The 109,899-nt window shown below is 68.6% G+C and carries 120 protein-coding genes and 1 pseudogene (1 of these 121 only partly in view); 55 read left to right on the top strand and 66 right to left on the bottom strand.

Going from position 1 to position 109,899, the window contains the following annotated elements; all coding sequences use genetic code 11:
• From ACFXHE_RS36685 to hemL, 5 genes are all read right to left on the bottom strand, one after another.
• A protein-coding gene (locus ACFXHE_RS36685) for a cytochrome c biogenesis protein ResB (protein ID WP_379389245.1) crosses the window boundary here: on the bottom strand, window positions 1–886 show its 5' portion. Its footprint begins 734 nt before the window's first position; 886 of the gene's 1,620 nt are visible here — the first part of the coding sequence; it begins with the start codon at window positions 884–886; its stop codon lies beyond the left edge, outside the window.
• Between the two features lies 1 nt (window position 887).
• A complete protein-coding gene (locus ACFXHE_RS36680) occupies window positions 888–1,712 on the bottom strand; it encodes a cytochrome c biogenesis CcdA family protein (RefSeq protein ID WP_379389273.1) in 825 nt (274 codons plus the stop codon).
• A gap of 5 nt (window positions 1,713–1,717) precedes the next feature.
• Window positions 1,718–2,353 (bottom strand): TlpA family protein disulfide reductase, encoded by a 636-nt coding sequence (locus tag ACFXHE_RS36675; RefSeq protein WP_379389244.1) that lies wholly within the window; start codon window positions 2,351–2,353, stop codon window positions 1,718–1,720.
• Window positions 2,350–2,955, bottom strand: coding sequence for a histidine phosphatase family protein (locus ACFXHE_RS36670; protein ID WP_379389272.1), 606 nt, complete (start codon window positions 2,953–2,955; stop codon window positions 2,350–2,352). The genes ACFXHE_RS36675 and ACFXHE_RS36670 overlap by 4 nt, the downstream gene beginning before the upstream one ends.
• Before the next feature lie 443 nt (window positions 2,956–3,398).
• Window positions 3,399–4,736, bottom strand: coding sequence for a glutamate-1-semialdehyde 2,1-aminomutase (gene hemL, locus ACFXHE_RS36665; protein ID WP_379389243.1), 1,338 nt, complete (start codon window positions 4,734–4,736; stop codon window positions 3,399–3,401).
• A gap of 515 nt (window positions 4,737–5,251) precedes the next feature.
• Between hemL and ACFXHE_RS36660 the strand changes: the two genes are divergently transcribed.
• A complete protein-coding gene (locus ACFXHE_RS36660; protein WP_379389242.1) occupies window positions 5,252–5,635 on the top strand; it encodes a hypothetical protein in 384 nt (127 codons plus the stop codon).
• A gap of 102 nt (window positions 5,636–5,737) precedes the next feature.
• Here ACFXHE_RS36660 and ACFXHE_RS36655 read toward each other — a convergent pair whose 3' ends face one another.
• The 5 genes from ACFXHE_RS36655 to hemB form a co-directional block, all read right to left on the bottom strand.
• Window positions 5,738–5,962, bottom strand: a complete 225-nt coding sequence (locus ACFXHE_RS36655) for a hypothetical protein (protein WP_379389241.1) — start codon at window positions 5,960–5,962, stop codon at window positions 5,738–5,740.
• 82 nt (window positions 5,963–6,044) lie between these two features.
• On the bottom strand, window positions 6,045–6,281 hold the full coding sequence (locus ACFXHE_RS36650; protein WP_379389240.1) for a hypothetical protein: 237 nt from the start codon (window positions 6,279–6,281) through the stop codon (window positions 6,045–6,047).
• Window positions 6,281–6,865 (bottom strand): hypothetical protein, encoded by a 585-nt coding sequence (locus tag ACFXHE_RS36645; protein ID WP_379389239.1) that lies wholly within the window; start codon window positions 6,863–6,865, stop codon window positions 6,281–6,283. Before ACFXHE_RS36645 ends, ACFXHE_RS36650 begins: the two co-directional genes overlap by 1 nt.
• 277 nt (window positions 6,866–7,142) lie before the next feature.
• The gene (locus ACFXHE_RS36640) at window positions 7,143–7,646 is read right to left on the bottom strand and encodes a hypothetical protein (RefSeq protein WP_379389271.1); all 504 of its coding nucleotides are present in this window, start codon (window positions 7,644–7,646) and stop codon (window positions 7,143–7,145) included.
• 31 nt (window positions 7,647–7,677) lie between these two features.
• The gene (hemB, locus tag ACFXHE_RS36635; RefSeq protein ID WP_364620156.1) at window positions 7,678–8,655 is read right to left on the bottom strand and encodes a porphobilinogen synthase; all 978 of its coding nucleotides are present in this window, start codon (window positions 8,653–8,655) and stop codon (window positions 7,678–7,680) included.
• Window positions 8,656–8,863: 208 nt separating this feature from the next.
• Here hemB and ACFXHE_RS36630 point away from each other — a divergent pair, with 208 nt between their 5' ends.
• Window positions 8,864–9,184, top strand: a complete 321-nt coding sequence (locus ACFXHE_RS36630; protein WP_354846878.1) for a hypothetical protein — start codon at window positions 8,864–8,866, stop codon at window positions 9,182–9,184.
• A 66-nt stretch (window positions 9,185–9,250) separates the two neighbouring features.
• Here the strand turns inward: ACFXHE_RS36630 and ACFXHE_RS36625 are convergent, their stop codons facing one another.
• From ACFXHE_RS36625 to ACFXHE_RS36600, 6 genes and pseudogenes are all read right to left on the bottom strand, one after another.
• The gene (locus tag ACFXHE_RS36625; protein ID WP_379389238.1) at window positions 9,251–9,502 is read right to left on the bottom strand and encodes a hypothetical protein; all 252 of its coding nucleotides are present in this window, start codon (window positions 9,500–9,502) and stop codon (window positions 9,251–9,253) included.
• 186 nt (window positions 9,503–9,688) lie between these two features.
• The gene (locus ACFXHE_RS36620; protein WP_379389237.1) at window positions 9,689–11,251 is read right to left on the bottom strand and encodes a uroporphyrinogen-III synthase; all 1,563 of its coding nucleotides are present in this window, start codon (window positions 11,249–11,251) and stop codon (window positions 9,689–9,691) included.
• A 131-nt stretch (window positions 11,252–11,382) separates the two neighbouring features.
• Window positions 11,383–12,390: pseudogene (hemC, locus tag ACFXHE_RS36615) on the bottom strand (hydroxymethylbilane synthase); the annotation flags it as partial.
• Window positions 12,387–13,775: a glutamyl-tRNA reductase gene (locus ACFXHE_RS36610; RefSeq protein ID WP_379389236.1), complete on the bottom strand. Its 1,389-nt coding sequence runs from the start codon at window positions 13,773–13,775 to the stop codon at window positions 12,387–12,389. The pseudogene hemC and the gene ACFXHE_RS36610, both read right to left, overlap by 4 nt.
• Window positions 13,772–14,536, bottom strand: a complete 765-nt coding sequence (locus ACFXHE_RS36605; protein WP_379389235.1) for a redox-sensing transcriptional repressor Rex — start codon at window positions 14,534–14,536, stop codon at window positions 13,772–13,774. Before ACFXHE_RS36605 ends, ACFXHE_RS36610 begins: the two co-directional genes overlap by 4 nt.
• 323 nt (window positions 14,537–14,859) lie before the next feature.
• Window positions 14,860–15,120: a glutaredoxin family protein gene (locus ACFXHE_RS36600; protein ID WP_364620173.1), complete on the bottom strand. Its 261-nt coding sequence runs from the start codon at window positions 15,118–15,120 to the stop codon at window positions 14,860–14,862.
• Window positions 15,121–15,303: 183 nt separating this feature from the next.
• Between ACFXHE_RS36600 and ACFXHE_RS36595 the strand changes: the two genes are divergently transcribed.
• Window positions 15,304–16,254: an HAD family hydrolase gene (locus tag ACFXHE_RS36595; RefSeq protein ID WP_379389270.1), complete on the top strand. Its 951-nt coding sequence runs from the start codon at window positions 15,304–15,306 to the stop codon at window positions 16,252–16,254.
• Window positions 16,255–16,440: 186 nt separating this feature from the next.
• Here ACFXHE_RS36595 and ACFXHE_RS36590 read toward each other — a convergent pair whose 3' ends face one another.
• From ACFXHE_RS36590 to ACFXHE_RS36550, 9 genes are all read right to left on the bottom strand, one after another.
• Entirely contained in the window at window positions 16,441–17,460 is a 1,020-nt protein-coding gene (locus ACFXHE_RS36590; RefSeq protein WP_379389234.1) for a lysophospholipid acyltransferase family protein, read from the bottom strand.
• The gene (locus ACFXHE_RS36585; protein WP_379389269.1) at window positions 17,457–18,488 is read right to left on the bottom strand and encodes an NAD-dependent epimerase/dehydratase family protein; all 1,032 of its coding nucleotides are present in this window, start codon (window positions 18,486–18,488) and stop codon (window positions 17,457–17,459) included. Before ACFXHE_RS36585 ends, ACFXHE_RS36590 begins: the two co-directional genes overlap by 4 nt.
• A 227-nt stretch (window positions 18,489–18,715) precedes the next feature.
• Window positions 18,716–18,817, bottom strand: a complete 102-nt coding sequence (locus tag ACFXHE_RS36580; RefSeq protein WP_003402602.1) for a 30S ribosomal protein bS22 — start codon at window positions 18,815–18,817, stop codon at window positions 18,716–18,718.
• A 192-nt stretch (window positions 18,818–19,009) separates the two neighbouring features.
• Window positions 19,010–19,252 (bottom strand): helix-turn-helix domain-containing protein, encoded by a 243-nt coding sequence (locus ACFXHE_RS36575; RefSeq protein ID WP_045437601.1) that lies wholly within the window; start codon window positions 19,250–19,252, stop codon window positions 19,010–19,012.
• A 212-nt stretch (window positions 19,253–19,464) separates the two neighbouring features.
• Window positions 19,465–20,283: a pyrroline-5-carboxylate reductase gene (proC, locus tag ACFXHE_RS36570; protein WP_379389233.1), complete on the bottom strand. Its 819-nt coding sequence runs from the start codon at window positions 20,281–20,283 to the stop codon at window positions 19,465–19,467.
• 106 nt (window positions 20,284–20,389) lie between these two features.
• A complete protein-coding gene (locus ACFXHE_RS36565) occupies window positions 20,390–21,286 on the bottom strand; it encodes a thioesterase family protein (protein ID WP_379389232.1) in 897 nt (298 codons plus the stop codon).
• Between the two features lie 99 nt (window positions 21,287–21,385).
• Entirely contained in the window at window positions 21,386–22,306 is a 921-nt protein-coding gene (locus tag ACFXHE_RS36560; RefSeq protein WP_379389268.1) for a sugar phosphate isomerase/epimerase family protein, read from the bottom strand.
• A 22-nt stretch (window positions 22,307–22,328) separates the two neighbouring features.
• Window positions 22,329–24,053, bottom strand: coding sequence for a hypothetical protein (locus tag ACFXHE_RS36555; protein WP_379389231.1), 1,725 nt, complete (start codon window positions 24,051–24,053; stop codon window positions 22,329–22,331).
• Window positions 24,050–25,042: a hypothetical protein gene (locus ACFXHE_RS36550; RefSeq protein ID WP_379389230.1), complete on the bottom strand. Its 993-nt coding sequence runs from the start codon at window positions 25,040–25,042 to the stop codon at window positions 24,050–24,052. The genes ACFXHE_RS36555 and ACFXHE_RS36550 overlap by 4 nt, the downstream gene beginning before the upstream one ends.
• Window positions 25,043–25,107: 65 nt before the next feature.
• On the opposite strand from ACFXHE_RS36550, the gene ACFXHE_RS36545 reads away from it, so the two are divergent.
• The 7 genes from ACFXHE_RS36545 (at window position 25,108) to ACFXHE_RS36515 (ending at window position 29,870) form a co-directional block, all read left to right on the top strand.
• Window positions 25,108–26,028 carry a hypothetical protein gene (locus ACFXHE_RS36545; protein ID WP_379389229.1) on the top strand — a complete coding sequence of 307 codons (921 nt, stop codon included), beginning with the start codon at window positions 25,108–25,110 and terminating at the stop codon, window positions 26,026–26,028.
• 107 nt (window positions 26,029–26,135) lie between these two features.
• Window positions 26,136–26,885 (top strand): hypothetical protein, encoded by a 750-nt coding sequence (locus ACFXHE_RS36540; RefSeq protein WP_379389228.1) that lies wholly within the window; start codon window positions 26,136–26,138, stop codon window positions 26,883–26,885.
• A 34-nt stretch (window positions 26,886–26,919) separates the two neighbouring features.
• On the top strand, window positions 26,920–27,519 hold the full coding sequence (locus tag ACFXHE_RS36535; protein WP_379389227.1) for a hypothetical protein: 600 nt from the start codon (window positions 26,920–26,922) through the stop codon (window positions 27,517–27,519).
• Between the two features lie 56 nt (window positions 27,520–27,575).
• Entirely contained in the window at window positions 27,576–28,121 is a 546-nt protein-coding gene (locus tag ACFXHE_RS36530; protein WP_379389226.1) for a hypothetical protein, read from the top strand.
• Window positions 28,122–28,299: 178 nt separating this feature from the next.
• Window positions 28,300–28,755, top strand: a complete 456-nt coding sequence (locus ACFXHE_RS36525) for an Ig-like domain-containing protein (protein ID WP_379389225.1) — start codon at window positions 28,300–28,302, stop codon at window positions 28,753–28,755.
• A gap of 22 nt (window positions 28,756–28,777) precedes the next feature.
• Window positions 28,778–29,257 (top strand): hypothetical protein, encoded by a 480-nt coding sequence (locus ACFXHE_RS36520; protein ID WP_379389224.1) that lies wholly within the window; start codon window positions 28,778–28,780, stop codon window positions 29,255–29,257.
• Window positions 29,258–29,513: 256 nt separating this feature from the next.
• Complete coding sequence (locus tag ACFXHE_RS36515) at window positions 29,514–29,870, top strand: hypothetical protein (protein ID WP_379389223.1); 357 nt, start codon at window positions 29,514–29,516, stop codon at window positions 29,868–29,870.
• Between the two features lie 106 nt (window positions 29,871–29,976).
• On the opposite strand, the gene ACFXHE_RS36510 is transcribed toward ACFXHE_RS36515, so the two are convergent.
• From ACFXHE_RS36510 to ACFXHE_RS36500, 3 genes are all read right to left on the bottom strand, one after another.
• Window positions 29,977–30,666: a response regulator transcription factor gene (locus tag ACFXHE_RS36510; protein WP_154790977.1), complete on the bottom strand. Its 690-nt coding sequence runs from the start codon at window positions 30,664–30,666 to the stop codon at window positions 29,977–29,979.
• Entirely contained in the window at window positions 30,663–31,913 is a 1,251-nt protein-coding gene (locus ACFXHE_RS36505; protein ID WP_379389222.1) for a sensor histidine kinase, read from the bottom strand. Before ACFXHE_RS36505 ends, ACFXHE_RS36510 begins: the two co-directional genes overlap by 4 nt.
• A gap of 165 nt (window positions 31,914–32,078) precedes the next feature.
• Window positions 32,079–32,465, bottom strand: a complete 387-nt coding sequence (locus ACFXHE_RS36500; protein ID WP_364620212.1) for a helix-turn-helix domain-containing protein — start codon at window positions 32,463–32,465, stop codon at window positions 32,079–32,081.
• Between the two features lie 88 nt (window positions 32,466–32,553).
• Between ACFXHE_RS36500 and ACFXHE_RS36495 the strand changes: the two genes are divergently transcribed.
• The 3 genes from ACFXHE_RS36495 to ACFXHE_RS36485 all read left to right on the top strand — a co-directional run bounded on the left by ACFXHE_RS36495 (window position 32,554) and on the right by ACFXHE_RS36485 (window position 34,973).
• Window positions 32,554–33,249, top strand: coding sequence for an NADPH-dependent F420 reductase (locus ACFXHE_RS36495; RefSeq protein ID WP_379389221.1), 696 nt, complete (start codon window positions 32,554–32,556; stop codon window positions 33,247–33,249).
• A gap of 47 nt (window positions 33,250–33,296) precedes the next feature.
• Window positions 33,297–33,860: a TetR/AcrR family transcriptional regulator gene (locus ACFXHE_RS36490; protein WP_379389220.1), complete on the top strand. Its 564-nt coding sequence runs from the start codon at window positions 33,297–33,299 to the stop codon at window positions 33,858–33,860.
• Between the two features lie 81 nt (window positions 33,861–33,941).
• A complete protein-coding gene (locus tag ACFXHE_RS36485; RefSeq protein ID WP_379389219.1) occupies window positions 33,942–34,973 on the top strand; it encodes a medium chain dehydrogenase/reductase family protein in 1,032 nt (343 codons plus the stop codon).
• An 87-nt stretch (window positions 34,974–35,060) separates the two neighbouring features.
• On the opposite strand, the gene ACFXHE_RS36480 is transcribed toward ACFXHE_RS36485, so the two are convergent.
• The 6 genes from ACFXHE_RS36480 to ACFXHE_RS36455 form a co-directional block, all read right to left on the bottom strand.
• The gene (locus ACFXHE_RS36480) at window positions 35,061–37,109 is read right to left on the bottom strand and encodes a CocE/NonD family hydrolase (RefSeq protein ID WP_379389218.1); all 2,049 of its coding nucleotides are present in this window, start codon (window positions 37,107–37,109) and stop codon (window positions 35,061–35,063) included.
• A 275-nt stretch (window positions 37,110–37,384) separates the two neighbouring features.
• Complete coding sequence (locus tag ACFXHE_RS36475; protein ID WP_354846955.1) at window positions 37,385–38,122, bottom strand: phosphoglyceromutase; 738 nt, start codon at window positions 38,120–38,122, stop codon at window positions 37,385–37,387.
• Window positions 38,119–39,042: an ROK family protein gene (locus ACFXHE_RS36470; protein WP_379389217.1), complete on the bottom strand. Its 924-nt coding sequence runs from the start codon at window positions 39,040–39,042 to the stop codon at window positions 38,119–38,121. The genes ACFXHE_RS36475 and ACFXHE_RS36470 overlap by 4 nt, the downstream gene beginning before the upstream one ends.
• A gap of 212 nt (window positions 39,043–39,254) precedes the next feature.
• Window positions 39,255–39,824 (bottom strand): YbjN domain-containing protein, encoded by a 570-nt coding sequence (locus tag ACFXHE_RS36465; protein ID WP_379389216.1) that lies wholly within the window; start codon window positions 39,822–39,824, stop codon window positions 39,255–39,257.
• Complete coding sequence (mshA, locus tag ACFXHE_RS36460) at window positions 39,821–41,188, bottom strand: D-inositol-3-phosphate glycosyltransferase (RefSeq protein ID WP_379389215.1); 1,368 nt, start codon at window positions 41,186–41,188, stop codon at window positions 39,821–39,823. Before mshA ends, ACFXHE_RS36465 begins: the two co-directional genes overlap by 4 nt.
• 119 nt (window positions 41,189–41,307) lie before the next feature.
• The gene (locus ACFXHE_RS36455; protein WP_379389214.1) at window positions 41,308–42,132 is read right to left on the bottom strand and encodes an alpha/beta fold hydrolase; all 825 of its coding nucleotides are present in this window, start codon (window positions 42,130–42,132) and stop codon (window positions 41,308–41,310) included.
• Between the two features lie 59 nt (window positions 42,133–42,191).
• On the opposite strand from ACFXHE_RS36455, the gene ACFXHE_RS36450 reads away from it, so the two are divergent.
• The 5 genes from ACFXHE_RS36450 (at window position 42,192) to ACFXHE_RS36430 (ending at window position 47,357) form a co-directional block, all read left to right on the top strand.
• Window positions 42,192–42,926 (top strand): SDR family NAD(P)-dependent oxidoreductase, encoded by a 735-nt coding sequence (locus ACFXHE_RS36450; RefSeq protein WP_379389213.1) that lies wholly within the window; start codon window positions 42,192–42,194, stop codon window positions 42,924–42,926.
• A 139-nt stretch (window positions 42,927–43,065) separates the two neighbouring features.
• Window positions 43,066–44,100, top strand: a complete 1,035-nt coding sequence (locus ACFXHE_RS36445) for a 3-oxoacyl-ACP synthase III family protein (RefSeq protein WP_379389212.1) — start codon at window positions 43,066–43,068, stop codon at window positions 44,098–44,100.
• 6 nt (window positions 44,101–44,106) lie between these two features.
• Window positions 44,107–45,006 (top strand): hypothetical protein, encoded by a 900-nt coding sequence (locus tag ACFXHE_RS36440; RefSeq protein WP_379389211.1) that lies wholly within the window; start codon window positions 44,107–44,109, stop codon window positions 45,004–45,006.
• A 30-nt stretch (window positions 45,007–45,036) separates the two neighbouring features.
• Complete coding sequence (locus tag ACFXHE_RS36435) at window positions 45,037–45,789, top strand: glycosyltransferase (RefSeq protein WP_379389210.1); 753 nt, start codon at window positions 45,037–45,039, stop codon at window positions 45,787–45,789.
• A complete protein-coding gene (locus tag ACFXHE_RS36430) occupies window positions 45,786–47,357 on the top strand; it encodes a class I adenylate-forming enzyme family protein (RefSeq protein WP_379389209.1) in 1,572 nt (523 codons plus the stop codon). Before ACFXHE_RS36435 ends, ACFXHE_RS36430 begins: the two co-directional genes overlap by 4 nt.
• Here ACFXHE_RS36430 and ACFXHE_RS36425 read toward each other — a convergent pair.
• The 3 genes from ACFXHE_RS36425 to ACFXHE_RS36415 form a co-directional block, all read right to left on the bottom strand.
• Window positions 47,325–48,563, bottom strand: a complete 1,239-nt coding sequence (locus tag ACFXHE_RS36425; protein WP_379389208.1) for a hypothetical protein — start codon at window positions 48,561–48,563, stop codon at window positions 47,325–47,327. The two genes, ACFXHE_RS36430 and ACFXHE_RS36425, sit on opposite strands and share 33 nt — an antisense overlap.
• 90 nt (window positions 48,564–48,653) lie before the next feature.
• Complete coding sequence (locus ACFXHE_RS36420; protein ID WP_379389267.1) at window positions 48,654–49,862, bottom strand: Ig-like domain-containing protein; 1,209 nt, start codon at window positions 49,860–49,862, stop codon at window positions 48,654–48,656.
• A 97-nt stretch (window positions 49,863–49,959) separates the two neighbouring features.
• Window positions 49,960–51,051 (bottom strand): UDP-N-acetylmuramate dehydrogenase, encoded by a 1,092-nt coding sequence (locus tag ACFXHE_RS36415; protein ID WP_379389266.1) that lies wholly within the window; start codon window positions 51,049–51,051, stop codon window positions 49,960–49,962.
• Between the two features lie 44 nt (window positions 51,052–51,095).
• Between ACFXHE_RS36415 and ACFXHE_RS36410 the strand changes: the two genes are divergently transcribed.
• From ACFXHE_RS36410 to ACFXHE_RS36400, 3 genes are all read left to right on the top strand, one after another.
• A complete protein-coding gene (locus ACFXHE_RS36410; RefSeq protein ID WP_379389207.1) occupies window positions 51,096–51,581 on the top strand; it encodes a DUF2505 domain-containing protein in 486 nt (161 codons plus the stop codon).
• A gap of 75 nt (window positions 51,582–51,656) precedes the next feature.
• Window positions 51,657–52,172: a DUF2505 domain-containing protein gene (locus ACFXHE_RS36405; RefSeq protein ID WP_379389206.1), complete on the top strand. Its 516-nt coding sequence runs from the start codon at window positions 51,657–51,659 to the stop codon at window positions 52,170–52,172.
• Complete coding sequence (locus tag ACFXHE_RS36400; RefSeq protein ID WP_379389205.1) at window positions 52,142–52,942, top strand: class I SAM-dependent methyltransferase; 801 nt, start codon at window positions 52,142–52,144, stop codon at window positions 52,940–52,942. Before ACFXHE_RS36405 ends, ACFXHE_RS36400 begins: the two co-directional genes overlap by 31 nt.
• Here the strand turns inward: ACFXHE_RS36400 and ACFXHE_RS36395 are convergent.
• Together ACFXHE_RS36395 and ACFXHE_RS36390 are read right to left on the bottom strand one after the other, a co-directional pair.
• A complete protein-coding gene (locus tag ACFXHE_RS36395) occupies window positions 52,876–54,456 on the bottom strand; it encodes a hypothetical protein (protein WP_379389204.1) in 1,581 nt (526 codons plus the stop codon). The genes ACFXHE_RS36400 and ACFXHE_RS36395 overlap by 67 nt on opposite strands.
• A 73-nt stretch (window positions 54,457–54,529) precedes the next feature.
• Window positions 54,530–55,147, bottom strand: coding sequence for a hypothetical protein (locus tag ACFXHE_RS36390; protein WP_379389203.1), 618 nt, complete (start codon window positions 55,145–55,147; stop codon window positions 54,530–54,532).
• Window positions 55,148–55,259: 112 nt separating this feature from the next.
• On the opposite strand from ACFXHE_RS36390, the gene ACFXHE_RS36385 reads away from it, so the two are divergent.
• Window positions 55,260–56,396: a DUF2993 domain-containing protein gene (locus ACFXHE_RS36385; RefSeq protein WP_379389202.1), complete on the top strand. Its 1,137-nt coding sequence runs from the start codon at window positions 55,260–55,262 to the stop codon at window positions 56,394–56,396.
• Here the strand turns inward: ACFXHE_RS36385 and deoC are convergent.
• On the bottom strand, window positions 56,393–57,052 hold the full coding sequence (gene deoC / locus ACFXHE_RS36380) for a deoxyribose-phosphate aldolase (RefSeq protein ID WP_379389201.1): 660 nt from the start codon (window positions 57,050–57,052) through the stop codon (window positions 56,393–56,395). The genes ACFXHE_RS36385 and deoC overlap by 4 nt on opposite strands.
• Before the next feature lie 72 nt (window positions 57,053–57,124).
• Here deoC and ACFXHE_RS36375 point away from each other — a divergent pair, with 72 nt between their 5' ends.
• Both ACFXHE_RS36375 and purU read left to right on the top strand, forming a co-directional pair.
• The gene (locus tag ACFXHE_RS36375) at window positions 57,125–57,673 is read left to right on the top strand and encodes a GNAT family N-acetyltransferase (RefSeq protein ID WP_379389200.1); all 549 of its coding nucleotides are present in this window, start codon (window positions 57,125–57,127) and stop codon (window positions 57,671–57,673) included.
• Between the two features lie 83 nt (window positions 57,674–57,756).
• The gene (gene purU / locus ACFXHE_RS36370) at window positions 57,757–58,638 is read left to right on the top strand and encodes a formyltetrahydrofolate deformylase (RefSeq protein WP_379389199.1); all 882 of its coding nucleotides are present in this window, start codon (window positions 57,757–57,759) and stop codon (window positions 58,636–58,638) included.
• A gap of 59 nt (window positions 58,639–58,697) precedes the next feature.
• On the opposite strand, the gene ACFXHE_RS36365 is transcribed toward purU, so the two are convergent.
• The 6 genes from ACFXHE_RS36365 to ACFXHE_RS36340 form a co-directional block, all read right to left on the bottom strand.
• Window positions 58,698–59,702, bottom strand: coding sequence for an alpha/beta fold hydrolase (locus tag ACFXHE_RS36365; RefSeq protein ID WP_379389198.1), 1,005 nt, complete (start codon window positions 59,700–59,702; stop codon window positions 58,698–58,700).
• Window positions 59,703–59,849: 147 nt separating this feature from the next.
• Window positions 59,850–60,872 carry an alpha/beta fold hydrolase gene (locus tag ACFXHE_RS36360; RefSeq protein ID WP_379389197.1) on the bottom strand — a complete coding sequence of 341 codons (1,023 nt, stop codon included), beginning with the start codon at window positions 60,870–60,872 and terminating at the stop codon, window positions 59,850–59,852.
• Window positions 60,873–61,054: 182 nt separating this feature from the next.
• Window positions 61,055–61,351 carry a DUF2516 family protein gene (locus tag ACFXHE_RS36355; RefSeq protein ID WP_354847175.1) on the bottom strand — a complete coding sequence of 99 codons (297 nt, stop codon included), beginning with the start codon at window positions 61,349–61,351 and terminating at the stop codon, window positions 61,055–61,057.
• 180 nt (window positions 61,352–61,531) lie between these two features.
• Window positions 61,532–62,200 (bottom strand): heparin-binding hemagglutinin, encoded by a 669-nt coding sequence (locus tag ACFXHE_RS36350; RefSeq protein ID WP_379389196.1) that lies wholly within the window; start codon window positions 62,198–62,200, stop codon window positions 61,532–61,534.
• A complete protein-coding gene (locus tag ACFXHE_RS36345) occupies window positions 62,197–62,733 on the bottom strand; it encodes a helix-turn-helix domain-containing protein (RefSeq protein ID WP_051152945.1) in 537 nt (178 codons plus the stop codon). Before ACFXHE_RS36345 ends, ACFXHE_RS36350 begins: the two co-directional genes overlap by 4 nt.
• A gap of 136 nt (window positions 62,734–62,869) precedes the next feature.
• Window positions 62,870–64,165 (bottom strand): DUF445 domain-containing protein, encoded by a 1,296-nt coding sequence (locus tag ACFXHE_RS36340; RefSeq protein WP_379389265.1) that lies wholly within the window; start codon window positions 64,163–64,165, stop codon window positions 62,870–62,872.
• A gap of 186 nt (window positions 64,166–64,351) precedes the next feature.
• Between ACFXHE_RS36340 and ACFXHE_RS36335 the strand changes: the two genes are divergently transcribed.
• From ACFXHE_RS36335 to ACFXHE_RS36325, 3 genes are all read left to right on the top strand, one after another.
• On the top strand, window positions 64,352–65,092 hold the full coding sequence (locus ACFXHE_RS36335) for a TetR/AcrR family transcriptional regulator (protein WP_379389195.1): 741 nt from the start codon (window positions 64,352–64,354) through the stop codon (window positions 65,090–65,092).
• 110 nt (window positions 65,093–65,202) lie between these two features.
• The gene (locus tag ACFXHE_RS36330; protein ID WP_379389194.1) at window positions 65,203–66,636 is read left to right on the top strand and encodes an ABC1 kinase family protein; all 1,434 of its coding nucleotides are present in this window, start codon (window positions 65,203–65,205) and stop codon (window positions 66,634–66,636) included.
• Between the two features lie 25 nt (window positions 66,637–66,661).
• A complete protein-coding gene (locus tag ACFXHE_RS36325) occupies window positions 66,662–67,903 on the top strand; it encodes a saccharopine dehydrogenase family protein (protein ID WP_379389193.1) in 1,242 nt (413 codons plus the stop codon).
• Between the two features lie 36 nt (window positions 67,904–67,939).
• Here ACFXHE_RS36325 and ACFXHE_RS36320 read toward each other — a convergent pair whose 3' ends face one another.
• Entirely contained in the window at window positions 67,940–68,896 is a 957-nt protein-coding gene (locus ACFXHE_RS36320; protein ID WP_379389192.1) for a hypothetical protein, read from the bottom strand.
• An 83-nt stretch (window positions 68,897–68,979) separates the two neighbouring features.
• Between ACFXHE_RS36320 and ACFXHE_RS36315 the strand changes: the two genes are divergently transcribed.
• The 5 genes from ACFXHE_RS36315 to ACFXHE_RS36295 all read left to right on the top strand — a co-directional run bounded on the left by ACFXHE_RS36315 (window position 68,980) and on the right by ACFXHE_RS36295 (window position 72,887).
• Window positions 68,980–69,609 carry a TetR/AcrR family transcriptional regulator gene (locus ACFXHE_RS36315; protein ID WP_379389191.1) on the top strand — a complete coding sequence of 210 codons (630 nt, stop codon included), beginning with the start codon at window positions 68,980–68,982 and terminating at the stop codon, window positions 69,607–69,609.
• Between the two features lie 126 nt (window positions 69,610–69,735).
• Window positions 69,736–70,443, top strand: a complete 708-nt coding sequence (locus ACFXHE_RS36310; protein ID WP_379389190.1) for an ESX secretion-associated protein EspG — start codon at window positions 69,736–69,738, stop codon at window positions 70,441–70,443.
• A 68-nt stretch (window positions 70,444–70,511) separates the two neighbouring features.
• Window positions 70,512–71,363: a polyphosphate kinase 2 family protein gene (locus tag ACFXHE_RS36305; RefSeq protein ID WP_379389189.1), complete on the top strand. Its 852-nt coding sequence runs from the start codon at window positions 70,512–70,514 to the stop codon at window positions 71,361–71,363.
• Between the two features lie 163 nt (window positions 71,364–71,526).
• Complete coding sequence (locus ACFXHE_RS36300) at window positions 71,527–72,321, top strand: DsbA family protein (protein ID WP_379389188.1); 795 nt, start codon at window positions 71,527–71,529, stop codon at window positions 72,319–72,321.
• Window positions 72,321–72,887 (top strand): vitamin K epoxide reductase family protein, encoded by a 567-nt coding sequence (locus ACFXHE_RS36295; RefSeq protein ID WP_379389187.1) that lies wholly within the window; start codon window positions 72,321–72,323, stop codon window positions 72,885–72,887. The genes ACFXHE_RS36300 and ACFXHE_RS36295 overlap by 1 nt, the downstream gene beginning before the upstream one ends.
• On the opposite strand, the gene ACFXHE_RS36290 is transcribed toward ACFXHE_RS36295, so the two are convergent.
• Complete coding sequence (locus ACFXHE_RS36290; protein ID WP_379389186.1) at window positions 72,884–74,032, bottom strand: S1C family serine protease; 1,149 nt, start codon at window positions 74,030–74,032, stop codon at window positions 72,884–72,886. The two genes, ACFXHE_RS36295 and ACFXHE_RS36290, sit on opposite strands and share 4 nt — an antisense overlap.
• 64 nt (window positions 74,033–74,096) lie before the next feature.
• Window positions 74,097–74,834, bottom strand: coding sequence for a ZIP family metal transporter (locus tag ACFXHE_RS36285; protein ID WP_379389185.1), 738 nt, complete (start codon window positions 74,832–74,834; stop codon window positions 74,097–74,099).
• Window positions 74,835–74,940: 106 nt separating this feature from the next.
• Between ACFXHE_RS36285 and ACFXHE_RS36280 the strand changes: the two genes are divergently transcribed.
• Complete coding sequence (locus tag ACFXHE_RS36280; RefSeq protein ID WP_379389184.1) at window positions 74,941–75,993, top strand: NAD(P)-dependent alcohol dehydrogenase; 1,053 nt, start codon at window positions 74,941–74,943, stop codon at window positions 75,991–75,993.
• Window positions 75,994–76,049: 56 nt separating this feature from the next.
• Here ACFXHE_RS36280 and ACFXHE_RS36275 read toward each other — a convergent pair whose 3' ends face one another.
• The 7 genes from ACFXHE_RS36275 to aceA form a co-directional block, all read right to left on the bottom strand.
• Complete coding sequence (locus ACFXHE_RS36275; RefSeq protein ID WP_364620324.1) at window positions 76,050–76,241, bottom strand: antitoxin; 192 nt, start codon at window positions 76,239–76,241, stop codon at window positions 76,050–76,052.
• Between the two features lie 76 nt (window positions 76,242–76,317).
• Window positions 76,318–76,698, bottom strand: a complete 381-nt coding sequence (locus ACFXHE_RS36270; protein WP_354847054.1) for a VOC family protein — start codon at window positions 76,696–76,698, stop codon at window positions 76,318–76,320.
• 108 nt (window positions 76,699–76,806) lie between these two features.
• A complete protein-coding gene (locus ACFXHE_RS36265) occupies window positions 76,807–77,511 on the bottom strand; it encodes a helix-turn-helix transcriptional regulator (protein ID WP_379389183.1) in 705 nt (234 codons plus the stop codon).
• A 43-nt stretch (window positions 77,512–77,554) separates the two neighbouring features.
• Window positions 77,555–77,680, bottom strand: coding sequence for a hypothetical protein (locus ACFXHE_RS36260; protein WP_364620331.1), 126 nt, complete (start codon window positions 77,678–77,680; stop codon window positions 77,555–77,557).
• A gap of 174 nt (window positions 77,681–77,854) precedes the next feature.
• Complete coding sequence (metE, locus tag ACFXHE_RS36255) at window positions 77,855–80,170, bottom strand: 5-methyltetrahydropteroyltriglutamate--homocysteine S-methyltransferase (RefSeq protein WP_379389182.1); 2,316 nt, start codon at window positions 80,168–80,170, stop codon at window positions 77,855–77,857.
• A 172-nt stretch (window positions 80,171–80,342) separates the two neighbouring features.
• Complete coding sequence (locus ACFXHE_RS36250; RefSeq protein ID WP_354847064.1) at window positions 80,343–81,215, bottom strand: 3-hydroxybutyryl-CoA dehydrogenase; 873 nt, start codon at window positions 81,213–81,215, stop codon at window positions 80,343–80,345.
• Window positions 81,216–81,623: 408 nt separating this feature from the next.
• Window positions 81,624–82,913 (bottom strand): isocitrate lyase, encoded by a 1,290-nt coding sequence (gene aceA / locus ACFXHE_RS36245; RefSeq protein WP_379389181.1) that lies wholly within the window; start codon window positions 82,911–82,913, stop codon window positions 81,624–81,626.
• A gap of 531 nt (window positions 82,914–83,444) precedes the next feature.
• On the opposite strand from aceA, the gene ACFXHE_RS36240 reads away from it, so the two are divergent.
• The 5 genes from ACFXHE_RS36240 (at window position 83,445) to ACFXHE_RS36220 (ending at window position 86,203) form a co-directional block, all read left to right on the top strand.
• Window positions 83,445–83,921 carry a DUF1772 domain-containing protein gene (locus ACFXHE_RS36240; RefSeq protein WP_379389180.1) on the top strand — a complete coding sequence of 159 codons (477 nt, stop codon included), beginning with the start codon at window positions 83,445–83,447 and terminating at the stop codon, window positions 83,919–83,921.
• 137 nt (window positions 83,922–84,058) lie between these two features.
• Complete coding sequence (locus ACFXHE_RS36235; protein WP_379389179.1) at window positions 84,059–84,199, top strand: hypothetical protein; 141 nt, start codon at window positions 84,059–84,061, stop codon at window positions 84,197–84,199.
• A 63-nt stretch (window positions 84,200–84,262) separates the two neighbouring features.
• Window positions 84,263–84,451: a hypothetical protein gene (locus ACFXHE_RS36230; RefSeq protein ID WP_379389178.1), complete on the top strand. Its 189-nt coding sequence runs from the start codon at window positions 84,263–84,265 to the stop codon at window positions 84,449–84,451.
• Between the two features lie 47 nt (window positions 84,452–84,498).
• On the top strand, window positions 84,499–85,164 hold the full coding sequence (locus tag ACFXHE_RS36225) for an NTP transferase domain-containing protein (RefSeq protein ID WP_379389177.1): 666 nt from the start codon (window positions 84,499–84,501) through the stop codon (window positions 85,162–85,164).
• A 13-nt stretch (window positions 85,165–85,177) separates the two neighbouring features.
• Window positions 85,178–86,203, top strand: a complete 1,026-nt coding sequence (locus ACFXHE_RS36220) for an XdhC family protein (protein WP_379389176.1) — start codon at window positions 85,178–85,180, stop codon at window positions 86,201–86,203.
• Between the two features lie 39 nt (window positions 86,204–86,242).
• On the opposite strand, the gene ACFXHE_RS36215 is transcribed toward ACFXHE_RS36220, so the two are convergent.
• From ACFXHE_RS36215 to ACFXHE_RS36190, 6 genes are all read right to left on the bottom strand, one after another.
• Window positions 86,243–87,340: an ABC transporter substrate-binding protein gene (locus ACFXHE_RS36215; RefSeq protein WP_379389175.1), complete on the bottom strand. Its 1,098-nt coding sequence runs from the start codon at window positions 87,338–87,340 to the stop codon at window positions 86,243–86,245.
• Window positions 87,341–87,419: 79 nt separating this feature from the next.
• The gene (locus ACFXHE_RS36210; RefSeq protein ID WP_379389264.1) at window positions 87,420–88,214 is read right to left on the bottom strand and encodes an ABC transporter permease; all 795 of its coding nucleotides are present in this window, start codon (window positions 88,212–88,214) and stop codon (window positions 87,420–87,422) included.
• Window positions 88,215–88,261: 47 nt separating this feature from the next.
• Window positions 88,262–89,023: an ABC transporter permease gene (locus ACFXHE_RS36205; protein ID WP_379389174.1), complete on the bottom strand. Its 762-nt coding sequence runs from the start codon at window positions 89,021–89,023 to the stop codon at window positions 88,262–88,264.
• A gap of 11 nt (window positions 89,024–89,034) precedes the next feature.
• Window positions 89,035–89,838: an ABC transporter ATP-binding protein gene (locus ACFXHE_RS36200; RefSeq protein WP_379389173.1), complete on the bottom strand. Its 804-nt coding sequence runs from the start codon at window positions 89,836–89,838 to the stop codon at window positions 89,035–89,037.
• A 105-nt stretch (window positions 89,839–89,943) separates the two neighbouring features.
• Complete coding sequence (locus ACFXHE_RS36195; RefSeq protein WP_379389172.1) at window positions 89,944–90,354, bottom strand: hypothetical protein; 411 nt, start codon at window positions 90,352–90,354, stop codon at window positions 89,944–89,946.
• 97 nt (window positions 90,355–90,451) lie between these two features.
• Window positions 90,452–91,417 carry a hexose kinase gene (locus tag ACFXHE_RS36190; RefSeq protein ID WP_379389171.1) on the bottom strand — a complete coding sequence of 322 codons (966 nt, stop codon included), beginning with the start codon at window positions 91,415–91,417 and terminating at the stop codon, window positions 90,452–90,454.
• Window positions 91,418–91,500: 83 nt separating this feature from the next.
• Here ACFXHE_RS36190 and ACFXHE_RS36185 point away from each other — a divergent pair, with 83 nt between their 5' ends.
• Window positions 91,501–91,941 (top strand): DUF4254 domain-containing protein, encoded by a 441-nt coding sequence (locus ACFXHE_RS36185; RefSeq protein ID WP_354847094.1) that lies wholly within the window; start codon window positions 91,501–91,503, stop codon window positions 91,939–91,941.
• A gap of 392 nt (window positions 91,942–92,333) precedes the next feature.
• Here ACFXHE_RS36185 and ACFXHE_RS36180 read toward each other — a convergent pair whose 3' ends face one another.
• Window positions 92,334–93,851, bottom strand: a complete 1,518-nt coding sequence (locus tag ACFXHE_RS36180; protein WP_379389170.1) for an ATP-dependent DNA ligase — start codon at window positions 93,849–93,851, stop codon at window positions 92,334–92,336.
• Between the two features lie 106 nt (window positions 93,852–93,957).
• Between ACFXHE_RS36180 and ramB the strand changes: the two genes are divergently transcribed.
• The 9 genes from ramB (at window position 93,958) to ACFXHE_RS36135 (ending at window position 102,928) form a co-directional block, all read left to right on the top strand.
• Window positions 93,958–95,367 carry an acetate metabolism transcriptional regulator RamB gene (gene ramB, locus ACFXHE_RS36175; protein ID WP_354847100.1) on the top strand — a complete coding sequence of 470 codons (1,410 nt, stop codon included), beginning with the start codon at window positions 93,958–93,960 and terminating at the stop codon, window positions 95,365–95,367.
• A gap of 385 nt (window positions 95,368–95,752) precedes the next feature.
• A complete protein-coding gene (locus ACFXHE_RS36170; RefSeq protein WP_379389169.1) occupies window positions 95,753–96,262 on the top strand; it encodes a hypothetical protein in 510 nt (169 codons plus the stop codon).
• Window positions 96,263–96,592: 330 nt separating this feature from the next.
• Window positions 96,593–97,828, top strand: coding sequence for an urea ABC transporter substrate-binding protein (gene urtA / locus ACFXHE_RS36165; protein WP_379389263.1), 1,236 nt, complete (start codon window positions 96,593–96,595; stop codon window positions 97,826–97,828).
• Window positions 97,829–97,939: 111 nt separating this feature from the next.
• Entirely contained in the window at window positions 97,940–98,824 is an 885-nt protein-coding gene (gene urtB, locus ACFXHE_RS36160; protein WP_379389168.1) for an urea ABC transporter permease subunit UrtB, read from the top strand.
• Window positions 98,821–99,999 (top strand): urea ABC transporter permease subunit UrtC, encoded by a 1,179-nt coding sequence (gene urtC / locus ACFXHE_RS36155; protein WP_379389167.1) that lies wholly within the window; start codon window positions 98,821–98,823, stop codon window positions 99,997–99,999. Before urtB ends, urtC begins: the two co-directional genes overlap by 4 nt.
• Window positions 99,996–100,868: an urea ABC transporter ATP-binding protein UrtD gene (gene urtD / locus ACFXHE_RS36150; RefSeq protein ID WP_379389166.1), complete on the top strand. Its 873-nt coding sequence runs from the start codon at window positions 99,996–99,998 to the stop codon at window positions 100,866–100,868. The genes urtC and urtD overlap by 4 nt, the downstream gene beginning before the upstream one ends.
• On the top strand, window positions 100,852–101,544 hold the full coding sequence (gene urtE / locus ACFXHE_RS36145; protein ID WP_379389165.1) for an urea ABC transporter ATP-binding subunit UrtE: 693 nt from the start codon (window positions 100,852–100,854) through the stop codon (window positions 101,542–101,544). Before urtD ends, urtE begins: the two co-directional genes overlap by 17 nt.
• Window positions 101,545–101,582: 38 nt before the next feature.
• Window positions 101,583–102,323: a GntR family transcriptional regulator gene (locus ACFXHE_RS36140; protein WP_379389164.1), complete on the top strand. Its 741-nt coding sequence runs from the start codon at window positions 101,583–101,585 to the stop codon at window positions 102,321–102,323.
• 65 nt (window positions 102,324–102,388) lie between these two features.
• Window positions 102,389–102,928 carry a carboxymuconolactone decarboxylase family protein gene (locus ACFXHE_RS36135; protein ID WP_379389163.1) on the top strand — a complete coding sequence of 180 codons (540 nt, stop codon included), beginning with the start codon at window positions 102,389–102,391 and terminating at the stop codon, window positions 102,926–102,928.
• Window positions 102,929–102,948: 20 nt separating this feature from the next.
• On the opposite strand, the gene ACFXHE_RS36130 is transcribed toward ACFXHE_RS36135, so the two are convergent.
• Both ACFXHE_RS36130 and ACFXHE_RS36125 read right to left on the bottom strand, forming a co-directional pair.
• Window positions 102,949–103,620, bottom strand: coding sequence for a GNAT family N-acetyltransferase (locus ACFXHE_RS36130; RefSeq protein WP_379389162.1), 672 nt, complete (start codon window positions 103,618–103,620; stop codon window positions 102,949–102,951).
• Between the two features lie 102 nt (window positions 103,621–103,722).
• Complete coding sequence (locus ACFXHE_RS36125; protein WP_379389161.1) at window positions 103,723–104,502, bottom strand: TetR/AcrR family transcriptional regulator; 780 nt, start codon at window positions 104,500–104,502, stop codon at window positions 103,723–103,725.
• A gap of 123 nt (window positions 104,503–104,625) precedes the next feature.
• Here ACFXHE_RS36125 and ACFXHE_RS36120 point away from each other — a divergent pair, with 123 nt between their 5' ends.
• The 5 genes from ACFXHE_RS36120 (at window position 104,626) to ACFXHE_RS36100 (ending at window position 107,937) form a co-directional block, all read left to right on the top strand.
• Window positions 104,626–105,003 (top strand): VOC family protein, encoded by a 378-nt coding sequence (locus ACFXHE_RS36120; RefSeq protein WP_379389160.1) that lies wholly within the window; start codon window positions 104,626–104,628, stop codon window positions 105,001–105,003.
• A 110-nt stretch (window positions 105,004–105,113) separates the two neighbouring features.
• Complete coding sequence (locus tag ACFXHE_RS36115) at window positions 105,114–105,701, top strand: dihydrofolate reductase family protein (protein ID WP_379389159.1); 588 nt, start codon at window positions 105,114–105,116, stop codon at window positions 105,699–105,701.
• A gap of 3 nt (window positions 105,702–105,704) precedes the next feature.
• Entirely contained in the window at window positions 105,705–106,061 is a 357-nt protein-coding gene (locus tag ACFXHE_RS36110) for a YciI family protein (RefSeq protein WP_379389158.1), read from the top strand.
• Window positions 106,062–106,090: 29 nt separating this feature from the next.
• Window positions 106,091–107,311 carry an RNA polymerase sigma factor gene (locus ACFXHE_RS36105; protein ID WP_379389157.1) on the top strand — a complete coding sequence of 407 codons (1,221 nt, stop codon included), beginning with the start codon at window positions 106,091–106,093 and terminating at the stop codon, window positions 107,309–107,311.
• A gap of 134 nt (window positions 107,312–107,445) precedes the next feature.
• A complete protein-coding gene (locus ACFXHE_RS36100) occupies window positions 107,446–107,937 on the top strand; it encodes a transglycosylase SLT domain-containing protein (RefSeq protein ID WP_379389156.1) in 492 nt (163 codons plus the stop codon).
• A 64-nt stretch (window positions 107,938–108,001) separates the two neighbouring features.
• Here the strand turns inward: ACFXHE_RS36100 and ACFXHE_RS36095 are convergent, their stop codons facing one another.
• Window positions 108,002–108,853 (bottom strand): SDR family oxidoreductase, encoded by an 852-nt coding sequence (locus tag ACFXHE_RS36095; protein WP_379389155.1) that lies wholly within the window; start codon window positions 108,851–108,853, stop codon window positions 108,002–108,004.
• Window positions 108,854–108,962: 109 nt separating this feature from the next.
• On the opposite strand from ACFXHE_RS36095, the gene ACFXHE_RS36090 reads away from it, so the two are divergent.
• Together ACFXHE_RS36090 and ACFXHE_RS36085 are read left to right on the top strand one after the other, a co-directional pair.
• Window positions 108,963–109,361: a winged helix-turn-helix transcriptional regulator gene (locus tag ACFXHE_RS36090; RefSeq protein WP_379389154.1), complete on the top strand. Its 399-nt coding sequence runs from the start codon at window positions 108,963–108,965 to the stop codon at window positions 109,359–109,361.
• Between the two features lie 18 nt (window positions 109,362–109,379).
• On the top strand, window positions 109,380–109,899 hold a 520-nt coding region (locus ACFXHE_RS36085), incomplete at its 3' end, for a nucleoside deaminase (protein ID WP_379389153.1).

The following is a 109,899-nucleotide window of genomic DNA, read 5'->3' as shown; positions in this document are numbered from 1 at the left end:
GATGGTTCACCTGGATGGTGGTGTCCCGCCAGGTGTCGGAGTTCAGATCCTTACCGGTCTGGTACTGGATGTTCGAGGTGAACATGGACGCCTGGCCGTTCTGCAGGTAGTCGGCCCGGAAGTCCTTGACCCGCACACACATCGGCGTCAGGCCGGTGCCGTCGTTCACATTGCCCGCGCGGAACGAGTCGAACACCGCGGGCGAGGTGGTGCAGAAACCCGGGCCGTCATTGGCGAGCACGACCACATTGCCCTCGTAGCCGAACAGCTTGCCGACCGCGATCGCCGCCAGCAGACCCACCAGCGCCAGGTGGAAGACCAGATTCCCGAGCTCGCGGGTGTAACCCTTCTCCGCCGAGAGGGTCAGTTCCCCTGCGCGATCGCCCGGCTGCACGACGGTGCGCCAGCCACGCATCTGACCGCGAGCCCGCTCGATCACCTGCTCCGGGGTGGCCGCGTCGGTCCCCGACCAGTGATGCGGCAGGCGGGACAGATTGCGCGGCGCCTTGACCGGCGGCGTCCGCAGCGCACGGTAGTGATCCACACAGCGCGGCAGGATGCAGCCCACCAGCGAAATGAACAGCAGCACATACACGGCCGTGAACCAGAAGCTGGAGAACACGTCGAACAGCTGCAGCCGGTCCATCCACGGGCCCAGGGTCGGCCGATTGCGGATGTAGTCGTCGACCTTGCCCGCGTTCAGACTGCGCTGCGGCAGCAGCGCGCCCGGGATCGCGGCCAGGGCCAGCAGGAACAGCAGCATCAGCGCGGTGCGCATGCTGGTCAGTCCGCGCCAGGTATTGCGCAGGACGCCGAGTACGCGCCGCAGCGGCGACTGACGCGGCGGACGGACGGGGGCACTGGGGGTTTCGATGGTGGCAGTCATGTCAGATCGGCAGGGTCACATTCGAGACGAAGGCGTCGCGGACCCAGGAGACGAACTGGTCCCACGCCCCGGTCACCAGGGCGATGCCGACGGCCACCAACAGCAGACCGCCTATCACCTGAATGGTGCGGGAATTACGGCGCAACCAGCCGACGCCGCGCAACGCGGTCGCCGAGCCGAAGGCCAGGATCACGAAGGGCAGGCCCAGGCCCAGGCAGTAGGCCACGATGAGGGCCACGCCGCGGACCGCGGTGGTGCCCTCGGTGCCCGCCGACACCGCCATCACGCCCGACAGCGTCGGACCCAGGCACGGTGTCCAGCCGAGCGCGAAGACCGCGCCCAGCAGCGGAGCCCCGATGAGGCCGCTGAGCCGGCGCGGCTCCATGCGGGTGTCGCGCTGCAACGCCGGAATGAGACCGATGAACGCCAGGCCCATCACGATGGTCACCACGCCGCCGATGCGCTGCAGCAGATCACGATTGACGTTCAGCACCTGGATCGCGCCGAACACGGTCGCCGAGGCCAGCACGAACACCACGGTGAAGCCCGCCACGAACAGGCCCGCCGCACCCGCCACCCGCAGGCGCGCGGAATTGCGGCCCGCCACGGCGGTTCTGGTGGTCTCGGCCGATTCCACCGTCACCGGCGGGGCCTCCGCGCCCACCACACCGGCCAGGTACGACAGGTAGCCGGGCACCAGCGGCACCACGCACGGCGAGGCGAACGACACCAGACCGGCCAGCATGCACGCGCCCAGCGCCAGCAGCAGCGGTCCGGTGGCGGCGGTCTGCTGGAACGAATCCCCCACGCTCGCCAGGTAGGTCACGTGGTTCACGCCTGCTCCTGCGCGAGCCTGTCCACCACCGGCTGCAGGTCCTCGGCCAGCAGGGCGCGCAGGAACACCGCCGCCACCCGGTGCTGCTTGTCCAGCACGATGGTGGTGGGAATGACGCTGGTGGGGAACTTGCCGCCGAGCGCGAGCAGGCTGCGCATGGACGGGTCGTAGATGGAGGGGTAACCGACCTTGTTGTCGGTCACGAAGTCCTGGGCCTTGTCCTTCTGGTTGTCGCGGACATTGATGCCCAGGAACGCGACACCCTTGTCCTTGCTCGCCTCGTAGACCTGTTCCAGCGCGGGCGCTTCCGCGCGGCACGGGCCACACCACTGGCCCCAGATATTGACGACCACGACCTTGCCGGGGAAATCGTCCACCGACGTGGTCTTGCCGTCGTGCAGCAGATCCGGGCCGGACAGCTTGCCGATGGTGCCGCGCGAGGACGGCGGATCATAGAAGATCTCGGTCTTGCCGCCCGGGGAGACGAAGTCGAAGGTACCGCCCTGGGCCACCGCGTCCTTGCCCGCCGTCGAACACCCGGCGAGCACGGCCACCACACTCACACCGGCCAGCAACGCCGCGACCCGGCGCAGCGGGCGGCGGGCGGGCCGGGACGCGATGGCGCGGCTCATGCCCCGGTCACCTTGGGATCCGAGGCGCCCGCCGGCTCCGAGTAGACGATGTCGATCAAGGTATCGCCCTGGTAGACAAGCGAAGTCAGCGAGGCGAGCGAGCACTGGCGGTGCCGCGGGTCGTGCCACAGCCGCTGCCCCTGCAGGAAGCGGCGCAGCGTCCAGACCGGCAGCTGATGCGAGACCAGCACGGCCTCCCGGCCGGCGGCCTCCACCCGCGCCTTGTTCACCGCGGCCAGCATGCGGTGCGCGATCTGCAGATACGGCTCACCCCAGGACGGCGTGAACGGGTCGCGCAGCTTCCACCAGTGCCGGGGCTTGCGCAGCGCGCCGTCCCCCGCCGAGACCCGCAGCCCCTCGAAGGTATTGCCGGCCTCGATCAGATTGTCGTCGGTCCGGATCACCAGACCGTGGCCCGCCGCAATGGGATCCGCGGTCTCCTGCGCCCGCTGCAGCGGCGACGCCACCACCAGCGCGATGTCATGATCCGCCAGCGACCGCGACACAGCCTGCGCCTGCGCCCGCCCCGTCACCGACAGCTGGAACCCGGGCAACCGGCCGTACAGGATGCCCTTGGGATTGTGGACCTCGCCGTGCCGCATGACGTGCACGATCGTCTCGAGATCGCTCGCCACGTCACCCGGCAGGATCAACCCGCCCGTGGTGCCGGAGGCCACGTCGGCACCGGCGGCAGCCGCATCCGAATCGCCCGCGGCCGCGAATTCCGTGCCCGATTCACCGGATTCACCCGCATCGGGATCGATCTCGACCACGATCTCGGACGAGAACGACGCAACCGGAGCAGCGGACTCACCCGCATCGGAGTCGTCCGGATCCGTTTCGGACCCGGCGGTTGCGCTGGAATTGTCGGATTCCGTTGGGGCGGAAGCGGGTTCGGCCGGGGAGACGGCGATGTGTTCGCCGGTTTCGGCCAGTTCCTCTTCGGCCTGACGGATCGAGTCCAGGAGGCGGGTGGCCTCGGCGGCGGAGAGGGGAACCTCGTGCTGGGTGGGTGCGGGTAGGCCGGAGTCGGGGTGGGCGGAGCTCACGCGGCGGATCCTTCGGGGGTGGCGGCCGCCGCGGCGCGCGCGGCGGCGGGGAGGGCGGCGGCGATGCGGTCGAACGCGCCCTCGTCGAGGGCGGCCGAGACGAACCAGGCTTCGAAGGCGCTCGGCGGCGCGTACACACCGGCATCCAGCAGCGCGTGGAAGAAGGCTGGGAAACGCCAGGTTTCGCTCGCCTTGGCGGCGGCGTAGTCGGTGACCGGGTTCTCGGCGAAGAACACGCTCACCATATTGCCCGCGAATTGCACCCGGTGCGGGACGCTCTCGGCGGTCAGCGCCTCGGTCATGAGCGCGCCCAGCCGCTCGGCGTTCTTGTTCAGCGTCGCGTAGACCTGCTCGTCCGCGGCGCGCAGCGTGGCCAGGCCCGCGGCCACCGCGACCGGGTTACCCGAGAGGGTGCCCGCCTGATAGACCGGACCCAGCGGCGCGAGGTGATTCATGATGTCGGCGCGCCCGCCGAACGCCGCGGCCGGCAGGCCACCGCTCATCACCTTGCCGAAGGTGTAGAGGTCACCGGCCACGCCGTCGATGCCGAACCAGCCCGAGTGGCTCACCCGGAACCCGGTCATGACCTCGTCCATGATGAGCAGCGCGCCGTGCTCGGTGGTGAGCCGGCGCAGCCCCTCGTTGAATCCGGCGACCGGCGCGACCGCGCCCATATTGCCCGCCGCGGCCTCGGTGATGACGCACGCGATCTCACCCGGGTAGGCGGCGAACGCGGCGGCCACCGCATCGAGATCGTTGTAGGGCAGCACGAGGGTGTCGGCTGCCTGCGCACCGGTGACGCCCGGCGAGGTCGGCAGGCCCAGCGTGGCCACGCCCGATCCGGCGTCGGCCAGCAGCGCGTCGACATGCCCGTGGTAGCAGCCGCTGAACTTGATGATCTTGCCGCGCTCGGTGAAACCGCGCGCCAGCCGGACCGCGCTCATGGTGGCCTCGGTGCCGGAGTTCACCAGCCGCACCCGATCCACCGGAGCGACCCGGCCCGCGATGGCCTCGGCGAGCTCGATTTCCGCCTCGGTCGGCGCGCCGAAGGACAGCCCGCCGGTGGCCGCGCGCTGCACCGCCTCGACCACCGCCGGGTGTGCGTGCCCGAGAATCATCGGGCCCCACGAACACACCAGGTCCACGTAGTCGTTGCCGTCGGCGTCGGTCAGCGTGCAACCGCGCGCGGAGGCGATGAACCGCGGCGTGCCGCCCACGGAGTTGAACGCACGCACGGGCGAATTCACGCCACCCGGGATGACCGCCGCGGCGCGTTCGAAAAGTTGGGTTGAGACCGGGACCGACACCTGGCTCACACGCGGAGAAGAACTCACGGCACCCAGTCTCTCAGCCGCCCCTGCCCCCGTCGACGACAGGGTGTAGTCGAGTGGCCCTTCCCACAGCCAACCCGCCATCCTCGCACCCCGATACGAACACCGCATCCCGAAGGCGGCCCGGCCGCCCACCCCGGCGCCCGAGCCCTCGCTGCCGATACCGCCTCCGCCGAACTCGCCGCGGCATCGGCCGAACCATCGGGCGGCCCGACCGCGACGGTGGTGAACGGCCTGGTGCCGGGTCCGCGGAGTGCGGCGCGACCGTCGACCGCTACCGGGCACGCGAATACCTATGGCGGTTCAACCGCGAGCTGCCGGGCACGACATGCCCGCGGGCCCCTCCCAGCCCGCAGCCGCAGGACTCCGAATTGCAGTGCGCGGCCTCCGATGTGGGCTCACGGGGGACGGTGGGGCAACACGCCGGAGTACCAGTTTCGTACAACGTTATTCGCTACACGATTGCTGGTGCGTAATGTCTCGACACAGGAGACGGCTTGGGAGAGAGGGCGGGACGTATGCGGGTCGTTCGAATCGGGGTTGGGATCGTCGCGGTGACGGCCGGGCTCGCCGCCGGGGCCGGAGTCTCGGCAGCGGCGGAGCCGGTGGTGCAGATCGATCAGGGGCGGGTGGGGGTGACGCTGTCCCACAGTGAGACCGCCGCGCTGGCCGATGGTCCCGTACCCGCGGTGATCAGCATGGTCGTGCCGCTGAACCGGATGGGCGCGGGCCTGCGGCCCGACACCACCATCTACAAGGACGACAAGGGTGGCGTGCACGCCTCGCTCCGGCAGGTGATCGCGGAGGCCGCCGATCACCCCGACGGCAGCATCGCGATCTTCCTCGATCTGCCGGGCAGCCGGGGCGGACGGGTGCTGGATATTTACCAGAACTGGGGCTGAGGCGTTCGCGTCAGCGGCAGCCGGCCCTCGCGTAAGCGGGGCTGACACCTTTTTCCGCAGCGGAGACGGCGGCGCGGTCTGCGGTCGCGCCGCCGCGACCCGTTACGGGAGTGGAATCCCCAGGCAGAACGCCGCCCATCCGGTGGACAGCAAGCAGTTCAGCTGGGGCGGTAGTAGGTCTTGCCAGGACAGCGCGCCCGGGTGTGACCGGTAATCCGGGACGGCATCGACCGGAGCGGCGGCGGCCGGAGCCACCGCCCCGACGCCGACGACCCCCGTGGCCAGCACCGCGGTGGCGATGCGTTTCACGAGATCTGTGCGCTTCATGCCCATGATTCTCCGCGACCGCCCGGACGCCTCCAAGGCGAATCCGGACTTCGCACCCCCCGTGCGGTGTGTCGCGAAAAGCTCAGCGCGCGAGCCGAACCGCCCGCGCCACCACGTCGATCAGCGCCAGCCCCGACATGATGGCCAGCACCGCGCACCCCGCCAGCCAGGGCCCGAGGTACCGCGTCGCGGTGAACGCGGGCACCTCACCCTGCGGCTTGAAGGCAGTGGTCCGAATCCCGTTGTGCCAGCACCACACCGCCGCCACCACCAGCACCGGCACCAGCACGAACTCGGCGAATACGGTCAGCCACCGCATCACAGCGCTTCCTTCCGCTCGTCGTCCGACCCGCGCTCGTCATCGGTGCCAGGCTCGTCATCGGTGCCGGGCTCGCCATGAGTGCCAGGGTCGCCATCGGTACCGCGCGCCCGCTCCAGCGCGGCTGTCAGCTCGGCACGCAGCGTGACGTGATCCCGCGCCCACGCCTGTACCAGCCGCCCGTCGGTCAGCTTCAGCCCGATTCCCTTGCGCCGCCGCGGTACTCCGGTCAGCTCGCCCAGCGCCCGCGCCGACTGCCAGTCCTCATACTCCCAGGACTCCTCGTCCTCCTCCGGCAGCACCGCGGCGATGTCGCGCAGCGGCACCACCTCCGTGCCCTCGCGCAGTTGCGCCGGCGTCAGCTCGACACTGATGTGCCGCTTGCCCGCCACCACCTGCAACCACACGAATCCGGCCAGCAGCACCGCGCAGAAGACCAGCCCGAACCAGTGGATGGCGCCGCCCCGGATCAGCTCGATGACCAGGATGATCGTGCACAGCGCGGGTCCGTAGGCGATGGTCCGCCAGCGCGCACCGGGCTCGGAGAACAGCACGGCCCCGGGGGTGTTGATGGCCTCACTCATAGGTCGAGCGTAAATATCGTGGATTCGCTCAGCGGGCCAGGCCCGGAATCAACAGCACGGCGAGGGTGAGCAGCCCGAACAGAAACAGCAGACTCAGCACCAGCACATCGCGCCGCAGGCTGTGCGGCTGCTGGATCACCACTCGCATCGTTGCCTCCGCCTTCCCGGAGCCGAACGCGCCATAACACAACGTATGACGACCGGCACCCGGTTCCCGAATTCTCTGTGACTGCCCTCACCATACCCGCTAGTACGCTTGTCACAAACTCAGGCGTACCTACTGCGGTCCGGGACGGAAGAATGCCTCGGATTCGCTTCGATAGCACAGGAATACGGCCCCGCCCGCCAGCACGGCCGCCACGATTCCGGCCCCGCCGGCGACCAGCGCGGCCGCACCCTCCTTGACCCCGATGCCGAACAGCGTGCCCGCCGCGCCGAGCACCAGGAAGACGCCGAACCCGGTGAGAAGCGCTCGCGCCCAGGCCTTTCCGCGTCCCAGCTGGTACACCACCGCCACTCCGGCGCCGGTGAGCACCAGCCAGAAGACGCCGACCAGGATGAACACGATCGCCATCCAGGCCTGCACCTGCGCCAGCGTCACGGTCGGCTGCTGTTCCTTGACCTGGTCGAACATCTGCTGCGCCAGATCCTGCCGCTGCCCGAACTGCGTCACCAGCGAGGCGATCAACTGCACCAGCCCGACAGCGAATGTGGCGTACCAGAGTTGGCAGGCGGTGCGCACGTCTTCCGGGGCCGGGCGCGAAATACCCGGCGGGACCATCGGATTCACGATCGGAACTATTCGGTCACACTCACGACAGCCAGTGCGCGGCCTCGGTGGCCCAGTAGGTCAGCACCATGTCCGCGCCCGCGCGCCGGATGCTGAGCAGCGACTCCAGCACCGCGCCCTTGCGATCGATCCAGCCGTGCTGGGCGGCCGCGGTGATCATGGCGTACTCACCGGAGATCTGATAGGCCGCCACCGGCACCGTGGAGCGGTCCGCGACCTCGCGCAGAATGTCCAGATACGACATGGCGGGCTTCACCATGACGATGTCCGCGCCCTCGAGCAGATCCAGCTCCAGCTCACGAATTGCCTCGCGGCGGTTCGCCGCATCCTGTTGATAGGTGCGCCGATCCCCCTGCAGCGAGGAGCCGACGGCCTCCCGGAAGGGACCGTAGAAGGCCGAGGCGTACTTGGCCGCGTAGGCGAGGATGCCGGTGTCGGAGTACCCGGCGTCGTCCAGGCCCGCACGGATCGCTGCCACCTGGCCATCCATCATGCCGCTGGTGCCGAGCAGGTCCGCGCCGGTTTCGGCCTGCGCCAACGCCATTTCGACGTAGCGGGTCAGGGTGGCGTCGTTGTCGACCGCGCCGCTGTCGTCGAGCACACCGCAGTGGCCGTGGTCGGTGAACTCGTCGAGGCAGGTGTCGGCCATGACCACGGTCGATCCGCCGACCTCGTGCACCAGCGCGCGCAGGCCGCGGTTCAGGATCCCGTCCGGATCGCTGGCGGCGCTCCCCTGCGCGTCCTTGTCCTCCGGCTTCGGCACGCCGAACAGCATGAGCCCGCCGACGCCGGCGGCCACCGCCTCCACGGCCGCCTTGCGCAACGAGTCCATCGAGTGCTGGAAAACGCCTGGCATGGAGGAGATCTCGTGCGGTTCGCCGATCCCGTCGGCGACGAACATGGGCAGAATCAGATGCCGCGGCTCCAGGCTGGTCTCGGCGACGAGCCGACGCATGGCGGGAGTGCGGCGCAACCGCCGAGGGCGGTCCATTCCGGTCATGTTCGCATGATATGCCCGCCCTTCGACCCGGGTGCGCGCGCCTCCGCGGCCGGGCCGCGCCGCACCGTCACGGTCATCGGGTCGCATCGCCAAAGTCATTGTGAGCAGCCGATTTTGTCGGTGGGCACGAGTAGAATCGAAGATGTGTTCGAAGGAGTCGCGCTGCCGATGCGGGGTGCGAATCCGGATCGCGACGGGAGGAATGGTCGTGCTCGCAGCTGTTACCAGCATGTCCGACAAGGTGAACAGGGCCGGCGAAGTGCCGAAGAAGGGGGATGTGATCGATCACGCCTGGCGGCCGCTGTCCAAACAGCCGCTGCCCGCGGGGCGGCCGCGGTCGTGGTACATCTCGCACAATCGCAGGTTGAAGGCCATGCGGCTGGCCATCGCGCTACTGGACTCCGGATCCTTCAGCCCGGATCAGGCGACCAATGAAAACATCCGCCACACAGCGGAAGTCATCGGCGTGCACCGGCCCTCGGACGCCACCTGCCGCATGGTCCGCCGCCTGATGGCAGCGCAACGCTGACAACGGTGGAGGCTCTCCGAGGCCGCGCAAGAGACTTCGGAGAACCTCCGCCGCGCACGGCGGCCGTTAGGAGACCAGGCAGCCGGTGCCGGTGGTGCCCGGGGTACCCGAGCCGGTGGTCAGGCACTTCAGCAGGAATTGCAGCGTGTTCACGACCGCGCTACCGGAGCTGGTGGCATCGATCGGTGCGACCGCGGTGGTCTGGACCGCGGCCGGGGCCTGCTCCAGCGGTACGGGCGCCGCCGACGCCGCGGCCGGGGACAGCACCGCGAGGGCGATCCCGGACATCGCGATCAGGCCGACTGCCGTGCGCTTCATGGACGTTTCACCTTTCGAAGATCGAATGCTGAACGCAGCGTATGCATTTCGGGTCGAAATGAAACGCCAGCATTTTCATGGGCATCCGCCCAGCGAACGCGAAATGCCACGGGCCCCGCATCATTGGATGCGGGGCCCGGTTCCGGCTGACGAACACGGCGATACCGCCGGGCCCGGCCGCGAGCGCTAGCGGCTGCGGCGGCTCTTCTTGCGGGGCGGGGGCAGCAGGCCCTCGGCGCGCAGGTGGGCGGCGTGCTCGGCGAGCGCCTCGACGAGCGGGCCGACCTGGGCGATCTCGGGCTGCACGTCCACGCGCAGGCCGAATTCGATTGCGGTCTCGGCCGTCTTGGGGCCGATGCAGGCCACGATGGTGCGGGCGTGCGGCTTGCCGGCGATGCCGACCAGGTTCCGGACGGTGGAGGACGAGGTGAACAGCACCGCGTCGAAACCGCCGGTCTTGATCATCTCGCGGGTCTCCGCGGGCGGCGGCGACGCCCGCACGGTGCGGTAGGCGGTGACGTCGTCGATCTCCCAGCCGCGGTCGCGCAGGCCCTCGGCGAGGGTCTCGGTGGCGATGTCCGCGCGCGGCAGCAGCACCCGGTTGACCGGGTCGAAAACGTCGTCGTAGGGCGGGAAATCGGCCAGCAGGCCCTCGGAGGACTGCTCACCGCTGGGCACCAGCTCCGGGTTGATGCCGAAGGAGCGCACCTTCTCCGCGGTGGCCTCACCGACGCAGGCGATCTTCACGCCGCTGAAAGCGCGGGCGTCCAGGCCGAATTCGCCGAACTTCTCCCACACCGCGCGCACCGCGTTGGTGGAGGTGAACACCACCCACTGGTACCGGCCGTCGACCAGACCCTTGACCGCGCGCTCCATCTGCGCCGGACTGCGCGGCGGCTCGACCGCGATGGTCGGCACCTCCATCGGGATGGCCCCGTGCATGACGAGCTTCTCGCTCATCTCACCGGCCTGCTCCTTGGTGCGCGGCACCAGCACGGTCCAGCCGTACAGGGCCCGCGACTCCCACCAGGAGGTCTTGGCGCGCTTCTCCACCTCCTTGCCGACCGTGACCACCAGCGGGCCGACCAGTTCGGAGGCGGCATTGTTCAGGGTCGCCAGCGTGGCGTCGATGGTGCGCTGCTGCCGGGTGGTGCCGCGCACGGTCACCGCGACCGGCGTCTGCGGCGCCATGCCGTGCTCGACCAGCGCCGACGCGGTCTCGGCCAGGTGCCCGGAGGTGGCGTGCAGCACCAGCGGGCCCGGCGCGGCCGCCACGGCCGCCCAGTCCACCTCGCCGCGCACATCCACCTCGGTGTGGCTGGAACCGATTTCGATGCCCGCGTAGGCGGGGACGGTGGTGCCGGCCGAAAGACCCGGCAGCACCTCGAAGTTCAGGTGCGAGCGGGTGACGGCGTTGATCTCGTGGATGACCGAATCGGTGGTCATCGGGTCGCCGGAGACCAGGCGCACCACGTCGGAACCATTGCGCGCCTCGGCGATCAGCGTCTTGGCCACCTCGGCGGCGTCACCGAGCGCGGGACGCACGTCGACGGGACGGGTCCCGTCTGGGTTCTCCTCGACCGCGGTGCCGATCAGGGCGAGCACACCCTTGTCGACATCGGGATCGGTGAACGCCAGCGTCGCCCGGCCGAGCACCTCGCGGGCCCGCACGGTGAGCAGCGCCGGGTCACCAGGCCCGGACCCCACGAAAAGGATCCGACCGGGATTCTTCTTCGTCACTCGGCTCACGGCTGCACCTCGCTAGCGCTCGGCGCAACCGTGCCCGAAGGCGCTGTGCTGATGATTCGCTCGCTGCGCTCGCTCATGGGTTGGTTCTCCATTGGGCTGGGATTGCTGTCGTCGGTGAGCTCAGCGGATTCCTCTATGACGCTGAGCAGTTCGCGCGCCCCCAGCTCCAAGAGCTCGCGCGCCAGTGCGCGACCCAGGTCCGCGGCATCCGCGACCGAGCCGACCACTGAAGCCCGGATCACATCCGAGCCGTCGATCGCCGCCGCGCAGGCGCGCAGCGACAACTCCTCCACCACCCGGCCGTCGTCGTCGAGCGATTCGACGACCTCCGCCAGCGCACCGATCGGTGCGGTACAGCCGGCCTCCAGTTCGGCCAGCAATGCCCGCTCCGCGGTGATCGCGGCACGGGTGCCGAGATCGTCGAGAGCCGACAGGATGGTCACGAGTTCGGTATCGGCGCTGCGGCATTCGACCGCCAGCGCGCCCTGCGCCGGGGCCGGCAGCATCTGCACCGGTTCGAGCGATTCGGTGACGGCGTCGAGGCGGTCGATGCGAGCCAGCCCGGCCCGCGCCACCACGACGGCATCCAATTCACCGGAAGTAACTTTGGAGATGCGGGTATCGAGATTGCCGCGCAACGGCACGATCTCGATGCCGAGGCCCAGCGCCTTCAACTGCGCGGACCGGCGCGGCGCGGAGGTGCCGACCTTCGCGCCCGCGGGCAGCTCACCGAGCACCAGGCCGTCGCGCGCCACCAGCGCGTCGCGCGGATCCTGGCGGGCCGGGATGGCCGCGATGTCGAAGCGCGGATCCTGCGCGGTCGGCAGGTCCTTGTAGGAGTGCACCGCGATGTCGACCGTGCCCGCGGCCAATTCCTCGCGCAGCGCGGCGGTGAAGACACCCACCCCGATCTTCTGCACCGGATCGGTGGCGTTCTGGTCACCGGCGGTCTTCACGATGACCAGCTCGGCCTGCTGGCCGTTGGCGATCAGGGCGTCGCGCACATGCCCGGCCTGGGTCAGGGCCAGCAGACTGCCGCGGGTACCGATGCGCCAGGGCGCCTCGACGGTTCCGCGGCCAACGATCCGCTCCGTGGAGGGGACGGTTGTCTCGTTCTCGTGCACCATTGCTCCGGTCATGCGGTGTGCCCCTGTTCGTCGCCCGGGTGAGCGGCGGTGAAATCGTCGGCCAGTTCGCCCTGCAGGGCGGAGATCTCCATCGGCGCGGCAACCGCTTGTGCCGCACCGGGTTTCAGTTCGAAAAGCTCGCGCAGCGCCTCGGCGTAGCTGTCGCCGCCGGGCGTGGACGCCAGCTGTTTGACCCGCACCGTCGGCGCGTGCAGCAGCTTGTCGACCACCCGTCGCACGGTACGGGCCACCTCGTCGCGTTCGGTGGATTCGAGTCCCGGTAGTCGGGAATCCAGCCGCAGCAGCTCGGCCTCGACCACGTCGGCGGCCATCTGGCGCAGTGCGGCCACGGTCGGGGTGACCTCGGCCATGCGCTGTCCAGCAAGGTATTTCGCGAGTTCGTCGGCGACGATGGTGCGCGCGGCGGCGGTGTCGTCGGCGGCCGCGCCGGCCGACGGATCGCGCTGCAGCGTCTCCATGTCGATGACGGTCACGCCCGGCAGCCCGGCCACCGCGTGGTCCACATCGCGGGGCAGGCCCAGATCGCAGATAACCAGCTCCTCCGAGCCGGTCTTGGCGGCCAGCGCGCGATGCACGTCCGCCAGCGTCACCACGGTGCCGACCGCGCCGGTACAGGTGACCACCACATCGGCGGCGGCCATCGCCTCGGCCAGCCGGTCCATCTCGATGGCCTCGGCCGGTACACCGTGCATGGTGGTGGCCGTATTGGCCAGCCGCTGCGCCTTTTCCAGCGTCCGGTTCACCACCAGGATGTTCGCCGCCCCGCCGCGCGCCAGCTGCGCCACCGCGAGCCCGCCCATGGCGCCCGCGCCCAGCACCAGCGCGGTGCGGCCCGCCAGCGGACCCAGCACCATGCGCGCGCGATCCAGCGCGACCGACACCACCGACGCGCCCGCGCGGTCGATCCCGGTCTCGGAGTGCACCCGCTTGCCCACCCGCAGCGCGTGCTGGGCCAGCTCGTGCAGGGTGCGCCCGGCGGCCTGCTGCGCGTCGGAGGCGGCGTAGGCGGCGCGGATCTGGCTCAGCACCTGCTGCTCGCCGACCACCATGGAGTCCAGGCCCGAGGCCACCGCGAACAGGTGCTCGGCCGCGGCCTCCGCGTAGCGGACGTACGCGTGCTTGGTCAGCTCCGGCAGCGGCAGACCCGAATGCTTGGTGAGCAATTCGCCGATCTCGCCCAGCGCCGGGTGGAAGGCGTCGACGACCGCGTAGACCTCGATGCGGTTGCAGGTGGAGACGATCATCGCCTCGGAGACGTGGCTGGAGGCCAGCATCTTGTCGGTCAGCTTGGGCCGGTCGGTCTCCGTGATGGCGATCTTCTCGAGCACCGACACCGGTGCGCTGCGATGCGAGATCCCGACGAGAAGCACACTCATGGCTGGACCACCGCTCCCTTGCTGGTTGTCATCGGTACCCGGGGCATCAGGCTCCCGGCGGCCGCGCTCATCGCTTCCTCTGCGGCCGATTCCGCGCTGCGGGCCCGCTCGAACGACAGCAATTGCATCTCCACCGCGAGATCGACGCGCCGCACCTCGACGGTGGCGGGGGCCTCGAGCGCCAGGGCGGAGAAGCTCAGAATGCACTGCATGCCAGCCTCGACCAGCAGATCGCACACGCCCTGCGCGGCCGCGTCCGGCACCGCGATGACGGCGATGGTGGGCTCCAGAGTGTCCATGGCATCGGCCAATTCGGCGACATCGCGAACGACCAGTCCGCACACCGTCGTGCCGATCACCGCCGGATCGTTGTCGAACAGCCCGACCATGGCGAACCCGCGGCGGCGGAAACCGCCGTAGCCGACCAGCGCCCGGCCCAGATGACCGGCTCCGACCAGCACCACCCGGTGCCCCTCGGCCAGACCGAGCACATCCTCGATGCGGTCGCGCAGCTTGATCACGTCATAGCCAACGCCGCGAACGCCATTGGGTCCCAGGAAGGAAAGATCCTTGCGCAACTTCGCCGAACCGACACCCGCCGCGACAGCCAGTTCCTCACTCGATACGATGGCTACACCGTCGTCGGCGAGTACGGCGAGCACGCGGAGATAGGTGGCCAGCCGGGCCACCGTGGCCTGCGGGATGTCCTTCTGCAGAGCCTTGGAGACGCCAGTCGGCGGCGTCTCGTGCTGCTCTGTCACGTCGCTTGCGCTCCTCGTCCGGCCGGGGGTGAGTGTCCGGGTTCTTTTGTCGACCCGACGCCGGGAGACCGTCGCGGTCCTTGCAGGCGAGGTCGAGTCAGGTTCAGGGGGTCGCTTCCGCTGCCCGAGAAGGCGGGTCGCGTGCCACCACCGTAACCGCTTGTGAAGCCCTGCACAAAGTCGGTGAATTCAGTCACTTTGCGGCGGGCTCCGGCCCCGGCTTCATTCAACCCTCATCAGCGCGAACCCGCTACGCAACACACCGGTGGGAAGGGGCGAAGGAGGCCCGCCGTCGCGAACCCCCGAAAAGCGGCTATTGCGCCTTATTTCGCGAGGTCGGCACGCAGTCGCGGCTCGTCCACGTCGAAATAGCTGTGCTCGCGCCCATCGAGCAGCACGACCGGCAGCCGGTCGCCGTATTCGGCGCGCAGGCCCGGATCGGTGGCGGCGGCCTCGTCCACGTCCACGGTCGCGACCTCGATGCCGAACTCGGAGCAGATCGGCCGCAATTGTTCCAGTGCCGTGTGGCACAGGCCGCAGCCGCTGCGGGTCAACAGAGTCACAGCATGTGTCGAATCGCTCATAGCCACCATCTAACAACTCTCCGATATGTCGTTCACCGTCTACGTTGCGGCCACCCCCGGGCGTTACTGTGGACTTGTTCGCGCTAACAGGCGGAGGTACTGGTGCCGGAACGTTCGAAAGAGCAGGGGACGGGCTTCATCGCGGGCCGCTTCGGTGAATTCCCGGCGCGCTGGGGTCAGGGCCTGCAGGACCTGCAGGATCAGTTCACCCGCATCACTCGCAGTCCGTTCGGTCCCAGCGAGGAAGAGGTCCGCGCCAACCTGGCCGGCGAGGCCAGCGCCGACGCCGCCATCGCCCTGCACGACGCCGAACTCGCGCTGCGGGACGACGGCATGCCGCCACTCGCGGTCCCCCATGACCTCACCGCCGCCGCCTTCTTCGATGTCGACAACACCATGGTGCAGGGCGCGTCCATCGTGCACTTCGCCCGCGGGCTGGCCGCGCGCAAGTACTTCAAGACCTCCGACCTGGTCGATATGGCCTGGAAGCAGGTCAAATTCCGGGTCACAGGCAAGGAGAGCCACTCGGATATGGCCTCCGGCAAGGAGAAGGCGCTCTCCTTCATCGCGGGCCGCCCGACCGCCGAACTCGCCGCGCTCGGCGAGGAGATCTACGACGAGATCATCGCCGACAAGATCTGGCCGGGTACCCGGGCGCTGGCCCAGATGCATCTCGACGCGGGCCAGCAGGTGTGGCTGGTCACCGCCACACCGGTGGAGCTGGCGCAGGTCATCGCCAAGCGGCTGGGCCTGACCGGCGCGCTGGGCACGGTCGCCGAGAGCGAGGACGGCGTGTTCACCGGCCGCCTGGTCGGCGACATCCTGCACGGGCTGGGCAAGGCGCACGCGGTGCGCACCCTGGCCATTCGCGAGGGCCTGAACCTCAAGCGCTGCACCGCCTACAGCGACAGCCACAACGACGTGCCGATGCTCTCGCTGGTCGGCACCGCCGTGGCCATCAACCCGGACGCGGACCTGCGCGAGGTCGCCAAGAACCGGGGCTGGGAGATCCGCGATTTCCGCACCGGCCGCAAGGCCGCGAAAGTCGGTGTGCCCACCGCCCTGGCACTCGGCGCGGCCGGCGGCGCGGCCGCGGCCGTGCTCTCGCGTAAGCGGGAAGCCAAGGCCAGCTGAATCGAATTCCGTTCACCGCCGGCCACAGCGCAGAAAAATACCAACTGCGACAACTGATTTCGTAAGGGTGGGGTAACTCACCGGGTACGACCAAAATGGGCTGGGCACCCGACCGGCGGCACGGGTGCCCAACGTCAACGGCTCGCAGCTGCCCGCTGAATTCTCGGGGAGGCGGGCGAGCAAAAGCTAGCCGGTGAACGGATTCCGGCGTTTGATCAGATTCTTGTACAGCGTCCCCTGAATCGTTTCGCGGACCTGATCGGTGACTTCGAACATCGTCATCGGATCATCCGCATCCGCCGGTTCGTAACCGGCGGTCGAAATCGGTTCGCCGAATTCGATGTACCACTTCGACGGGAAGGGAATGGCACCGAGCGGACCCAGATGCGGAAACAGCGGCGTCACCGGGAAATACGGGATACCGAGCAGGCGGGCCAGCGGCTTCAGATCGGCCAGTTTCGGATAGATCTCCTCCGAACCCACAATGGAGCACGGAATGATCGGCACGCCGGTGCGCACCGCCGCCGACACGAAACCGCCACGGCCGAAACGCTGCAGCTTGTACCGGTCCGAATACGGCTTGCCGATGCCCTTGTAGCCCTCGGGGAACACGCCCGCGACTTCGCCCGCGCGCAACAGCCTTTCGGCGTCCGCCGGGCAGGCCAGGGTGTGCCCGGCCTTGCGGGCCAGCCCGCCGACGATCGGCGTTTCGAAGATCAGATCGGCGGCCAGGATGCGCAGCGCCCGCTGCTTGGGGTGCCGATCGTGCACGGCCAGCTGCAGCATCAGCCCGTCCAGCGGCACCGTGCCCGCGTGATTGGCCACGATGAGCGCGCCGCCCACCTCCGGAATGTTCTCGATGCCCGACACCTCGACCCGGAACCACAGGTCCGACAGCGGGCGCAGCATCGGGAGGATCACCGATTCGAGAAGGTGCTCGTCCAAACCGAATTCGTCGACCTGATAATCGCCGGTCAGGCGGCGGCGCGCGAAGTCGGCGGTGTAGCGGACCCCGTCCGCAACGGTCCCCCGGATCAGGTCGCCCAGCGACTTGGGCTGGCGTGCTTCGGCTTCGGCGAGCCGATCGGTCAGCGAGGTCACCGGAGTGAGCGCCGGTTCCCCCACCGGCCATGCCCGGGACGGCCGGCTGTGCCGCGTCTCGAAATCCACGTCGTGAAGTCGAATCACCTTCGCTACATCACTCATTGGTGTGCTCCCGTCCCGGCCCCGAGCAGGCCGAGAAGTTTGTTTTCTGCGGCGTCGATCCACGTGGGATCGATCACGGGCCGCAACGCTGCGCCCCCTATGAAGTCGTCGAACGCCTGCACCGTGGTCCAGCGCGGCTGGAAGCCCAGTTCGGTGCGCATCCGGGTGGTGTCCAGACCACACCCGAAATGGAAGTAGTCGATCTGCTCCGCGGTGAACTCCCGCATGACCGGGCCCATCACGGTCCGGCCGACGGTGCGGAAAACCGCGTACGGAACCGGCAATTCGACCCGCCCGGCCCGGCGGATCGCCTGCGACAGCGCCATCGCGCCGTCACCGGCCACATTGAAGGTCCCACCCGGAGCCGTCATGGCCCCGTGGACGAGGGCGGCGATGCCGTCCTCCTCGTGCAGCAGCTGCATGCGCGGATCACGCCCGAGGATGGTCGGGGTGATCGGCGAACGAAAATACTGCACACCGCGTTTGGCCAGCTGCGGCCCCACGATCGGCGGAAAGCGCAGAATGGCCGCCGAGATATCCGGCCGCCGCCGGGCCAGCCCGCGGACGAAGCCCTCCACCTCGATCATGTCCCGGGCGAACCAGCCGCGCGGCGGCGTGCGCGCGCTCATTTCCTCGGTGAATTTCACCGGGTCCTTGGCGCTGCACCCGTAGACGGCGGAGGAGGACCGCACCACCACCCGCCGCACGCTGGAAGCCTTGCGGCACACCGCGAACAACTGCATGGCGCCGAGGACGTTCATGTCCTTCATGGCGGCCCGGCCGCCGCCCGAGGGCGGGCGCGACAGTGCCGCGGGATGCACCACCGTATCCACCTGATTTCCGTCGATAACCTTGCGGATCAACGGATTACGAATATCTGCGCGCACGAATTCGGCGCGGCCCATACGGCGCAGCAGCTCCCGGCTGGGCTGTTTGGCGTCCACGGCGATGATGCGTTCGACGGCCGGGTCGGCCGCCAGCCGGGCCACCACATTGCCTCCGAAGAACCGGCTCGCACCGGTCACCATCACCACCCTGGGCGCCTGCCCGTCCCGAGTCCCTGCCACTCCGGATCCCACTCGCAGCCCCCATGTCTTGAAATATCGCCGCTGTGTTATTCCCGCGCTCCCAGAGTAACCGGCCAGTAGGGACCATCCGAAGGGTATTAACCAGGATCTAACGATGACTTCAATCACCTGTGAAAAACGAAAGCCCGTCACCTGAGGTGACGGGCTTCCAGCTACGACGCAGCGGCTTACTTGCCGAGTTTGCGCCGCTGAACACGCGTGCGGCGAAGCAGCTTGCGGTGCTTCTTCTTCGACATGCGCTTGCGGCGCTTCTTGATCACAGAACCCATAGGGTTGTTCCTCGCGTTCTCTCGGGTCATCCCCGCTTCCGCGGGGTGCACACTGTCTGACCCTGCACAGTCCCTACCCGATACGGGCCGAATGGACCCGGCGGCACCACCGGCACGTACAGGATGCCGGTCCATGCTACCGGGCCACTCTCCGGCGAACGAAACGGGTGGCCGATCGGTTATCCGGGTGTACTACCCCGCGTCGAAGTAGGACGTCTCCAGATAGTCGTGCACCGCCTTGGCGTGTACCCGGAAGGAACGCCCCACCCGCACCGCGGGCAGCTCTCCCGAATGCACCAACCGGTACACCGTCATTTTGGATACCCGCATCAGATTCGCGACCTCGGCGACGGTGAGGAACTGAGTTCCTCCGCCGATGACGGATCCTGCATTGATTGGGCTGTTTCCGGACCTCGCTTGGCTGTTTCCAGACATCATTGCGCCACTGACCTCCGGCACGTCCGCGCCGCCGGCTTCCCCACCGGCGGAACAGACACGCACGTGCTCCTTGAAGCTTAGCGGGACCAGTGGGATTGCTGCGACGGGTGTGAGAAATCAGCCTTTGCTGTGGCGAGTCGGCCTTCGGCAGCAAACTAGCAACCGAGCAGTATTGGAATGCGGGGAGCGCACTCGCCGCACCTTCAACGTTAGTCCGCGATCGCGCCGAGTTCGGCGGAACGGCGTTTTGCGGCGTCCAATGCATCGTGGAAAGCCGAGCGCACCGCACCGCGCTCCAGCGCCCGCAGGCCCGCCGCGGTGGTGCCCGCGGGCGAGGTGACGGCCGCACGCAATTCCGGAGCAGACTGCCCCGACTCCTCGAGCAGGGCCGCCGAACCGAGCATCGTCTGCGTCACCAGCTGGGCGGCCACATCGCGGCTCAGACCCAGGCCCACCGAGGCGTCGATCATGGCCTCGACGATCAGGAAGAAATACGCCGGACCCGAACCCGACACCGCGGTGACGGCATCCATCTGCGATTCGGCGACCGTCACCACCTTGCCCACCGACTCCAGCATCTCGGTGACCAGGGCCAGCTGCTCCTTGCGGGCGTAGCGGCCGGGCGCGATGGCGCTCATGCCCTGGCCCACCAGCATCGGCGTGTTCGACATGACCCGCACGACCGGGAAGCCGGCGGGCAGCCGGGACTCCATGCGCGCGGTCGGCACGCCGGCGGCCAGCGACACCAGCACCTGATCGTGGTCGTCGCCCAGTTCGGCCTTGCCCAGCTCGGCGACCACGGCGTCCACATCGTTCGGCTTCACCGCGATCACAATGAGGTCCGCGGACTTGGCGGCATCGGCGATGTCGTCGGTGGCGCGAATCCCGAACCGGTCGGCCAGCATTTCGGCCCGCGCCGGCACCGGCTCCACGACGACCAGATCCTTGTTCGCCCGCCCGGACTCGAGCAGACCGGCGATCAACGCCTCCCCGATCCGACCCCCACCGATAACCGCAATCCTCGTCATGAGGATCAAGGCTAGCTGTCCCGCCTCTCCGGGCCTCCGACCGTCTCGAAATCAGTTGTCACCTCGGCATACGACGGCCGAAGGCCACCGAGCGCGACGGGCGGGGTCAGCGGGGTTGAGGGATGAGGGCTAGTTGGCGACTCTGGGCGACGATGGCGCCCGTCGAGTCGACGACGAGCTGGTCCTCGTCGAACATGCGGTTGCCGACCTCGCGGCTGTGGGCGATGACGCGCAGCCAGCCGGGGGCCGGGCGGCGGCGCAGGTAGGTGGTGAGCTGAACCGTGGGGGCCCAGCCGAAGTGGCCGAGGTTCATGGGGACCGGGGGGCTCATGTCGGCGGCCATCAGGGCGAAGAAGGCGGCGACGTCGGGGTCCTGTTCGTCGCCTGCGAAGGGGCGGATCCAAAGGCGCAGGCGCGGTTCGGATTTCTCGCCGGCGAGGAAGCGGGCCCAGGCCGGGTCGATGACGACCGAGGAGCCCTGGGCGACATGGACGATCTTGCCCATGGGGTTGCGCTCGTCGTAGGCGAGGGCGTCGGCGGGCGGTTCCGCGGGCATGTCGCCGGCGTGGTCGGCGGCGTACTGCGGGACGGCGTCGTCGAGGTGGCTGAAGGTGAAGGCGGTGTGCACCAGGGTGCGGCCGTCCTGGATCAGGCTGGCGTCGATGAGGGCGATCTGGCGGCCCAGCTTGCGGGTGCGGACCTCGTACTCGACCTCCCCAGGGACGGGTGCGCCGAGGAAGTCGGTGCTGGCCGAGATGGGGAACATGGCGGCCTGCGTGGGCGCGATGCGGCGCAGCCATTCGGTGGCGGCGGCCGCGCTGCCGGCGACCATGGTGCCGCCGTGCAGTTTGTCGCCGATGGTCCAGGTGGATTCGATCAGGCCCGCGTAGCGGCCGAGCTCGGGAGTCTCCGCCTCGACCTCGGTCAGCGCGCAGACGCGACTGAACGGCGCGTTCGCCAGTTCGCTCGCCGATTCGAGATCGACGGTCAACTCCGTTGTCATCCGCTGTCCTTCCACTGTCGCGGTTTGTACAGCGTAAACGGACGGTCAGGTCATACCGCCCCAGCGGTGGGATGAATCACGCAACCCTCGCCGAGGCTCTCAGCCGCGGTGGGCGACGGTCGGCTCGGGGGTGGGAGCGGGGGTGAAGGGGTTGAGGTGGGTGCGGGCGAAGGTGAGCGCCCGGTTGAGCATGGCGGCCCGATCCATGGTGGTGCGGGCCATCTGGGTGTTCACCTCGATGACGGCCTGGCCGTCGAAACCGTTGTGCACCAGCATGTCGCAGAGTTCGGCCACCGGCTGGGTGCCCTCGCCCGGGATCAGGTGCTCGTCGGTGGCGGCGCCGCGGCCGTCCGCCAGGTGCAGGTGGGTGAGACCGGAACCCATGCGGCCCGCCAGCACGCGCGGATCCACGCCCGCGGTGGCGGTGTGCGAGGTGTCGAGCGTGTAGTGCCGGAAGCCGACATCGGTGGGGTCGAAGGAGGGGCTGAAGGTGGTGATGGAGGGGCCGGGGCCGCCGCGGCGCTGCAGCCGCTCGATCGAGCTGCCGCGGAACAGGGTGTCGGCGCGCATCGGGAACATGTTCTCCACGGCCACCGCGACCGGGCTCGAATTCTCCAGTTCGGCAACCTGTTTCGCGAAGCCGTCGGCGTAGCGGCGCTGCCAGCGGAAGGGCGGGTGCACCACCACGGTGGCCGCGCCCAGCGCCTCGGCGGTGTGCACGCTGCGGGTGAGTTTCGCGATCGGGTCCGACCCCCAGACCCGTTGCGAGATCAGCAGGCACGGCGCGTGCACCGCCAGCACCGGCACGTCGTATTTGTGCGCGAAATGCTGCACGGTCGAAATGGACTGACTGGCGGGCTCGGCCCACACCATGAGTTCCACGCCGTCGTATCCGAGTTCGGCCGCATAGCGGAAGGCGGCCTCGGTGTTCTCCGGATACACCGATGCGGTCGAGAGCCCGACCCGGACTTCCTTTCGCCCCGCCCGGTCCTCGGTGCTCGCCCCCTGTGCTTGCACGATGTTCCCCACTGCTGCTCCCTGCTCAGTTCGTACTGAGTAGAAAGGCTAGCGGTCCGAGCGTCACGAAGACGCCTACGACGACGGCAATCACAGTGCTGAAGATGTCATCGGTCCGGCGCAGTACCCGCACCAGGGCGACCAGGCCGAGAATCACGATCATGGCCAGGGCCAGAGCCACCCACGGGAGCATTTCCCACATGCGTTCGAAGCCCTTGAACAGCAACATGCCCGCGACCGCGGCGCCCACACTCTGGCCCGCGATCATCAGCCATTGCCGGCGATGCTCATCGTCGTCGGAGCGGACCGCGGCGCGCGAGCGGGCCGGGGCGCCGCGGGTGCTCCTGCTCTTGCTCTTGCGGGCGAATGAGCCGGCCTTCTGCGTGAGCGCGGAAAGCCGCCCGCCCAGCGAGGTCTCGGGCTCGTCGTCGTCATAGTCGTCGTAGTCGTCGAACGGCTCGTAGAAATCGGTGAGGTGGTCGTCGGGCTCCGGCTCGGGCGCCACCGCACGGCCGCGCCCGCCGCCGGGACGTTTGCCGGCATTTCGCGAATTCCGTTCCGCGCGTTGATCGTCGCGCTGCTGGGCGTCGCGGAGCAGATCACCCGCCACCGATTCCCCGGAGAGCAGCTGCTGATCGGAGTCGGCCAGCGACGACCACGCGGCGGTCGGCACCGCGGCCTGATCCTGGCGGTCGCGGACGGGATCGGCGTCGGGTCGTCGGCGCGCGGACCATTCCGGAAGCCCGTTGGCCGCGCCGTGGTCGACGCCGCCGCGGCGGTCGACGGCCGGGCCCTGGGGGGCATTCTGGACCTGTGATTCCGCGTGCCGGCGCGCCGAGCGCGACATGGGCGGCGCGGCGGGCGCGGCCTGCGGCGGCTCGAAGGGCGGCCGATCCTGCCCGGGGGTGCGCGGTAGCGGTTCGGGTCCCGGCACCGGCGACCACGCGGGGGCGGCCGGCTGGAACTGGGTGCGGGCCGGGTCGCCGAAGGGCGGCTGGTCCTCGTACGGCGGCCGGTCGTCGAAGGGCTGGCGGACCGCGGGGTTGAACTGGGTGTGTGCGGCCCCGTCGCCGGGCTGGCCGGTGTCGCCGCGGAACGGACGCACCTCTTCGGTGTTCTCGTCGTCCGGGTCGTAGCGGCGCCGGCGACCGCCCTCGCGCGGCGCGGCGGGCGGGGCGGGAGGTTCGATGCCCGGCAACCGGCCCAGCGCGACATCGGAGTCCAGCGGGTCCGGCTTGCGGCGGCGGCCGCCGCTCGGGCGGGCCTCCGGTAGCGGGTTCTCGGTCGGCGGCCAGTCCAGACCGGCGGACCAGTCCTGGGACGGCTCCGGCAGGGACGGCGGCTGCGGGGCGGGGGCCAGCGGGTCGTAGTACGAGATCGGCCCGGACAGCGGCGAATACGCGGGGTCCGGATCGGGTACCGCGTCGTACTGTGAATAGTCCGGCTTGCCCGATGCGGCGGCTACCAGGTCCGAATAATCCGGAAAGCTCGAATAATCAGGATGATTCGAGAAGTTCGAAGAGTTTGAATAGTCCGATTCGACCGGGGCGGGCTCGGCCACGTCCTCGTCCGGCGCGGCGTGCGAGGACGATCCCGCGCTCACCACCGGAATATCACCGGTCAGTTCCGCGACGGAAATGCCACGGCCGCTTCGACGTCTGCGCCCGCCGCCGCCGGCGGGGGCCCCACTCTGCTGGCCGTTCCGCGCCAGCAGCTCGGCGACGGACAGCTGGCTTGAATCCTCGGTCATCGAGACACCGTTTCGATCGGGCCCGACAGGCCGCTGTCGGGGCCGCCGGTAATCGGTTCGCTATCCAGGTCGGTATCCAGTTTGCGCAAGATCAATCCCTCTCGCAGTGCCCAGGGACAGATTTCGAGCGTGTCCAGGGACAGAGCCCGCATACTCGCCTCCGCGACCAGCGCACCGGCCACCAGTTGCTGCGACCGATCAGAACTTACGCCTTCCAATTCTGCCCGGTCGGCGGCCGTCATTCTCGATATGAACGCAATCAGCTGCCGCAGGCCGGAACTGGTGAGAGTACGCCGCACCCGGGGTCCCGCAACAGAGGGGGCGGCGCCGGTCAGCCGGGCCAGCGAGCGGAAGGTCTTGGAGGTGCCCACCGCCAGATCCGGGCGGCCCACCTCGAGCAGCTGCTTGCTGGGCAGCACGAGCTCGGCGTCGAGCCAGTCGCGCAGCACCGCGACCCGGCGCTTGCCCGGCGGATCGTGGCGCAGCCAGTCGCGGGTCAGCCGGCCCGCGCCCAATTGCAGCGAGAGCGCCACATCCGGCACCTCGTCCGCGCCGTTGCTCATCTCGAGCGAGCCGCCGCCGATGTCCAGATTCAGCATCCGCCCGGCGCTCCAGCCGTACCAGCGCCGCACCGCGAGGAAGGTGTGTCGAGCCTCATCGACACCGGTGAGCACCTTCAGATTGACTCCGGTCTCGCGCCGCACCCGGGCCAGCACCTCGTCGGAGTTGGTGGCCTCGCGGACCGCGGAGGTGGCGAACGCCATCAGCTCCACGCAGCCGGAAGTCTTTGCGATACTTGCGAATTCGGCTACCGTCGCGGTCAGCCGCGCGGCGCCCGCGGACGTGATCCGGCCCTGGTCGTCCATGTTCTCGGACAGCCGCAGCGCCGACTTCGTCGAACTCATAGGCATCGGGTGTCCACCACGATGCGCGTCCACCACGAGCAGGTGGACGGTATTGCTTCCCACATCGAGTACACCGAGACGCACAAGAACACGGTACTGGGTGCGTCAGGACTTCTGGCCAGGCGACTGAGCTGTTAGCGTTCCGCATTGTGACGGCAGGTGCATCGGCGAGCGGACCGACCGGGCTGCGACCAGCGGCGAAGATCGACCCGGCGCCCGAAGTTGAACTCGACTTCCCGCGGGAGTGGATCGAATTCGTCGATCCAGCAAATGATGAGCATTTGATCGCGGCCGATCTGACCTGGCTGCTCTCGCGCTGGACCTGCGTCTTCGGCACTCCGGCGTGCCAGGGCATCATCGACGGCCGGGAGAACGACGGCTGCTGCTCGCACGGCGCGTTCCTCTCCGACGAGGAGGACGGCAAGAAGCTGCACCAGGCTGTGAAGATGCTCACACCCGAGGACTGGCAGCTGATGGACAAGGCCGTCGACGAGAAGGGCCGGGTCCGCAAGAAGCTGTATCTGGAAGAGGACGACCTCGACGACGAGCCCGCCCTGCGCACCCGGCGGGTGGACGGCGCCTGCATCTTCCTCAACCGGCCCGGCTTCGCCGAGGGCATCGGCTGCGCGCTGCACACCATGGCGCTGCGCAAGGGCCTGGAGCCGCTCACCGTGAAGCCGGAAGTGTGCTGGCAGCTGCCCATCCGCCGCACCCAGGAATGGGTGGACCGGCCGGACGGGGTGGAGATCCTGCGCACCGTGATCACCGAGTACGACCGCCGCGGCTGGGGGCCCGGTGGCCTGGATCTGAACTGGTACTGCACCGGTTCGCCGGATGCGCACGTCGGCACCCGCCCGGTGTGGGAGGCTTACGCGCCCGAGCTGATCGAGCTGATCGGCAAGCCCGCCTACGACGAGCTGGCGCAGCACTGCAAACGCCGTCAGGGCCTGGGCATCGTGGCCGTGCATCCGGCCACGGCCATCGCGGAGGAGAAGGCCGCCGAGGCCGCGAAGCGGGAGGCCGCGCCCGCGAAGAAGGCGGCCCGGAAGGCGAAGCCCGCGCAGCAATAGCGGAGAACTAGCCAGCAATTTTCTGAAATCACCAAATTTCACATTGCCGCTCCCTTACTGTGCGACGGACCCCTACCCACACGGGTCGCAGCACAGGAGTACGCATAGTGAGCAAAATCCCCTTGGGCGGCCGCCATCTCGGCATCGGTCTCGCCGGGCTGGCCATCGCGACGGGCGCAGTCACCGTTCTGGCCACACACGAAGCCCCCGCCGCCCACGCCTCGGTCGACTCGGTCTCCATCTCGGGATCGAACTGGACCGTCGGCACCAGCTACACCCTCAGCGCCAACCTCTCCGGCGCCTCGGTCGGCCTGCTCGTCTACTGGAGCGACAACGGCAGCAGCCTGACCCCGGTCGGCAAGGTCCCGTGGCCCCCCGGCCACGCCAGCCTCGACTGGACCCCCAAGACCCCCGGGCAGCACGTCATCACCTGCTCGCAGGGCAGCACCACCCAGACGCTGATCGTGAACGTCGGCGACGGCACCACCACCACGACCGTCCCGCCGACCACCACGACCACGGTCCCGCCGACCACCACTACGGTGCCACCGACCACGACCACCACGGTCCCGCCCACGACCACCACTGAACCGCCGACCACCACCACGGTTCCGCCGACGACCACCACCGAACCGCCCACCACCACAACGGTTCCCCCGACCACCACCACCGTGCCGCCGACCACCACGACCGAACCGCCCACCACCACAACGGTTCCGCCTACGACGACCACGGCACCACCGACCACCACCACCGAACCGCCCACCACCACGGTTCCCCCGACCACCACGACCACCCCCGGCGGCGGTGGCAGCGGTGGCACCGGCAGCGCCAACGGGCTGCCCTTCGGTCTCTGATCGAGACCAATTTCCCTGAAATCCAGGAGTTTTCATGAGAATCACCCCCATGGGGCGCAGCCTCGGCGCGGGTCTGGCCGGGCTGGCCATCGCGACCGGTGCGGTCACCGTCCTGACCACGCACGAGGCCCCGGCCGCGCACGCCAGCGTCGACTCGGTCTCCATCTCGGGGTCGAACTGGACCGTCGGCACGAGCTACACCCTCAGCGCCAACCTCTCCGGAGCGTCGATCGGCCTGCTCGTCTACTGGAGTGACAACGGCAGCAGCCTGACCCCGGTCGGCAAGGTCCCGTGGCCCCCCGGCCACGCCAGCCTGGACTGGACCCCGAGCACCCCGGGCCAGCACATCATCACGTGCTCGCAGGGCAGCACCACCCAGACCCTGATCGTGAACGTCGGCGACGGCACCACCACCACGACCGTGCCGCCGACCACCACGACCACGGTCCCGCCGACCACGACCACGACGGTGCCGCCCACCACAACCACGGTCCCGCCGACCACCACCACGACGGTGCCGCCCACCACGACCACCACGGTCCCGCCCACGACCACGGTCCCGCCGACCACCACGACGTCGCCGGGCAACGGCGGCGGCACCGGCAGCGCCAATGGCCTGCCCTTCGGGCTCTGATCCGATTCCCACCCCAAATTCCCTTGGGGCACACCATGAGAAGCACAGGAGTACCCATGCGCAGCAAACCTTCGAGCCGTGTGGTCGGGGCCGGGCTGGCCGGCGTCACCGTCGCGGCTGCCGCCGCGGTCGCGGTGGCCATGTCGCCGACCGCGAGCGCCACCGTCGACGTGATCACCATTTCCAGCGCCACGCCCACCGTCGGCGGCGACTACACCCTGCACGCGTCCCTGTCGGGCGCGTCGGTCGGCCTGCTCATCTACTGGAGCGACAACGGCGCCGGCCTGACTCCGGTCGGCAAGGTCCCGTGGCCGCCGGGTGAGGCCAGCCTGGACTGGTCGCCGTCCACCCCGGGCCAGCACATCATCACGGCCTCGCAGGGCAACAGCACCCAGACCCTGGTCGTGAATGTCGGCACCGGTTCCGGTGGCACAACCACGACCACGCCGCCGACCACGACCACCACCACGCCGCCCACCAGCAACCCCACCACCACCACGCCGGGCAGCGGCGGCACCGGCAGCAATGGCACGGGCAGCGCGAGCGGCAGCGCGGGCACCCTGGTCGGCGGACTGCTGCGCGGGCTGTTCGGCAGCAGCTAGCAACCACCCGATTCGGGTACGGCGTGACGGGTTTTCCGGTGGGGCCCGTCACGCCCACCAGGACCAAGCGGACGCTTGCTTGATTATTTTTTCGAAATAGCCACGCTTCACACATCCGGTCCCTTAGGGTGCGGAAGCCCGCACATCTCCCCCGTGGGGCAGCACAGGAGAGCAACACATGCGCAACACACCACCGAGAATCAGCGCGCGCCGAGCCGGCGTGGGGATCACCGGCTTCGCCGCTCTCGCCGCCGCGGCCGTGGTCGCGGCCCCCGCGTCCCTGGCCGCGGTCGACACGGTCAGCATCGACCAGACGAACCCGGTGGTCGACAAGGCGTACACCATCTCGGCCACCCTCAGCGGCGCCTCGATCGGCCTGCTCGTGTACTTCAGCGACAACGGCAACGAGATCGGCCCGCCCAAGATCCCGTCCCCGCCCGGACACGCCTCGATCAGCTGGCGGCCCACCACCAGCGGACAGCACGTCATCACCGCGTCCCAGGGCCCCAATAGCCAGTCGATCGTCGTGCAGGTGGCCGACGCACCGCTCGGCTCGGGCTCCAGCAGCACCGGCAGCGGCTTCGGGCCCGCCGGCCCGCTCGGCAGCGGCAGCAGTGGCACCACGCCGAACTAGCAAGCGAGACAGGACTTTCCGCATGAGCACCATTCGTGCATCGAAATCAGCCCGCCGGATCGGCGCGGGCGTCGCGGGTCTCGCGACCACCGCCGCCGTCGCCGTACTGGCCGCGCCGCAGGCCGCCGCCACGGTCGACTCGGTCGCCATCTCCGGCAGCGCCCCGTACACCATCAACACCGGCTACACCCTCACCGCCAACCTCAGCGGCGCGGGCATCGGCCTGCTCGTCTACTGGTCGGACAACGGCACCAGCCTCACCCCGGCCGGCAAGGTGCCGTGGCCGATCGGCTACTCCAGCATCGACTGGAAGCCCACCACCGCGGGCCAGCACATGATCACCGCCTCGCAGGGCGGCAACACCAAGACCATCATCGTGAACGTGACCGATCCGTCCCAGCCGGGCGGCGGCGGTGGCACCGGCGGTGGCGGCGGGACCGGCAGCGCGGGTTCGGCGCTGGGCGGCCTGCTCGGCGGGCTGACCGGCAGCGCCGGCTCGTAGCGCACCGGTTTCGTGCCCGCTGTCACATCGCGGCGGGCGCGCACGCCCCGACCCCGGTCCGCGTCGTTGTGTGACGCGATCGCAGGTATCCGGGAGGTGAACAACCGGTGCGGCCGGGCGACAAACGAATCAGGCTGCGCAGAAGTATATTTCGCATCCCCTCCGGTCCGATGACCTCGGGATGTGAATAGCCCGAAGTATGCGCGACATCGTTCCGCTATTGCGAATTCACCGGAGCGTGTTAGACATCCTGGCCATGATCAAGAAAACTCTCGCCGTCACTGCGCTGGCCGCAGGCGCCGTTCTCGCCATCGCGCCGCAGGCGTTCGCCGACAACGCCGACCCCAATGCGTACAGCGATCGCACCGCCGACTTCGTCGCGTACAACGATCCCGCCGTCCTGGGCGCCAAGGATGCCGGCAAGCAGATCATCGTCAGCCCGTACGGCACCAGCCACACCATCGCGTGCAAGGGCAATGGCGCCGACGTGCCGTGGTACGGCTGCATGCAGCAGGACAACCCGGGCCTGGGCTGGATCATTCTGGACCAGCAGGACCTGCCGGGCCTCGGCCCCGCGTGGGTCGACAGCATGAAGAACGACCCCAACGCCTGAGCACCGAAGACTGCCGGGGGGCCGCACGAAGGACTTGGTCGGGAGTAAGCCGAACCCGCCCGCTTCGCGAATGCGAAGCGGGCGGGTTCTTTGTCGTCCGGGTGGGCTACGCCTCGAGCTTGTAGCCCAGGCCGCGCACGGTGACCAGGTGTTCCGGCTTGGCCGGGTCGGCCTCGATCTTCGAGCGCAGGCGCTTGACGTGCACGTCGAGGGTCTTGGTGTCGCCGACGTAGTCGGCGCCCCAGACGCGGTCGATGAGCTGTCCGCGGGTGAGCACGCGACCCGAATTGCGCAGCAGGTATTCGAGCAGGTCGAACTCCTTGAGCGGCAGGGTCACCGCCTTGCCGTTCACCTGGACGGTGTGGCGGTCCACGTCCATGCGCACCGGGCCGGCCTCCAGCACGCTGGTCTCGCTGCCGTTGTCGGGTTCCTCGCCGGCGCCGCGGCGCAGTACGGCCCGGATGCGGGCGATCAGCTCGCGCGAGGAGTAGGGCTTGGTGACGTAGTCGTCGGCGCCCAGTTCCAGGCCGACCACCTTGTCGATCTCGCTGTCGCGCGCGGTCACCATGATCACCGGGACACTGCCGCGAGCGCGCAGTTGCTTGCACACGTCGGTGCCGCTCATGCCGGGGAGCATGAGATCGAGCAGGACGATGTCCGCGCCGGAACGGTCGAACTCGGCCAGGGCGGCCGGGCCGTCACCCACCACGGTGACCTCGAACCCCTCCTTGCGCAGCAGGAACGCGAGCGGATCGGCCAGCGACTCCTCGTCCTCGACGATCAGCACACTCGTCATCGGGTTGCCTCCACACCGTTGGTTCTGGCCCGCCCGAGGGGGCGCGAGCCGTTTTCCTTCTTGGCCACCGGAACACCGGTGGCAAGTCTCTTGTCGACCTGCCCGTTGGAATCGGCAGGGTGGGCCGGGATACGCAGGGTGAACGTCGATCCGGTGCCCAGTTTGCTCCACAGGGTGATCTCACCGTTGTGGTTGGCGGCCACATGCTTGACGATAGCCAGCCCGAGGCCGGTACCGCCGGTGGCACGCGAGCGCGCCTTGTCGGCCCGGAAGAAACGCTCGAAGACGCGCTCCTGGTCCTCCTTGGAGATGCCGATGCCGCGATCGGTGACCGCGATATTGACGTAGCCGCCGCGCAGCGCCCGGCTCACCGACACATGCGAGCCGCGCGGGGAGTAGGCGATGGCGTTCTCGACCAGGTTGGACAGGGCGGTTACCAGCAGGGTCTGGTCGCCGAGCACCTCGAGGCCGCTGGTGGCGTCGGTGGAGACGGTGATGCCCGCGGCCTCGGCCACGTTGCGGGAGCGCTCGATGGCCTGGGTGACGACGGTGTCGACGTCGACGGCTTCCAGTTCCGGCAGCCGTTCCGCGCCCTGCAGGCGGGACAGTGCGATGAGCTCGGTCACCATCTTGCCCATGCGGCGGGCCTCGCCGTGCAGGCGTTCCCCGAAGTGCCGCACCGAGTCCGGATCGTCGGCGGATTCCAGCAAAGCCTCGGCCAACAGGCTCATGGCGCCGACCGGGGTCTTGAGCTCATGGCTCACATTGGCGACGAAGTCGCGGCGGGTGGCCTCCATGCGGGCCTGCTCGGAGTCGTCGTCCGCGAACAGGACCACGAAGTTCGTGTTCTCCTGCGAGAGCGGCCGAGCAACCCCTCGGACAGCGAGGCGGGCGCGGCCCGGCATGGGGATCTTGGCGGTGAGTTCGAAATCGACATCCTGGCCGCCGGCCAGCACCTGTTCCACCGCGGCCCAGGCGCGCTCGTCGAGCAGGCGGTCGTGGACGACGCCCAGCTCCTCGGCGCGCGGGTTCACCAGCACCACGTCCCGGTACTGGTCCACCACGGCGATGCCGGACTCGGAGGCGAGCACGATCAGGTCCAGGACCTGGGACATGGTCAGCCCGGTGTCGGTGGCGGCGCGCAGGCGCTCCTGGCGAGCGTTCACATACGGAATGAGCAGTCCTCCGACGGCCAGTCCGACTACGGCCGCCAGGACTGCCAAAAGCACGGCCTGTGGAACGCTCACACTTTGAATCGTACGGTCGCCGACGCGGGGTCAAACCCCGGGTGCTGGAAGTTTCACGCAGGTCATGGGCACTTCCATCCTCGTTAGCCCGGCGTTTACGCAATGTTCGGCCAGCGTGTCTCGACCGCTGAGCGCCCTTGCGGCAACCACTTTCGCGATCGCGGATCAGTCCTCGGCGTCGCCGTAGAGGGCGGTGCGGACGGTGTCTCCGTGGCGGTCCGCCCACTCCCCCAGCGCGAAGATGGGGATGAGCAGATCCGCGCCCGCCGGAGTCAGCGAATACTCCACGCGCGGTGGGGCTTCCGCGTATCGGCGACGTTCCAGCAATCCCATCCGCTCCATGCGCCGCAGCGTCTGGGTGAGCATCTTCTGACTGATGCCGCCGATCGCCCGCCGCAACTCCACCGGCCGCATCGGGCCCTCGCGAAGTGTGTAAACGATCACAGTCAGCCACGAATTGCCGAACACGTCCACGGCCAGCCGCGCGGGGCAATCGGATTCGAGCCCGCCGTACTCCGCGAATTCCACCGGTTCGATGATCTCGGCCGTCATGAATCCAGCCTGCCACCGCCATTGGGCACCCGGGGGTGCGCATCGGAATCCCTAGCGTCGATTTCGCAAGCCAGACCAAGGAGTTCACATGCGAATCGGAATCATCGGAGCCGGACAGATGGCCCGCGCCCTCGGCGGCGGCTGGGCCGCGGCCGGACACGAAATCGCGCTCGGTGCACGCACTTCGGCCCGCGCCGACGAGGCAGTCGCTGCCATCGGCCACGGCGCACGAGCCACCACCATCACCGACGCCGCTCGCTTCGGCGACATCACACTGCTCGCCGTCCCGGTCGACGCCCTCGCCGAGGTGCTCGCCGCGGCGAACTCGGAGGACGCGACGGGGTTGGGTGCGGCGGACGGAGCTGACGGACGGCGTGCCCTGGCGGGCCGCACACTGATCGACTGCACGAATGCCTTCGCGCCCGACAGCGGAGGGTTCACCCTCTCCGAACCCGCTGTCGCCGAACGAATCGCGGCCACCGTGCCCGGAGCCCGTGTGGTGAAGGCGTTCAATCTGCTTGCGGCCGAGGTCTGGGCGGGCCCGCACCGCGAGTTCGAGGGCCGCCCCCTGACCGTTCCGATGTGCGGCGACGACCCGAACGCCATGGCGACGGTGGCCGCCCTGGCCACGGACCTGAAGCTGCATCCGGTCCACGCGGGCGGCCTCGCCCAGGCCCGATACCTCGAAGCGACTTCGGCTTTCGTCGTCGGCCTCTGGTTCGCGGGCCACGATGCCCGAGCCCTGTTCCCGCCCTTGGAGTCCGCCTTCGCCGTTGCCGATTAGGCCGGTGGGCTTGCGGGGAACCGGAGAGTGAGTGTACGGTCACTCACATGAACAGGCGCGGGATCGCACTCTCGACTTCGGACATTCGGCGGGAAGCCGTGCTGGACGCGGCCATCACCGAATTCGCCAAGACCGGATTCCATGGGACCCCGATCAACACCGTCGCCGCGACGGCCGGGATTTCCCCCGCGTACGTGTTCAAACTGTTCCCCAGCAAGGTGGAGTTGTTCGTCGCCGCGCTGGACCGGTGTTTCGAGCGGGTCGAGGGGGCGCTGGCCACCGGAGCCGCCCGGACACCGGGCGGCGATCCGGAGCGGGTGCTGCACGAAATGGGCGGGGCCTACGCCGAATTGATCGCGGACAAGAGCTTGCTCATGCTGCAGGTGCACGCCCTGTCCGCGGCTGATACGCCCGATATCGCCGCGGCCCTGCGCCGCGGCCTGCAGCGCATTACCGACTTCGCCGAAACCCGTTCCGGCGCAACGGGTGAGCAGGTGCAGCACTTCATGGCCTACGGACAGCTGTGCCACCTGATCACCACCCTCGGCCTGGACGCCGGCGAGGGCGCCTGGGCCGCCACCCTGACCGCGGGAATCCGTCACTTCAACTGACCTTCACACGCCCTCCGACGAGGGCGTTTTCTTTCAACCATAGAGTGATTGACCAATCACACACCTGAGAGGGACAAATCGATGTCGAACATCATCGCCACCGAGGTAGTGCTGCCGGGACGCGTCGAGCCGGCGGGCCTGACCGTCACCGACCGCGCATTGCCGCCGCCGGGCACCGGCGAGGCGCTGGTCCGCATGGAGGCGACGGGCGTGTCCTTCGCCGAACAGCAGATGCGACGCGGCAAATACTATGACCAGCCGGCGTTTCCATTCGTGCCCGGCTACGACATCGTCGGCGAGGTGATCGCGGTCGGAGCCGGGGTCGATCCGGCCCTCGTCGGCCGCCGGGTCGCGGCGCTGACCAAGATCGGCGGCTGGAGCAGTCACCTCACGGTGCCCGCGGGCGATCTGGTGCCGGTACCCGACGGGCTGGCGGCGGACGCGGCGGAGACCTTCGTCGTCAATGGCATCACCGCCTGGCAGATGCTGCACCGGAAGGCGAAGGCCCGTGCGGGGCAGACGATTCTGGTGCACGGGGCGAACGGGGGCGTCGGCTCGACACTGGTGCAGCTGGCGCGCGCCGCCGGAATCCGGGTGATCGGAACGGCGTCGGCACGCAATGCCGACGCGGTGGCCGCGCTCGGCGCACTGCCGGTGGACTATCGCGGGGACGTGGCGGCCCAGGTACGGGCGCTCGCGCCGAACGGGGTGAACGCCGTCTTCGATCATGTCGGCGGTCCCGGCATCGTGGACTCCTTCGCATTGCTGGCGCCCGGCGGCACCCTCGTCTCCTACGGCAGCGCGGCCACCAAGGACGAGGAGGGCGATTCCCGGCTGCCGGTGCTGAAGCTGTTCGCCCGGCTGCTGTGGTGGAACGCGCTGCCCAACGGGCGGAATGCGTCCTTCTACAACATCTGGGCCGGACGCCGACGGCTCGCCCGGTTCCGTGCCCAGCTCGCCGCGGACCTCGGCGCGGTGCTCGATCTCGCCGAGCGCGGCGTGCTGCACCCCCAGATCGCGGCCCGAATCCCGTTGCGGGAGGCCGCACGGGCGCTCACCCTCGCCGAATCCGGCACCGTCACCGGCAAAGTCGTCATCGTCGGCGAAGCCTGAACCTCCGCACCGATGCGGGCGAAAAGCAAAACCCCGGGTGTGCACGCCGTTGTGCACACCCGGGGCTTCGATCCCGGAAGGACGGATTCACCAGCCGGTGTTACCGCGGACCGGGATGTTCACGAAGCTCGGACGGTCGGGGTCGAGCTGGAGGTGTTCGGGCTTCAGACCGGTGTCGATGAGCATCGGCAGGATGGGCAGGCCCTTGGGGAAGTTGCCGGCGAAGACGTCGACGCGCAGGCGGTGGCCCGGCTGCAGGACGGCCTGGGTGCCGCCGAGGGCGATGTCGAGGGTGGTGGCCTCGCCGGGGACGGTCTCCTCGCGCTTGTCCAGGGAGGTGAAGGCGCGCGGGTCGGTGTAGTCGCCGTTGGCGGAGCGGGTGCTGTCGGCCTCGTCGACCTGGCGCAGCGAGGCCATGAGCTCGCCGGAGGTCAGCACGGTCGACTGGCCGTCGGGGGCGACGTCGTTGACGGTGACGGTCCAGTAGCCGTCGGCGGCGTCCTGAACGGTGTTGAGGTGCACCGCGATCGGGCCCGAGACGGTGGTGGCCTCGGCCACCGGCGCGCTGGTGAAGGTGAGCGCGTTGGTCTCGGCGATGCGGGAGTCCTTGGCGCAGGCGTCGACCAGGTTCAGGATGCCCGCGCTGGCCTGGGCCGCGTCATTGGAGCAGACGGTGGACAGGCCGGGCGCGACGGTGAGCCGATCGGTGTCGCCATTGGCGTCCGCGGTGAGCGAGCCGTCGTAGACGCTGTTCGCGGTGCCGGAGCGCTGCGACGAGAGGTACATGCGGCGGTAGTCGGCGGCCTCGGAAACCGGTGCGGTGGGCCCGAATCCGCCCTGGGTGGTCCAGCCGCCACCCTGCTGTTTCAGGGTCACCGGGCCGTATTGATCGATGCCGTTGTCGATGCCCTTGAGCCACTTGTCGAACCAGGCGCGCTGCAGCACGTCCAGGCGCGGCGGCGCCCCGACCCGGTTGACATCCGCACCCGAGGTGACGTGGTAGGTGTTGCCCATCAGCAGCTGCTTCTGGCCGGGCGGCAGCGGAATCTGGTTGTAGATCTTGGATTCCGAGTAGGTGAACAGGTCGTGCCAGCCGCCGGTCACGAAGGTCGGCACCTGGATCTTGGCCGGGTCGCCCAGCCACTCCTGGCGTTCCTGGCTGAAGCCGTTGAGCATGTCCTTGACGCGCGGGTCGATGCTGTTCATGTCCGTGCTGGTGTAGGCCGACATGAGCACGTCGAGGTAGCCGAACGGATCGTTGACGCGGTCCTGCAGCCATTCGAAGTCGAAGGCGCCGTTGGCGATCGAGGCCAGGTCCGGCACCCACTTGAGGCCGTTGATGGCGCTAAGCCACAGCGGAATGAAGTTGAAGCCGAAGCCGCCGCCGGGCGCGAGCACGTCGTCGATGAGGTCGCTGCCGGGCACGATGGGGAAGATGGCCTTCAGCGCGGGCGGCTGCTTCTCGGCGGCCTGCACCTGGTTGATGGCCGAGTAGGACAGGCCGTTCATACCGATGCGGCCATTGCTGAAGCCCTGTTTGGACGCCCAGTCGATGACCTCGACGGTGTCCTGCTGTTCGCGGCCGCGCAGCATGTCCCACTCGCCCTGCGAGAAGCCGGTGCCGCGCACGTCCACGACGACCTGCGTGTACCCGGACCTGATGAGCTGGCGGTCGACGGAGAAGTTGCGGAGTTCGCCGTTGCCCGCCGCGTTCAGCAGTTCACCGAAGCCGGTGAGCGGAGTGCCGTCGAGGTGGATGTTGCGGAAGACGTCGAGGAGCGCGTCGGACAGGCCGGGGATGGAGAAGGCGCTGTCGGCGACGTTCGACACCAGCTTGGTGTAGGGCGTCATATTGACGACGGTCGGCGTCGGGGCGTCGATGGGCCGACCCGCGGCGTCGGCCGGGTGGTAGACATTGGCCTTCAGGACGGTGCCGTCACTCATGGCGATCGGGACGTCCCAGTCGATGAAGACGTTGGGGTACTGCTGCTGCCCGTCCTCGGTGGTGGTCCATTCGGCGCCCGCGGCACCGCCGTCGGGGCCGGTGGGGATGGCGGCATCGGCGGTGATGCCGGCAACAGGCAGGAGCAGAGCGGCCGCGGCGGCCGAGACCGTGGCCCGTAGCGCGTGCTTCATCGAACGTGATCTACCTCTCGCAAATGGTCGAACGCCCAGCAGCATATCTACTGCGAAGTAAGTTGCAAACCCCGGTTACAGACACCGATTTGAACTGGCAACGCTTCGGCAAATTCTTTTGCGAGACAGGGAAATACCCTACGGTCACGTAGTGAGACGCGGATCACAGTAGTGGATACGGCATTCCGATCGAGGCTTCGACGCGAAAACTTCACCGGAAATGAAAAACGCGCTGTGACCGGATAATTCGGTCACAGCGCGAGTTTCGTTTCGAATTACTTGCCGCCCTGGCCGGCCACGGCGGCGGCGCCCGCCGCAGCGGCCTCGGGGTCGAGGTATTCGCCCTTGCCGATCGGCCGCAGGTTCTCGTCCAGCTCGTACTTGAGCGGGATACCGGTGGGGATGTTCAGCTCGGAAATCTCCTCGTCCGAGATGTTCTCCAGGTGCTTCACCAGGGCGCGCAGCGAATTACCGTGCGCGGCAACGAGAACCGTCTTGCCCGAGCGCACATCGGCCGCGATGGTGTCCTCCCAGTAGGGAACCATGCGGGCCACGACGTCCTTGAGGCACTCGGTGCGCGGCACCTCGATGCCGGCGTAGCGCGGGTCGCCGTCCTGGCTGTACTCGCTGTCCACCTCGATCGGCGGCGGCGGAGTGTCGTAGCTGCGGCGCCACAGCATGAACTGGTCGTTGCCGTACTGCTCCTTGATCTCCGCCTTGTTCTTGCCCTGCAGCGCGCCGTAGTGGCGCTCGTTCAGGCGCCAGTCGCGGACCACCGGAATCCAGTGCCGGTCGCAGGCGTCGAGGGCATTGTTGGCGGTGCTGATGGCACGGCGCAGCAGCGAGGTGTAGACGATATCCGGCAGAATCCCGTGCTCGGCGAGCAATTCACCGGCACGCTTGCCTTCCGCGACACCCTTGTCGGTGAGACGAACATCCACCCAACCGGTGAACAGGTTCAGGGCATTCCATTCGCTCTCGCCGTGGCGCAGCAACACGAGGGTGTACGTCATGAGGTCATCCTCCCACGCGGGGTTTCACCTGCAGTCGCGGCCCCGAACGCGAGAATCGCGGCACCCTGCAGGGTGGCCTGATCGGTCAATTCGGACGGCACCACGCGCAGTCCGCGCAGGAACTTCAGCCGCGCGTGCGCCGCGGCGGCGGTCCGCAGCGGACCCCACAGCGGTTCGCCGGATTGCGCGAAGCCGCCCCCGATGACCACCAGATCGGTATCGAGCAAGGCGGCGGCCGAGGCGACAGCCGTCCCGATCGCGGTGCCCGCGCGCTGGAGGGCGGCCACCGCGATCGGCTCCCCCGCGTGGGCCGCGGCCGCGAGCTCCACCCCGGTCGTTCCGGTCCACCCCTGCCGCCGCGCCCAGCGCACCGAGGATTTGCCACTCGCCACGGCTTCCACACACCCGAATCCACCACACGCGCAGGGCTCGTCCTGACCGGGCACCACAATATGACCGACGTGCCCGGCATTTCCGGTGCGTCCCATGACAACCCGGTTATCGGAGATGATGCCGCCACCGATTCCCGAGGAAACGGTCATGGCGAGCACATTCGCCACCCCGCGCGCAGCCCCGAACCGCTGCTCGGCCAGCACCAGGCACACACCGTCGATGGCGAACCGAATCTCGGCCTCCGGAAACAGTTTCCGCACCGCATCCACGATCGGAAATCCCTCGGCCCACTCCGGAATATTGAGCGGCCCGCAAACTCCGGCACCCACATCCACCGGCCCGGCCGACCCGATACCGACCGCACTCACTCGCGCATCCCCGACGACCTCGGTCAGCAATTCTCGGCAGGCTTCCCACACCTCGGACTCCGGCACGGCGATCCGTCGGGGCTCTCCCACCGCCCCGGCCGAATCGACCAGCGCCGCCGCGAATTTCGTCGCTCCGATATCCAGTGCCAGCGCCGTCATCCGCAGCCGCCTTCCTTACGCTCCCGTACCGATAGCCCGGCCGATTGTCGCGCGCCGCTGCCGTCTCCGTACGCCAAGGCGGCAACTGATTTCGTAACGGTCGGGGTAACTCGTCGGGGACGCCCAGAATCGGTTCGGTACCCAACCGCCGGCACGCGTCGCCGAACGCCGACGGCTCTCAGCCGGGCTGAAGATTCGGGGAGGCGGGACAGCTACGGCTTGTCCGCAGAATCCACGAGGTGTTCGAAGGCGCGGAGGTTCTTCAGCGATTCGCCGCGGGCGACCCGCCATTTCCATTCCTTGCGAATGGATTCGGCGAAGCCGAGTTCGAGGAGGGTGTTGAAGTCGGCGTCGACGGCCTCGAGGATCTGGCCGAGCCAGCGGTCGAGTTCGTCGGGGGTGACGCGGTCGTTGGACATGCGGCCGACCAGGTAGATGTCGCCGACGCGGTCGATGGTGTAGGCCACGCCGTAGAGGCGGCGGTTGCGACGGAGCAGGAATTTGTAGACGCCCTCGAAGTTCTCGTCGGGCTTGCGGCAGACGAAGGACTCCATGCGGACGCCGTGCTTGCCGACGCTGACGCCGATGACGGTCTTGAGCTTGCGTTCACCGGGGAGCACCACCACGAACAGGTCGGGGGCGTCGCGGGTGTACTCGATCTCACGTTCGCGCAGCGTCTCGTCGATGAGTTGGGCGGTGGCACGGGCGGTTTCGTCGTTCAGGCCGCCGGTGCTGGCATGCGGGCGAGGCGTCCACTCTTCGGTGCGGTCGGCCTCGCTCATCTGCGTACTGCTCCCATCCGACGCCGCCACAGCGCCAGCGATCTCGCGTGATTGCTGTCGGTGTGCAGGTTACCGCTGTGCGGCCGGACGGCCGGCGCCTGGGCGAGCGCGGCGGCATAGCTGTCGAGCAGCGCCTCGGCCGTGTGCGCCCAGGAGAAGTTGGCGGCGTGCCCGACCGCGGCCCGGCCCATGTCCTCGAGCTTGCCCGGATCGTCGAGCAGCGAATGCAGGGCAGCGGCCCAGTCGCCGGTCTGGTGGCCGGGGACCAGCAGGCCGGAGACGCCGTCGTGGACGGCGGTGCTCAGCCCACCCACATCGGCGGCGAGCACGGGGGTCCCGCTGGCCTGCGCCTCGATGGCGACCAGGCCGAAGGATTCGTTGTAGCTGGGCACGGCCACCAGGTCGGCGGCACGGTAGACCTGCACCAGCCGGTGCGCGGGCTGGGGCGGCAGGAAGGTGACCCGGTCCGAAATGCCCAGGGCCGCAGCCAGTTCGATCAGGGCCTCGGGCTTCTTCAGTCCGCTGCCGGACGGGCCGCCCACGATCACCACGCGCAGCGGGCGGTGCGGCGGGGTCGGCAGGGCGGCCTCCTCGGCCAGCACCTGGGCGGCCGCGCGCACCAGCACGTCGGGGGCCTTGAGCGGCTGGATGCGCCCGATGAAGGCGACGATGCGCTCGTGCGCGGGCAGGCCGAGTTCGCGGCGGGCGGCGAGCTTGTCGCCGGGCTGGTAGCGGGTCAGGTCGGCGCCGGGCAGGGCCACATCGATGTGGTCGGGGTCCGCGCCGTACAGCTCGATCAGCTGCCGGGCCTCGTCGGCGGTATTGGCGACCAGCCGGTCGGCCTCGGCGACGATCTGCTTCTCACCGATCTCACGGACCGCGGGCTCGGGGCTGTCGCCCTCGGCGAGGTAGGCGTTCTTGACCGCGGCCAGGGTGTGGGCGGTGTGCACCATGGGCACCCGCCAGCGGTCGCGGGCCAGCCAGCCGACCTGGCCGGAGAGCCAGTAGTGCGAGTGGATGAGGTCGTAGTGGCCGGGCAGATTGCGGGCCTCGGTGCGCAGCACCTCGGCGGCGAAGGGGCACAGCTGGGTGGGCAGATCGTGCTTGTCGAGCCCTTCGAAGGGCCCGGCGGCCACCGTGCGGACCAGCACGCCCGGCGCGGCCTCGACCACCGGTTCGTCATTGGAGGAGGTGGCCCGGGTGAAGATCTCGACCTCGGTGCCGCGACGGGCCAGTTCGATGGCGGTCTGCAGCACGTAGACGTTCATGCCGCCCGCGTCGCCGGTCCCGGGCTGGGCGAGTGGTGAGGTATGCACCGATAGCACGGCAATCCGATTGGGCCGTAGGTCCAGGCGCTGACTCACCACTCCAGTGTGCACGGGGGTAGTAACACCCCATGCACGGGTTACCTTCCCAAGTGAGGTCGGTCACAACTCGCGTGAACCGCCCGAGGGCTCCGCCCCCGAACTCCCGCGACGCGCGATTACCCCAGCGCCTCAACGAAATTGGTGATCTCCGTCACGAACCGGCTGGGATCCTCGATGAAGAGGCCGTGCTGCGCGCCCTCCCAGTAGGAGGTCCGCACGTCCGGCGCGGTGCCGGCGATGTAGCGGCCGTTCTCGATCGGCACGACCGGGTCGGCGGTGCCGTGCAGCACCAGCACCGGCACGTCCAGGCCGCGCAGGGTCTCGGTGTTGTCGACGGTGCGGTAGAACAGGGCCTTGCGCACCCGGGGCAGAGTGGCGATGCTGCCGCCGAACAGGCGCTGGGCGTCCACGCCCTTGTCGCGGCCGGGCCCGGTATTGGCACTGCCGAAGGCTTCGAATCCGCGGATGGCCTTGCCCGCGCTCTCGTCGAAGACGTCGGGGATGGCCTTGCTCATGCCCGGACCGGTCTCCGCGCCCTGGACGCCGCGGCCGATATTGGCCTGTGAACCGGTGTAGACGACGCCCGCGATCGCGCCGGTCCCGTACGCGGTCAGGTAGTCGGACAGCACGATGCCGCCGTAGGACCAGCCCAGCAGGATCGCGCCGGAGGAGATGTCCTCGGCGGCGAGCACCGCGGCGATATCGGCCGCCCAGTTCTTCGGGTCGTCGTATCCGGTCTCGGGGGCGTCGGAGTAGCCGTGGCCGCGCAGGTCGACGGCGATCACCCGGAATTGCTCGGCGAGCAGGTCGGCGGCCTGCCCCCAGCAGCGCAGGTTTCCGGACCAGCCGTGCAGGAGCACGAGCGGCCGGGCCCCCTCCGGACCGGTCACCCGGTAAACGATGGTCGTGCCGTCCGCGCTTGCTACTTCCCGAATCGCCATAGGAGTGAGGCTAACCACCCGCGACGCACCGGCGACACGCCCTGCCTAAGCTCAGGGACATGAGCACTCGTACCGCTGTGGTGACCGGAGCCAGTTCGGGTATCGGCGAGGCAACCGCCCGCGAACTCGCCAAGCAGGGGTACCACGTGTACGTCGGCGCCCGCCGGGTCGATCGGCTGGAGCAGCTGGCCGCGGAGATCGGCGGGACCGCGCTGCCGCTGGACGTGACCGACGAGGAGTCGGTGCGCGCCTTCACCGAGGCCGTCGAGCGCTGTGATGTGCTGGTCAACAATGCCGGCGGCGCGAAGGGCCTGGCCCCGGTGCTCGAGGCGGATCTGGACGACTGGCGCTGGATGTGGGAGACCAATGTGCTGGGCACGCTGCGGCTCACGAAGTCGTTGCTGCCCAAGCTGATCGCCTCCGGTGACGGCCTGATCGTCACCATCACCTCGGTGGCCGCGTTCTCCACCTACGACAACGGCTCCGGCTACACCTCGGCCAAGCACGCGCAGGCGGTGCTGCACCGGACGCTGCGGGGCGAGCTGCTGGGTCAGCCGGTGCGGCTGACCGAGATCGCGCCGGGCGCGGTGGAGACCGAATTCTCGCTGGTGCGTTTCGGTGGCGACGCCGAGCGCGCGGCGAGTGTGTACCAGGGCATCGATCCGCTGGTCGCGCAGGACATCGCGGAGATCGTGGGCTTCGTGGCCTCGCGCCCGCCGCACGTCAATCTGGACACCATTGTCGTCAAGCCGCGCGATCAGGCCGAGGCGGGACGTTTCGCCCGCCGCTCGTGAAGTCGCCTCTGCAGGGGTAGGTCAAATGGTGTTGTGCCGCAATGTAGTTCACCTCACATGATCTGAATCATAGATTTTTCAAAACCGAAATACCGGCACTGCTAGCGTCGCCCGCAACCGAGGGCTGCTTGGAGTGAACATGGTGAGATCACGAATCGAGGCGGTCGGGTCCTATCTGCCCGACACCGAGATATCGACCGCGGAGTTGCTGGCCCAGCTGGCCATCGACTCCCCCATCGACCTGGAGCGCATCAGCGGCGTGCGGCACCGCCGCCGCTGCGCCGAGAACGAGGATTCCCTGAGCGTCGCCCTGGCCGCGGCGCGGACCGCACTGGACAATTCATCCTATGACGCTGCCGATCTGGATATCGTCATCTCCTGCTCCATCACCCGCATTCGCGACGGCGAATTCTGTGTGGAGCCGTCCTTCGCACTCATGATCCGCAATGAACTCGGCGCGACCGGGGCCATCCACTTCGACGTCTCCAATGCCTGCGCGGGCATGATGAGCGGAGTTCTCGTGCTGGATCGCATGATTCGTGCGGGCATGGTGAAACGCGGGCTGGTGGTTTCCGGGGAGTACATCACGCCCATCTCCGACACCGCCGTGCGTGAGATGTCCGAGAAATACGATCCGCAATTCGCCTCGCTGACCGTCGGCGACGGTGCGGCCGCCGTCATTCTGGACAGCGAGGGCAGCGCCGACGAGGGCATCGACTACATCGAACTCAATACCAGCGCCGGTTTCGCACAGTTGTGCCTGGGCATGCCCAGCGATCGCAGTTCCGGCATCGCGCTGTACACCGACAACCGGGCGATGCACAATGAATCCCGTTATCTGCTCTGGACCACCCGGCAGCGGGATTTCCTGCGCGAGAACGACAGCAGTTTCGCGGCGGAGGGCTACGACCACGTGATCCATCATCAATTCAGCGCACCCGCGGTGGAATTGGTATCGAAGATCGCCGAACGCGAATTCGACGCCCCGGTGCCGCCCGCGCTCATGGTCCTGGACCGCTATGGCAACACCGCATCCACCTCGCATTTCGTGGTGTTACACGACGCGCTCAAACAACAGCGGATAGCGTCCGGGGCAAAAGTACTGATGGTGCCCGCGGCTTCCGGCGTCGTGGCCGGGTTTCTGTCGGTGACGCTCGGCGACCTTCGGGTGTGATGCAGCATGGGAATCGTCATTTCTTCCGTAACCACCGAAATCGGCGGCGGCAGCTCCATCGAGCAGGCGGCGGCCGCGGCGCGCCGGGCCATCGCGGAGGCCGGCGCCACGCCGGAGCAGATCGACGCGCTGATCAATACCGGCGTCTATCGCGACTCGAACATGGTGGAACCCGCCATGTCCGCGCTGATTCAACAGCAGGCCGGCATCGGGCTGGAGTATCGCAGCGGCGATGTGCCGTGCCTGTCCTTCGACCTGATGAACGGCGCCTGCGGCATGCTCAATGCCATCCAGGTCAGCCAGGCGCTGCTGGAGGCCCCGACCGTGCACCGGGTGCTGCTGGTCTCCGGTGACGCGCATCCGTCGAAATCCCCCGAACCGCAGCCGGGCTTCCCGATCAAGCCGGTGGGCGCGGCCATGCTGCTGGAAAAGCGGCCGGGCACAGCCGGATTCGGGGCGCTGCACATCAGCGCCACCGACGGGCGGCCCGCCGCGGAGGGCTTCGTGCGGCTGTCGGAGATGGGCTCGACCGGCCGGTCCTCGATCACCGTGAACCGCACCGGCGATGCGGAAGAGCTACTGCACCACGCGGTTTCGGCAGCGTCCGAGGCGCTCGACGTGGCCGACGCTCCCCCCGCGCGGACGGTGCTCATCTGCGGGCGGCCCACCGCCGGATTCCCCGCACTACTGGCCGAGCGCCTGGGCATCGCGCCGGAGGCGGTCAGCGCCGACGACACCGAGCACTCCGCCTCCCCGCGCTTCGACGCGCACACCTCGGCACTCCCGGTGGCGTATCTGGCGGCCCGCGACAGCGGCAAGCTCGATCGGGCCGACGTAGCCTTGTTCGTGGCCGCCGGGGCCGGGCCGTCGGCCGCGGCCATCGCCTACCGCCTGCCGAAACCGTAAGCCGGGGCGAGGAATCCGCCGGGAGGGGCCATGAACGAACTGTGGGTGATAGTGCCCGCCTACAACGAGGAGCACGGCATCGCCGGCACGCTGTCCGCCCTGGCCGGGCAGCGGGACAGCGACTTCACGCTGCTGGTGGTGGACAACAACTCCACCGACGCCACCGTCAAGGTGGTGCGCGATTTCGCGGACACCCATCAGGGGCTGCGTGTCGAGGTGATCACCGAGCTGCGCAAGGGCACCGGCGCGGCCGCCGACACCGGCATGCGGCACGCCATCGCGGCCGGTGCGACCCGGCTGGCCCGCACCGACGCCGACTGCCTGCCCGCCCCCGACTGGACCGCGCGCATCCGGGCCGCCTTCGACTCGGGGCTGCGGCTGATCAGCGGGCAGCTGATCCCGCGCACCGACGAGGGCGTGCGGCTGCGTGATCGCACCATCATCCTGGTCGCGCTGGAGGTGGCCTCCCTGTTCGGGAAATTCCGGCCCGGCAACCGCGATCCGCGCTACCTGGGCCCGTATGTCATGACGCCCGGCTGCAATATGGCCATCACCGCCGAACTGTACGAGGCCGCGGGCGGATTCCCGCGCACCGCCATCGAGGAGCTGCACGAGGATCGGGCGCTGGTGAACGCCGTGCGCACGCTCACCACCGACTACGGGCTGCGCCGGGACGTGCGGGTGTACGGCTCCAACCGGCGCGTGCGAGCCTGGGGTGTGCGCAAGACTCTCGCCTGGTACGCCGACCACCGCTACAAACCGGAGCTGGTGGACATCCGGTGAGGGCTGGATACCCCTCGGCGGGTGAGGATTTCACCGCGCTGCTCCGCGAGCAGGTGCTGCGCACCCCCGACGCGCCCGCGCTGGGCATGATCGGCGAACCGCCGCTCAGCTTCGCCGAACTCGACGCCCGCGTCCGGCTGGTCGTGAAACGCCTGCACGGCAAGGGCTTCCGGCCCGGCGACCGCATGCTGTTCTCCATCCGGCCCTGCGTGGACGCCGTGGTCATGGTGTTCGGGACCATCGCGGCGGGTGGCACCATCGTGTTCGTGGACCCGGGCGTCGGGCCCGAATTGTTCGCGCGCCGCATCGAATTGGTGCAGCCGAGCTGGGCCGCGACGGAATCGCTGCTGTACCTGCTGAGCGGGCCGCTGCGCGGGTTCGGCCGCCGGCTCGGCCTGTCGCTGCCGGACTTCGGGCAGCTGCCGGTGCGGCACATCCGCTGCGGGCCGTGGCTACCGGGCTCGCCGCGCGGGGCCCTCCCGCTGCGGCAGCTGGTGGGTTCCGAGCCCGGTTGGCAGGGTCCCGCGACCACATCGACCTTCGACGCGCCCGTCGAGGACCCCGACGCCGAGGCGCTCATCGTCTTCACCTCCGGCACCACCGCCGACCCGAAAGCCGTTGTGCACACCCGCGGTTCGCTGGGCGCGGGCCTGGCGGCCATGGCGGGCTGCACCAGCCTCATGCCCGGTTCGCACCTGCACACCGAACAGCTGATGATGGGGCTGCCCGCGGTGCTGGAGGGCGCGCGCTGGTCCATGCCGAGGTACCCGCGCTTCGGCACCCACATCGACCCGATCGGCTTCGCGCGCACCCTCGACACGGCGACGCACGCCTTCTTCACCCCCGCCGACCTGGCGGTGGTGCTGGACGCCATCGAGGCCGGGCGACTGGTCGCGCCGGTGCACCTGGAGGAGATCTCGCTGGGCGGCGCGCCGGTCACCACCGCGCTACTGCGCCGCGCCCGCGCCGCCCTCCCGGACACCGAATTGCTGGCCGTCTACGGCATGACCGAGATCCTGCCGGTGGCCATCACCTCCGGCACGGACAAGCTGGCCTTCGAGGGATCCGGTGACCCGCTCGGCCCGCCGGTCGAGGGCGTGGACGCGCGTCTGGCCGACGACGGCGAGCTCATCCTCTCCGGCCCCAATCTGTGCCGCGGCTACCTCGGGGAACCACCGCTGAAAGAGATCGCCACCGGCGACCTCGCCCGCTTCGAGGGCGGCACCCTGGTGCTCATGGGCCGCAAGAAGGACATGATGATCCGCGGCAAGACCAATATCTATCCGGGCCTGTACGAACCGGCCATCGCGGGCGTCGAGGGCGTGCGGCAGGCCATCATGGTCGGCATTCCCGACGAGATCGGCGATGAGCGCATCGTGCTGGCCGTGGTGCCGGACCCGGACGCCTCCGATATCGAGGACCGGCTACGCCGCGAATTACCGTCCCTGATCGATGTTTCCGCGCTGCCGGACGACATCGTGCTGGTCGCGGAGATCCCGGTCGGCGGGCGCACCAGCAAGCCCGACCGGGCCGCGCTACGCGCCCGGCTGGCGCAGCGGCTCGGCTGAGGGATCCGGGCGCTCGCGCAACGCGGTCAGCATCGCGTCCGCGAAATCCGCCGCCCGCCGCTCGGACAGGACCGGTTCCGCGTAGCAGAACCCGAGGCGCATTTCCCCGTGCGCGGTCGCGACCGCCACCGTCAGGACGCTCACACAGGAATTCGACGCGGCCAGCGTCAGCCCCGAAAGCCGCCATGCCCCGGCCGTTTCCGGCAATTCGACCCGCCCCAGATTGGTGACCGACACATTCCACGGCGCCCGCCGATCCACCAGGTCCGCCAGACGCCGGCCGGATTCCAGCGCCCGCGGCGTCCCGAATCGCATGCCCGCCACCGTCGCCAGATGCCGCCGCTGCCGCACCCCGCGCTCGAGTTGGCGCTTCACCGACCGGGCCGCGGTCCACAGCGAAACTCCGAACGGCACGAATCCGACCAGCACCGGCGCATAGATGCCCAGCTCATCGCCGGCCGGACGCGGGGAGAGCAATTCCCGGAAATCCACGGGCGACGCGATCCCGGCGATTCCTCTCCCCCCGGAATTCGAGGCGCCGACCGCGGACGCCGCGGCGGCGGCCAGTGCCCCGTGCACGGTGACTCCGGCGCGCCGGCAGTCGGTTACCAACGCCGCCAGCGCTTCCCGATCGAGCACCCGGTGCACGACCCTGGTTCGCCGCTCCGGTAGCGCCGCCCGCGCACCGGCCACGCGCTGCGGCCGCTGCCCGAGCGCCGCCACCTGATCGAACAGCGTCGTATACGCCCACCGCCACCACCCCCGCGCCCCAGCGGGAATCAGATCATCCGCGGCCGGAACCTCCGCACGCTCTGCCACCCCGGCACTCGCCCCCGCCGCGTGCCCGATCAGCTTCTGCAGCAACGCCATCAGCGACCGGCCGTCCACGATGATGTGCGAGATCGTGAGCACGACGTCATGGAACTCGCCCGCGGTCCCCGCCCCGACCGCGATATCGACCATGCGCGCCAACCCCTTCGCGGTATCGAAGGGATCAGCCATCGCGGCATCGATTTCCCGCACCCACGCCTCGGAATCGTGCGACTCCATGCGCCGCACCGGAATTCCCGGCTCGGCCAACTCCCGGAACCACGGATCCCGGCCCGCCTCGTCCACCACCCCTACCCGCAACAGCGGATACTCCGCCACCAGCGCCGCGGCCGCCTCCTCCAGCCGCCGCGCCGAAACCCGCCCGTGAACCCGCACGCGCCCAGTGCAATTCGACGGCGAGATCCGGTCGATGATCCAGAACCACCGCTCCGAAGGACTCAGGGCGCGCATGTCGCGGAAGGGTTTTCAGCGGCCGCCGACGGGCTGGGGCGGGAGCGGGGTGGCCGAGATCTGGTTCTTCGGCTCGCCCTGTAGCGCCGAGAGGCCCTTCCAGGTCTCCCAGTCGATGGTCCAGTCGTAGATGTCGCCGTCCGCCGCGGAGAGCTGGATGCGGGTGCCGGTGACCTCGACCGGGTCGCCGTAGAGGGCGGTCGGGAAGTAGGCCTGGGCGTCGGTCGGGTTGAGGTTGATGCAGCCGTTGGTGACGTTCGAATTGCCCTGGGCGGACACCGATTCCGGATTGGCGTGAATGAACTCGCCATTGTTGGAGATGCGCACGGCCCACCGTTCCCGCACGTTCGTGTAGAACGGCGGGTTGGACATCATGAAGTCCTCGTACTTCTCGGTCACCACGTGGATGCCGGAGCGGGTGACATTGCGGTCCTGGTTGCCTTCGCCGTAGCTGCAGGCGAAGTCGAAGACGGTCTGCCCGTCGCGCACCACCTGGACGCGGTGGGTGGGGGCGGCGGCCTTCACGATCTGGGCGCGGCCGATACGGAAGTCGGAGGTCAGGTCGGAGTCGCCGAACAGCCCGCTGCCCATGTCCAGGCCGTACAGCTTGGCGCCGACGTGCACGGTGGTGCCCGGCTGCCAGTACTCGCGGGGCCGCCAGTGCACCCGGGAGCCGCCGTTTTCGTCCTGCAGCCACGCCCACGAGCCCTCGGTCTCCGGGGTGGCGGTGACGACGAGCGCCTTCTCGACCGCGGCCTTGTTCTCGACGTGCCCCTTGAACTGGAGCATGATCGGCGCCGCGATGCCGACCTCCTGGCCGTCACCGATATTGATGGTGGCGGGCGCGGTGTTCTTGGGGCTGATGGTGGTGAACTTGCCGTCGATGGCCACCGGCTTGTTGTCGGTGCCGATGGCGGTGCCGGACCAGGTGTAGGTGGCGCCGTAGCCGAGCGGTTCGTTCACCGTGAATTTGCTGTGAGTGGCATCGAAGGTGCCGGTTACCTGCTTGCCATTGGAATTGGTCAGCGCCAGCTGATCGATGCGGCCATTGCTGACCGTCGCCGACACCGCGGTGGTCGGGTTCACATTGTCGGTGCCGCCACCCGGCTCCAGCTTGACGGACGCGACCGGAGCGGCCGGCTGCGCGGGGCCGCCACCACCCTTGTTCGACGACGAACACGCCGCCGCGATCACTGCCGTCGACGCCACCAGAGCGGCCCGCATGGCCGCCCGGCGGGACAGTCCTCGATTACTCACTTGCTCGACCCTACCCCCGCAAACCGTGTATTCCGGACGCTGAATTGGTGGCGAAAGCCACTCGCTACAGGCTGACTCCCACGGTCACAGGTTCCGGATCCAGATGAATGCCGAAGCGCTCAGCAACCCCCTCGCGAACCGTGCGGGCGAGGGTCACCAGATCGGTCGCGGTAGCCGCGCCCCGATTGGTCAGCGCCAGCGTGTGTTTGGTCGACAACCGCGCTGGAGACCCGTCGCCCGGAAAGCCCTTGGCGAAGCCGGCGCGCTCGATGAGCCAGCCCGCCGAGAACTTTACCCCGCCGTCCGCGGGATAGGTGGGCACGGCCACGTCCGCCCCCAGATGTGACGCGATCGCCGCGCGCACCGCGGCCACCTGCGCATCCGGAATCACGGGATTGGTGAAAAACGAACCCGCACTCCAGGTGTCGTGATCCGCCGGATCCAGCACCATGCCCTTGCCCGCCCGCAATCGCAGCACCGCGGCGCGCACCTCCGCCGCGGGCCGGGACTCGCCTTCGGTCGCACCGAGCGCGCTGGCCAGTTCGCGGTAGGCGAGCGGCGCGCTGGAACCGTCAGCACGCAGGGCGAATTCGACCGCCAGCACCACGGCGGCGTCACTGTGCTTGAGAACCGAAGTGCGATAACCGAATCCGAGCTCCTCCGGCCCGGCCCAGCGAATCTCGCCGGTCGCGCGGTCCAGCAACCGCACCCGGCGCAGCAAACTCGCCACCTCGACACCGTAGGCGCCGACATTCTGGACCGGTGTGGCACCGGCCGAACCGGGAATTCCGGACAGACATTCGAGACCGCCCGAACCGGCCGCCACGGTCGCGGCCACCACCGCGTCCCAGTTCGCGCCCGCCTCGGCGAGCACCGTGTCACCGGTGATCTCGACGTCCTCGGTCGCGATCCGCACGACAACCCCGTCGAACCCGTCATCGCCGATGAGCAGGTTGGAGCCACCGGCGATGAGCAGCACCGGAATTCCGGCCGCGTCCAGTTCGCGCACGGTCGCCACCAGGGCGTCGGTGGTCACGCAGTCGGCGACCGTGGCCGGACCGCCGACCCGCAGGGTCGTCAGCTCCGCCAACGGGACCGCGGCACGCAGCCGCGCACCGGTCGCCGTCAGCCGGTCCCGCAGGTCGTCGAACGACACCACCCGAGAAGTACGCACAGGCACAGACGGTAGCCTGTCCGACCATGGCGACACCTCTGGCCTTCACTGCGCACTCGACACATCCCATGGCCGCGGTGCGCGCGGCGTTCGCCGACGAGCAGTACTGGAAGGACCGCATCGAGGCGGTCGGCGGCCCCAATGCCCGCATCGAGAACCTTGTCATCACCGGTGACCAGGTGCGCGTCGACATGGTGCAGACGATTCCGGCCGAAGAGCTGCCCGCGCAGATCACCGCGATCAAGCCCGACGGCCTGACCATTCCGCGCACCGAGACCTGGCACGGCAGCGGCGGCACCGTCGAGGCCCGCGTGGACGGCGCGCCCGCCACCGTGAACGGCACCCTGACCGTCACCGACGACGGCTCCGGATCCACTTTCGTGGTGGACGGCTCCATCGACGTGAAGATCCCGCTGTTCGGCAAGAAGATCGAGGCCGCCATCCAGCAGCACCTCACCGAGCTGCTGGAGCGCGAGGCCGAGTTCACCGACACGTGGCTGAGTTCGCATTGAGCACCCCGGTTCACAGCCGGCGACCCGCCCCAAGGTCGCACTGACCGGGGTCGCCCGGCAGTAACCTGACCGATCGTGGCACGCCGACTCGACTACTCCGCGCGGTATCCGCTGCACACCACGCAAGAGGTGTACGCCGCGATGATGAACCGCGAGCACTGGGATGCCCGCATCGAGGAACTGCGCAAGCATTCCCCGAACGACATCGTCGGCCTCGACGCCGGGGACCATGGCATCACGATCGAACTGCGGCACGTGCTACCCCGCGACACCCTGCCCGAGATGGCGCAGATGGTGGTGCACAGGGACATGGTGATCACCCGCCGGGAAACCTACGGCCCCTACGGACCCGAGGTGACCGGCGAGTACACCGCCGAAATCCCCAACAGCCCAGGCACTCTCGGCGGCACCATGCGTTTGTTCCCCACCGAGACCGGTTGCACGCTGCGCACCTCCTCGCGGGCCCAGGTCCACCTTCCGTTCTTCGGGCGCAGGCTCGAACAGCTCATGCTGGTCAACCTGGTGGACCTGTTCCGCGCCGAAGCCGAGGTGACGAAGGTTTGGCTGGATCAGCAGCACCCCGTCGGGTAGCCAAGCCGATCGGCACGATCACCCGCGGCACCACCGGCATCAACCGGCTGCGCCGCGGCGATCGCTGGATGGCGCACGACTCCCTCGTCGCCGGGCGATTGCTCGATGCCGTGGATCCGCTCGTGGTGGATCTCGGTTACGGCGCCAGCCCCGTCACCACCCTGGAGATGGCGGCCCGCCTGCGGACCGTCCGGTCGGACCTGCGGGTGGTCGGCCTGGAGATCGATCCGGAGCGCGTGGTTCCCGGCCGGGACGGGGTGGTGTTCGCGCGCGGCGGTTTCGAACTCGCGGGCCTGCGCCCGAGCCTGGTGCGGGCCTTCAACGTGCTGCGCCAATACCCGGAATCCGCTGTCCCCGAAGCCTGGTCGACCATCCAGTCGGGTCTGGCTCCGGACGGCCTCCTCCTCGACGGCACCTGCGACGAACTGGGCCGCCGCTGCGCCTGGATCCTCCTCGACCGCACCGCACCCCTCTCCCTGACCCTCGCCTGGGACCCCTTCACCGTCGGCACCCCCTCCGACATCGCCGAACGCCTCCCCAAGGCCCTCATCCACCGCAATATCCCCGGCGAACCCATCCACACCCTGCTCACCGCCGCCGACCGCGCCTGGGCCGTCGCCGCGCCCCTGGCCCCCTACGGCCCCCGGGTCCGCTGGCGGCACGCCTCGAACCTCCTGTGCGAGCAGGGTTTTCCGCTCCGCCCCTACCGCCGCCGCCTGCGCGACAATCTGCTCACCGTCCCCTGGTCCGCCGTCGCACCCCTGCCCTGAGCGGGCACGCCGGCCGCACGCGGATCAGGGAGCTTGTGGCGCAGCTCCTGGATCGTGCCGGAGATCGCGGCCGGGGCCAGCAACGAGCGCGGGGCGAAGGGCTGCCGCCAGAGGCCCCCGTGGGCCGCGCCGGCGGCGAAGAGGGCCTCCGGGTTGGCATTTCGGGATTCGTCGTCCGCGAACAGATCCGCCACCAGTTTGGCGGCGAGCAGGGTGCGGGCGGTGGCGGGGTCGAAGACCTCGATGCCGAAACGGGAGGCGGCACGGTATGCCGCAGTGCGCCAAGGGTATTCGCGGGCGACGCTGCGGGTCCAGGCGGGCGGGGCGACCGTGAAGGACACGGTGTGCTCCGCCGCCCGGGCCAGGACGGCTCGCCAGCGCGGAAGACGTTGGGCCAGGGCGTAATCCGGTCCGGCCAGGGCGGGCAGATTGTCGAACAGACCCCAGGCCCCGCCCTCGGAGTCGAAGATCGGGCGCGTGTAGTTGAGGCGATAGAGCGAGTGCGGGGCCACGCGATGCAGGAGATCCTGAGCGCTGCCACGGATACCGCGCTCCGCCAAGCGATCCCGGGCCGCCGCCACCACCGAGGCGGGCACGGCGTAGGTGTCGGTCGGCGAGCCGAGCAGCGCGAGAACGGCATCGGAATGATGCCGCAGCAGGGTTTCGGCGAGCACGTCGGACGCGGCGGCGAGCCGGACACCGGCCGCCCCGGGCAGCCCGGCATACAATCCGAGCACCGGCCGGGCATCACTGTGCGCGGTGATCCACCTGGCCAGAGCGGGAAAACTCCGGGAGATGTCCACGCCGGGTTCGCCGTCCGCGACCGGGAACCGCATGACACCCGCCCCGGCCTTCGCGACGGCCCGCAACCGCTCCCATCGCACCCGGCCCGGCCGATCCACCGCGAGCACGTCCGCGCCCCACCCCAGCAGCGGCCGCAGCGGTCCGAGCTCGGCGTCCGCACCGGTCACGGTCACCCGGAAACCGGGCAGCCGCAACCATTCCGGATGGTCGACGACCCGCTCGATCGCCGCCACGAAGTCGGCTTCCAGAATCCCGCGGGTCTGCCACTCGGCCAGGCGCAACCGCAGCGCGTCCTCTGCCAGCAGCAACCCGCGCCACGGCACCTCGAGGCGTTTCGCCGCGGGGGCCGCGCCCGGGACCTCGGCGGTCTCCAGGACCGTCCCGCCGGCCTCGGCGTCCACATCGACGGTGTCCAGCGCCGCCACCGTGCGCCCGACCGTGAACCGCAGCATGTGGCGCACCGCGCCCAGCCCCGCCTCGGCCATGCCGATCGAAACCTCCGGCGCGCCGATGGCCAGCGCCGTCATGCCCCGGAAAACCCGGTGGTAGCCGCGCCGCCAGTCCCGGCAGGTCTCCACCGACTGCGCCAGATCGGCGTCGTAGGGCCGGATCGCGTCGGCGACCGCAGCCGCCGAGAACATGTCCGCGATCCGCTCGGGCGGGCCCGGAGGAAACACCAGATCCCACACGTCAGCACCGACCGTCCCCATGAACAGTCACCCTGCCATGAAATGAGCCGCCGCAAAACTCGACGACCCCACCGCGAAAAACCCCGGGAGGCCCCTAATGCGGGTCCTCCTGGGCGCGGGTCAGGGCCCGGTGCAGCCGGGCCGCCGTGGCCGGATCCAGAGCGGTACTGGCGGAACGAATTTCGGCGCGGGCGCAGCGGTGGATGGCGACGGCGTCGGCCACCACCTCGTCCAGCGCGGCCTGCCCGATCCCGGCCTCGGCCAGATCCAGCACGGTCCGCAGCGGCGTGGTCACCAGGAAGGCCCCCGCCGACTCCACATCCTTGCGGGCGAAGCTGCGCCGCAGCACCACCAGCCGCGGCGACAGCGGGAACCGCCCGACCCGCGCCGACAGGTGCACGAACCGCGGCCGCAACCGACCCAGCCCGTGCAGTTCGGCGGCGCTGTGGTGCGAGACCGCCGCGGCCCCGTCGAACCAGGCCGACCACATGGCGTACTCGTCGAGCGGCCCGTCCGGCCAGTCGGCCATGCGCAGCAACCCGACCCCCGAACGCAGGATGCTGCCGTCCCGCAACCCGTCGCGAATCCGGACCTCACATCCGGTGCGCAGCACCTGACGGGTGGTGAAATACCCCGCGTGCCGCGCGGCCTGCTCCCGCAACGCGTGCCATCCGTACTCCGGATCGGGCTCCGGTGCCGCGTTCCCAGCCATGACATTCAGGATAAGCGGCACCCATGTGCGTTATGTCACAATCCACGCGTGTGAGCCGACACCTCACAGGATGCACAGAGCTCACTCAGAAAGCTCGGGAAGAATCGCCTCCATGAATTCGGAACCCACCTCGGACGACGCGATCAAGCGCGACGCCACCGTCGCGCAGCCGGACAACCCTGCCGCGCAGGCGGTCGAATTCGGCAAGCCGGACAGCACGCCCACCGAAATCCTGGGTGCGGAGCACGACTCGCCCACCGAGGTGCTCAACGGCCAGGGCGCCACCACCGACTGGTGGAACGACCCCACCGCCCAGCACGGCGCCCAGCCCACCCAGGCCCTCCACCCGGGCGAGGCGGCCTACGCTCCCGGCGCCACCGCCGGTCCGGGCCACTCGGCCGGTACCGCACCGACCACGGTGCTGCCGGCCGGCACCGGCGCCTCCGGTTCGATTCCGCAGCCCGGCGGCACGCAGCTGCCGCCCGGCACGCCGCCGCCCCCGATGAACGGCGGTGGCGGGCAGGGCGGCTCGTCCGGCAAGCGACGAAATCGCAAGCGGACCCTGCTCATCGTGGGCCTGGTGTCGACGCTGCTGGTGGCGGGCGGCCTGGCGGGCGGTGAGGCCTACGCCCGCAACAAGGTCGAAAAGTGCATCAGCTCGCAGTTCCAGGCGCAGATGGGCTCCAAGATCGATGTGTCGTTCGGCTGGAAACCGCTGCTGCTCACCATGTTCGACCACAAGGTCGGCTCGGTGACGGTGAACAGCGACGACTCCAAGTTCGGCCCGGCGCAGGGCATGGTCGTGCACGCCACCTTCAAAGACCTCGAAATGTCCGATGGCGGCAAGCAGGCCACCGTCGACAGCTCCACCGCCGACGTCACCTGGAACACCGACGGCATCACGAAAACGCTGGGCGGCTTGGTCTCCGGCACCACCGCCGATCCCGGCTCCGGCACGCTGAGCTTCGCAGTGCTGGGCGGCCTGGCCCAATTGCAGGTCAAGCCAAAGATTGTCGGCGACAAGATCGAGGTCGACACCCTGCAGGCGTCACTGCTCGGCTTCGGCCTGCCCACCGATCTGGTCTCGGGCATCGTGGATCTCATGACGCAGAGCCTGCAGAGCTACCCGCTGGGCCTGCAGCCCACCAAGGTCGAGGTCACCAAGGACGGCCTGCACGTCGCGCTGCAGGGCGGGCACACCGAGCTGAAGGCGGATCCGAACCAGCAGCAGCAACCGATCGACTGCTAGTCCGGAAACCCTTCCAGCACTTCACGAGACCGCGACAGTCCCAGCCGCGTCGCGCCGGCGGCGATCAGTTCCGCCGCCTGCGCCGCGCTCCGGATACCGCCACTGGCCTTCACCCCGAGCCGCCCGCCGACGGTCTCCGCCATCAACCGCACGGCATGCGCGCTCGCACCGCCCGCGGGATGGAATCCGGTGGAGGTCTTCACGAAATCCGCGCCCGCCCGCTCGGCGGTCCGGCACACCTCGGCAATGGCTTCGTCGGTGAGCGCGGCTGATTCGATGATCACCTTGAGCAGCGCCCGATCCCCGATCGCCTCGCGCACCGTGACGATGTCCGCCAGCACCGCGTTGTAATCGCCGGCCCGCGCCGCGCCGACATCGATGACCATGTCCACCTCGGCCGCGCCCTGGTCCACCGCCAGCCGCGCCTCGGCCCCCTTCACCAGCGAATGATGTTTGCCGGAAGGGAAACCCGCGACCGTGGCCACCACCAGACCCGGCGCCCGCACCGGCAGCATGGACGGCGACACGCAGATCGCGAACACGCCCAGTTCGCGCGCTTCGTCCACCAGCGCGGCCGCCTCGGCGGGTGTGGCATCTGGCGACAGCAGGGTGTGATCGATCATCGCCGCCACGTCACGACGGGAAATCTGTGCCATGAGCACCGAGTTTGGCACACGCCAGGCGAATTTCGTTGCGGGCCGCCACCGTTGTCGCGCAGACTTGTAGGCGTGCTGATCCGTCGTGAACGTACCGGCGATGCCGCCGCGATCGACGCGGTGCACCGCAGCGCCTTCGATCGCTCCGCGGATGCCGACGGTGATACCCCCTCTTCCGAGCCGATCGGCGACCCCGTCGAAGTCGGTCTGGTCCACCTCCTCCGCGACGACGGATCCGCCTGGATCCCGACCCTGTCGCTGGTGGCGGAGTTCCACGATCAGATCGTCGGGCACGTCTGCCTCACCCGGGCCGGCATCGGCCCGTTCCCGGTGCTGGCGCTGGGCCCGATCGGCGTTCGCGCCGACCTTCAGGGCAAAGGCATCGGCTCGGCTCTCATGCACGCAGCCCTCGGCGCCGCCGACGCTCTCGACGAACCACTGGTGGGCCTGCTCGGCAGCCTCGAGTACTACCCGCGCTTCGGTTTCGCCCCGGGCAGCCGGCTGGGCATCGTCCCCGACCAGCCGGAGTGGGCCACCCACTTCCAGGTCCGCCCGCTCACCGCCTACGAACTCGAGATCAAGGGCGAATTCCGCTACGCCGACGCCTTCTACATGCTGTGACCGCGGCCCGGCATGCGGGTGAGCGGGGCCACTGAATCACCCCTTTGATCCGGTGCCCGGCGGTTGCTGGGAGGATATCCGGTATGAGTTCCACCCTGGACGACCGTCGTTACGTGCTCACCCTGGGCTGCCCGGATCGTCCCGGCATCATCGCCCGCATCACCTCGTTCATCGCCGATTTCGGCGGGTCGATCGTGGAGGCGGGTTACCACTCCGACCTGGAAACCGGGTGGTTCTTCACCCGGCAGGCGCTCGAGGCCGCCACCGTGCCGTTCGATCTGGACGAGCTGCGCAGCCGCTTCACCGCCGTCGCCGCCGACCTCGGCCCGGAAACCGACTGGCAGGTGCACGACTCCGGTGAACGCCGCCGCGCGGTGCTGCTGGTCTCCAAGGACGGCCACTGCCTGCACGACCTGCTCGGCCGGGCCACCAGCGGCGAGCTCCCCGCCACCATCGAGGCCGTCATCGGCAATCACCCGGACCTGGCCGGCATGACCGAGGCGCACGGCGTCAAGTTCCACTACGTGCCCTTCCCCAAGGACCCGGCCGAACGCGGCCCGGCCTTCGAGCAGGTGCGCGACCTGGTCGACGCGCACGACCCGCACGCCGTGGTGCTGGCCCGGTTCATGCAGGTGCTGCCGTCGGAGCTGTGCGAGCACTGGGCGGGCAAGGCCATCAATATCCATCACAGCTTCCTGCCGTCCTTCGTCGGCGCGCGTCCCTACCACCAGGCCTTCGCCCGCGGCGTCAAGCTGATCGGCGCGACCTGCCACTACGTCACCGCCGAGCTGGACGCGGGCCCGATCATCGAGCAGGACGTCACCCGCATCGACCACTCCGACACCGTGCGCGACATGGTCCGCCAGGGCCGCGATATCGAGCGGGTGGTGCTGGCCCGCGGCCTGCGCTGGCATCTCGAGGGCCGGGTGCTGGTGCACGGCCGCCGCACCGTCGTCTTCGAATAGGACCCGAAAAGCCAACGCCCGCCCCGGTTTTCCCAGGGCGGGCGTTGTCGTTTCCGAGGTCAGCCGGCGACGGCGACCGGGGCGCGGCGCGACCGGCGGATCACGCGGTGCAGCTCCACATTGAACGCCTTCTCGGCCTCGATGTTCACCAGATGCCCGGTGGGCAGAATGGTGTACCGGTCGAGATGTCCGGCGGCGGCGAGGGTGTCGGCGATCTCGCGCGAATGCACCTCCGGCAGCAGCCGATCGTGCGACCCCGCGATCACCGTGGTCGGGACCGTCAAATGCGCTGCGGCACCGTGCAGATCGAGTTCGAGCAGGCCCCGGGCCACGGCCGCACGCACCGACGGGCGGCAGGAACGGACGATCGAGGTGCCGAAGAGGATCTGGTCACGGGTGGCGGCCGGAGTCATCAGCCGATGCTTGGCGATCAGGTTGACCGCGGGGCCGCCGGGCAGCGGCACCGGCGTGCCGAACAGCGCCAGCGCCAGCCAGTCCGGGCCCGGGATCACATCGTTGAGCAGCGGAATCACGGTGGCGCGGTTGGGAATCTGACGCGCGGCGGTGGTAGCCAGCAGCACTGCCGAGGCCCGATGCTGGACCTGGTGCGGATAGCGGTCGGCCCACGCCTGAATGGTCATGCCGCCCATGCTGTGCCCGACCAGCACCGCCCGCCGGCCCGGACGCAGTACCGCGTCGAGCACATCGGAGAGGTCGTCTGCGAGCTGATGGGCGCTGAAAGTGCGCGTGCCGCTTTCGCTTTCGCCGTGGCCGCGCTGATCGAAGGCGACCACGCGGTATTCGCCAGCGAAGGCATTGATCTGCGGGTTCCAGTATTCGATGGCACAGGACCAGCCGTGCGCCAGCACGATGACCTCACCGTCGGCCGGACCGTAGGCGTGTACGCGCAGCTTCGCGCCGTCACGCGTGGTGACGGGGATGACCTCGGTGGGCCGTGGGGTATTGAGCGATGCGGTCCGGTAGTTCCGGGACCGCAGCCCGGAGCGGAAGGGCGCGGTCAGCGCGTCGGCGCCGACACCGGCCTCTGGCAGTTTCACCAGCATGAGCACTCCTTTGTGTTCCAGACCACCGTAACGCGCTAACCAAGGTGCTTGCAATAGCAAGCAGGGATATATCTTCTTGCTCTACAACTATGTTCGTCGTGACTGCCGTCTCTGTTAAGGAACCTCAGGGGTGGGCGAGCCCACCCCTCAGGCGCCGACCACCCGTGCGGGGATTCCGAACGCGGACTTGGCGATCCGGTCGAGTTCGGCATTGAACTCCCGGTACGCCTCCACATTCCCCAGGTGACCGGTCGGCAGGATCCGGTACCCGTCCAGGCTGCCGGTCGCGGTGAGCATCTCGACGATCCGCTCCGAGTGCACCGGCGGGGTCATATCGTCGGCCGACCCGGCGATGACGGTGGTCGGCACGGTCAGCCTGGCCGCCCCGCGCCCGACATCCAGGTAGGACAGCAGGGTCCCGAACCGGCCGCGCACCCGCGCCGGGCACGAGCGCACGATGTTCAGGCCGAAGGCGGCAACATCGCCGACCGCGGCCAGGCTCATGATCTGCCGTCGGAACACCCACATCACCGGCAGGATCGGCGGGAAGAGAATCGGGGCGCTCAGCCCGAGCAGGCCGATCAGGAACGGCAGCTTGGCGATACCCCGATTGAAGAACGGGACCACGGTGGTCTCGGCGATCAGGTCGCCGGCCGCGGTATTGGTGAGCAGCACCGCGAGCAGCTGCCGCCGCACCCGCTGCGGATACCGGCCCGCCCAGGCCTGAATCGTCATGCCGCCCAGGCTGTGCCCCACCAGCACCGCACGCCGGCCCGGCTTCAGCACGACGTCCAGGACATCGGCGAGATCGTCCGCGAGCTGGTCGGTGGTGAGCGGCGCGGTGCCCTCGTCGCTCTCGCCGTGGCCGCGCACGTCGTAGGCGATGACGCGGTATTCGCCGGCGAAGGCGTTGATCTGGGGGTTCCAGTATTCGAGGCAGCAGGTCCAGCCGTGCACGAGAACGATCACATCGCCGTCGGCCGGGCCGTAGGCGTGCACCCGGAGCCGGGCGCCATCGGAGGCGGTGACCGGGACGACCTCGCAGGGACCGGCCGGCGGATTCAGATCCGCATTGCCGTAGGTCCGGGTGCGCAGGTCCGCCCGGTGCTCGCGCACCAGGTCACGAAACTTCCGGCTGAGGTCCGCCCGGTGAGGCAGCATTGCCCGCATAGGACACTCCTTTGTGTTACTGCTAGATACAGTAACCCGCGCCGGCCCGTGCTTGCTAGTGCAAGCACCCGAAAAGTTCCCGAGCCGGAACCCACCTCACCCCTGGCCAGCGCATTGATGTGAACAAAAAATGACCGCCACCCGGATGATCCGGAGTGGCGGTCGAGTGTCTCGAACGCGGGTTACCAGCGCGGCCCGCGCTGGATCTCATCCACCTTGGGCCGGACATCGGCGAGGTAGACGCCGGTGGCCACGATCGCCGCGATACCCAGAATCCCCACCGGGGTCTGCGCCAGCAGCAGGGCGCCCAGCGACGCCAGCAGAATCGCGATCCACACCGGCTTGGTCAGCTTGTCCACGGCCGTGAAGGCATCCGGGCGCTGGCGAATCGCGTGCACGAGCGCGAACACCGTCATGCCGAGCGCACACAGCTGCAACACCGTCAAGATCAAGCTGGGGATTCCCATCACCTCACCCATCATACGGGTGAAGCCCTGCCCACCAGGGCTTCTCACCACGACACGGGTTGCGGAACGCCGATGCCCACACCGCCCGGCAGCACCGAACCCTTCGGAGGGTGACTGCGTTCCCCTGAAACGCGGTCGCCCTCGCACACGTGAGTGTGCGAGGGCGACAAGCTTTTTCGCGAAGTGCGAGATCTACTTCTTGGCGGGGGCAGCCTTCTTGGCGGGGGCAGCTTTCTTGGCCGGAGCCTTCTTGGCGGCAGCCTTCTTGACCGGGGCGTCGTCCTCGACCGGAGCGGTCTCGGTGGTCACGTCCACGACCTCGGCGTCGACGGTCTCCTCGGTCTCGGCCTCTTCCTTACCGGCGAGCCCGATGTAGGGGCCGACCTGGTCGCTCACCTTGCCGATGATGTCCTGGGTCTGCGACAGCAGGTCGTTGTAGCGGGTCTCGACCTGCTCGAAGCGCTCCTCGAAAGCCGGGTTGCTGCGCAGCTTCTCGACGGTCTCCTCGCCGCGGGCGGCCAGGTCGGCGTACAGGTCCAGCAGCTGGTGGTAGTACTGGTCGACCAGCTTGCGCAGCTCCTCGGCGGTGGCCTTCTCGCGCAGCTCGGCCAGGTCCTCGGGCAGCTCGGACGGCAGCGCCTGCACGCGCTGGCGCAGGGTCTCGGCCTGCTCCTGCAGGTCGGCCGGGAGGTTGGCGACGCGCTCGCGGGCCTCGTCGATGCGGCCCTGGACGTCGGCGGAGGTGGCGCGCTCGCGGATCTGCGAGACGGCGTCGAGCACGGCGGCGTAGATGGCGTCACCCGCTCCGACCGTGGCATAGATCGGCTTGGTCACGGTCGCGGTCAGGTTCGATTCGGTCATGATGGTTCGCTCTCCTGGCGTGGCGGAACTTCGGTTGTGCGGTGCGGAACCTCGTTGTCCCTGTTTCCCCCGGGAACGCCCCCCATTAGCTCCGTTGCGTCCCCTCTGTCCTCGTTCGCCTGGTTTTCCCGGCAAAACGATTCATAGATGTCCAGGAGGACCTGCTTCTGACGTTCGGTCAAGCCGGTATCGGCCAGCAGGGCATCCCGGACAGGGCCGTGCGGCCTCTGCTCGAGGTACCCGGCCCGCATGTACAAGACCTCCGAGGAGACCCGCAGACCCTTCGCGATCTGGGCGAGTACCTCGGCGGACGGGTTGCGCAGCCCGCGCTCGATCTGACTCAAGTACGGATTGCTCACCCCCGCCAGCTGTGCGAGCTGACGCAGCGAGACCTGGGCGGCCTCGCGTTGCGCCCGGATGAAGCCCCCGATGTCGTGAGCCGCGTTGGCTACGCGACCCGTCCGATCTCCGGCGGCGGACGTCTCCGCGCTGTCGCCCTCGATCGGTTCGGGAACCTCGGGATCGTGCTTCATCACTCACCTTCCGGCGGTTGTGCGGTCAATTCTAGGACGGGGTGCTAACTCTTGCAAGCGCTCTGCTAGCGCAGTTCACCGAATGGCGCGTGGCAAACAGCCGGCGCTCCGCCCGCAGCGCTTATTGGTCAAATGTTCAGCCATTGAACAGCAAATGGGAGGCGGCATAGATGACCAGGCCCGCCAGCGAACCGATCACCGTGCCGTTGATGCGAATGAATTGCAGATCCTTGCCCGCCGCCAATTCGATCTTGCGGCTGGCCTCCTCCGCATCCCAGCGGGCAACAGTGTCGCTGACCAGCGACGCGAACTCGGCGCCGTAGTTCGTGACCAGGTACCGGACGCCGCGCTCGAGCCAGCCGTCCACCTTGTCCCGCATGGCGGCGTCGGTCGAGAGCCGCTCGCCCAGCTGCTGCACATTGTCGGCCACCTTGCGGCGGAGCGTGGAATTCGGATCGTCGGCCGACTCGAGGATCATGCGCTTGGCCGCCCGCCAGGTGGCCTGCGCCATCCCGGTGACCTCGCGCCGGCCCATGAGCTCGGTCTTGATCTTCTCCGCCTTTTCGATCATGGCGTCGTCGAATTGCAGATCGTGGGCGAAATCCTCGAGGAAGCGATTCGCCGCCAGCCGCACCTCGTGATCGGGCTGGGTGCGCACCTTCCAGGTGAATTCCACCAACTCCCGATAAATGCGCTCGGCCAGCAGCGAATTCACGAATTTCGGGGCCCAGGACGGCGCGTCCCGGTTCACGATGCGGTCCAGCGTCTCCTGCGAGTCCAGCGCCCACTGGTGCGCACGCTCGGCCAGCAGGTCCAGCAGCGGAGCCTGCCGGTTGTCCGCGATCAGCTCGTTGAGCACCTTGCCGATGGGCGGACCCCACAGCGGCTCGGCGATGCGCTTGACGATGGTGTTGTCGATGATCTGCTCGACATCCTCGTCGCGCAGCACGCCGATGACCGCGCGCAATATGGTCGCGCTCTCGTCGGAGATGCGTTCCGCGTGCGCCGGTTCGGCCATCCAGCGGCCCAGCCGGAGCGGGATCTGCGCGGAATTCACCTTGACGGCGACGGCCTCCGGCGACAGGAAATTGGTGCGCACGAATTCGCCGAGTCCGGCGCCCACCTGATCCTTCTTCTTGCGGATGATCGCGGTGTGCGGAATCGGCAGGCCCAGCGGATGCCGGAACAGCGCGGTGACGGCGAACCAGTCGGCCAGCGCACCGACCATGCCGGCCTCGGAGGCGGCCTTCACATAGCCGACCCACTCACCACCCGCGCCGCGCGAACTCATCCAGGCGCAGACGATATAGATGATCGTGGCCGCGGCGAGAAAGCCGGTGGCAATGGCCTTCATGCGCCACAGTTCGCGCTTCTTGCCCTCTTCGTCCAGGAGATCGGCGAACGCTCCGCCGCCGTTGGGTGTGGTCTTCATCGGCTTCGGCTCGGTCGTGTCGAGTACCCCGGCACCGCCGGCAGGTTGCTCCATATCGTCCATTCTGGCGCGTGGTGTGATGAACTCCCCGCCACCGGGCCCTTCCCGATCGGCGACGATCCACAGCATGGGAGGCTTAAGCTGAATAGGCCCAGGCCCAGGACGCGAACAAGGAGCCAACGCAGCGTGACCACCAAAGGCAGCGTGAGTGCCGCCGTGGAGGCGGCCACCGGTCCACGCGGTGGTCGTGTCGACGGCCGCAAACGCCGCTGGCAACAGCACAAGATCGACCGGCGCGAGGAGCTGGTGGACGGCACCCTCGCCGCCATCCGCAAGCGCGGCGGCGACGCCGGCATGGATGAGATCGCCGCCGAGATCGGCGTCTCGAAAACCGTGCTCTACCGGTACTTCTCGGACAAGCAGGACCTGACCCGCGCCACCATGGAGCGGTTCATCGAGACCACGCTGATGCCGCGCATCTACGAGGCCATCAGCGACGACCTCGACGAGTATCAGCTGGTCCGCAATACCTTGGCGGCCTATGTGCACACGGTCGACTCGGACACCGACGTCTACCGGTTCATCATGGGCAACGGCTCGGCCACCGACACCTCCACCCTCGCCGATTTCGAGAAGCTCTTCGCGCAGGTGGTCTCGGCGGTCATCATCGACAAGTCCTTCGACCGCGGCATCCAGACCGAAGGCGCGATGCTGTGGTCCTACGTGCTGGTCGGTGGCGTGCAGCTGGCGACCGACTGGTGGATCTCCAACCGCACCATGTCCAGCGAGGAAATGCTCGACTACCTCACGATGATGGCCTGGAGCGCCATCGAGGGCATGGTCCGCGCGGGCGGCGACCGGCACTACTTCAACGCGCGCCCGCACGTGCTGCCGGACCCGGAAAACCGCGAAAACAGTGCTAGCTGACGGCTAGCACTCGAGTTCGCAGTGTGGTTAGGCTGAACCCGGCGGACCACACCACGGGGTGCCCGCCGTGTCGGCACCAACGGGGGTGTTGGCTCCCATGGAGGGTCACTATGGCGAAAGAGCTGCCCACATCCAGGCTTGCGCGGGGGACGAAGCTGGGAATTGCCGTCGCCGGTAATGCCTTGCGCGCCCAGAAGACTCGACGCTCCATGCGCGGCCGCTCCGAGGCCGTGCGGGCGCGGATGGCCGAGGAGTCCATGATCCGGGCCACCGAGCAGATGGTCATGGTGCTGGGCACCATGAAGGGTGTGGCCATGAAGCTCGGGCAGATGCTGTCCGTGCTGGACCTGGATCTGGTGCCGCCGGAGCATCGGGAGCGGTTCCAGCGCCGGCTGGCGATACTGCGCGACAGCGCGCCCACGGTGTCGTTCGAGGTGATGCGGGCGGTCATCGAGGAGGACTTCGGGCAGCCGCTGGAAGCCGTCTTCGCCGAATTCGATCCGGAACCCGTGGCCGCGGCCTCGATCGGGCAGGTCTACAAAGCGACGCTGCACGACGGCCGCGAGGTCGCGGTGAAGGTGCAGTACCCGGGCATCGACGTCGCGGTGCGCGCGGATCTGAAGAACCTGGCCATGTTCCGGCGCATCCTGCAGTCGGCCATGCCGTGGGTGACCCCGGCCGTGCTGGACGAACTGCGCCTGAATCTGGAGAGCGAACTCGACTACGTCGCGGAAGCCACTACCCAGAAACAGATTTCGGAGTTGTTCACCGGGCACCCGTTCATCGTGGTGCCGAGCACCTACCCGGAACTGTCCACCACCCGCGTGCTGGTGAGCGAGTATTTCCCGGGCCGCGGCTTCGACGAGATCCGGGAACTGCCCGCGGCGGAACGCAATCGGATCGGCGAGATCATCTACCGCTTCTACGTGGGCTCGCTGTTCACCTTCAACGAGTTCTGCGGCGACCCGCATCCGGGCAATCTGCTGCTGGGCACGGACGGCCGGGTGGCGTTCCTGGACTTCGGGCTCTTCAACCGGATGGATCCCGAGCACGTGCAGTTCGAGGCCATCTGTATTCGCGCCGCGGCCGAGGAGCGGGCCGAGGATCTGCGCGATCTCATGGTCGAGCGCGGGGTCATCGATTCGCCGGAGGAGATCACGCCCGAGGAGTGCCTGGAATACGTGCTGGCGGCCTGCGAGTGGGCGCTGGTGGACGAGGATCTCACCATCACCCCCGAATTGGCCTCCGGCGCTTTCGTTCTGGCGGTGGATCCGCGGGCCAGCGAGTTCACCGGGATGAAGCAGCAGAATCTGCCGCCCGAGCACCTGTTCTCCCGGCGGGCCGACTTCCTCACCTTCGGCATGCTGGGGCAGCTGGAGGCGACCGGCAATTGGCATCGCATCGCGCGCGAGTGGCTCTACGGGGACGAGCCGGTCACCGAACTCGGCCGCGCCCATCACAACTGGCTGGCGAGCCGCCCGGCTCCGGCGCCGACCACCGGGGGGCCGACCAAGAAGACCCGTAAGCGCGCCGCCAAGGCGTGAAACCTCACCAACGGGAAAGAGAGCCATGGCCAACAGGGAATTCGACATCGTCCTATTCGGGGCGACCGGCTTCGTAGGCAAGCTGACCGCGCAGTATCTCGCCGAGGCGGCACCGGTCGATGCGCGCATCGCGCTGGCCGGGCGGTCGCCGGAGAAGCTGGCCGCCGTGCGCACGGAACTCGGGGCCGCGGCGGCGGAATGGCCGCTGGTGCAGGCGGATTCCACCGATCAGGCCAGCCTGGACGCGCTGGCGGCGCGCACCTCGGTGGTGGTCACCACCGTGGGCCCCTACCTGCGCTACGGGTTGCCGCTGGTGCAGGCGTGCGCCGAGAAGGGTACGCACTACGCCGATCTCACCGGTGAGCCGCTGTTCATCCGGGAGTGCATCGACCGCTTCGGCGAGCGGGCCGCCGAGACCGGCGCGAAGATCGTGAATTCCTGTGGCTACGACTCGATTCCGTCGGATCTGAGCGTGTATCAGCTGTACAGGCGCAGTGTCGCGGACAACGCCGGCGAGCTCACCGACGTCACCCTGGTGGCCTGGCTCAAGGGTGGGGCCAGCGGCGGCACCATCGATTCCGGGCGGGCCATGATGGAGGCCATCGCGGAGGATCCGAGCAAGGCGTCGTTGATGTCGCACCCGTATTCGCTGAGCCCCGACAAGGCCATGGAGCCCGATGTCGGCCGCCAGAGCGATCAGGCGCTCTCGCGGGCCTCGGCCATCGATCCGAGCCTGGACGGCTGGGTGGCGACCTTCTTCATGGGCGCGCACAACACCAAGATCGTGCGCCGCTCCAATGGCCTGCTGGGCTGGCCGTACGGCAAGAACTTCCGCTACCGGGAGGTCATGAGCGCGGGCTCCTCGGCCACCGCGCCGCTGGTCGCCGCGAGCATCGCGGGCGGGATCGTGGCCACCATGGCGGCGGGCGCGGTGCTCTCGCGAGTGGCCGTGGGCCGCAAGCTGATCGACCGCATCGTGCCCAAGCCGGGCACCGGGCCGAGCGAGCAGGCCCGGCGCAGCGGCTGGTTCACCATGCGCACCTTCGCGCACACCACCTCGGGCGCGAAGTACGAGTGCACCTTCGCCGGTAAGGGTGACCCGGGCTATCAGGCCACCTCGGTCATGCTGGGCCAGTCCGGCCTGTGCCTGGCCTTCGACAGCCTGCCGGAACTGGCGGGCATTCTCACCCCGGCCTCGGCCATGGGTGACGCGCTGACCGAGCGGTTGCGCGCGGCGGGCATCACCATCGAGGTCGCGCCCGCCTGACGCGCCGCGGCGATCATGTCCGGCGCACCACGGCGATCACGCCGGAGTGCTGTATTCCGCGATGAGCTCGCGGTAGCGATCGAAGGCGGGCTTCGGCGTGTAATCCGAACGCAGGAGCCCGAATTCGAGGTTCATATCGCCCTGATCGCTGTAGGAGTCGCGCAGGCCGAAGTGCTCGTAGGTGGTGATGTTGAGCTCGCCGGCCAGGCCGTCTACGAGGCGCACCACGGTCCCGAGCATCTCGGCCTGCCGCGCACAGGACCGGTCCGGCCCGGTGGCCCAGCCGTTTTCGGTGATGTGGATGGGGGTGGTGGCCGGAATGCCCGCAGCTGCCAGGCTTTCGCGGCGGAAGGCGGTCACCACCGCGGTGATGGCGGCTTCCAGGCTCTCGGCGGCGATCGGGCGGAAGACGTCGGGGAAGAAATCCAGGCCGACATAGTCGAGCGCGGCGGCGAATTCGCGCCCGCCCCGGCGGCCCAGATCGGTCCAGAACTCCTGTGCCGGATCGAAGATCGGTGTCGAGTTGCAGCCGATGCGGACAGCGAGGCCGAGCCGGTCCACCTCCGCGCGGGCGGCGCGCACCCCCTCGATGATGGCCTGCCGGACCTGCGGGTAGCCGCCGTTGCCGCCGGGTCCGGCATGGTTGGGCTCCTCCGCGATCTGCAGTGAGCAGAGCGCCGGTCCGTAGTCGCGAATCTGCTTGCGCAGGAACGCGAGCCAGCCGGTGAGGTCGTCGCCGGGTTCGTGGAAGCACACCACCAGATCGAGTTTCCGGTGCGCCGTGGCGTACTGCCAGGGCTGCGGCGGGGCCTCCTGGAATCCACCGCGCGCGTCGCTGTAGAGGACGTAGCCGCGCACCACGAACGGATGCTCGCCGTGCAGTTCGTCCAGGGCCGCCGTGATGCGGTCGGCCTGTTCCGGTGGGCCGGGCGTGACATTGCCGAACTGATCGCCGGCGAGTCCGCCGGCATAGATGCCGAATCTGAGCGTCATGGGTCCGACCGTACCTCGAATTTTGGTGTCACACCAATTTTAGTGTCACACCTATACTGCCTTGCGACAGGAAGGAGAGGTCGTTGGCACTGCGCGAGGAGAAGAAGCGCGCCACCCGGACCGCATTGGCCGACGCCGCCATGGCGTTGTTCGTGGAGAAGGGCTTCGACAAGGTGACCGTCGCCGAGGTGGCGCGCGCCGCGAACGTCTCGGTCAACACGGCGTTCAACTACTTCCCGACCAAGGAGGACCTGTTCTTCGACCGTCAGGACGAGGTCGCGAACCGGCTCGCCACCGCGGTGCGCGACCGGGTGCCGGGCGAGTCGGCGGCCGCGGCCGTGCGGCGCGCCTTCCTCGACCGGGTGCGGCGCGACGATCCCACCCTCGGCCTCTCCCCCGGCGCCACCACCTTCTGGCGCCTGATCGACGACAGTCCCGCCCTGCAGGCCCGATTGCGCCGGCTCGGCGAGCAGACCGAGACGGCGCTGGCCGAGGCGCTCGCCGAGGCCACCGGTACCAGCCCGGACGACCCCACCGCGCGGCTCGTCGCGGCTGCCCTCGCGGGCCTGGATCGCGCGCTGCACGCGGAGATCCGCCGGGCCACGCTGGCGGGTGCGGACCCGGAGACGGTGCACGCCACCGTGATCCGAGCGGCGACCGACGGATTCGACACGGCCGTAGCGGGACTCGCCGATTACGCCACCCGGCGATAGCAACCCGCCGAATGAGTGCGGCAGGTCACAGATTGCGCGTGCCGGTGACAGGCAGCACCCGCAGAATCTCTCCGGTAGGGTCGCGGACGGGACGGAGGTGGTACCCAAGAAAGGGGGGTCGGCCACGTGAAATGGATCCTGACCCCGGACGAGTTCGCGATGATCTGGACCCGCGAAACCGATCTGGAACGCCGTCCCTATCCGCTCGACACGACTCCGGCGACACCCGAGAATCCCGACGACGCATCGCAATTCGGGCCGATCACCCCGGGCGGAGCGCCGGCCCGCTTCCTGCGCCGCACCGATCCCGACCTGGCCGCGGCACTGGCCCTGTGCGCCCGCACCGACACCACCACCGTCACCCTGTACGGCGAGCGCACCGCCGGCCCGGAGGCCCGGCGCATTCTCGCCTTCGCGGCGGTGGCACAGCAGCGGGTGGGCATTCTGGTCTCGCTGCCGGATGCGGTGACGGTATCGCTGTGTCCCGCTGAGCAATTGGGGCGGGAACTGGTGGAGGTCATCGGGTCGGCGCCGCCGGGACGGCTGGAGCCGCTGCGCGAACCGCAGCAGGCGGTGCTGTATCCCGACGCCGCCGGCACCGGCGCGGAGGCCGACCGCTTCCGCCGCAAACTGCGGGAACCGGTGGACGGGCGCGGATTCATCACCGTCACGGTCGAACCGGCGAATCCGCTGTCGCCGCCGACCCGGCATCGCACCTGGCTGGATTTCTCCGGCGACGGCCGCTACCTGCTGACCACGGCCGCCGACCTCACCCTGACCCCGGTCACCGATGAGGAATTGGCCGCGCACCTGGTGCAACTGGCCCGGGTTTGAGTGCGGGCACCGGACGGGTTCGGCGCGGTTGCCTGCGGGAAACCACGCCCCCGTGCTAGGCATGATGAATGGCGAAGGCGACATCCTGGTCGAAACCGGTCACCAAGGCGCTACGCGCCGATGGCGTCAGGGTGAACGATCTGAATACATCCGCGACTCCGGGTTTCAAGGGCGACAAGCGCGCCGGCGAGGCCCTGCTCGAGGAACGCCGCGCAGTGTTGTCGGATCTGCAGGAAAAGCTCTACGCCAACGGCCGTTCCGGTGACACCCGCAGCGTGCTGCTGGTGCTGCAGGGCATGGACACCGCGGGCAAGGGCGGCATCGTCCGGCACGTGATCGGTTCGGTGGACCCGCAGGGCGTGGACCACGCGGCCTTCGGGGTGCCGACGCCGGAGGAACAGAAGCACCACTACCTGTGGCGCATTCGCAAGAAGCTGCCGCGCGGCGGGCAGCTCGGCGTGTTCGACCGCTCGCACTATGAGGACGTGCTGGTGGTGCGGGTGCACGATCTGGTCGCGCCGGAGGTGTGGGGCAAGCGCTACGACGAGATCAACAAGTTCGAGCGCAAGCTGGTGGACGACGGCACGACCGTGGTGAAGGTGGCCATGTTCGTCTCGCTGGACGAACAGAAGAAGCGGCTCATGCAGCGGCTGGACCGGCCCGACAAGTACTGGAAGTTCAACCCGGGCGACATCGACGAGCGTGCGTACTGGCCGCAGTACCAGGAGGCGTACCAGGCGGTGCTGGATCGCACCAATACCGACTACGCGCCCTGGTACGTGCTGCCCTGCGATTCCAAGTGGTACGCACGGCTGGCCGTCACCGAACTGCTCATCGACGCCCTGCAGGGCCTGAAGCTGGACTGGCCGCCCGCGGAGTTCGATATCGCCGAACAGAAAAAACGTCTCATCCAGGGGTGATTCACACCCCTACCGGGTGAATTCTCGCCGCTGACCACGGAAAATCGCTCGTCGCCGCGGACCAGGCGCGACTCGGCACGCGCACATGCAGGAATCTCTCAGGTTCTCGGGTGAAGATGGGCGCGCACGTGTCGTGACAACGGAAGGCGTGGTGAGCACAGAGGTGAGCACTAAACCGGGTGACCGTAAAAATCCGCTCGCGAAAGCGGCGCGGGCCGAACGCAACCGCAAGATCTTCATCCAGGTCGGCGTGGCCGCAGTCCTGGTCGGTCTGGTGGCGGCCATCGGCATCGGTCTGGCGATCCGCAAGCACGACGACAACAAGGGCACGCCGGCCGCGTCGTCGGGCTCGTTCGCCCCGGCCGTCACCCACGATCCGAGCACGGGCGCGGTTCCGCCGAACGTCACCCCCGGTGGCGCCATCCGCATCGGCAATCCGGACGCCAAGGCGAAGATCCAGATCGTCGCCGACCTGCAGTGCCCGGCCTGCAAGATGTTCGAGGGCTACAACTCCGACGTGCTGGCCAAGGCGGTCCAGAACGGTTCCGCCACCATCGATTACAACATCATCTCCTTCCTGGACCGGGCCTCCAACGGCAACCAGTACTCGACCCGCGCGGCCAATGCCGCCTATGTGGTCGCCGGCGCGGACCCGTCGAAGTTCCAGGCCTGGCTGGGCACCATGTTCGGCAAGCAGCCGCCGGAGAACGGCAACGGCATGACCGATGACCAGCTCATCCAGATCGCGGCCGACGCCGGATACACCGATCCGCAGGTGGCGCAGGACATTCGGGACGGCAAGTACATCCAGTTCGTGAAGGACGAGACCAAGGCGGTCTTCGCCACCGGCCTGCAGTCCACCCCGACCGTGTACGTGAACGGCAGCCAGGTGCAGGACGCCAAGACGCTGATGAGCCCGGGCGGCATGACCTCGGCGATCGAGAACGCGAGCAAGTGATGATCGCGGCGGGTCCCCGCTCGGCCTGGCCGCTGCTGCTGGGTGCGTTGATCGGCTGGGCGGCGTCGGTGACGCTGCTGGTCGAGAAGTTCAAGTTGCTGACCGAGCCCGGCTACAAGCCGATCTGCTCCATCGATCAGACTCTCTCGTGCTCGACGGTCATGGAATCGCCGACCGCGGCGATGTTCGGATTCCCCAATCCGATCATCGGCGTGGTGGGGTTCTCGGTGGTCGTCACCATCGGCGTGCTGGTGGTGTACGGAATTGCCCTACCGCGCTGGTTCTTCGGCGCCCTCTGGTTCGGCTTGCTGCTCGGTGTGGCGTTCATCTGCTACCTGGTGTGGGACGCGGTGTTCAAGATTCACGCGCTGTGCCCGTGGTGCATGGTGGTGTGGGCGGTGACGCCGGCGCTGCTGGCCATCGTGACCAACCTGCTGTGGGGACGCTCGCGGGGACTGCTGCAGATCCTGGTGGAGTGGCGGTGGACGCTGGTCGCCGTCTTCTACGCGGTGGTCATCCTGATCGTGTACCTCCAGTTCCAGTCGTACTGGAACAGCAAGTTCTAGTTGGGCGGGCCGACGGTGAGCGTCACGTTCACCGTCCGGTGTCCGCCGTTCGGGTCGCTGACCTCGAGCCGCACCACATCGTCGGGTCTATGGGCGTTGAGTGCGGCTTTCAGCATTTGTGAGCTGGTGATGGCGCGGTCGTCGAGGGCGGTGATGACCTCGCCGTCGGTGAGTCCGGCCTCGTAGGCGGGCAGTCCGTAGATGGACACGTCGATGCGCGCGCCGGCCGGCTGCGCGTCGGAGGTGAGGATGCCCAGGGTGGCGGTGGGGCCGATGTGCACGGTGTCGGTCGGTGTGCCGGAACGGATCTGGCGGACCACGTTCATGGCGGTGTCGATGGGCACGGCATAACCGTTGGGGCCCTTGCCCATTGCCTTCTGCGTGTCGCCCGAGGCGGCGGTGATGACGCCGATGACCGAGCCGTAGCGGTCCACCAGCGCGCCGCCGGACTGCCCGGCGGCCACCGCGGCCGCGACCTCGATCATGCCGTGCAACGATTTCCGCGACAGGTCGGCGGCATTGCGGGCCACGATGGCCGAATCCAGATTGGTGATGGGCCCGCCCACCGCGGTCGGCGAGCCGGTGCCGCCCGCATTGCCGATGGCCAGCACGGCGTCGCCCAGGTGCAGTGGGGCGGAATTGCCGATATGGGCGACCGGGAGCCCGCCGGCGCCGTTCAGATCCAGCACGGCGATATCGGCGCCGGAGTCGTAGCCGGCGACGGTGGCGGTGTAGGTCGCGCCGGTGCCGACATCCGAAACCGTCACGGTGTCAGCGCCTTTGATGACGTGGTGGCTGGTGAGCACCTCGCCCTCGGCGGTCAGCACGATGCCGGAGCCGGCCGCGCCCAGGCCGTAGGGGCGGATGCCGGCGGTGATGTTCACCAGCGCCGGTTCGGCCACCCGCGAGACCAGATCGACATCCAGCGGCGGCAGCGACGGGCCGGCCAGCTCGGCCGTGGTGGCATCGTCGCGGAACGGCCAGCGCGGCAGTTCGCCGCGGTAGCCGAGGAATCCGGTGATGCCGAGAACGGCGGCGACGACCAGTGCCAGGACGCGCCCGCCCCGGCCGGGCCGACGGCCCCGGGACGGGTAGGGACCGGTAGCGCCGCCCGCCGGATCAACCCCGCGCGTGTCGCTGTCCACGGACCCTCCCGATTGCGGTTCGCCCGCCGGCTCGAGCATGTCTGTCTATTGGTGTACCAGTATTTCAATGGCTCAGTGCCGCAACAGCCAACATGGCCAGCACCCCGGCCAGGGTGCACAGCAGCGGTCCCCGGGCGGGTTTGCCCGCATGTGCCTCGGGCAGGATATCGGCCGTGGCGAGATAGAGCAGGAAGCCCGCGAAATAGCCGAGATACAGGCCGACGAGTTCGGCGGGCACCCGCACCAGCGTGCCGATGATCGCGCCGACCACCGGGGCGACGGCATCCAGTCCCAGCATGACCAGGCCGCGTGTGCGGGCATTGCCGTACAGCGTGGTCAGGGTGAAAGTGTTGAATCCGTCGGCGAAGTCGTGGCAGATGACCGCGATGGCCACCGCCACGCCGACCGCCGCGCCGGCCTGGAAACCGAAGCCGATGCTGAGGCCGTCGAGGGTGGAGTGGAACACCAGGCCCGCGCCCGCGAGCAGGCCGAGCGAGGAGAAGTCGTGATTGTGCCGGTGCGCGACGAATTCGTCCTCGTAGCCGGTGTGCAGGGCCATCGAGCGCTCGATCACGTGCACGGTGAAGAAACCGACCACCGCGGCCAGCAGCGGCACCGGCACGCCGAGCGCGATGCGGCTGTCCTGTTCCAGCGCGTCGGGCATCAGATCGAAGGCCACCACGCCCAGCATGACGCCCGCGGCGAGGCCGAGCACCAGCCGCTTGCGATCACCGATGTGCACCGCCAGCAGCCCGCCGATCAGGGTTGCGCACATGGAGAGCAGGGAGAGCAGAATGGCCATTCCGCCAGCATGACGCCGTTGGCGGCCGGTTTGCCACGCCGCGCCGCGCGTGAGAAATCGGACGATCGGTTGGTCATTTCGGGCATGCGGGAGTAGGCATGACTTCATGAGCACTGCTACCGCCTACGCGGTCTCCGCCCCGGACGGGGCCTTCGAGAAGATCGCCATCGAGCGCCGCGAACTGGGCCCGTACGACGTGCTGATCGACGTCAAGTACGCGGGTATCTGCCACTCCGACATCCACACCGCCCGCAACGAGTGGCGCGGAACCGCCTACCCGTGCGTGCCCGGCCACGAGATCGCCGGCATCGTGGCCGCGGTCGGCTCCGAGGTGACCCGGCACCGGGTCGGCGATCGGGTCGGGGTGGGCTGCCTGGTCGGCTCCTGCGGACACTGCGACCCCTGTCTGGCCGGCGAACAGCAGTACTGCGAGAACGGGGCGGTCTGGACCTACAACAGCCCGGTGCCCGCCGAACAGCAGGCGGGTGGGCGCACCCTCGGCGGCTACGCCACGCAGATCGTGGTGACCGAGAGCTTCGTGCTGGCCATTCCGGAGGGCATCGGGCTGGATGTGGCCGCGCCGCTACTGTGCGCGGGCATCACCCTGTTCTCGCCGCTGCGGCACTGGCACGCCGGACCGGGCAAGCGGGTCGCCATCATCGGTATGGGCGGGCTCGGGCACATCGGCGTGAAGATCGCCGCAGCCATGGGCGCGGAGGTCACCGTGCTCAGCCACTCGCTGTCCAAGCAGGAGGACGGCCTGCGGTTCGGGGCGCACCACTACTACGCCACCGGTGACCGCGACACCTTCAAGAAGCTGCGCGGATCCTTCGACCTCATCATCAATACCGTCTCCGCCGACCTGCCGATCGAGGACTATCTCAAACTGCTGCGGCTGGACGGCAGCCTGGTGGCGCTCGGGCTACCCGAGCAGCCCTACAGCGTGCGGGCTTCCGCGCTGGCGGGCCTCCGCCGTTCGCTGTCCGGCTCGATGATCGGCGGCATTCCGCAGACCCAGGAGATGCTGGACTTCTGCGCCGAGCACGGCATCGGCGCGGAGATCGAGGTGATCGCCGCCGACCGCATCGACGAGGCCTACGAGCGGGTGATCGCCTCCGACGTGCGCTACCGCTTCGTCATCGACGCCGCCACCATGTGAGGCCGCGGGCGTGTTTCGCGACGGCCGCCCGGCCGGCGCGAAACACCCTGTGCCGCTTAGTGTCCCGACTGCTCGCGCAGGGCCTGCTTGGCGGCGTCCTGCACCTTGTCGACCGCACCGGCGAACTTGCCGTCGGTCTGCTGGTCCACCAGATCGCCGGCCTTGTCGATCAGCGGCTCCAGCTTGTCGGCGTGCTGACCCGCCAGCTCCGCCGCCTTGCCCGCCGCATCCTTCAACTGGTCGAACATGCCCACGATCCACACTCCTGTCTCGAATCAACCTCCGTGACAGGCTATCTCCGCGGCGCGGCGGGAGCGGTGGGGCTCAGTTCGCGGGCGGCGGGCTGAAGACGCCGAAGCGGTTGCCCGAGGTGTCGAGCAGCTCGGCGAAGACCAGGCCGTTCTTGGCGGTGACGGGCTGCAGGAAGACCTTGCCGCCTTCCTGCTCGGCCGCGGCCAGTACCGCGGGCACGTCCTGGACCAGCACATAGAAGATGGCGTGGTTGCCGGAGGCGTCGTCCTGATGTGCGATACCGCCCGCGGGCATCTCGTTACCCGGGTAGGTGACGATGTCGTACTTGCCGTCTTCGTCCGGGTCCGGAGCGAAGTTCCAGCCGAACAGTTCCCGGTAGAAGGCCTTCACCTGTTCGGGCTCATTGCTGCCGACCTGGAACCAGGCGACGGTGTTGAAGGGCGGAGTGGTCATCTCTGTCTCCCGAAGAGTCATGGTGGATTTCCTTGCCCCACCACGATCTCCGGGCCAGGCGACAACCCTGTGTCGGTGTTTCCGGATTATTTGTCGGTGTTCGCCGGCCTAGCCGAGCGAGATCATCCGCACCTCGTGGACCGGCTCGTCCGGGCGGCACATGTCGATGGTCCGCTCCGGCCCGGTCCACTCCGTCAGCTCGATGCCCTTCATCCGGTCGAGCCGGAAGTTGCGCGGTTCGTCGCGCAGCCGGCACCAGGCCAGCAGATACCAGCCGTTGGTCCCGTGCAGCAGCGCCACGGGCTCCACCTCGCGCTCGCTGAGCACCCCGGAGCCATCCAGATATTCGATGCGCAGCACGCGCCGCGCCACCACCGCCTGCTCCACCTCGGCCGGGATCGGCATCGGCGCGATGGCCTCCGGCGACTCCAGCAAGCGCACCCGTAACGCCAATTGCCGTGCCGCGTCGGCATTCTGCTGGGACATGGCGGCCAGGATCTTGCGCAGGGCACTGCGCCCGGCCGCCGCGAAGGGCCCATCGTCGGCGCGGGCCACGGCGACCGCCAGCGCCACCGCCTCGGCCGCGGTGAAGTTCAGCGGCGGCAGCGACATGCTCTTCTCCAGCGCGTACCCACCCCGCCGCCCCACATCGGCGTAGATGGGCACCCCCGACTGCTGTAGCGCGCTGATGTCCCGCTCGACGGTGCGCACACTCACCCCGTGCCGCGCGGCCAATTCCCGTGCGGTCCGCAGCCGCGGGGACACTGCCCGCAACTCCTCGACAATCGCGTAGAGCCGATCCGTGCGGTTCACGCCCACACCGTAGCGGCACCCACCGACAATCCCGGGTCGGCGCTCAGCGCCCCGACTTCCAGGGCGGATCCGGCGGCACCTGATCCCCCTTCTGGTTGTAGGTGTCGTTGTACTGCTTCTCGGTTTCGGGATCGTCCACCGGCTGATCGCTCTTGCCCGTCGGATCCATGCCCACTGCCTTTCTCGAAAACCTGTGTCCCGCACGCTAATCGTCGGTTCATGACCGATTCGTGACGCCGGACGCACGGAACCCCGGTCCGATCGGAGGATCGGACCGGGGCTCCGGGGTGAGCGCTACCGCCTCAGCGGCTTCGCTACTGCCTCAGGCGGTTTCGTTACTTCCTCATGCGGTCTCGCCCGCGGCGGCCTCCGCGCGGCGGCGGACGCGGCGGGCCGCGGCGACCATATTGCGCAGGGACGGGTCGAGCTGCCAGTGGTGGCGGGTCTTCAGGCCGCCGTCCGGATTGGCCCACAGGCGTTCCGGGGTGACGGCCTCCGCTGCGGCGGTGAGCAATTCGTCCAGCTCGTCGATGTCCGGGATACGGGCGGAACGGGACTCGTACACACCCGGGCCGACGCCGTGGGTGAGACCGCGGCCTTCGGCGCAGTCCTCCTTCAGCGCCTCCAGCACCCACTCGATGGAGCGGGTGGCGACGATGGCGGTGACGTCCGCGTCGAGTTCCTCGATGGCCGCCACCACGTCACCGCGGCTGGAATAGCCGATGTGCGTGTGGATCTGGGTTTCCGCAGCGACGCCGGAGGTGGCCAGCTTGAACGCGCCGACGGCCCAGCGCAGGTATTCGGCCTGCCCCTTCTTGCGCAGCGGGAGCAGCTCGCGGATGGACGGCTCGTCCACCTGGATGATGGCGATGCCCGCCTTCTCCAGATCCACCACCTCGTCGCGGATGGCCAGCGCCACCTGGTCGGCGGTCTCGTAGAGCGGCTGATCCTGGCGCACGAAGGAGCGGGCCAGCATGGTGACCGGACCGGTGACCATGCCCTTGACCGGCTTGTCGGTGAGGGACTGGGCATACGCGGTCCACGACACCGACATGGGCTCGGGGCGCGACACGTCGCCGTACACGATCGGCGGTCGCACGCACCGGGATCCGTACACCTGCACCCAGCCGAAGTGGGTGGTGGCGAAGCCGTCCAGCAGCTCCGCGAAGTACTGGATCATGTCGTTGCGCTCGTGCTCGCCGTGCACCAGCACGTCGAGGCCGATGTCCTCCTGCAGCCGGATGGTGGACTCGATCTCGGCTTCGATGCGCTTGCGGTACTCCTCGTAGGACAGCCGGCCCTGACCGAGGTCGTGGCGGGCCTGCCGGGCCGACTCGGTCTGCGGGAACGAGCCCAGCGTGGTGGCGGGCACCACCGGCAGCCGAAGCTTGGCCTGCTGCGCGACCTTTCGCGTCTCGTAGGGCTCGCGCACCCGCATCTGCGGGGTGACGGCGTAGACGCGCTGGCGCACCGCGTGCTTCTGCTTGAAGTGCACCGAGGTCGGCTTCCGGCGCCACTTCTCCGAGGGACCCTCGGTGAGGGCCTTGGCCAGCGAAACCACTTCCAGCACCTTCTGTTTGGCGAAGGCGAGGCGGTCGGCGACGGGACCCTCGAGCTCGTATTCGACGAGCACGTCGTAGGGCACGTGCAGCAGCGTGGCGCCGGTGGAGACCACCATGTCGGGGCAGACCTGGGCGAGAGCGTTGAGGTATTCCAGCGTCACGAACCGGTCGGCGCGCCACACATTGGTGCCGCTGATGACACCGGCGTAGAGCCGCTTGCGCTTGATGCCGGGGATCTTGGCCAGTTCCTCCGGCACGACCCGGTAGCTGGCCAGGTCGAGACCGATGGCCTCCACCGAAGTGCGGCACAGGATTTCGATGGCCGCACCGAAATCGCCATACTGCCCGGTGACCAGCATGCGCGGGCGCAGCGGGGCCTTGGACAGGCGCTGGTAGGTCTTCTCGAACAGCTCCATGGTGGACGGCGAACGGTCGCTGGTGAAGCAGGGCTCGTCCAGCTGCACGCAGGTGGCGCCGCGCTTGGCGAGGATCTCGAACAGTTCCTCGTACACCGGCAGCAGCTTGTCCAGCAGCACCAGCTTGTCGAATTCGGTCTCGCCGGGGACGTGGCCGGTCTTGGACAGCAGCAGCAGTGACAGCGGTCCGAGGATCACCGGCCGCAGCTCGATGCCGGCCGCCTTGGCGCGATCGAACTCGTCCAGCAGCGCCTCGGGGTGCAGCGAGAATTCGGCGTCGGGCTCGAGTTCCGGCTGCCGGTAGTGGTACGGCGTGTTCAGCAGCTTCACCAGCTCCAGCGGCGGCAGATCCGGCCGGCCACGAGCCATCAGGAAGTAGAAGTCCAACGGGTCCAAGCCTTCTCGGAAGGGCTCGAACCGCTGCGGGACCGCGCCGAACAGCAGCGCGTTGTCGAGAATGTGGTCGTAGAAGGAGAAGGTGTTGCCCGGGACCTGCGTGAGCCCGGTGGCGGCCAGCTCCAGGTACTGGCTTTCTTGAATCTCGCGCCCGACGGCGAGCAGCTCGTCGCGCGACAGCGTGCCGTGCCAATAGGACTCGAGCGCGCGCTTGAGTTCCCGATGCGGACCGATCCGCGGGTATCCCAGGATGCTGGATCCGAACCCGTCGGTGACGTTGACCATCTGAACGGACACTCCTTCCGAGCTGCCGGTCCCGAACGACCTGGTTGCAGCTTATGCCCGGTTGCGGTGGACGCCGCCACATGCCCGGCGGCGCGCACCTTGGGTGAAAAAACACGATGCGCTCACGCGACCACCCGCGTGAGCGCATCGAAACGCCATGGAAAGGCTCAGATCACGCGCGGTTGTATTGGTAGAAGCCTGCACCGGCCTTCTTGCCCAGCAGGCCCGCCTCGACCATGCGCATGAGCAGCGGCGGCGCGGAGTACAGCGGCTCCTTGAACTCCGCGTACATGGAGTCCGCGATGGACTTCACGGTGTCGAGGCCGACCAGGTCGGTGAGCGCCAGCGGGCCCATCGGGTGGGCACAGCCCAGCACCATGGCCTTGTCGACGTCTTCCTTGGTGGCGAAACCGGATTCGACCATGCGGATGGCGGAGAGCAGGTAGGGCACCAGCAGCGCGTTCACCACGAAGCCGGAGCGGTCGGCGGAGCGCACGACCTGCTTGCCCAGGATGTCGGCGGCGAACTGCTCGGCGCGCTTGGTGACGGTCTCGGTGGTCTTGAGGGTGGTGACCAGCTCGACGAGCGGCAGCACCGGCACCGGGTTGAAGAAGTGCATGCCGACCACCCGCTCCGGGTTGTTGGTCGCCACGGCGATCTTCATGATCGGAATGGAGGAGGTGTTGGAGGCCAGCACCGCGTTCGGATCGGTGACGACCTTGTCGAGTTCGGCGAAGATGGCGGTCTTCACGTCCTCGTTCTCCACGACGGCCTCGACGACCAGCTGACGGTCGGCGAAGTCGCCGAGGTCGGAGGTGAAGCGCAGCCGCCAGGCGGCCTGCTCCCGCTCGCGCTCGGTGATCTTGCCGCTGGACACCCCGCGGTCCAGCGACCGCAGAATGCGGGCCCGGCCGGCGGCGGCGAGCTCACGGGTCTGTTCGAAGACGAGGACATCGACATGTGCCCGGGCGCAGACTTCTGCGATACCCGCGCCCATCTGTCCGGCGCCGATAATGCCGACGCGCTGAATCTTTTCGCTGCTCACGTCCCGCTCCTGCTGTTTGGCCGTCGTGGCTGTGGATGAAGGCGTCGTACTAACGGAAACGACCCTGCGCCTTCTTAAGGTCTCGAGAAAGCTCTCGTAAAAAACGCTATAGGAAAATGCCCTCCCCGCCGGGGCTGTCGACGGGAAGGGCGGGTGAACTTCGCCGGGAGGAGGCTTGCCATCCCCTCCCGGCGAAGTTCCGGGTCCCCGAGGTGGCCGAAGTTGTGATGCGACTGCCGCCCCGAGGGTTGTCCTCGGTCAGTTGCCAAAGGCGACAACTGATTTCGTGAGGTCCGGGTAACTCCCCGGGTACGTCCTAAATCGGTTCGGCACCCAACCGCCGGCACGGGTTGCCCAGTGCCAACGGCTCTCTGCCGGCCGCTGAAGGCCCGGAGAGGCGGGGGAGTCTCAGTGGAACTGGCCCTCTTCGGTGGAGCCCTTCAGCGCAGCGGTGCTGGTGTTGGGGTCAACGGTGGTGGCGATGGTGTCGAAGTAGCCGGCGCCGACCTCACGCTGGTGCTTGACGGCGGTGAAGCCACGCTCGGCGGCGGCCTTGAACTCGCGCTCCTGCAGGTCGACGAAGGCGGTCATGCCCTCGCGGGCGTAGCCGTAGGCCAGGTCGAACATGCCGTAGTTCAGCGAGTGGAAGCCGGCCAGGGTGATGAACTGGAACTTGAAGCCCATGGCGCCGAGCTCACGCTGGAACTTCGCGATGGTCGCGTCGTCCAGGTGCGCCTTCCAGTTGAAGGACGGCGAGCAGTTGTAGGCCAGCAGCTGGTCCGGGAACTCGCCACGGACGGCCTCGGCGAACTTGCGCGCGACCTCGAGGTCCGGCACGCCGGTCTCCATCCAGATGAGGTCGGCGTAGGGGGCGTAGGCCTTGGCACGCGCGATGCAGGGCTCGATGCCGTTCTTGGTACCGAAGAAGCCCTCGGCGGTACGGGTGCCGTCCAGGAACTCACGGTCGCGCTCGTCCACATCGGAGGTGATGAGGGTGGCGGCCTCGGCGTCGGTGCGGGCGATGATCACCGACGGCACGTCGGCGACGTCAGCGGCCAGACGCGCGGAGGTCAGGGTGCGGATGTGCTGCTGGGTGGGGATCAGCACCTTGCCGCCCAGGTGGCCACACTTCTTCTCGGAGGCCAGCTGGTCCTCCCAGTGCACGCCGGCCGCGCCGGAGGCGATCATGGCCTTCTGCAGCTCGTAGGCGTTCAGCGCGCCACCGAAGCCGGCCTCGGCGTCGGCGACGATCGGGGCCAGCCAGTTGGCGACCGAGGTGTCACCCTCGACCTTGGCGATCTCGTCGGCGCGCAGCAGCGCGTTGTTGATGCGGCGGACCACGGCCGGAACCGAGTTGGCCGGGTACAGCGACTGGTCCGGGTAGGTGTGGCCGGACAGGTTCGCGTCACCGGCGACCTGCCAACCCGACAGGTAGATGGCCTTCAGGCCCGCGCGGACCTGCTGCACGGCCTGGTTACCGGTGAGGGCGCCCAGGGAGTTGATGTAGTCCTCGTTGTTGACGAGATCCCAGAGGATCTCGGCACCGCGGCGGGCGAGGGTGTGCTCCTCGACGACGGTGCCCTGCAGCTTCACAACCTGATCGGCGGTGTAGTTGCGGGTGACGCCCTTCCAGCGGGGGTTGGTGTCCCAATCCTGCTGAAGTTCCGCAGCGGTCTTCGGGGTGCCGACCTTCGACATCTCTGACTCCACTTCTTCGTTCGGTCTCGGTAGCCCCGCGGATCGAACCACGCACCGGATGGGGGAGCGAGGATGTTCGACCACTGCTGGAGGGGCAATTTGCAGACTTGCTAGGCCCGCGAGGTGTACTTCCACACGATGGCACAGGAAAAAATATGCGTCTACCTGTTGCAAGTGTGAATCCCCGCTAGCTTTCACCAGCATTTTGCTAAGCCTGCAAAATTTGCCTGCGAATAGCAGCGATGAAATCTACTTGCCAGTAGCGCTGACGTGCGGTTTTGCATAACGCCCGTACTGTTTGCGTGACGGGGGCCACCGGCGCATGACGCGCCGATGACCGTCCGGATGTGAGCACCTTCACAGATCATTCCGATCTTGATGGTTGTGAGGCGAGCCACCAGGGTGCTCACTTCGGACCATTCGGTGGACTGACAAGGCCGACTATCTAGCACCGCTAGACAAGATAGCTTCGCCTTGTTATCGTTGCTTCAGTTCCTAGCACCGCTAGCTCACCGCCGAAAGAGGCCCCCGATGCTCGTCCTGACCGGCCAGTTCCTCGCCGCCCTCGCCGTCCTCGCCAATGCCGTCGTCTACGGCACCGACTGGTGCGCCGCCCTCATCATGCGATCCGTCTACCGCCGCCTCGACGACGCCTCCGTCACCGTCAGCGCCGGCTGGGGCCACTACTACGGCGACAAGCGCATGCCGATCTTCGGCGCGGGCGGCGTCGTCACCGCCGCCCTCACGCTGATCGTCGCCGCGGTCTCCGGCCACACCGCCGCGGCCGTCGCCGCCGCCGTCGCGCTGGTCGCCCTGGTCGGCTGGCTGGCCTTCTATGTGAAGGTGGCCAAGCCGGTGAACACCGCGCAGAAGGCCGCCGCCCAGTCCGGGGTCATCCCCGCCGATGCCCGTGCGCTGCAGGACAAGTGGGACAGCATCATCAACCTCCGGGTGGTCCTGCAGTTCATCGCCCTGTCCGGCCTGCTCGCCGCCCTGGCCCTCTTCTGAGCCACCCGCACTCGCCTCTTCTGAGCCCCCCGCACACGAAGGCCCCGCACCGAACTACGGTGCGGGGCCTCGTTGTTGCCCGGACGAGACGGGAATCAGCGGCTGGGGAGTGGCCGCCGGGCCCGGCTCGGCGAAATGTGGCATCGGCCGCCACTTCCGCACCCGAGATCGCCCGGCTCGGCCGGTCGCTGCGGGCGATCGGGCTGAGCGAGCACTGCCTGATCGAGCCGCTGGCCGTCGAGCTGATGCGACGCGGGCCGCGTCCCCGCATCGCCTGACGCAATGCCAATGGGCTCAACCAGCGGCAGGCCGCGGAGCGCTTCAATCAGATTGCGCCCCTGGTGGATTCGGACGGTCACCGGGAACCGCTGCGCCGCCGCGTCGACCTGCGCTTCCTGCGTGATACCCGGGCGCAACTGATCACCGGGGTCGCCATGCCATCGGGGACCGCGCCGCCGAACGCGACGCCCACTTCGGGCGGCGGCGCGCGCTGCCGGTTGCCGGGGTCCGGCCGGTCAGGCAATACCTGATGGTCGCTTGGTCAGCGAAGGTGCGCGGGCGGGATTACCCTGCTCGCGTGAGTCCCGAACGCTGCGATGGAATTCTGCTCGCGGCCGGTGCCGGTCGGCGATATGGCATGCCGAAAGTGCTGGCCGAGGACGGTCGCTGGCTGCACGGAGCGGTGGCGGCGCTGCGGGACGGCGGCTGCGCGCGAATCTTCCTGGTACTGGGGGCAACCGGGCCCGCTCACCGCGCGCCGGACGGCGAGTGGCAGGTATCGCAAACCTCGGGCGTCGCCCTGCCCGAGGGAGTCCACCCGGTCTGGGCGGCGGACTGGGACCGCGGCCTGAGCGCCTCCACCCGCGCGGGTCTGGCGGCGGCCGCGGCACCGGGCCTCAGCACCGGGAGTGCCGCGGCGACGCCGCCGAATCACAGCACAGCGCCCGCGGAATTGGTCGCGATCATGCCGGTGGATACGCCGGACGTCGGGCCCGCGGTGGTCGAGCGGGTGATCGCGGCGGCGCGGGCGAGCGAGAGCCGGTTGGCGCGGGCGTTCTTCGGGACCACGCCCGGGCATCCGGTGGTGCTGGGGCGGGCGCACTGGGCGGGGGTGTGCGCGAGCGCGGAGGGAAATTCGGGGGCGGGCACTTATTTACGACAACGAGCGGATATGGTGTGCGTCACGTGCGATGACCTCGCAACTGGGATCGATCGGGATTATCCGGCGGACACCGCACTGTGATCGGGAGCATGTGATGCGGGAAATCGTCGACGACCTTCTTCGAATTTGGCACAGCGGGCGCACCGGAGGGCTGGCCACTCTGGTTCGGACACAAGGCGCTACACCCGTGCCGATCGGGTCGGCCATGGTGGTGGACGCCGACGGGCGGGCCTTCGGATCGATCTCGGCGGGCTGCGCCGAGGCCGCCGCCTACGAGGCCGCCATCGACTCGGCGCACACCGGACGACGCGGGCTGCAGCGATTCGGACCGGGCAGCGGGCTGGACGCCCAGATGGACTGCGTCGGCACCCTGGACGTGTTCACCGAACCGTTCTCGCGCAGGCACTTTCCCGAATTCCCGGATGTGGCCGCCGATATGGCGGCTCAGCGGCAGGTCACCGTCTTCACCGTGGTCTGGCATTCGGACCCGGATGTGATCGGCCAGCACCTCATCACCGACCGCAAGCACGGCACCGAGCTGGTCTCGCTCCCCGACTCCGATGTCTTCGTGTCCTCGTTCGCCCGCCCGCCGCACCTGATCCTGGTGGGGGCCAACGCTTTCGCGAGCGCGCTCGCCACCCAGGCCCGGCTACTCGGCTACCGGATCACCATCGTGGACGCCCGCCCCACCTTCGCCAATCCGACCGCCTACCCGGGCTGCGAGGTGGTGGTCGACTGGCCGCACCGCTACCTCAACACCCTCGCCTCGGCCGGTGAGATCGGCGCCGACACCGCCATGGTGGTGCTCTCGCACGACCCGAAGTTCGAAATCCCTTTGCTCACAGTGGCTTTGCGACTACCCGAGCTGGGGTACCTGGCCGCCCTGGGCACCCCGGCATCGCACGCACATCGGCTGGAGGCCCTGCAGGCGGGCGGCTTCACCGACGAGATCCTGTCCCGCCTGCACTCTCCCGCCGGTCTCGACGTGGGTGCCCGCACCCCCGCCGAGACCGCCGTGTCGATTGCCGCCGAACTGCTGGCGGTCCGCAACGGCACCTCCGCCGAACCGCTGTCCGCCTCCTCCGGCGGGGGCCGCCGGCACGTGCAGCTGGTGCGCTGACTCGGCACCGATGCGCTGACTCGGCCCTGGCCCGCTGAGCTACTTCAATTCGGGGTGCTCGGCGAAGACCTCTTTGAGCACCGAGAGGTCGAACAGCTTGTCCGCCTTGATATCGATCTTGGCCTTGGCCAGCGCCGCGATGTTCTGTTCGATCAGCGCGTCGGTCATAGTGAACAGCCCGTTGGCCTTGGAGTCGGCCGATTCGACCAGCCCGTTCTGCGCCTGCGCCTCCATGGTCTGCTCGCGCAGCTCCAGGCGCTGATCCTTGCCGTACACCTCGACGGCCAGCCGCGCCGCCTCGCCCGGGTCGGCGACGGCGTCCTTCCAGCCCTTGATCTCCGCCGTCAGGAACGCCTTGAGCTTGTCGCGCTCCTTGTCGATGGTCTGCTGGCTCACCGTCAGCGTCTCCGCGACCAGCGGCAGCCCGAAGTCGGCGAACAGGAAGTTGAAGTTCTGGAACCCCTTGGTAGCCAGGGTGATCGGCTCATTGGTGGCGTAGCTGACCCAGCCGTCCACCTCACCGTTGGCCAGCGGCGTCGGATCGTATTGCGCGGGCACGATGGTGACATCGGAGGGCGACATGCCATTGGCGGTCAGCAGCGCATTGAAGATGAGCTGATTGGTGTCCTGCACACCGATCTTGCGCCCCTTCATGGCCTGCGGATTGAGGATCGGGCTCTTGCCGGAACTCACGATGCAGAAGGGATTCTTCTGATACGTGGTGCCGACGATCTTGGCGGACAGGCCCTCCAGAATCGCGGGCGCGGTGGTCTGCGGCGCGGACATGCCGATCCAGATCTTGCCGGTGCCCAGCCCCGCCTCCACCGAGGTGCTGGCCGCGCCGCCCGCGATCAGATTCACCGACCCGAATCCGGCGTCCTTGTAATAGCCCTTGGAGTCGGCGAAGTACTCACCGGCGAATTCGATGTTCTTCAACCAGGACAGCTGCACGGCCACCGTCCCGTACTTGGAACCGTCGGCGACCGAGCCATTGCCGGAGCCCGAGGAGTCCTTACCGCACGCGGCCAGCAATCCGGCCCCGCCCACCGCCGCACCGGTCAATCCGGCGTAGCGGAGGAAGGATCGCCGACCCATGGACAACTGCGAGGCCGAATCCGGCCGGAACACACCACTCATGCGGCGAATGTAAGCCGTTTCGATTTCCGATTTTTTGCTTTTCCGCAGGTATTTGTGTGCGCCGCGTTAACTCGTGTGCTCATTCCCGGCTCCGTTCCGGCGAGAACCGCGCCAGCACCAGGTTTTCCAGCACGCCCACCACCGCGTAGGCGAACACCGACACCAGCGTGACCAGCGCGATCGACGCCCACAGCCGGTTGTACTGGAAGGTGGGGATGGCGCGGATCAGCCCCGCGCCCAAACCGGTTCCGCTGCCCAGCCATTCGCCGAGCAACGCACCGATCAGCGCGCCCGGCACCGAGACGCGGGCGGCCGCGAACACCGCGGGCAGCGCGGCCGGGACCGCCACCATGCGCATGGCCGTCCAGTTCGAACCCCCGTAGGCCAGTACCAGTTCCGTGGCCTGCCGGGGCGCGGACCGCAGGCCGGTCATGATCATCACCAGGGCCGGGAAGAACACCACGATGGCAGCCATGACGGTGACGCCGAGCAGTCCGCGCCCGAACACCAGCACGATGATGGGGGTGATGGCCACCAGCGGGACCGATCGCAGCAGCATCGCCACCGGCATGAACGCCTGCGCCACCGCGGGAACGCCGATGAACAGCGCCGCCACCACCAGCGCCGCGCCCATGCCCGCGCCGAAGCCGATCACCGCGTCCCGCAGGGTGATTCGCATTTCGTCGAAGATCACCTGACGAGCGCCGGCCGAGGTCGGTCCGGTCACCAGGTACTTCCATACGTCCCCGGGGCTCTTGCCGACCAGCCCGACCTGCGGATACAGCTTCAGGAAGCCGTACCACAGGGCCACCAGCAGAATCAGCGAAACCAGTAGTGGCAGCAGGAATCTCCCGATCGGCCGCAGCAGGTTCAGCAGCTGCGCGGTCCGGCCCGGCGCCGGGTTCGCGACCTTGTCGGTCATCATGCCTCCGCTCGCGTCCACGGCACCGCCACCCGCGCCACCAATGCCACGATCGCGTAGCCGAGCCCGGCCAGCGCGGCCGCGGCCAGCGCCATGCCCCAGGTGCGCGGCACGTTGTAGGCGGTCTGCGCGGCGGTCAGGGCCACCCCGATGCCGCTGTCCACGCCGCCCAGGTACTCGCCGATGATCGCGCCCAGTACCGCGGAGGGCGCGGCAATCTTCAAGGCGGCCAAGGTATTCGGCAGCGCTGCGATCAGCTGCACCCGGGTCAGCCGCTGCCAGCGGCCGCCGCCGTAGGCGCGGACCAGATCCAGGCTGGTGCGGTCCGCGGACCGCAATCCGGCTACGGTGCCGACCATGGTGGTGAAGAAGCAGTACATGGCCGCCAGGAACACCGTCGGCGTGCGCCCGCCGAACACCACCAGGATGATCGGCCCCAGCGCCAGCAGCGGCGTGCAGTAGCTCAGGATGGCCAGCTGGGTGACCAGCATTTCGATCGGCGGAATCAGCACCACCAGCACCGCCAACGCGATGGCCAGCGCATTGCCCCACAGAAACCCTTGCAGCGCACCCCAGGCCGTGATCCGGAAGTTGGGTCCGTACAGCGCCCAGCCGTCGGTGTACATGGTGTGCAGCACGGTCCACGGGCTGGGAACGGTGCCGCCCGCGACGCGCAGTTCGGCGAGCAGGGTCCATACCGCCAGCAGCGCGAGGATGCCCGCCAGCCCGCCCAGTCTGGTTATCCGCAGACTCTCTCTCATTGCGCCCCAGTTCATTCCGACGCCACCCCGCCCCGCCCGCTGCGCCCGAACAGCAGCTCCGACAGATAGTCGTGCAGCTTGTGGAATTCGGGCGTGCGCATCATCTCCGGTGTGCGGGGCCGCGGCAGGTCGATGTTCACGACCTCCACCACCCGCCCGGGCCGCGGGCTCATGACGGCCACCACGTCGGAGAGGAAGACCGCCTCGGCGATGCCGTGCGTGACCATCAGTGTGGTGGCGGGCTTTTCGGTCCAGATGCGCAGCAGTTCCAGGTTCAGCCGCTGCCGGGTCATATCGTCGAGCGCGCCGAAGGGTTCGTCCAGCAGCAGCACCGTCGGCCGGACCACCAGCGCACGGGCGATCGAAACCCGTTGCCGCATACCGCCGGACAGTTGCGCGGGCTTGGCCTTCTCGAAGCCCTCCAGGCCGACCAGCCGGATCAGATCCGCGACCAGCTCCCGGTCCGCGGGCAGCCCCGCCACTTGCAGCGGCAGTTTGATATTGGATTCCACACTGCGCCAGGGCAACAGCGCCGAATCCTGGAACGCGATCCCGAACTCGTGCCGCCTGCGCAGCTCGGCCGGGGTCTCACCATTGATCTTCGCGGTCCCCTCCGACGGCGACTCCAGGTCCGCGAGAATCCGCAGGATGGTGGACTTCCCGCACCCGGAGGGCCCCAGCAGCGACAGGAACGCGCCCTGCGCGGTATGCAGATCCACCGTGTCCAGGGCCGGCACCACCCGCCGCCCGGAGCGGAAGGTCTTGCTCAGCCCGCTGATGTGAATACCCGTCCCCGCGGCGGCTTCCGAACTCATAGCGCCAACGGTAAGTGCCGGGAATTGCACGCAGATTGCAAATCAACGGACGAGATGACCTATTTGTTACGCAGCGAGCTGCGAGATCTGCCCGAGAGTCGGGTTTCACCACCAGGCCGGGGGTTCGAACCAGTCGCGCGCCTCCCGGCGGAACAGCAGCACGATCACCGCCAGCGAGACCAGCGGACCCAGCGGACCCGGCGGCCGCCCCTCGGTGATCGACGGCACCGTCCACAGCATGTTCATGACCGCCACCAGAATCGCCCCGATGCGCACCGACTGCCCCTCGGAGTTGAATGCCAGCGCGACCAGACCGAGCAGGAACGCCGGGATGAACGGCACCGCGGTCCCGATCGCCGCCTTGGCTCCCAGCAACCATCCCGAAGAGGCCACGCAGATCGCGCCCAGCCCCGCGATTCCCAGAGCGAGCACCTGCGCCGCACGCACCACCCAGGGCATTCGATAACTGTCGTCCACACCCGACCCCCGATCGGGTTGAGTTCCCAGGTCCGACATTCCCCCAACCTAACCCGGGACAATCCCCGGTCTCCGCCACCACGCCGCCGCGCGGTTCAGTTCACAGCTACCTCACATACGGCGTGTCCCCGGAGTGTCACGGCCGGACAGCGACGGATTCGAGTTCCCGCACCCGCACGGTGGGCAGCAGCCGATCCCGCAGCACCCGGTCGATCTCGCCCGCGACCGGAATGACCACGGCGGCAGCGGAAGTGGCGACCGCGTCGGCGAGCAGCTCCGGCCAGTCCGGTGTGGTGCCGGCGGCCAGCGCGGCGATGATGGCCGCCACCGCCGCGTCGCCCGCCCCGGTGGGATTGCCCGCCAGCGGTTTCGGCAGCGCCGCCGTCCAGGCCCGGGTCGGGGTGACCGCCACCATGCCCGCGCCGCCCCGGGTCACCACCACCGTGCCCACGCCGTCGGCGATGAGCGGATCGACGGCCGCGAGGATCTCCGGAATCGTGCCCGCCGGGCGGCCGGTGAGGCGTTCCAGCTCCTCGACATTGGGGGCGAGCACGACGCCGGGCACGCGCGCGGCCAATTCCAGCGGCTGGCCGTCGAAGTCGCAGATCGTGGGGACGCCCCGGGCGATGGCGGTGCGCGCCAGCTCGGCGGGCAGGCCCGGACTCACCCCGCCGGGCAGCGAACCCGAGATGACCAGGCCGCTCATATCCGAGAGCAGGCCCGCCACCCGCACCCGCAGCTGATCCACCGCGTGCGGTTCGGTGACCCGCGGGCCGGGCTCCCACAGCGCGGTGGCGGTGCCGTCATCGGATTCGCTGATCACCACCGTGCGGCGGACCCACGGCAGCGCGTGCACGAAGTCCACGGGCATCTCGAGTTCCGCGGCAGCCGCGAAGGAATGGTCCGAGAAGCCGGTCGCGCGGGCGTATTTGCCGAGCTGGTTCAGCACCCGCGTGACATTGATGCCACGCCCGCCCAGCCGCTGATCCACCGACCGCACCCGCTGCGCCCGGCCCCGCTCGAAATGCTCCACCCGGTAGGTCATGTCGTAGGCCGGGTTCAGGGTCACGGTGAGGATCACCCCACCATCTCGGCACGTCACGGCACCGGATGCAACCCCTGCACGGCAAAGTGGCACCGAATGTCGTTGCCATTCGGAGATATTCGAGGGGCAGGATGTCGGCCGTGCATCCGCTCCCACCGAAACACCTGCTGCTGCAGGCCTGCCGTGGCCTGCCCCCCGACGACCATCCGGTGCTGCGCTGCGCCGGCTTACTCGCGGACCTGCACGAGCGGCGGCTCACCAGAGCGGGCGGCACCGATCGGATCGACCACGACCGGGCGCGGCTGGTGCTCGATATCGACAGCTGGGTGGCGGCCGAACTCCCCAAGGCCGCCCGCGACGCCCACCTGCACACCGAGACCGTGGGGACGGTGGTGGACCGGCTGGCGCAATTCTCCGCGCTCGCCTACCTGTCCCTGGCCATGTCACCCGACGACGCCGTGCACGATGCCGCCCAGCGGCTCACCGAACTGGCCATCGCCTACGAGCATCTGGCGGGTGAGCTGGCCGCGGGCCGCCGCCGGCTGCCGAACCTGACCGGCACCCGCGACTACGAATCCTGACCGCGACACGAATCTTGACCGCGGCCGGCGGTGCCCGGCGAGGGGGCGGGGCACCACCGGCCACAAGGTGGACCATGCGCAATCCACCGTCGAAGTCTCCCGAACGGCACGAGCTCACAGGGAATCCGCGTGGGAGATGCGGTGGCAGTTCCTGTGTCCCGTCACCTGACAACCGTCCGGTCGAGCATCGACACGTGAATCATGTCGCCCGAAACTCGGAACGTGCCCTGTTCCAGCTGTGAATCGTCTGTGAGGGAGGCCCAACTCTCGGGACTCTCAGGGGCTTCGCCCCCGAACCCCCAGGGCAATTTCGGCGCTCCGCCCTCGCATCCCCAGGAATCCGCCCAGCAGCGCCTCGGAAGGAAGAAGGCGAGAGCGACATCGCCTCCGGACTATTTGGTGCCGGGTAGCAGGGCGCGGATGGTATCGATGGTGTCGGCTTGGTGGGGCTCCTTGTCGGGGCGGTAGCGGACTACCCGGGCGAAGCGGAGGGCTACGCCGCCGGGGTAGCGGGGGCTGGTCTGGACGCCGTCGAGGGCGATTTCGACTACCAGTTCGGGGTAGAGGTAGACGGTGTTGCCGTCGCGTTTGCGTTCGTGGCGCGGGAATTCGGCCGTCTGCCAATGGAGTAGGGCGTCGGTGAGGCCCTTGAAGGTTTTGCCGACCATGATCGGGTCGCCGCCCTCGGGGTCGCGGGCGCCCAGGTGGAGGTTGGAGAGGTAGCCGGTGCGGCGGCCGTAACCCCATTCCGCGCCGAGCACGATGAGGTCGAGGGTGTGAGTGGGTTTGATCTTCTGCCAGGAGCGGCCGCGGCGGCCGGCGGCGTAGGGGGCGTCCAGGGATTTGATCATGATGCCCTCGTGGCCCGCGGCCAGCGCGCCGTCGAAGTATTCGGCGGCGGCTTCCGGGTCGGGGGCGATGAGGGCCGGAATGGTCAGGCCGCAGGCCACCGCGGTGAGGGCCTCGCGGCGCGTGCGCAGCGGGGCGTCCAGCAGGTCGGCGCCGTCGAGGTGGAGGCAGTCGAAGAAGTAGGGGTGCAGCAGCAGTTCCTGGGAGGTGGTGGCGCCGAAGCGGCTCATGGTCTCCTGGAAGGGCCGCGGGCGGCCGGAGTCGTTGAGCGCCAAGGTTTCTCCGTCGAGGACGACGCTGGTGCAGTCCAGCTGCCGCACCACCTCGACCAGTTCGGGCACGCTCGCGGTGATGTCGCGCAGGGTGCGGGTGAACACCCACACCCGCTCGCCGTCGCGATGCACCTGGATGCGGGCGCCGTCCATCTTGTGCTCGACGCTGGCCCGCCCCTCGAATTCGGCCATCGCCTCCTCGAGGGTCGCGCCGGGCGAAGCCAGCATGGGCTGGATCGGCCGCCCGACCTCGAGCCGGAACGCGGCCAGAGCCTCGACGCCGCCGGTGCGCGCCGCGACGGCGGTGACCGGCAGCCGCCCGGACAGCATGTGAGCCCGGCGCACCGCCTCGATCGGCACGTCGAAGGCGGCGGCCACCGCCTCGGCGACGATCGCGGTCAGCGCGCCCTGCCGCATCTCCCCGGTCAGCAGGCGGAGCAGGAACTCGTGCTCGTCCTGGGTCGCGGCCCCGAACAGGGTGGCCAGCAGTTCCTGTCGTCGCGCCGCCGACCCGCTGCCCCCGACCTCGGCCAGCTCGCTGAAAGAGGTGTCCACCTCGTCCACGGACAGCGTGGACACCGCGGCCGGCTCGATCGCGAGCGTGGTCAGCGTCCGCCAGCCGGTTCCGATCCGCCCCTGCGGCAGCTCTCCGGACAACCAGGCCACGACCTGCGCCAACTCTTGCGGCGCCGCCTGCTTCAGCAGGTCGGCAAAGATCTTGATCTTGTTCTTTCGCGACGACGTCGCCCGCACACCCTGTGACGCCTCAACCACATCGGACAAGAGCACTTGTCGACGGTAACCCGGGCGACCGACAACGATGTGACACACAGCTCAGCAGCTCTGCTAACCCTCGCGTTGGCAACGATGCGAAGACACCAATAAACTTGGGCGCATGGCCAAGACTTACGTCGGTGCGCGGCTGCGACAGCTGCGTACCGAGCGCGGTTTGAGTCAGGTCTCGCTGGCCAAGAAGCTCGAGATCTCCGCGAGCTATCTGAATCAGATCGAACACGACGTGCGTCCGCTCACCGTACCGGTCCTGCTGCGCATCAGTGAAGTCTTCGGCGTCGACGCCGGCTTCTTCTCCTCCCAGGACGACACCCGGCTCATCGCCGAACTCCAGGAGGTCGTGATGGACCAGGAGCTCGGGGTGGAGGCCGACGCCCAGGAGATCGCCGAAATGGTGTCCGCGCACCCGGGGCTGGCGCGCGCCATGGTGAACATGCATCGCCGCTACCGGAATACGACCGCGCAGCTGGCCGCCGCCACCGAGGACCGTTTCGCCGACGGCAGCGGTTCGGGCGCCATCTCCAAACCGCACGAGGAAGTGCGCGACTACTTCTATCAGCGGCAGAACTACATTCACGAATTGGATACCGCCGCCGAGGAACTCACCCATCGCATGCGATTCCACGGCGGCGATCTCAAGCGCGAGATCCCGCGCCGCCTCAGCGATGCGCACGGCGTGCAGATCGTGGAGCGTATCGATCTGGGCGACGGCGTGCTGCACCGTTTCGACCCCGAGCAGCGCCGCCTGGAAATCGCGCCGCATCTCTCGGGCGGGCAGCGGGTGTTCAAGCTGGCCGCCGAGCTGGCGTATCTGGAATGCGGCGAGCTTATCGAAAAACTGGTGGCGGAGGGCAATTTCAGCGGCCACGATTCGGTCGTGCTGGCAAAACTGGGCCTCGCCAACTATTTCGCCGCTGCCACGGTCCTCCCCTACACCCATTTCCACGAGGTGGCCGAGGACTTCCGCTACGACATCGAACGCCTATCGGCGTTCTTCACCCAGAGCTACGAGACCATCTGCCACCGCCTGTCCACGCTGCAGCGCCCCAAACTCCGCGGCGTCCCCTTCTCCTTCGTCCGCGTGGACCGCGCCGGCAATATGTCGAAACGCCAGTCCGCCACCGGTTTCCACTTCTCCTCCAGCGGCGGCACCTGCCCGCTCTGGAACGTCTACGAGACCTTCGCCTACCCCGCGAAGATCATGACCCAGATCGCCCAGATGCCCGACGGCCGCAAATACCTCTGGATCGCCCGCACCGTCGAACGCCGCGCCACCCGCTACGGCGAACCCAGCAAAACCTTCGCCATCGGACTGGGCTGCGAACTCCGCCACGCCGGCCGCACCGTCTACGCCGACGGCCTCGACCTGAACGAGCCCAAAGCCACCCCCATCGGCGCCGGTTGCCGCGTCTGCGAACGCTCCAACTGCCCCCAACGCGCCTTCCCACCCCTCGGCAAATCACTCGACATCAGCGAACACCGAAGCTCCATCTCCCCCTACGTCATTCAGTGACTGCGTCACGAAGGCAGCGTTGGACTCGACTCCAGGCAAAACGACCATCGGAATGAAGCCATCGGAGATCGTTGCGGATATCTACGGGCATCGAAGTTCCCTCTCTCCGTGCGTCATTCGATGACCACTGGACATCATTTGATGACCGATTGGATGGCCTATTCGGATGGGAAGCACGCGTTGAATCGCAGACGAACATGATCGTGTGAAAATCGAAAAGGTTATCGCTACTGCTGGTCTCACCATAGCCGCGCTGGCGATCACAGGGGGTACGTCCTACGCCGCGCCTACGCCGGATCCGGCTGCGGTGCAGTCGATTCAGCACCCCGCTCAGGGGCAGAATGATCCGGGTTACTCCATTGTTCGGTCGGATGCCGATAAGACTGTGACGACGACGCTGACCGGCGGCACTTTCCGGCTCACCGATGCGTCGGTGGACGTATTGGATGGCTCCGGGGTGGTTGTGTCGCGGATGCCGCTGTCGATGACCACCGCGGGTACGGATCTGGTGGTTTCGATGCATCCGAGTATCGCGGACAACGGGACCAAGCTGGTTGCGCATCCGGAGGCCGGCGAGGTCGCGCAGCCGGGTGCGGCGGATATCGGGCGGTGGGTGCCGACCTCGCCCAAGCAGCGCGCGACCGAAACCGGTAGTGCCGTGGGCGCGTTGGGTGGTGCGCTCGGCGGCATCGTCGTCGGCGTCATCATCGCGGTGGCCACCGGGGGGCTCGGCATCATCGCCCTGCCGTTCGCGGCCATGATCGGTGCGTTGATCGGTGGTGGCACCGGTAGCGCGGCCGGTGCCGGCACCACCAACGACGACCGGCAGGACGGCTGGACGTGGCAGCAGGACTGCCACACCGACTACTACACCCACGACCAGTACTGCTACTGACCCGATCTCACCGTTGAGCCCGAGCCGGTGTCAGCTTTCGCTGGCCCCGGCTCGGGCCGTTTCATATCCCTTGACCTGCAATAACGTTTCCTTCACACCGAACGAACCATGATGCGGTGAGCAGAAATTCACGCCACGGCAATGTAGGAAATCGGACATTCATCGAGAGACATTCCGGCGCAACACTTCCCGTTTACCTTTCGTTCCACGGATACAGCCGCTGTATACGCGGCGGTATTCGCAAGCGGCGCACGTGGCGCCGCCGAACACCGTGAAGTGAAGGATCCGCCCATGCACGACTCTCCCCGCCGGGACAGGGCCGCCCGCCTGATGAAGGCGATCACCATTCCGACCGCGCTGGCGCTGTCCGCCGTCCTGGTCGCCGGCTGTGGTTCGCGCGACAGCGACACCGCGTCGGGCTCCAATGCCAAGTCCTGCGTGGACACGTCGAAGGACACCATCAAGATCGGTTCACTGCACTCGCTGACCGGAACCATGGCCATCAGCGAGGTCACCGTCGCCAATGCCACCAAGCTGGCGGTGGACCAGATCAATGCCGCGGGCGGCGTCCTGGGCAAGAAGCTGGACGTGGTGCTCGAGGACGGCGCCTCGGATCCCAAGACCTTCGCGGAGAAGGCCGAGAAGCTGATCAGCTCCGACTGTGTGGCCGCGGTGTTCGGCGGCTGGACCTCGGCGTCTCGCAAGGCCATGAAGCCCAAGTTCGAATCGCTGAATTCGCTGCTGTACTACCCGGTTCAGTACGAGGGCCTGGAGGATTCGAAGAACATCTTCTACACCGGCGCCACCACCAACCAGCAGATCATCCCGGCGCTGGACTACCTGAAGCAGAAGGGCATCACCTCCCTCTATCTGGTGGGTTCCGACTACGTCTTCCCGCAGACCGCCAATCGCGAGATCAAGGCGTACGCCAAGGCCAATGGCATCGAGATCAAGGGCGAGGACTACGCCCCGCTGGGCTCCACGGATTTCTCCACCATCGTCAACAAGGTCCGCAATGCCAAGGCGGGCGCGGTGTTCAACACCCTCAACGGCGACTCCAATGTGGCCTTCTTCCGCGAGTACGCCAACGCGGGCCTGAAAGCCGCTGACATGCCGGTGGTCTCGGTGTCCATTGCCGAGGAGGAGGTCGGCGGCGTCGGCGTGCAGAACGTCGCGGGCCAGCTGACCGCCTGGAACTACTACCAGACCGTCGACACCCCGCAGAACAAGGCGTTCGTCGCCGCGTACAAGGCGGCCTACGGCGCGAACAAGCCCACCTCCGACCCGATGGAGGCCGCCTACACCTCGGTCTACCTGTGGAAGGCGACGGTGGAGAAGGCGAAGTCGTTCGCGGTGGCCGACATTCAGAAGGCCGCCGACGGCGTCAGCTATGACGCGCCGGAGGGCACCGTCACCATCGACGGCTCCAACCACCACATCACCAAGACCGCGCGCATCGGCGAGATCCACCCCGACGGGCTCATCTACACCGTCTGGGATTCCGGCAAGCCGATCCAACCGGACCCGTACCTGAAGAACTACGACTGGGCCAAGGGCCTGAAGTAATTCGGCGGCCGCCGATGAGGGGCGGCTGGTGCGGTGTCCGCGCGACTCTCACCGCGGCATCGCACCAGCCGTACGGCGTTCGCCACCAATAGAGCTCGAGAGGTACTGATCATGGATGTGGCTGTCGGACAGCTCTTCACGGGGCTGAGTCTGGGCTCGATCCTGCTGCTCGCCGCGCTGGGTCTGTCGCTGACCTTCGGTCAGATGGGCGTCATCAATATGGCGCACGGTGAATTCATCATGGCCGGGTGTTACACGACCTACGTTGTGGAACAACTGATCTCGGCGACGGGCGTGGCGCTGATCGTGTCGCTGTTCGCCGGCTTCCTGGTCGGCGGCCTGCTGGGCGCGGCCCTGGAGATGGGGCTCATCCGCTGGATGTACGACCGCCCCCTGGACACCCTGCTGGTCACCTTCGGCGTCGGCTTGATCCTGCAGCAGGCGGTGCGGGACATCTTCGGCGCGCCCGCCAAGAACGTGGTCGCGCCGGACTGGCTGACCGGCGGCCTCACCATCGCGGGCACCGTGGTGCCCAAGACCCGCATCTTCATCATGGTGCTGGCCGTGGTGGCGGTGATCGCGCTGGCCACCGCGCTCAAGACGACGCCGCTCGGCCGCCGCATCCGGGCCGTGGTGCAGAACCGCAGCCTGGCCGAAACCTCGGGCGTCTCTTCACGTCTCACCGATGTGAGCACCTTCTTCATCGGTTCCGGGCTGGCGGCGGTGGCCGGTGTGGCCCTGACCCTGATCGGTTCCACCAGCCCCACCATCGGGCAGTCGTATCTGGTGGACGCCTTCCTGGTGGTCGTCATCGGCGGCCTCGGGCAGATCAAGGGCACCGTGATCGCGGCCTTCGCCATGGGCCTGCTGAATTCGTTCGTCGAATACTCGACCACCGCGACGGTCGCCAAGGTGATCGTCTTCATCGTGGTCGTGATCTTCCTGCAGGTACGCCCGCAGGGTCTGTTCACCGTCCGGACGAGGAGTCTGGCATGACCACCATCCAGCGGCTGAGTGCCAACCCTTCCCTGAAAGCCCTGGGCGGCTTCGTCATCGCCGCCATCGTCCTGTTCGGTCTCGCACCGGCGATGCTCACCGACTTCCGGTTGAGCCTGCTCGCCAAGTTCCTGTGCTTCGCCATCGTCGCGGTCGGCATCGGCCTGGCGTGGGGCCGCGGCGGCATGCTGACCCTCGGGCAGGGCGTGTTCTTCGGCATCGGCGCGTACATCATGGCCATGCACATGCAGATGGCCGACGCCGCCAAGGCGCACGAGGATGTGCCGGAGTTCATGACCATCGCGGGCGTGGACCAATTGCCCTCGTACTGGCGGCCTTTCGAGTCCGCGCCGGTGGCGCTGCTGGCGATCGCGGTGCTGCCCGCCGCCATCGCCGCGGTGCTCGGCTTCGGGGTGTTCAAGCGCCGGGTCAAGGGCGCGTACTTCGCCATCCTGAGCCAGGCGCTGGCCGCGGCGCTGGCGATCCTTCTCACCGGGCAGCAGACCATCGGCGGCTTCACCGGATTGAGCGACTTCCGCTCGTTCTTCGGCTTCCGCCTGGATGATCCGGTGAACCGGCGGATGCTGTTCTTCATCGCGGCGGGCACGCTGCTGATCGTGGTGGCCGTCGCACGCCAGCTCATGCGCAGCCGGTACGGGGAACTGCTTGTCGCCGTGCGTGATCAGGAGGAACGGGTCCGGTTCCTCGGGTACGACCCGGCCAATATCAAGATCGTCGCCTATGTGGTGGCCGCGTTCTTCGCGGGCATCGCGGGCGCCCTGTTCACCCCGATCGTCGGCATCATCTCCCCCGCCGACATCGGTGTGGTCCCGTCCATCGCCTTCCTGATCGGCGTCGCCATCGGCGGCCGCACCACCCTGCTCGGGCCGGTACTGGGCGCGATCGGCGTGGCCTGGGCGCAGACCACGTTCTCCGAGCACTTCCCGTCGGCGTGGACCTACTTCCAGGGTGCACTGTTCATCGTGGTGGTCGGCTTCATTCCGGCCGGACTGGCCGGATTCGGGCCCATGGCCAAGCAGCTGCTGGAGCGGCTGCGGCCCGCGACGGCCCCCGACGCCGCACCGGAACCGGCCGCCTCGCCCGAGATCGAGGCGGCGGTCGAGGCAGAGCCGGAGGCCGAGTCCGAGGCCGAGCAGAAGGTGGAAGCACGATGACCGCACCCGAACCGAAAATCGGCGGCAATGCCGGAATGGACAGCGAGTACCTCGAAATCCGCGGCCTGTCCGTGAGTTTCGACGGCTTCAAGGCGGTCTCCGATGTGGATCTGACCGTCCTGCAGGGCGATCTGCGCTTCCTCATCGGACCCAATGGCGCGGGCAAGACCACCCTCATCGACGCCATCACCGGCCTGGTGCCCGCGACCGGTTCGGCGCAGAAGACCGGCGCCGAGCTGATCGGCCGCAAGGTGCATCAGATCGCCCGGCTCGGAGTGGGCCGCACCTTCCAGACGGCGAGCGTGTTCGAACAGCTCACCGTGCTGCAGAACCTCGATATCGCCGCGGGCGCGGGACGTTCCGCGCTCACCCTGCTGCGCCGGCGCAAGTCGGTGCTGCCCGCCATCGAGGAGGCGCTCGAGACCACCGGACTCGCCGAGCTGCGCGACAAACCTGCCGGGGTGCTCGCGCACGGTCAGAAACAGTGGCTGGAGATCGGCATGCTGCTGGTGCAGAACGCCTCGGTACTGCTGCTGGACGAACCGGTGGCGGGCATGAGCGCCGAGGAACGCGAGGAGACCGGAAACCTGCTGCGCCGCATCGGCGGCGAGCGGGTCGTCATCGTCGTCGAGCACGATATGGATTTCATGCGCGCGTTCGCCAGCTCGGTGACGGTGCTCGCGGGCGGCCGCGTCCTCAGCGAGGGCACCGTGGAGCAGGTGCAGGCCGATCCGAAGGTGCAGGAGGTCTACCTCGGCACCGCCGCGGCCGGTGAGCTGCCGCCCGCTGAGACCAGCGCTGATGAATCCATGGGCGCGGAGCAGGAATCGGACGAGGCGAAGGAGGCCGCCGATGCTGGAACTCGTTGACCTACACACCGGCTACGGCCGGACCGAGGTGATTCACGGTGTGTCCCTGACGGTTCCGGACAATGGCGTGGCGGCCATCATGGGCCACAACGGGGCCGGTAAGACCTCGCTGCTGCGTGCGACGGTCGGGCTGCTGCCCGCCAAGTCGGGGCGGATCCGCTTCGGCGGCGAGGACATCACCAGGATGTCGCCGTCGCGGCGGGTCAAACGCGGCCTCGCCTATGTTCCACAGGGACAGCAGAGTTTTCCACAGCTGTCCACAATGGAGAACCTCCAGGTGGTGGCCGACGGCCGCAAACGCGGCAAGGCACTCGTCGACGAAGCGCTGGACCTGTTCCCGGCGCTGCGGGAACTGTTGTCCCGCAAGGCCGGACTGCTCTCCGGCGGCCAGCGCCAGCAGCTGGCCATCGCCCGCGCCCTCATCACCGAACCGGCGCTGCTGATCCTCGACGAGCCGACCGAGGGCATCCAGCCCTCGGTGGTCGCCGAGATCGAACGCACCATCATCGAACTCACCGGCCGGGGCGGACTCAGCGTACTGCTGGTCGAACAGCACATCGGCTTCGCGCTGCAGGCCGCGCAGCAGTTCTACGTCCTGCGCTCGGGCCGCGTCACCTCGTCCGGGGCGGGCGGGGCGAGCGCGGAATCCGCGGTACGCCAGGCCATGGCGATCTGATCGGACACTCCGTGAACGCGCGCAGGGGGCGTATTCCGTTGTCCGAGAGGGTCTATCGATCCCTGCAGCGCGATCTCGCGGCCGGGATGCTGGTACCGACCGAGCGACTCGGCGAGGAACGCCTCGCCGAGACCTACGGCGTCTCCCGCACCCCGGTCCGCGAGGCGCTGGCCCGGCTCCTCGCCGACGGCCTGCTGGAACGCCACACCGACGGCCTCTACCCGTACCGCCCCCGGGTCGACGAGCTCGGGGACCTGTACGAACTCCGAATAGTCCTGGAAGCCAGAGGAATCCAACGCTTGCAGGCCACCGCGGCGGCACTCCCGGAACCGCTGGCCGCCGCCGTGCAGCCGGAACCGCCGGCCCTGGCGGCTCGGCCTGCGGTCACGCCGCACGATCTGGGCGCGGTCGAGCGAGAGCTCGAGCTCTGGCGGCGCGTGCGCGAGGATCCGCCGGAGCCCGGGGCCGAGCTCATCGCCGCCGACGAGCGGTTCCACACCACACTCCTGCTGGCCGCCGGCAATTCCGCACTGGCCGAGGCGCTCTCGACGGTGCACGCGCGGGTGCGGCCGGTGCGGGCCCTGGACATGCCCACCCCCGGGCGGATCGCCGCCATGGCCGACGACCACATCTCCATCGCCGAGCATCTGCTCGCCGGGGATCTGGACACCGCCCTGCGCACCCTCCTCGCCCACCTCACCAGCTCCCGAGCCCACGTCCTCACCCGCGCCCGCCGCGCACTGGAGCTCACCAAACTCGCTCAGGCGGTCCGCGAGTGACCCGATCCGCGCCGCGCCGGGCCGTCGGTCTGGCGAGTGGCTCAGACAGGGTGTTGACTGGGGAGATGGTGTCGACGAAGCCACGCATCGCTCCTGGTCGCCTGCGGGAGCTCGGTCCGCTGAACTGGGTTGTCTGGCAGGCGCTTTCCCGTGCCGCGGGCACGGAGGACGCGCATCTGTTCAGCACGCTGGGCCGGACCGGCGGCCTGTTCCGGGGATGGCTGCACTTCTCCGGCCGCCTCATGCCGGGCGGCAAACTGCGCCGGTACGAGTCCGAACTGGTCATCCTGCGCGTCGCGCACCTGCGCCAATGCGAGTACGAGACCGACCATCACATCCGGCTGGGCCGCCGCGCGGGCGTCACCGCCGAAATCCTGGACCGTCTCCGCGAGGGCCCGGCCGCCGCCGGATGGTCCGCCGAGGAGCGCGCGCTGCTCACCGCCGTGGACCAACTGGTCACCACCCGCGACCTCGATGACGCCACCTGGCAATCCCTCGCCGACCACTACGACGAGCGACGCCTCATCGAAATCGTCCTGCTCACCAACCAGTACGAGGGCCTGGCCAGCACCATCACCGCCCTCCGCATCCAAACCGACCACTAGCCGCACGATCCGGCCGTGCGTCAGCGGCGCAGGCGGTGGACCGGCTGGGTGGCGGCTTCGGGAACGGTCTCGGCGTGCGGGAGGCGATGCGCGTAGGCGGGTTCGGCGGGACGGGCGGGCTGGATGCGGGCGTGCAGGTGCATGTCGTGCCAGCCGTCGTCGTGCAGGCCCGCACTGCGATTGATGCCCTCGAGCACGAAGCCGGATTTGTGTGCCACCCGGCAGGATTGGGCGTTATGCACGGAATGCCGTAATTCCAGGCGGTGGAATCCGGCCACCTCGAAGGCCCAGCCGACCAGCGCCTCCACCGCGCGCGGGGCGATGCCGCGGCCGCGCGCCGCCGGGACCACCCAGTACGCCAGCTCGGCCTCGCCGTGCCCGAGTTCCATGTGATGCAGCGAGGCCCGGCCCATCAGCCGGCCGCTGCGGCCATCGGCGACAGCCCAATTGGCCGCGGTGCCACCGCTCCACGAGCGCGCCCAGGAATCCACCCACTCCCCGGCCTCCTCCACGGTGTCCGCGGTGCGCACGTGCCAGCGCCGAATGGCCGGATCCTGGAAGGCCGCGTACACCTCGGGCCCGTCCCGGCGCAGCCACGGCCGCAGCACCAGCCCGTCTCCCATCGGGAGCACCGGCTGCGCTGCCCGACTGAAGGTCTCGGCGGCGACGATTGCCGGGGTTGATCGCGGCATGGGTGGAATTCTGCCCGCGATCGACCGGTCCGCGCGGCGAAATTGAGACCATCGTCCCGATCGGTCTCTCTCGCGCGTGTCGCCCGAACCGACCGGCGGCGCTCAGGGCCTGCGGTTTTCGATGAGCGCGGCCAATCCGTCCAGGACCCGGGCCAGCCCGAACTCGTAGGCGTGGTCCGCACCGTAGGCGCTGTCGTGGGCCTGCCCCGCGACCGCGCCGATCCGGGCTGCCAGGGGATAGCGGCCGGCGTCGAAGACCCGCGCCAGCAGCGGGGCCGCCCGCTCCCACCACTCGCGATCGGAGTGCCCGCTCTCGGTCGCGGCCCGGGCGCTGTCGATGGCCAGCTGCGCGGTCGCGGTCACGAAGCCCAGCACATAGGTGAGCGCAGCGTCCATCTCCAGGTCGCCGAGGCCGAGCCCGTCGAAGGCGCGCAGCTCGTGGTCGTATTTCGCGGCCACGCCGGGACCCAGCGGCGGCCGCGTGGTCGGCAGATAGGCCACCCACGGATGCTCGGCCAGCAGGGCGCGATTCTCGGCGGCGATCGCGGAAACCCGTTCCCGCCAAGGCATTCCGGTGAGATCGTGACGCGGCATGCGCTGGTAGACGGTGTCGAGCATGAGGTCGAGCAGTTCGGCCTTGCCCGGCACGTAGGTGTAGGTGGCCATGGGCGTGATGCCCAGCTTGGCCGCCACCGACCGCATGGTGAGCGCGGCCAGCCCCGCACCGTCGGCGATCTCCAGCGCGGCCGCGATGACGGCGTCGAGGGTGGTGCGCTGTTTGGGCCCGCGCGCCGGACCGCCGGATCCGGGCTCGCGCCACAGCAGTTCCAGCGTGCGCACCGGGTCGCCCGCGCTGCTGCGTTCCCCGCTTCGTCCGGCCATTCGCGTCACCTCCGTCGCTGATCGTATCGATGTGACGGTCGTCACTTTGCATCCCGTCGGGAATGTCTGTACAAAGTACAGCGTACTCAGTACAGAGTTTATCGGCACTACCCAGGAGGCCCCATGACCATCACCGCATCCGCGATCTCCCTGAACGTGCCCGACCCGATCGTCTCGGCGACGTTCCTCATCGACCACTTCGGTTTCACCGAGAAGATGTCGGCCGACGGCTTCGTCAACGTGACCCGGCCCGACGCCGGATTCGACGTCATCTATCTGCGCACCGGCCTCGGCAGCTTCAAGCCGGAGCGCATCGCGGGCAGCGCGGGCCAGGGCCTGCTGGTGGTGTTCGTCGTCGACGACATCGACGCCGAATACGCCCGCGTCCAACGCGAAGGCGTGCCGATCGTGACCCCCATCGAGACCGAGCCATGGGGCGAGCGCTACTTCCAGGCCCTCGACCCGAATGGGATCGTCATCCAACTGGTCCAGTGGGTCTGACCGGAAACCGCTGAAAGATTCCTCCGTCGAACGTGTCGATTCCGGCCGGGCCCGTTCGAGGAGTAGGCGAGGGCCGAACCGCGGCCCGGCACTTCGACGAGAGGAATCCGATGCGAAAAGTGGTGGCTTTCGAGCACATGACCCTCGACGGCTTCGCGGCCTCACACACCGAGCTGGGACTGGAATGGACATTCGGCGCCTACAGTCCGGACCTCGCCGCCTTCCACGACGAGCACATCCGGGCTGATATCGGTACCACGATCTACGGCCGCAAGACCTTCGAGGGCATGCGCGATCACTGGTCGAGCGTTCCGGACAACCCGGAGGCCACGGCACACGATCTCGAACACGCCGACTGGGTCACGAACATCGACAAGATCGTCTTCTCGACCACGCTCGAGTCGGCCGGCTGGCGGAACACCCGGATCATCGACAGTGACGGGGCGGCGCGCATCGCGGAACTGAAGGCGGAGAACGGCGGCGCGCTGGTCATCTACGGCAGCCCGACCCTGGTGCACTGGTTCACCGACGCCGGGCTCATCGACGAGTACCGCATCGTCATCCATCCGGTGACAATCGGCTCCGGCACCCCTATGTTCCGGGACAAGACCGAACTGAATCTGAACCTGCTGGAATCGAAGTCGTTCGACGGTGGTGCCCTCTATGTCCGCTATGCAGTCGCCCAGCGAGAGGATTGAGCAATGCGATACCTGGCACTGATTCGCCTGGACCCCGCCCAGATGCCCGAGGAAGGGCCCGGCGACGACCTGATCGCCAAGGTCAACGAGATCATCGAGGAGATGACCAAGGCGGGCGTGCTGCTCGACACCGCGGGCCTGCGCCCGATCGAGGAGGGCACCCGGATCCGGCAGACCGGCGGCGTGCAGACCGTCATGGACGGGCCGTACACCGAATCCAAGGAGATCATCGGCGGATACATGCTGCTGCAGACCCGTTCGCAGGAGGAGGCGGCCGAGTGGGCGTCCCGGTTCCTGCGGGTGCACGGGCCGGACTGGGACATCGAGCTCGAGGTGCGACAGCTGGACGGCCAGAACTGAATCCGCAGCAGGAGCGGGCGCGCCGGGCCGTGGAGGCGGCCTGGCGCATCGAATGGCCGCGCCTGGTGGCGGGCCTGACCCGCCTGGTCGGCGATATCGCGACTGCCGAGGAGCTCGCGCAGGACGCCCATGTGGCGGCGCTGGAACAGTGGCCGCGCGACGGCGTCCCGCCGAATCCGGGCGGCTGGCTCATGCTGACGGCGAAACACCGCGCGGTGGACCGCATTCGGCGCGACGTGAACTTCGCGCGGAAGCTGGAGCTGCTCGGCCGTGAGACGCTCACGGCCGAGCAGCCGCCCGGCGAACCGGAACCGTTCATCGCGGACGACCTGCTGCGCATGATCTTCACCGCCTGCCATCCGGTGCTCTCGCCCTCGGCGCGGGCGGCGCTCACCCTGCGCATGGTGGGCGGCCTGACCACGGCCGAGATCGCGCGGGCCCATCTGGTCCCGGAATCGACCGTGGCGCAACGCATCGTGCGCGCCAAGCGCACCATCGCGGCCAAGCGGATTCCCTACGAGGTGCCCGCGGGCGCCGAGCTGGCCGCGCGCCTGGACTCCGTGCTCGAGGTCATCTACCTGATCTTCAACGAGGGCTATACCGCCACCTCCGGCGAGCGCTGGGTCCGGGCCGAATTGTGCGAGGACGCACTGCGTCTGGCGCGCATCCTGACCGGGCTGCTGCCCGAGGAGCCGGAGGCGTACGGGCTGGCGGCCCTGCTCGAACTGCAGGCTTCCCGCACCACCGCCCGCAGTGATGCGGACAACGCGCTGGTGCTGCTGCCGGATCAGGACCGGTCCCGGTGGAATCGGCTCTCGATCGAACGCGGCCTGTCCGCCCTGGGCCGCGCGCACACGCTGAATCGGATGCGGGACCTTCCGCCCGGGCGCTACGCGCTCCAGGCCGCCATCGCCTCCGTGCACGCCGTGGCCCCGACCGCCGCCGAGACCGACTGGCGGCGCATCGCTGGACTGTACGCCATACTGGCGCAACGGTTTCCGTCACCGATCGTGGAGTTGAACCGGGCGGTCGCGGTGGCCATGGTGCACGGACCCGGCGCCGGCCTGGAGTTGATCGACGCCATTGCCGCGACCGGGGCGCTCGACGACTATCACCTGCTGCACGCCGTCCGCGGGGATCTGCTGGCGCGGCTGGGCCGGGATGCGGAGGCGCGGGCCGCTTTTCGGCGCGCGGCCGATCTGACCGGCAATGAGATCGAGCGGGAGTTGCTGCTCGGCCGGGCGCGCTGACCGGCAATCCACTCCGATCAGGCATTTCACCGCGTGTCGCTCACCCCTCCCGGGAAACGGCAGGGCGTACGGTCGGTTCCTAGCTGAAGCCAGATGGGTCTGTTTTTTCGTGAACGACACGGAAGGACCAGGCGTTGCCCATTCTCGACAAGCGTCCGCTCCGAGCCACCGTCCTCGGACTGCTCGTGGCGGCCCTCGCCCCGCTCACCGTCGCCGTCGGCACCGCCGACGCGCGCACCGAAATCGCCGACCCCATCGCCCAATCCGCGCTCCCGGCCGCCCTGCCGGTGGACCCGGCGTCCCTGCTGCAGCTGGTCGGTGCGGCCCAGCGGTTCTCCAAACCGGCCTTGCAGACACTGTCACGTTTCATCGTGCCCGGGGACCAGTGGGGGTCGTTCAATCAGATCATCACGCACGAGAGCGACTGGCAGGTCTTCGCCATCAACCCGACCTCCGGCGCCTACGGGCTGGCCCAGGCCCTCCCCGCACACAAGATGTTCAGCGAGGGCCCGGACTGGTTGTTCAACCCGCTCACCCAGCTGCGCTGGGCCTACCGCTACATGGTCGCGCGCTACGGCAGCCCGAATGCCGCCTGGGACTTCTGGCAGGCCCACAACTGGTACTGAGCCTGCCGGTCCCCGAACTCGATCAGCCCGGTACGTATCTCTCTCAGCCCGGTACGTATCTCGATCAGCTCAGCGCGGCCCGGAAGACCTCGGCGACCGGGGTCGACGGGCGGCCCAGCAGCCGCTGCAGATCACCGGAGTCGACGGCCAGGATGCCGTCGGCGATACCGGCGTCGGCATCGGCCAGGGCGGCGGCATAGCCGGCGTCCAGACCCGCGCCCTGCAGCGCCGCGGCGTAGTCGGCCTGCGGCAGGTCCTGGTAGCGGACCGGCTTGCCGGCCACCTCCGAGATCACCTGCGCCAGTTCGGCATACGAGAGCGTCTCGTCGCCGCCGAGCTCGTAGACCTTGCCCTCGTGACCGTCGGTGGTGAGGACGCGGGCGGCGGCCTCGGCGTAATCGGCGCGGGCCGCGCCGGATACCTTGCCCTCGCCCGCCGCACCGTAGAGCACGCCCGTCTCGATGGCGTGTGCCAGGCCGCCGGTGTAGTTCTCCCAGTACCAGCCGTTGCGCAGCAGCACGGTCGGGATGCTCGCTCCGGCCAGCGCGGCCTCGGTGCCGATGTGCTCCTGGGCCAGGATCAGCGGATTGCGACCGGCCTGCGGAATGCTGGTGTAGGCCAGCAGTTTCACGCCCGCCCGCTCGGCCGCGCGCAGCACGTTGGTGTGCTGGGCGACACGCTTGGTGAACTCGTTGCCGGAGACCAGCAGCACGCGGTCGACGCCCTGGAAGGCGCGCTCGAGCGCTTCCGGATCGTCATAGCTCGCCACCCGCACCTCGACACCCCGCACGGCCAGATCGGCCACCTTGGCGGGATCGCGGACCACCGCCACCACCGGCTGCGATCCGTCCTTCAACAGCGCCTCGACGACCAGGCGACCCAGCTGTCCGCTTGCTCCGGTGACTGCGACGGTCATGACTACCTCCAGGTTTCAGGGAATGAACTGCACTGCCGACATGTACTAACTAATAGTAAGCACATGCTATTCCTGAACCGCTACCCGAAACACAGGTAATCTCAATTTCATGAACGCCCGGCCTCCCGACCAGTCCTACCCGGACGACCCCACCCTGGAAGCCGACGTCTTCGCCCGCAACTGCTCCTCGCGCCCGGTCCTGCAAGACGTCGCCAGTCGCTGGGGCGTGCTCGCCCTGGCCGCCCTGCGCGAGGGCCCCTACCGGTTCTCGGCGCTGCGCCGCCGCGTGGACGGCATCTCCGAGCGCATGCTCTCCCAGACCCTGCAGACCCTGGAACGCGACGGCATGGTCAATCGCGAAGTCCAGCAATCCATCCCGCCGGTCGTCGAGTACACCCTCACCGACCTCGGCGCGCAGGTGGCCGACCAGCTCGTCGGCCTCATCGAGATCCTCGAATCCAATATCGCGAAGATCGAAGCGGCCCAGACCGCCTACCACCGCACGTAAACCGAAGAACGGAGCCGCATGTCCGCCGACACCGATCTGCAGTATCTCGAACGCTGCGTGGAGCTGGCCGCCGAAGCCCTGGACGCGGGCGACGAGCCGTTCGGGTCATTGCTGGTCGGCGCGGACGGCACCGTGCTCGCCGAGGACCGCAACCGTGTCTCCGGCGGCGACGCCACCCGCCACCCCGAATTCGAGCTGGCCCGCTGGGCCGCCGAGCACCTCACCCCCGAGGACCGGGCCACGGCCACGGTCTACACCTCCGGCGAACACTGCGCCATGTGCTCGGCCGCGCACGCCTGGGTCGGCCTGGGCCGCATCGTCTACGCCGCCTCCACCGCCCAGCTCACGGAGTGGCTCAACGAATTCGGCGTCCCCGCGGGCCCCATCCGTCCCCTCGCCATCCAGGAGGTGGCCCCGGGCATCCCGGTCTCCGGCCCCTTCCCGGAACTCACCGACCGCGTCTACGCCCTCCACCGCCGTCACTGTCGACTACCCTCCGGTCAACGCGCTGCCTTCCGACGGCTGGTTCGCCCTGGCC

Origin of the sequence: Nocardia sp. NPDC059229, assembly GCF_042754165.1 — a bacterium.
Taxonomy (GTDB): domain Bacteria; phylum Actinomycetota; class Actinomycetes; order Mycobacteriales; family Mycobacteriaceae; genus Nocardia.
Note: the sequence above shows the minus strand (reverse complement) of the source record. Positions and strands in the feature narration are given on the sequence as shown.

What these genes read in the sequence shown, in the direction of transcription:
- ACFXHE_RS36675 (WP_379389244.1), bottom strand. Translation starts at nt 2,353, where the DNA reads ATGAGCCGCGCCATCGCGTCCCGGCCCGCCCGCCGCCCGCTGCGCCGG.
- ACFXHE_RS36670 (WP_379389272.1), bottom strand. Translation starts at nt 2,955, where the DNA reads ATGCGGCACGGCGAGGTCCACAATCCCAAGGGCATCCTGTACGGCCGG.
- ACFXHE_RS36660 (WP_379389242.1), top strand. Translation starts at nt 5,252, where the DNA reads ATGCGGGTCGTTCGAATCGGGGTTGGGATCGTCGCGGTGACGGCCGGG.
- ACFXHE_RS36655 (WP_379389241.1), bottom strand. Translation starts at nt 5,962, where the DNA reads ATGAAGCGCACAGATCTCGTGAAACGCATCGCCACCGCGGTGCTGGCC.
- ACFXHE_RS36650 (WP_379389240.1), bottom strand. Translation starts at nt 6,281, where the DNA reads ATGCGGTGGCTGACCGTATTCGCCGAGTTCGTGCTGGTGCCGGTGCTG.
- ACFXHE_RS36645 (WP_379389239.1), bottom strand. Translation starts at nt 6,865, where the DNA reads ATGAGTGAGGCCATCAACACCCCCGGGGCCGTGCTGTTCTCCGAGCCC.
- ACFXHE_RS36640 (WP_379389271.1), bottom strand. Translation starts at nt 7,646, where the DNA reads ATGGTCCCGCCGGGTATTTCGCGCCCGGCCCCGGAAGACGTGCGCACC.
- hemB (WP_364620156.1), bottom strand. Translation starts at nt 8,655, where the DNA reads ATGACCGGAATGGACCGCCCTCGGCGGTTGCGCCGCACTCCCGCCATG.
- ACFXHE_RS36625 (WP_379389238.1), bottom strand. Translation starts at nt 9,502, where the DNA reads ATGAAGCGCACGGCAGTCGGCCTGATCGCGATGTCCGGGATCGCCCTC.
- ACFXHE_RS36610 (WP_379389236.1), bottom strand. Translation starts at nt 13,775, where the DNA reads ATGAGTGTGCTTCTCGTCGGGATCTCGCATCGCAGCGCACCGGTGTCG.
- ACFXHE_RS36600 (WP_364620173.1), bottom strand. Translation starts at nt 15,120, where the DNA reads ATGAGCGATTCGACACATGCTGTGACTCTGTTGACCCGCAGCGGCTGC.
- ACFXHE_RS36590 (WP_379389234.1), bottom strand. Translation starts at nt 17,460, where the DNA reads ATGAGTGATGTAGCGAAGGTGATTCGACTTCACGACGTGGATTTCGAG.
- ACFXHE_RS36585 (WP_379389269.1), bottom strand. Translation starts at nt 18,488, where the DNA reads ATGGTGACCGGTGCGAGCCGGTTCTTCGGAGGCAATGTGGTGGCCCGG.
- ACFXHE_RS36580 (WP_003402602.1), bottom strand. Translation starts at nt 18,817, where the DNA reads ATGGGTTCTGTGATCAAGAAGCGCCGCAAGCGCATGTCGAAGAAGAAG.
- ACFXHE_RS36575 (WP_045437601.1), bottom strand. Translation starts at nt 19,252, where the DNA reads ATGTCTGGAAACAGCCAAGCGAGGTCCGGAAACAGCCCAATCAATGCA.
- proC (WP_379389233.1), bottom strand. Translation starts at nt 20,283, where the DNA reads ATGACGAGGATTGCGGTTATCGGTGGGGGTCGGATCGGGGAGGCGTTG.
- ACFXHE_RS36565 (WP_379389232.1), bottom strand. Translation starts at nt 21,286, where the DNA reads ATGACAACGGAGTTGACCGTCGATCTCGAATCGGCGAGCGAACTGGCG.
- ACFXHE_RS36555 (WP_379389231.1), bottom strand. Translation starts at nt 24,053, where the DNA reads ATGACCGAGGATTCAAGCCAGCTGTCCGTCGCCGAGCTGCTGGCGCGG.
- ACFXHE_RS36535 (WP_379389227.1), top strand. Translation starts at nt 26,920, where the DNA reads ATGAGAATCACCCCCATGGGGCGCAGCCTCGGCGCGGGTCTGGCCGGG.
- ACFXHE_RS36530 (WP_379389226.1), top strand. Translation starts at nt 27,576, where the DNA reads ATGCGCAGCAAACCTTCGAGCCGTGTGGTCGGGGCCGGGCTGGCCGGC.
- ACFXHE_RS36525 (WP_379389225.1), top strand. Translation starts at nt 28,300, where the DNA reads ATGCGCAACACACCACCGAGAATCAGCGCGCGCCGAGCCGGCGTGGGG.
- ACFXHE_RS36520 (WP_379389224.1), top strand. Translation starts at nt 28,778, where the DNA reads ATGAGCACCATTCGTGCATCGAAATCAGCCCGCCGGATCGGCGCGGGC.
- ACFXHE_RS36515 (WP_379389223.1), top strand. Translation starts at nt 29,514, where the DNA reads ATGATCAAGAAAACTCTCGCCGTCACTGCGCTGGCCGCAGGCGCCGTT.
- ACFXHE_RS36510 (WP_154790977.1), bottom strand. Translation starts at nt 30,666, where the DNA reads ATGACGAGTGTGCTGATCGTCGAGGACGAGGAGTCGCTGGCCGATCCG.
- ACFXHE_RS36500 (WP_364620212.1), bottom strand. Translation starts at nt 32,465, where the DNA reads ATGACGGCCGAGATCATCGAACCGGTGGAATTCGCGGAGTACGGCGGG.
- ACFXHE_RS36495 (WP_379389221.1), top strand. Translation starts at nt 32,554, where the DNA reads ATGCGAATCGGAATCATCGGAGCCGGACAGATGGCCCGCGCCCTCGGC.
- ACFXHE_RS36490 (WP_379389220.1), top strand. Translation starts at nt 33,297, where the DNA reads ATGAACAGGCGCGGGATCGCACTCTCGACTTCGGACATTCGGCGGGAA.
- ACFXHE_RS36485 (WP_379389219.1), top strand. Translation starts at nt 33,942, where the DNA reads ATGTCGAACATCATCGCCACCGAGGTAGTGCTGCCGGGACGCGTCGAG.
- ACFXHE_RS36480 (WP_379389218.1), bottom strand. Translation starts at nt 37,109, where the DNA reads ATGAAGCACGCGCTACGGGCCACGGTCTCGGCCGCCGCGGCCGCTCTG.
- ACFXHE_RS36475 (WP_354846955.1), bottom strand. Translation starts at nt 38,122, where the DNA reads ATGACGTACACCCTCGTGTTGCTGCGCCACGGCGAGAGCGAATGGAAT.
- ACFXHE_RS36470 (WP_379389217.1), bottom strand. Translation starts at nt 39,042, where the DNA reads ATGACGGCGCTGGCACTGGATATCGGAGCGACGAAATTCGCGGCGGCG.
- ACFXHE_RS36465 (WP_379389216.1), bottom strand. Translation starts at nt 39,824, where the DNA reads ATGAGCGAGGCCGACCGCACCGAAGAGTGGACGCCTCGCCCGCATGCC.
- ACFXHE_RS36455 (WP_379389214.1), bottom strand. Translation starts at nt 42,132, where the DNA reads ATGGCGATTCGGGAAGTAGCAAGCGCGGACGGCACGACCATCGTTTAC.
- ACFXHE_RS36450 (WP_379389213.1), top strand. Translation starts at nt 42,192, where the DNA reads ATGAGCACTCGTACCGCTGTGGTGACCGGAGCCAGTTCGGGTATCGGC.
- ACFXHE_RS36445 (WP_379389212.1), top strand. Translation starts at nt 43,066, where the DNA reads ATGGTGAGATCACGAATCGAGGCGGTCGGGTCCTATCTGCCCGACACC.
- ACFXHE_RS36440 (WP_379389211.1), top strand. Translation starts at nt 44,107, where the DNA reads ATGGGAATCGTCATTTCTTCCGTAACCACCGAAATCGGCGGCGGCAGC.
- ACFXHE_RS36435 (WP_379389210.1), top strand. Translation starts at nt 45,037, where the DNA reads ATGAACGAACTGTGGGTGATAGTGCCCGCCTACAACGAGGAGCACGGC.
- ACFXHE_RS36420 (WP_379389267.1), bottom strand. Translation starts at nt 49,862, where the DNA reads ATGCGGGCCGCTCTGGTGGCGTCGACGGCAGTGATCGCGGCGGCGTGT.
- ACFXHE_RS36410 (WP_379389207.1), top strand. Translation starts at nt 51,096, where the DNA reads ATGGCGACACCTCTGGCCTTCACTGCGCACTCGACACATCCCATGGCC.
- ACFXHE_RS36395 (WP_379389204.1), bottom strand. Translation starts at nt 54,456, where the DNA reads ATGGGGACGGTCGGTGCTGACGTGTGGGATCTGGTGTTTCCTCCGGGC.
- ACFXHE_RS36390 (WP_379389203.1), bottom strand. Translation starts at nt 55,147, where the DNA reads ATGGCTGGGAACGCGGCACCGGAGCCCGATCCGGAGTACGGATGGCAC.
- ACFXHE_RS36385 (WP_379389202.1), top strand. Translation starts at nt 55,260, where the DNA reads ATGAATTCGGAACCCACCTCGGACGACGCGATCAAGCGCGACGCCACC.
- deoC (WP_379389201.1), bottom strand. Translation starts at nt 57,052, where the DNA reads ATGGCACAGATTTCCCGTCGTGACGTGGCGGCGATGATCGATCACACC.
- purU (WP_379389199.1), top strand. Translation starts at nt 57,757, where the DNA reads ATGAGTTCCACCCTGGACGACCGTCGTTACGTGCTCACCCTGGGCTGC.
- ACFXHE_RS36365 (WP_379389198.1), bottom strand. Translation starts at nt 59,702, where the DNA reads ATGCTGGTGAAACTGCCAGAGGCCGGTGTCGGCGCCGACGCGCTGACC.
- ACFXHE_RS36360 (WP_379389197.1), bottom strand. Translation starts at nt 60,872, where the DNA reads ATGCGGGCAATGCTGCCTCACCGGGCGGACCTCAGCCGGAAGTTTCGT.
- ACFXHE_RS36355 (WP_354847175.1), bottom strand. Translation starts at nt 61,351, where the DNA reads ATGGGTGAGGTGATGGGAATCCCCAGCTTGATCTTGACGGTGTTGCAG.
- ACFXHE_RS36350 (WP_379389196.1), bottom strand. Translation starts at nt 62,200, where the DNA reads ATGACCGAATCGAACCTGACCGCGACCGTGACCAAGCCGATCTATGCC.
- ACFXHE_RS36345 (WP_051152945.1), bottom strand. Translation starts at nt 62,733, where the DNA reads ATGAAGCACGATCCCGAGGTTCCCGAACCGATCGAGGGCGACAGCGCG.
- ACFXHE_RS36340 (WP_379389265.1), bottom strand. Translation starts at nt 64,165, where the DNA reads ATGAAGACCACACCCAACGGCGGCGGAGCGTTCGCCGATCTCCTGGAC.
- ACFXHE_RS36330 (WP_379389194.1), top strand. Translation starts at nt 65,203, where the DNA reads ATGGCGAAAGAGCTGCCCACATCCAGGCTTGCGCGGGGGACGAAGCTG.
- ACFXHE_RS36325 (WP_379389193.1), top strand. Translation starts at nt 66,662, where the DNA reads ATGGCCAACAGGGAATTCGACATCGTCCTATTCGGGGCGACCGGCTTC.
- ACFXHE_RS36320 (WP_379389192.1), bottom strand. Translation starts at nt 68,896, where the DNA reads ATGACGCTCAGATTCGGCATCTATGCCGGCGGACTCGCCGGCGATCAG.
- ACFXHE_RS36305 (WP_379389189.1), top strand. Translation starts at nt 70,512, where the DNA reads ATGGCGAAGGCGACATCCTGGTCGAAACCGGTCACCAAGGCGCTACGC.
- ACFXHE_RS36295 (WP_379389187.1), top strand. Translation starts at nt 72,321, where the DNA reads ATGATCGCGGCGGGTCCCCGCTCGGCCTGGCCGCTGCTGCTGGGTGCG.
- ACFXHE_RS36285 (WP_379389185.1), bottom strand. Translation starts at nt 74,834, where the DNA reads ATGGCCATTCTGCTCTCCCTGCTCTCCATGTGCGCAACCCTGATCGGC.
- ACFXHE_RS36280 (WP_379389184.1), top strand. Translation starts at nt 74,941, where the DNA reads ATGAGCACTGCTACCGCCTACGCGGTCTCCGCCCCGGACGGGGCCTTC.
- ACFXHE_RS36275 (WP_364620324.1), bottom strand. Translation starts at nt 76,241, where the DNA reads ATGTTCGACCAGTTGAAGGATGCGGCGGGCAAGGCGGCGGAGCTGGCG.
- ACFXHE_RS36270 (WP_354847054.1), bottom strand. Translation starts at nt 76,698, where the DNA reads ATGACCACTCCGCCCTTCAACACCGTCGCCTGGTTCCAGGTCGGCAGC.
- ACFXHE_RS36260 (WP_364620331.1), bottom strand. Translation starts at nt 77,680, where the DNA reads ATGGATCCGACGGGCAAGAGCGATCAGCCGGTGGACGATCCCGAAACC.
- metE (WP_379389182.1), bottom strand. Translation starts at nt 80,170, where the DNA reads ATGGTCAACGTCACCGACGGGTTCGGATCCAGCATCCTGGGATACCCG.
- aceA (WP_379389181.1), bottom strand. Translation starts at nt 82,913, where the DNA reads ATGTCGAAGGTCGGCACCCCGAAGACCGCTGCGGAACTTCAGCAGGAT.
- ACFXHE_RS36240 (WP_379389180.1), top strand. Translation starts at nt 83,445, where the DNA reads ATGCTCGTCCTGACCGGCCAGTTCCTCGCCGCCCTCGCCGTCCTCGCC.
- ACFXHE_RS36220 (WP_379389176.1), top strand. Translation starts at nt 85,178, where the DNA reads ATGCGGGAAATCGTCGACGACCTTCTTCGAATTTGGCACAGCGGGCGC.
- ACFXHE_RS36215 (WP_379389175.1), bottom strand. Translation starts at nt 87,340, where the DNA reads ATGAGTGGTGTGTTCCGGCCGGATTCGGCCTCGCAGTTGTCCATGGGT.
- ACFXHE_RS36205 (WP_379389174.1), bottom strand. Translation starts at nt 89,023, where the DNA reads ATGAGAGAGAGTCTGCGGATAACCAGACTGGGCGGGCTGGCGGGCATC.
- ACFXHE_RS36200 (WP_379389173.1), bottom strand. Translation starts at nt 89,838, where the DNA reads ATGAGTTCGGAAGCCGCCGCGGGGACGGGTATTCACATCAGCGGGCTG.
- ACFXHE_RS36195 (WP_379389172.1), bottom strand. Translation starts at nt 90,354, where the DNA reads ATGTCGGACCTGGGAACTCAACCCGATCGGGGGTCGGGTGTGGACGAC.
- ramB (WP_354847100.1), top strand. Translation starts at nt 93,958, where the DNA reads ATGGCCAAGACTTACGTCGGTGCGCGGCTGCGACAGCTGCGTACCGAG.
- urtA (WP_379389263.1), top strand. Translation starts at nt 96,593, where the DNA reads ATGAAGGCGATCACCATTCCGACCGCGCTGGCGCTGTCCGCCGTCCTG.
- urtB (WP_379389168.1), top strand. Translation starts at nt 97,940, where the DNA reads ATGGATGTGGCTGTCGGACAGCTCTTCACGGGGCTGAGTCTGGGCTCG.
- urtC (WP_379389167.1), top strand. Translation starts at nt 98,821, where the DNA reads ATGACCACCATCCAGCGGCTGAGTGCCAACCCTTCCCTGAAAGCCCTG.
- urtD (WP_379389166.1), top strand. Translation starts at nt 99,996, where the DNA reads ATGACCGCACCCGAACCGAAAATCGGCGGCAATGCCGGAATGGACAGC.
- urtE (WP_379389165.1), top strand. Translation starts at nt 100,852, where the DNA reads ATGCTGGAACTCGTTGACCTACACACCGGCTACGGCCGGACCGAGGTG.
- ACFXHE_RS36135 (WP_379389163.1), top strand. Translation starts at nt 102,389, where the DNA reads ATGGTGTCGACGAAGCCACGCATCGCTCCTGGTCGCCTGCGGGAGCTC.
- ACFXHE_RS36130 (WP_379389162.1), bottom strand. Translation starts at nt 103,620, where the DNA reads ATGCCGCGATCAACCCCGGCAATCGTCGCCGCCGAGACCTTCAGTCGG.
- ACFXHE_RS36125 (WP_379389161.1), bottom strand. Translation starts at nt 104,502, where the DNA reads ATGGCCGGACGAAGCGGGGAACGCAGCAGCGCGGGCGACCCGGTGCGC.
- ACFXHE_RS36120 (WP_379389160.1), top strand. Translation starts at nt 104,626, where the DNA reads ATGACCATCACCGCATCCGCGATCTCCCTGAACGTGCCCGACCCGATC.
- ACFXHE_RS36115 (WP_379389159.1), top strand. Translation starts at nt 105,114, where the DNA reads ATGCGAAAAGTGGTGGCTTTCGAGCACATGACCCTCGACGGCTTCGCG.
- ACFXHE_RS36110 (WP_379389158.1), top strand. Translation starts at nt 105,705, where the DNA reads ATGCGATACCTGGCACTGATTCGCCTGGACCCCGCCCAGATGCCCGAG.
- ACFXHE_RS36095 (WP_379389155.1), bottom strand. Translation starts at nt 108,853, where the DNA reads ATGACCGTCGCAGTCACCGGAGCAAGCGGACAGCTGGGTCGCCTGGTC.
- ACFXHE_RS36090 (WP_379389154.1), top strand. Translation starts at nt 108,963, where the DNA reads ATGAACGCCCGGCCTCCCGACCAGTCCTACCCGGACGACCCCACCCTG.